This is a genomic window from Clostridium sp. AM34-9AC, assembly GCF_003480225.1.
In the GTDB taxonomy this organism is placed as follows: Bacteria; Bacillota; Clostridia; order Lachnospirales; family Lachnospiraceae; genus Acetatifactor; species Acetatifactor acetigignens.
In genome coordinates this window covers 88,940-204,282 of sequence record NZ_QUIU01000001.1, presented here as the reverse complement: position 1 = coordinate 204,282, position 115,343 = coordinate 88,940, and the positions used below count along the sequence as shown (strand labels likewise).

Genomic DNA, 115,343 nt, shown 5'->3' with positions numbered 1-115,343 from the left:
GGTACGCTACGGTGAATTCCTTACAGAGCCCGAGACCCCTTATAAGCCCGGCTACACCTTTGACGGGTGGTATACGGAAAAAGAAGGAGAGACAGTGCTGTGGTATTTCCAGTCGGAGAAAGTCACCGGCGATATGACTCTGACCGCTCACTGGGTTCCCGCACAGTTCACCGTGAAATTCGACTATGACGGCGGCACCGGTGCCGACGGTTCCGCCGTGGAATCCAAACAGGTGACCTTCGGCGAGACCTATGGCGAACTTCCCACCCCGGTAAAAGAAGGGAGTACCTTCGCTGGCTGGGAGTACAGCGGACAGACTATTACTGCAGACACCGTCGTCCAGATGACCGGGGAGCATGTGTTGACAGCCACCTGGAATTAACTGAAGAGTTAGTGAAATATCCCCGTAGCCCGTATTGGGGCTAAGAACCGCAGACCCGTTTCCACTTCGGATGCAGACCGTAGCGGTACATAAGCGAGGAAAGTACCCTCGCTAAGTACCGACGGCTGCTTAGAGTCTGCTTGTCCTTACCCCAACGCGGGCTACTGTTTTTTCGCAGGCTTTCCAAAACGCAGAATGCCCGCGGCGGATGGAATGTCCTTCCGAAGATGTTTGTCGGGAGGTGGTGATATTTTCTCGAAAAGTGTTGAACATCAGGGTGGAGCGAACAGGACGTTCGCGACAGGCGGACGTTGCCATGGATGGCAACTGGAGCCGTGCCCGTGCGGTTTAGAACCGCTACTCACTTTTCGTCAGAAAATTCCCACCGGGAGACCTTACATCGAGGAAGGATGTTCCGTTCGCCGTGGGCATTTGGGATTCTTTGTTAACCCAGTTAAAAACCACCTTCACATACTGCAGGCAGTACACGAAGGTGGTTCTATTTATAAATCTTCTTAAGCTTTCTTATTGATCATGGCACGTTTCCTCATGGTCGGATCCAGAATCTTCTTACGGATACGCAGGTTGGTAGGAGTTACTTCCAACAGTTCGTCGGTATCGATGAAGTCCAGAGCCTGCTCCAGAGACAGGATTTTGGGCGGTGTCAGACGCAGAGCTTCGTCAGCACTGGAGGAACGGGTGTTGGTCAGCTGCTTCTTCTTGCAGACATTGATCTCGATGTCCTCACTGCGTCCGGTCTGACCGATGACCATACCGGAGTATACCTTTTCACCGGGTCCGATGAAGAGAGTACCACGCTCCTGCGCATTGTACAGACCGTAGGTGATAGCTTCACCGGCTTCAAATGCGATCAGGGAACCCATTTTACGATACTGGATATCTCCCTTGTAAGGGCCGTAGTCGTCGAATACGGTGTTCAGAATACCGTTACCCTTGGTATCGGTCATGAACTCACCGCGGTAACCAATCAGTCCTCTTGCGGGGATGGAGAACTCCAGACGGGTGTAAGTGCCGCCGGAAATGGAACCCATGTTACGAAGTTCACCTTTTCTCTGACCAAGCTTCTCAATAACAGCACCGGCAAATTCATTGGGAACATCGATGTAAGCCAGCTCCATAGGTTCTAACTTCTTGCCGTTCTCATCGGTATGATACAGAACCTCAGCCTTACTTACTGCAAACTCAAAACCTTCACGACGCATATTCTCGATCAGTACGGACAAATGCAGCTCACCACGGCCGGATACTTTGAAACGGTCAGGAGAATCGGTCTCTTCCACACGCAAGGATACATCGGTATTTAACTCGCGGAACAGTCTGTCACGCAGGTGACGGCTGGTAACGAATTTACCTTCCTGGCCTGCCAGGGGAGAGTCGTTGACCATGAACTGCATGGCGATGGTAGGCTCACTGATCTTCTGGAAAGGAATGGGTACCACATTTTCCGGAGAGCAGATGGTGTCACCGATGTGAAGCTCGCTGATACCAGAGATGGCAACGATGGAACCGATGCCTGCTTCCTTGACTTCTACTTTATTCAGACCGTCGAACTCATACAGCTTGCTGACCTTGGTCTTAATGATCTTGTCGGGGTTGTGGTGGTTACAGATGACCACATCCTGGTTTACACGGATGGTACCGTTGTCTACTTTACCGACACCGATACGTCCTACATATTCATTATAATCAATGGTACTGATCAGTACCTGGGTAGCCGCATCCGGATCTCCTTCGGGAGCGGGGATGTAGTTTAAAATGGTCTCAAACAGAGGTTCCATATCAGTACCCATTTCGTCAGCATCCAGAGAGGCAATACCGGCCTTTGCGGAAGCATATACGAAAGGACAATCCAGCTGAGAATCATCCGCATCCAGCTCTAAGAACAGTTCCAGTACCTCGTCTACGACCTCATCGGGTCTTGCTTCGGGACGGTCGATCTTATTGATACATACGATAACGGGAAGCTTTAATTCCAGTGCTTTACGAAGCACGAATTTGGTCTGGGGCATGGCACCCTCGAAGGCATCCACCACCAGGATAACGCCGTTTACCATTTTCAGGACACGCTCTACCTCGCCGCCGAAGTCCGCATGGCCCGGGGTGTCGATGATGTTGATCTTGGTACCCTTATACATAACGGCAGTGTTCTTGGACAGAATGGTGATACCACGCTCACGCTCGATATCGTTGGAGTCCATGACACGCTCAGCAACTTCCTGATTTTCACGGAATACACCGCTTTGTTTTAACAGCTCATCCACCAGAGTGGTTTTACCGTGGTCTACGTGAGCAATGATTGCAACGTTTCTGACATCTTCTCTTTTTTGTCTCATAAAAATCCTTGCCTTTCTAAAAATGCGTGCAACTGATTCAATCTTTTTTCAAACTGTTTCAGTATAGCACTTATCATTTCCGGACGCAAGAAAAAACCGTGGAAAATCAACGCTTTTGGTGGTTTTCTATATGAAAAAGTATGGAAAAGAAATCCCTTTTGTGCGTAATTTGCCCTTTTGTGCGATGAGTTTTAGTACTCAAACGATGGATTTTAGAGTATAAATAGTAGTGCAATACATAAAGATTGTTGTAGAAGAGTCAGAAGATGTAGAAGGGAGAACAAAAATGACAGATAAGGTTATTGAAAACAATCAGGTAACGGTGATGGGGGAAGTGGTAAGCAATTTTTCCTACAGCCATGAGATCTATGGGGAAGGATTCTACATGGTGGACATCAAATGTACGAGACTGAGCGACAGTTTTGACATTATACCAGTGATGGTCTCAGAAAGATTACTGGACGTGACAGCCAGCTATGTCGGAATGCTTTTGTGTGTGAACGGACAGTTTCGTTCCTACAATCGTCATGAGGAGCGCAAGAACAGACTGGTGTTGTCTGTGTTTGCCAGAGAAGTGAAATTTATTGAAGAAATGGAAGAAAGTTCGAAGACGAACCAGATTTATCTGGATGGATATATATGTAAGGAACCGGTGTATCGTAAGACACCGTTGGGAAGAGAAATAGCGGATCTGCTGCTGGCGGTAAACCGTCCGTACGGAAAATCCGATTATATTCCCTGTATCTGTTGGGGACGTAACGCCCGTTATGCGGAGCATTTCAAGGTAGGAGAGCGCTGTGCGATCTGGGGACGGATCCAGAGCCGTGAATATATGAAAAAACTGGATGAAGAGCATGTGGAGAAAAGAGTAGCTTTCGAGGTATCCGTCAGCAAACTGGAACTTCTGGAGGAGGCACAGGTGCAGGAATCCATCGTCTAACGACAAAAGATTGCAAAAAGTGACAATATATGGTATAAAAGAATGCATAGATATTAGTAACTGTGTACAGCTAGGGAGCGTCAGATACGCAGATAGACCATGAGGTGTGGAATGGCAGAAGGATGCATCTATATTTATACCGGCGATGGCAGAGGCAAATCACCGGCAGCGATTGGAAGAGCGGTACAGGCAGCGGTAGAAGGCAAGAGGGTCGTTATTATTCAGTTCCTGAAGGGAAAGGGACTGGGGGATTCCGATTTTTTACGCAGAATGGAGCCGGAGATCAAGCTGTTCCGTTTCGAGAAATCGGACGGTAATTTCGTGGAATTACCGGAGGAAAAGAAGCAGGAGGAGATCCAGAACATCCGTAACGGGATCGGCTTTGCCAAGAAAGTACTGACGACTGGAGAATGCGATCTGCTGATCCTGGACGAAGTGCTGGGACTGGTGGAGAAGGATATTATTACGGAAGATGACCTGAAGGCATTACTGGAATGCAGGGGAGATACGGATGTGATTCTGACGGGAATCACCCTGAACGATGAGATCTGTGTTCTGGCGGATGAAGTGTCCAAGATTGAAACGGTAAAATTCAAGGTCTGGGATTGACAGTCACATGGGTTGATGCTATCATAAAACTATATTTAAAAAGATAGAGGTTGCGTTTTTCAAGAGTATTTTTTCGGAGGTAACAGGTACCGATGAGGGAAGAAGAAAGGGGAACACGCCGAAAGATAAGGTATCCTGTATATGTTATCTTGGGCATACGTTTAAGAAGCGTATGACTGTCATCTCGTGAGCAGATGGGGCGCTATCAAATAAGCTTGGATAATCAGCGCCGGCGCCATTGTGCGCTGGCGTTTTGCAAATGGAGGAAGCATATGGCTATTTTTAAAGGAGCAGGCGTGGCAATCGTCACACCCATGAACGAGGACGGATCCGTCAATTATGAGAAATTCGGTGAACTGATCGAATTCCAGATCGCAAACGGCACAGATGCTATTATCGTATGCGGTACCACAGGTGAGTCATCTACCCTGACCCATGAGGAGCATCTGGATACTATCAAATACTGTGTGGACAAAGTTGCAAAGAGAATCCCCGTAGTAGCAGGTACCGGTTCCAATTGTACCGAGACTGCAGTATACCTGTCTCAGGAAGCGGAGAAATACGGCGTGGACGGCATTCTGCTGGTAAGTCCCTACTATAATAAAGCAACCCAGAAGGGACTGTATCGTCATTTCAAGACCGTTGCGGATTCTGTGAAGGTTCCCGCTATTCTGTATAACGTACCCAGCCGTACCGGCTGCAATATTCTGCCGGAGACCGTAGTGAAGCTGTGTAAGGACGTGGAGAACATCGTAGGTGTCAAGGAAGCCAGCGGCAACATCAGCCAGATCGCTCACCTGGCAGCCATCGGACAGGGCGTTGTGGATATTTATTCCGGTAATGACGACCAGATCGTACCCATTCTGGCCCTGGGCGGAGTCGGAGTTATCTCCGTACTTTCCAATGTAGCACCTACACAGACCCACGAGATCTGCCAGAAGTTCTTTGACGGAGATGTGGCAGGCAGCCGTCAGATGCAGTTAGATGCCATGGATCTGTGTAACGCGCTGTTCTGTGAAGTGAACCCGATCCCTGTAAAGACCGCACTGAACATGATGGGAATGGGAGCCGGTGCGTTCCGTATGCCTCTGTGTGAAATGGAAGAGGCCAATGCCAAGAGGCTTGAAAAAGCCCTGAAGGATTATGGTATCCTGTAGGCTGGAAAATAGAGAGCAAGAGTGGAAGAATCCCGCCTGTGAAATTTTTGTCATGGGCGGGATCTTTTTTCAAAAAGTAACGATTCATAGTGCGCTTTTGCAAATGAATATGAGGGCTGCTGGATCGTTATTACAAAAATCATGATAGATAGGAGAAAAGAAAAATGGTAAAAATAATCATGCATGGATGTAACGGTAAAATGGGACAGGTGATCAGCGGACTGATCGCAGCGGACCCCGATATGGAACTGGTGGCGGGAATTGATGCCAGAGACGATGGACACAATCCCTACCCTGTATTCACAGATATTTACAAATGTGATGTGGCTGCAGATGCAATCATTGATTTCTCCGCAGCCGTGGCAGTAGACAAGCTGTTGGATTACTGCGTGGAGAAAAAGCTTCCCTGCGTGCTGTGTACCACTGGTCTGTCCGAGGCACAGCTGGCGAAAGTAGACGAAGCAGCGAAAAAGGTGGCCATCTTAAAATCCGCCAATATGTCCTTAGGTATCAACCTGATGTTAAAGCTTTTGAAAGAAGCTGCCGGAGTGCTGGCCGACGCAGGCTTCGATATGGAGATTGTGGAGAAGCACCACAATCTGAAGGTAGACGCTCCCAGCGGCACCGCACTGGCACTGGCAGATTCCATCAACGAGGAATTTAACGGTGAGTATGAATATGTCTATGACCGCAGCAACCGCAGAGAGCAGAGACCGAAGAAAGAAATTGGCATCAGCTCTGTCAGAGGCGGCACCATCGTCGGTGACCATGATGTGATCTTCGCCGGGGCAGACGAAGTTGTAACCTTCTCCCACACCGCCTACTCCAAAGCTGTCTTCGGTAAAGGCGCCGTACAGGCAGCCAAGTTCCTGGCAGGCAAGCCCGCTGGCATGTACAACATGTCTGATGTTATCAATGCAGCGATGTAATTACCTGGTAAAGTCATGAACTGACGAAGTGGATGGATGCCATGGCGATGATGTTTGTCGTAGAGTGTTGACATTTTCTTGAAAAGTGTTGAAGAACAGGGTGGAGCAAACACGATGTTTGCGACAGCCGATCCGCACTACGGATGGTGCGTGTAGGTGTGCCCGTGTTAAGTAGAACAAATGAATCACTTTTCCTAAAAAATTCACACTCGGAGACCTTACACCGAGGCATGGTATCCGTACGCTTCGTGAAGTAACATAGAAAGGTGAATTTCATGAGCGAAATGGAACAGAAGGTTCTAAAGACCCTCTCACACCAATACAAAAATATAGCGGCAGCCTCCACAGAGATCATCAACCTCCAGTCCATCCTGAACCTCCCCAAAGGTACGGAACATTTCCTGACGGATATCCACGGAGAATACGAACAGTTCAACCATGTCCTGAAAAACGGTTCCGGTTCCGTACGCCGCAAGATCGACGAGGAATTCGGCAACACCATCAGCAACAAGGACAAAAAAAGCCTGGCAACCCTGATCTATTATCCAGAGAGCAAACTGGAGATCGTGGAAAGAGAAGAGGACAATCTGGAGGACTGGTACAAAATATCCCTTCATCGTCTGGTACAGGTCATCAAACGTGTCTCTTCCAAATACACCCGATCCAAAGTCAGAAAGGCATTGCCGAAGGATTTCGCCTATGTCATCGAAGAACTGATCACGGAGAAGGAAGAAATCCAGGACAAAGAGGCATACTATAATGAGATCATCCATACTATCATCCGAATCGGCAGAGCGCCGCAGTTTATTATTGCGTTAAGCCACCTGATCCAGCGGCTGGTCATCGATCATCTGCATATCGTCGGTGATATTTACGACAGAGGTCCCGGCCCTCATATTATTATGGATACTTTGTGCGAATACCATTCCGTGGATGTCCAGTGGGGCAATCATGACATGGTGTGGATGGGCGCGGCGGCCGGAAGTCTGGCCTGTATCGCCAATGTGGTCAGAATGTCTGCCAGATACGGTAATCTCGCCACTCTGGAGGATGGCTACGGCATCAACCTGCTGCCTCTGGCTACATTTGCACTGGAAACTTATGAGAATACCAACTGCGATGCCTTTACCATCAAGTTCAATACCGATTACAATACCAAGGATCTCGGGCTGGACACCAAGATGCATAAAGCAATTGCTATCTTGCAGTTCAAGCTGGAAGGACAGCTGATTATGAGACACCCGGAGTTCCATATGGAAGACCGGATGCTGTTGCATCGGATCGATTTCGAGAAAAAGACGATCTGCGTGGACGGCAAAGAATATCCCATGAAAGACGTGGATTTCCCTACGGTGGATCCTGTACATCCTTACGAACTCACGGAGGAAGAGAGCAAGGTCATGCTGCGCCTGCAGCAGGTGTTCATGCGTTGTGAGAAACTGCAGCGCCATGTAAAATTTCTGTTTTCCAAGGGCGGCATGTACAAGATTTACAACGGCAATCTGTTGTATCACGGCTGTGTCCCCTTGAATCCGGACGGCAGTTTCATGCAGGTGGAGATCTGCGGAAAAGAGTATTGCGGAAAAGCACTGTACGACATTCTGGAATATTACGCCAGAAGAGGTTATTATGCCAAGGAAGCCAAAGAGCGCGCTCTTGGACAGGATATGATCTGGTACATCTGGGCGGGCCCCGGTTCCCCGGTGTTCGGCAAGGCAAAAATGGCTACCTTTGAGCGGTATTTCCTGAAGGATAAGGAGACTCATATAGAAGAGAAAAACAGTTACTATAAGCTGTTGGAAAATGAGGAAGTCATCGGCAGAATCTTAGAGGAATTCGGTCTGGACAAGGCCGATGCCCATATCGTCAATGGTCATGTGCCCGTGGAACAGATCCATGGGGAATCACCCATCAAATGCGGCGGTAAGCTGCTGATCATCGACGGTGGCTTTTCCAAAGCATATCAGAAAAAGACGGGAATTGCGGGATATACGCTGGTATGTAATTCCAGAGGAATGCGTCTGGTAGCCCATGAACCTTTTGAATCTACGGAAGCGGCGATCATCAAGGAATCGGATATTTTCTCGGATTCCGTGGTGGTGGAGAATTTCCCCCGCAGAAAACTGGTGGCCGATACCGATACCGGCAAGGAGATCCAGGAGAATATCTTCTATCTGGAAGAACTCCTGGAGGCTTACCGGGAAGGTACGATCATGGAAGAGGTATAACTTATCTCTGGCCGGCTCCGGTGGTGGCAGTGGTAGAATTGTTGTTACCTGCAGTATCATTACCGTTGCCTACCAGGTCGTTGGTGATATCGGAGACACCGTTTGCGGCATCGTCCACGATATTGCCTACGGTATCACCGGCTTCTCCGATGGCATTGCCTGCATTGTCCAGCATGGAATCATTTTCTCCTACGGTGTTACCGTTGCCGTTCATGTCACCCATAGTGCTGTCGGTAGCGGCAGTTCCGGTCTCTGTGGTCTGCGCCTCTGTGCTCCCCTGAGCAGCAGGAGAGGTGGACGGAGAAGGAGAGGCAGCCATGCTGCCGGAGTTATTGTTGTTCTTGTTGGTGCCACAGGCGGTCGCCATACACAGGTAGACTGTGATGATGCCCAGAACCAGTAATTTTTTCCCGATGTGGGATGTTACGTTATTTGTCTTATTTTTCATAATGTCCTCCATTTCAAGATGCCCGTCAGGGATATTCAGTCCGAACCAAAGGTGGTCGGCTTGAGGGTAGTATGTGCGGATTTTAGAAAATAATTCAAAAAAATAAAAATCATTTGGAAGAAAACGAGGAAAAAGATGGAATTTCGCCCCTGTATTGATATTCATAACGGAAAAGTAAAACAGATTGTCGGTGGGAGCTTAAAAGATCTCGGTGATCGGGCGCAGGAGAACTTTGTCTCAGAACAGGACGCTGCCTTTTATGCAAAACTGTATCAGAAAAACAGTTTAAAAGGCGGACATATTATTTTATTGAATGCCTCGGACAGCCCTTATTATGAGGCAACGAAGGAACAGGCATTGTCGGCCCTGCGTGTATATCCGGGAGGATTGCAGGTCGGAGGAGGCATCACGGCGGAGAATGCGGCAGAGTATCTGGCAGCAGGGGCCTCCCATGTGATCGTGACGTCCTATGTGTTCAGGGAGGGACGGATCGACTATGACAGACTGGACAAACTGGTCCAGTCCATCGGAAAAGAGCACCTTGTGCTGGATGTAAGCTGCAAGCGTGCGGGAGAGCAGTATCTGGTAGTGACTGACCGTTGGCAGAAGCTGACAGAAGAAGCAGTGGATGAGGCACTACTTAAAAAATTATCTGCCTATTGTGATGAATTCCTGATCCATGCCGTGGATGTGGAAGGCAAGGCCCGGGGAATTGAACAGGAACTGGTAAAGTTTATTGGAAATTATACCGGAAATCCAATCACCTATGCGGGTGGTGTTCACTCCATGGAAGATCTGTATTTGTTAAAAAAACTGGGGCAGAACCGGATGAATGTGACCATCGGGAGTGCACTGGATCTCTTCGGCGGCAGCATGAAATGGGAAGATGTACTGACAGTGTGCAGAGAAAAATAGAAAGATCCGCAGGAACCATCATGTGATAGCGCCTGCGGATCTTATTTTTCGTTTATGATTAAAGTTTGGTTACGTTAACAGCCTGAGGTCCCTTTTCTCCATCTACGATATCAAAAGAAACGGCTGCGCCCTCTTCCAGGGTCTTGTAACCGTCCATGTTCAGACCGCTGTAGTGTACGAATACATCCTTGCCGGATTCATCGGAGATGAAACCATAACCCTTCTGATTGTTGAACCACTTAACTGTACCTTTGTTCATAATAGATACCTCCACAAATTCTTTGCTGTCATTTACTTTTTGCAATGTATACAACATTGTCTCAGCAAGTGCATCATAGCACAGCAGGTAGTAAAAGTAAATAGACGATTCTGTAAAATTGCACAAAAATTTATAGGCAATTCCCTTTTAAATACGAATAAATGAAGAAAATCTTGGGAAAATATTACAAAAATGTTAAGAAATGATTGCTGTAAGAGCTTTCCTGTGGTAAAATGGGTTGATATTTAGCGGAGGTGACTCTATGAAAAGACGTAAACATAAGCGAAGATTGAACCATGTGCTGATTCTTACGTCAGACGCAGCAGATGCCAATGTAAAGCAGTTCCGTGTACGTGCATGGATCGTGGAAGTCGTGGTACTTCTGTTGTGTGTATTGATCGGCGGAGTGATCGGCTATTTTATCTACGAGGGACAGCTCTGGGAGAACGCCAGCAGACGGAGCCATGAACAGGTTATGGCACTGGAGGAAGAGAACAAGACACTGAGCGAGCAGAACAGTAAGCTGGAAGCGCAGGTGACGGAACAGGCGGAAGAGATACAGATCTTAAGCGACACCGTAAGCCAGAAGGTACAGAGTGAGAGCGAATTATCAGCAACTCTGGAAAAGCAGAGCCTTCCTACGGAATTCCCTCTGACGGGTTCTGCATCCATGGAGGAAGTAAGTGAGGGCGATCCCATGTGCATATTCCATGCATCGGTGGGAACTACGGTTGTGGCGGCAGCCAGCGGTACGGTCATTGCCATAAATGATGACGAGATCTACGGACACAGCGTGTGGGTGGATCATGGCAACGGTTATGTCACCATCTATCGGAATAAAGGAGATACCACAGTGAATGTGGGGGATTCCGTAGTACAGGGAACTACCTTGTTTGTCATTGGCGAAGATAACGCGGATCTGGGATACCAGATGCAGAAAGACGGAAGTTATATTAATCCTATGGATATGCTGGCAATCAGTGGTTGATTGCGGAAAGGTTTGGAAGATACATGTTAGGAAAAAAGAATGCAGATACAAAAATGAGCACACTGATCGGTGCCGGAGCGGAGTTGACCGGAGATTTTACATTGGACGGTTCCGCAAGAATTGACGGTAAGATTGGTGGTAACGTGACGGTGACAGGCAACCTGATCCTGGGAGCCGGAAGCATAGTCACAGGAGATGTACAGGCTGCATCTGTTCTGATCGGCGGGGAAGTGACCGGAAATATCACTGCACCGGAGAAAGCGGAACTGACAGCTTCGGCCAAAGTGCTGGGGGACATTGCCACAAAGGTGATCGTTATTGATGAACATGCCGTATTCCAGGGAAAAATCGATATGAACCAGACAGTTCCTGACAGAAAAGGTAAAGCCAGAACGGCCAAAGCGGTCCGGGCAGGACGCAAGAGTGCCAAGGCAGCCATCGCAGAAGCTCTGAAGGAAGTGGAAGAGGAAGAAAAGAGAGAAAATCAGGAGACTTCACAGACAGCAGAGACGGTGGAGAAGACAGAAACTCCAGCTGCGGAAACAACAGCAGCCAATACAAGCGAAGCATAAGAAGAATAAAAGATAAAATAAAAACAGGAGCGCCGTTTTTGAGTGCTCCTGTTTTTATTCATTAAGTTAAGAATTCTGTTCCGTTTCCTTTTTCTCCATACGTCCAAAGACCAGCTCGTAACCGTCGTTGCCGTAATTCAGAGAACGGTTTACGCGGCTGATGGTGGCGGTGGAAGCTCCGGTCTTCTCGGCAATCTCCAGATATGTCTTGCCGTCCTTCAGCATGGCAGCCACTTCGAACCGTTGGGACAGAGACAACAGTTCGTTGACAGTACACAGATCTTCGAAGAAACTGTAGCATTCCTCACGGGACTGCAGACACAACACCGCATCAAAAAGGGAATCTACAGCGTCCGTTTTGATTTTTTTATTCATTATCGACACACCTTTCCATAGTTGTAATCAATACAACGCAACTATTAGTATTTTAGCATACTAAAGTTGTAAAGTAAAGGAGTGAAACAAAATAGTTATAAAATCTTCATAAATTCAGAGAACAGAGAAAAGGTGCAACTGTTGACATGTAGTTTTGAATACTATATAATGAATGCATGCAAGAAAACAAGCGCTCGCAGAGCGAGCATTTGTTTTCTTGCATGCATTAACGAGAGAACCGTCTGCGAAGCAGACAGTGGAGTGCGAAGCACGGGTTCTCGAGTTAATATTTTTGGAAACTACCTCACGGAAAGGACAGCAGGAACATTATGGCAGCAACAACAGAAGAATTACTTCAGATGATCTTACAGAGTCTGGAGAAAGTAGAATATATCAAGTCGGAAGACATTCCGAATATTGATCTGTATATGGATCAGGTACTGACCTTTATGGATCGTAAGCTGCGTTCCGCAGTGCGGCCCCAGACCGAAGACCGCATCCTGACCAAGACCATGATCAATAATTATGCGAAGAATGATCTGCTGCCGCCGCCGGTGAAGAAGAAATATTCCAAAGAGCATGTGCTGCTTCTTATTTTTATCTACTATTATAAAGGGATCATTCCCATGAATGAGATCCAGACGCTGCTTAAGCCCCTTACTGACCGCTATTTTCAGAACGGACAGGTCTTTGACCTAGAGAGCGTCTACAAGGAAGTGGTGGTGCTGGAGAAGGAACAGCTGGAGGATCTGAAAAAGGATGTTGTGGAGAAATTCCGCAGAGCAGAGGATTCCTTTACCGAAGTGACCGGAGAAGAGCAGGAGTTTTTACAGAAATTTGCCCTGATCTGCCTGTTGAGCTTTGATGTCTATATGAAGAAGATGATTGTGGAACAGCTGGTAGCGGATCTGGCAGATACGATGAAAGCACAGGAACCGGAGAAGGAAGCTCATAAGAAAAAGAATTAGACCGTTTTGGAAAGTAAAAGGACAATAGAATGAAAGCAATCATGGATCTTCATACGCATACTCTGGCAGCAGGGCATGCGTATAGTACCTTATTGGAGAATATAGATGCTGCATTGGCAATGGGCTTACAGTACCTGGGAATGAGTGAGCACGGACCGACTTCACCGGGAGGACCTCATGAATTTTTTTTCAGTAATTACAAAGTAATCCCCAGAACATATGGCAGAGAAGAAAACACCGGCCGGGTAATACCGAAGCCAGATGGAAGTCTGCGCCTGCTATGCGGCGTAGAAGCAAATATCTGCAGTACAAACGGTGAACTGGATCTGGAAGAGCGCTATCTGCAGAAAATGGATTATGCCATTGCCAGCATTCATCCCTTTGCCTTTACTGCGGGAAGCCGCAAGGAGAATACACTGGCATCTGTCAGAGCTTTTCAGAATCCTTATGTGAAAATACTTGGGCATCCCGATGACGGCAGATTTCCGTTGGATTATGACGAACTGGTGCGAGAGGCCAGACAGGCACAGGCGGTGTTGGAAGTGAACAATTCATCCCTGAATCCCCAGTCTGCCAGACAAGGAGGCAGAGAAAATATTACAGAGCTGTTAAAGACTTGCATGAAGTATGATCAGCCTGTTATAATGGGAACGGACAGCCATATGTGCTTTGCCATCGGAGCATTTGATGATGCAGAGCAGCTGATGCGGGAACTGGAATTTCCGAAGGAACTGGTGTTGAACTATGATCCGGAGAACATCCGTAAGCTGATCAACATAACATTATAGCTGATTCCGCCCGGCAAGACCGGACAAGAATTCAAGCCACAGACGGCAGGCCCCGTAAGAGGGCAGATAGGAGAACAAATGAAAGACGCAAATTGTGGATATTGTATGAGAGGAGAACTGTTAGACAAGTTCGGTATTTTTATCTGTGATCTGAAGGTAAGCAGCCTGATCCTGTTCAAGGAGCAGAGCCATCCCGGCAGATGTATCGTGGCATATAAGGACCATGTCAGCGAGGTCGTGGACATCAGCGAGGAAGAGAGAAGATTATTCTTCGAGGATGTGGCTCATGCAGCCAAAGCTATTCATGCAGCATTCCATCCCGATAAATTAAACTACGGCGCTTACGGTGACACCGGCTGTCATCTGCACATGCATCTGTGCCCGAAGTACAAGGACGGTTTCGAGTGGGGCGGAACCTTTGAGATGAACCCCGGCAAGACCCTTCTGACTGATGTGGAGTACCAGGAGATGATCGACAAGATCAAGGAAAATCTGTAATTACCCGGAACGTTTTCCCTGAGGTTACATAGAATAAATATGTAATTTCAGGGAGGATGAACGATTATGAAAAGAAGGAAAGTAACGGTAGCAGTATTGTTTGTAGTGCTTGCAGCAGCTACGATTACGGGCTGCGGCAGCACACAGCAGACGAACGGACCAAAGAAGACCAGAGTGGTGCTCAATGAGGTAGCCCACTCTCTTTTTTATGCACCGATGTATGTGGCTATCGAAGAAGGATACTTTGAGGATGCCGGGATCGATCTGGAACTGGTGACGGGATTCGGTGCGGATAAGACCATGACGGCGGTATTGACCGGGGAGGCAGACATCGGCTTTATGGGCAGCGAGAGCACCATATACACTTATGCCGGAGGAACGGAAGACTATGTGGTGAACTTTGCCCAACTGACCCAGCGGGCGGGAAATTTCCTGGTGGCCAGAGAACCCATCGATGATTTTTCCTGGGATATGCTGAAGGGGTCCAAGGTTCTGGGTGGCAGAGCCGGTGGAATGCCGGAGATGGTGTTTGAATATATCCTGACGAAGAACAATATTGATCCGGACATGGATCTGTCCATTGACCAGAGCATTGACTTCGGATCCACGGCAGCAGCTTTTTCCGGTGGACAGGGAGATTTTACCATTGAGTTCGAGCCTCATGCCACATTGTTGGAACAAAAGGGTGACGGTTATGTGGTGGCCTCTCTGGGGGAGGAGTCCGGTTATGTTCCTTATACCTCTTTTTCAGCAAAGAAGAGTTACCTGGAAAAGAATCCGGAGATTATCCAGGCATTTACCGATGCTCTGCAAAAGGGTATGGATTATGTACAGGAGCATAGTGCGGAGGAAATTGCCAAGTGTATTGCACCCCAGTTTGCCGAGACCGAAAGTGACACATTGACAGCTATTGTTGCCAGATATCAGGAACAGGATACCTGGAAAGAGGATCTGATCTTCCATAAAGATGCCTTTGACCTGTTGCAGAATATTCTGGAGGACTCGGATGTACTGAAAGAGAGAGTACCTTACGAGGCACTGGTAACTACGGAATTCGCAGAGAAAGCAACGGCAAGATAAGCAGAATAAAATAGGATAAAAAGGGGGAGGATCAGACGTCCTCCTCCTTGATGTGTATATTTTTGATGGCCCATAATTTCAAAGCTTTGGCATTGGTACTGATCTTCTCCAGGGAATCCAGAATATCCTGGAAGGCCGGGCGCTCATCTTCGGAGATGATGCCGTCCTCGGAGATGGCAATCAGGGAAGCCCGCAGGGTGTCGATATCTTTTAAGGAACCCAGTACCTTCAATGCCAGCCGGTCAAAGTCCACAATGTCGACTTCCGATACACTGCTGCGGCCCAGAGGACATTCCCTGGCACAGAAGGAATTGCAAAGCTCCGGTGTATTGTAGGCCTTGGCCATGGCCTTGACTTCCTCGGGATAGGGAACAATGGTGTCCAGTTCGATCCTGGCCAGTCTGGTACGGTCGATGTCCACCAGTTCGGCGGCTTTTTCCCGGCTGCTGAAGTCCGCATTCGTCTCAGCGGCTTCGCAACGTGCGAGATAGTACATATTATCAGCGGCTTTTGTAGCTTTTTTACCCATTTTTCTTTCAACCCTTTTATATTATAGTTTAATCAAACATCTCTAGTATCACAGTTTAGTAGAAAAACGGCACATTGTAAAGGAAAAATGACGATATTTTACGAAAAGCAGTTGAGGGAATGTGTAAAATTTGCTAAAATATAAGAGATGTGAAAAAGAACAGATTTTTCATATAAAAACGGAGGTGCGGTAATGGGTTTAATCAGAGCAGCGAAAGATGCAGTCAGCAGCATGATGGCTGACCAGTGGAGAGAGTATTTCTATTGTGATTCCCTTTCCAATGATGTGCTGGTAGTAAAAGGACAGCAGCGTGTAACCAATGGACGTAACAGTAACACCAAGGGTGTGGAGAACATTATCTCCAACGGTTCTATCGTGGCAGTCAACGAAGGACAGTGTATGATCATCGTGGATCAGGGCGGAATTGTAGAGTTCTGTGCCGATGCAGGTGAATTCGTATATGATTCTTCCACCGAGCCCAGCCTGTTCTACGGAAATCTTGGTGAGAGCGTTAAGAATACATTTTCCAATATCGGGAAGCGTTTTACCTTCGGAGGTAATGCGGCAAAGGATCAGAGAATCTACTTTTTTAATATTAAGGAGATCATGAACAATCTCTTTGGTACTGCAAGCCCCATTCCTTTCCGTGTGATCGATCAGAATATCGGACTGGATCTGGATACTTCTTTACGTTGTAACGGTGAATATTCCTTCCATCTGGTAGATCCTCTGTTATTCTACAAGAATGTATGTGGTAACGTAACAGAGTCCTACACCAGAAGTGAACTGGTAGCGAAGATGAAGGCAGAGCTGTTGACTGCATTGCAGCCCGCACTGGCCAAGATCTCCGCAAAAGGCGTCCGTCCCAGTGAGATTCCCGCACACACTGAGGAACTGACGGAGGCTTTAAAAGATGAACTTTCCGATCTGTGGACCAAGCTTCGCGGTATCGAGATCGTTACTATCAATATCAACTCTGCAAAGATTCCCGATGAGGATGCGAAGACTATTGCTGATCTGCAGAGAACCGCAGTACTGCGCAATACCGGAATGGCTGCAGCTACCATGACTGCTGCACAGGCCGAAGCTATGAAGATGGCAGCATCTAATACTTCTACAGGACCTATGATGGCATTTGCCGGTATGAACATGGCGAATATGGTAGGTGGTATTAATGCCGGCCAACTGTACCAGATGGATGCACAGCAGAATGGTATGGGTATGCAGCAGGCACAGGCAGCACCTGTGCAGGGGCAGGCTCCTAAGATGCAGGCACCGGTACTAGGCTGGACCTGTAGCTGCGGTGCTGCGGATAACCGGGGCAAATTCTGTTCCGAGTGTGGCGCACCCAAGCCCTCCGATGCAGGTTGGACCTGCAGCTGTGGTGCAGTAAACCAGGGCAAGTTCTGTTCCGAATGCGGAGCAAAGAAGCCGGACGGCGCACCGATCTATAAATGCGACAAGTGTGGCTGGGAGCCGGAAGATCCTGCACATCCTCCCAAGTTCTGCCCGGAGTGCGGTGATCCCTTTGACGAGAACGACAGAGTATAATACATACTCAGCAGAATATTTCTACAAAACAGCAGTACAGCGGATGCCTTTTGGCGTCTGCTGTACTTTGCTGTAACAGTTCAGCCAGGAACATATCGAGGGCAGAAATCATGCCTGCATGATTTTGCAAACGAATATGTTCCTGGGCCGAGCGCCACTTCATGAGCAAAGATAGTCACGAAGTGACGGAGAGTACGACAGTGCGGCTTTGCGAATGGCGCGCTGAACTGTTAACAGTTCAGATATGTGGTGCAACTTTGGCACCTGCGTTCCTGAACTTATGCTATACAAACATTACAACAGAATGAAAAACAGAGAGAAACATAAATGAGCGGAAATCTGATTGCAATTATCGTCATATTGGTATTACTTCTGGTGCTTGCAGGAATCATTTATTATGCCTATTGCAACATCAGGAAAAAACTGCGGGATACCTCCCGGATGTTATTCGGAACGGACTCCATGATCGAGGGAATGAAACAGAGAGAAAAGGAAGTGGAAATGACACCGAAGTCGGTCTCTTCCGCAACCAACCTGTACATGCCGTCCATTATGCGGGATTTCCCGGAATTTCATTATGATGAGATGAAGAGCAGAGCGGAGAATGTGCTGACCTCCTATCTGCAGAGTATTACGAAACAGAATCCGGCCCTGTTGTCGGAGGGAACCAGAGAATTGAAAGAACAGCTCAGACTGCGGCTGGAAATGCTACAGAACCAGTCCCAGAAGGAGAGCTTTGAAAATATCCATATTCACAGAACGGAGATCCACCAGTACCGGAAGCAGAGGGGAAGACAGAGTATTGTCCTGCAGACGGCAGTGGAGTATTTTCATGCATTAAAAGAGAACGGAAAAGTAATAAGAGGCAGTGAAGAGCATAAAGAACAGGCCAAGTATAACGTGGAACTGGTCTATATCCAGGATCAGGATATGATCGAGAATCAGGAGGATGCCGGTCTGGGACTGAACTGTCCGAACTGTGGAGCACCGCTTCCGGGACTGGGAGCCAAGAAATGTATTTACTGTGACACGCCGATCGTGGAATACAATCTCCGTGTCTGGAATTTCAGCTGGGTGGAAGAGGTATAGAGAAAGCAAAAGAGGGTCTGCATGGAAGAAAAATGTATGGGATTGAAAAAAGAGGTTGCATTGCAGGAAAAACAGACAGGGGATGTGGACAGACAGCTGGATGAGACCACCAGAGAACTGCATCGGGAGCGGGAAAAGCTGATGGCTGTGATCCGTATGTCCGGAGATCTGATTTTCGAATATGATATTGTAAATGACAAGATGTATTATGCCGGTCCGGGAGAGGGAATTCTGTATTCCCGGCAGATCACGGAGGGGTATACAGATCAGCTGCTCAAAGAAGCCGGGAACCGGACAGAAACGGTAGAACAACAGCTGGCAGAAGCACTGCGCAGTGGCAAGCCGGATATTTATATCGAACTCTGCAAGACTGATGCAGAGGGGAAACCCAGGTGGGTGAAGGTCATCGGACAGACTTTTTATGATGAAAAGGGAGAACCGGAGCGGGTTCTGGGAAAGGTCTGTGACATTGATGACCAGAAGAAAAAAGAGTGGGAACTGCGGGAAAAATCTCAGAAAGATTCCCTGACCGGATTGCTGAACAATTCTACCATCAAACAACAGATCGGTGCCAGGCTACAGAGCCTGAAACGCGGGCAGACTGGGTATCTGGTCGTACAGGATGTGGACAGCTTTAAGAAGATTAACGACACCAACGGCCATCTGTTTGGGGATGCGGTATTGTGTTCCTTTGCGGATGAACTCAGTAATATTTTCCCCGAGGCGTTAAAAGGCCGGATCGGTGGGGATGAATTTGTCTTCTATGTGGAGGACATGGACAGAGAACACCTGGAGGAGAAATTAAAACAGCTGAACCGCTGCATGTCTGACCGTTATGATGGTGACAAGACAGGGCTGCACATTTCCTGTAGCCTGGGCGCGGCGGTGACAGACGGCACGGTGACGGATTACAATCTGTTGTTCCAGTGGGCAGATGCAGCCCTGTATCAGGTAAAGAGCAAAGGAAAGGGTGCTTATTACCTGCTGGATGTCAAGGAAGGTGTGGCATTGCCCGGCAAGAGTTATCTGGACAGTGAAGAGAACAAGGAGGACGAGATTGCCCATAAAGAGGCACAGTTTGAGAGTGCGGAAGATTTGGTATTATTTTGCATGGATCTGTTGGAAAATGTGCCGAATCTGACCAGTGCACTAAAGGTGATCTGTGAGCGGACCTGTAGCTTTTTTGGAATTGATGACATGATCTGTATGGAAGTCAACGAGGCTGGACCAACAATCCGTTATCAATGGAATCGTGAAGAGAAGAAAGATTTTGCCAGAAGAATCCTGAATCCCGGCGTGTTCGAATGGGACAGGATCCGGAAAAAGGCCGATGAATCCGGTGCTGTGATCTACCGTCAGTCAGAGACTCCGGATGTCTACAAGGAAGAGGCGGAGTCCGTGATGATTGTAATGTCCACGGCCGCTAAGGGATTAAAGGCCAGCGTTATTTTCTCAAATCGCCACACAGACAGAAGCTGGCAGGAGGAGAAAAATGCACTGTGCAGAATTTCTCACCAGATTTTTAACCGACTGCGCACGCTGAAGAATGCGGAGAAAGATCAGCGTGAGCTGAACCGGAAACTGAATTATGATGCTCTGACCGGACTGCCGATATATAACAAGTTTGTGGATAAGCTGGAGGCCTATATGGCTGCCCATGGGAAATCAGGATTGTTTTTTGTGTCATCTGATTTTTCAAATTTCCAGTATGTGAACGAAATGTACGGTTATGAAGTGGGAGATAGGATCCTGCATGATTTTGCGATAGCCTTGCAGGAAAAGTGCCAGAACGGCGTACTGTTCTGTCGTGTAACTTCGGATCATTTCGTGGGAGTGCTGAAGGAAGATACGGTGGAGAAGGCCAGAGACAAATATCTGGAATTCACCAATACTTTTGTGCAGAAGACCAACAGCCGCTACGACCAGTGCAATCTGGTCATTGCCACGGGAATGTATGAAATCCTGGAGAATGACTGGTCGGTGTCTTCCATGATGGATAATGCCAATGAGGCCAGAAAACAGTGCAAGACCCAGAAGGTAGACAGTGCGGTGGAAATCTATACAGAGAAGATCCGTAAGAATCTGGAGAATACCAGAGAGATCGTATCTGGTATGGTAGCTGCATATAATAATAAGGAATTTCGGGCGTATCTGCAGCCGAAAGTTTCTTTGCACACCGGAAAAGTAGTGGGTGCTGAAGCACTGGTCAGATGGATCCGGGCTGACGGTTCTATGGTAATGCCGGGGAGATTTATTGATGTCTTTGAGAGAAACGGATTTGTGACCAAGGTGGATTTTGCCATTCTGGATCAGGTACTGGAATATTTGCAGGATGCTTTGGCGCAGAGAGAAGAAGTGGTGCCGATCTCGGTGAACTTTTCCAGAAGGCATAATGAATATACAGACTTCGTACCGAATATTTTAAAACGCCTGAAAGACTACAAAGTACCCAGTGAACTTTTGGAAGTGGAAGTGACGGAATCTGTTTTCATGTCGGATCTAAATAAACTGACCAACAATCTGGAGACTCTCCGGGATAAAGGGGTAGAGATTTCAGTAGATGATTTCGGCAGCGGTTATTCATCCCTGAATCTGTTGTCCAAGGTAGCGGTGGATACGGTGAAGCTGGACAAGCAGTTCCTGGATGACACCATGAACAGCGAACGGGAAGAAACGGCATTGACAATTATCAAATATCTGACTAAAATGTTGAAGCATCTCGGCTTCAAGGTATTGGCAGAGGGGGTGGAGACGAAGGAACAGTTAGACATGCTGCGTCTGGCGGACTGTGACATCGTACAGGGCTATTTTTATGCAAAGCCTATGCCAATCGATGATTTCCGAAAGTTTTTGCAGGAATTTAATGAAAGGGATAATGCGTAATTCATGAGTATTTATGATACCTTAAATAAAGAACAAAAAGAAGCGGTGCTTCATACGGAAGGACCGCTCCTTCTGTTGGCGGGCGCAGGAAGCGGCAAGACCCGTGTCCTGACCCACAGAGTGGCTTATCTGATCGATGAGATGGGAGTAAATCCATGGAACATTCTGGCCATCACTTTTACCAACAAAGCAGCCCAGGAGATGCGGGAGCGTGTGGATCAGATCGCAGGTTTCGGTGCGGATCAGGTATGGGTAGCGACATTCCATGCCACTTGCATGAGGATCCTCAGAAGACATATTGACCGGTTGGGCTATGATTCGAATTTTACCATTTATGATACGGATGACCAGAAATCTGTGATAAAGCAGGTCTGCAAGCGCCTGAACATCGACACGAAGATGTACAAAGAGCGGACGCTGTTATCGGAAATTTCCTCCGCCAAGGACGAGCTGGTGGATGTGCGGGAATTTGAAGTAAAATCCGTGGGAGATTACAAGAAATCCGTGATCGCCAAGGTCTACAGAGAGTATCAGGAGACCTTGAAAAAGAGTAATGCACTGGATTTTGATGATATTATTGTAAAGACTGTGGAACTGTTCAAAAGCTGCCCGGAAGTACTTTATAATTATCAGGAACGTTTCAAATATATCATGGTGGATGAGTACCAGGATACCAATACAGCGCAGTTCGAACTGATCCGTCTGTTGGCGGACGGTTATCGCAATCTGTGTGTGGTAGGTGATGATGACCAGTCCATCTACAAATTCCGCGGTGCCAATATCCGTAATATTCTGGACTACGAGAAGGTATATCCCGATGCAAAGGTGATTAAGCTGGAACAGAACTACCGATCCACCCAGAACATCCTGGATGCGGCCAACGCGGTGATCCGTAACAACAGAGGCCGTAAGGAAAAAGCCCTCTGGACGGAAAAAGGAGCAGGCAGCCGGGTACATTTCAGGCAGTTTGACAATGCCTATGAAGAGGCGGAATACATTGCGGACGATATTGCCGACAAGGTGAAAAATGACGGCATTGCCTATGCGGACTGTGCGGTGCTGTACCGTACCAATGCCCAGTCGCGACTTCTGGAAGAACGTATGGTAGTGGAGGGCATTCCTTATCATGTGGTAGGTGGAGTGAACTTCTATGCCAGACAGGAGATCCGCGATATTCTGGCATATCTGAAAACTATTGATAACGGCAGGGATGAAGTGGCTCTGCGCAGAATTATTAATGTGCCGAAAAGAAGCATCGGTGCGGCATCCTTGGAAAAGGTAGCAGACTATGCACAGATGAAGGATATTACTTTATTTGATGCATTGTGTGAAGCAGATCAGATCAAGGGATTGGGAAGAGCGGAGACCAAGATCCGTGGATTTGTGAATCTGATCGAGGTACTTCGCAGCGGATTGTCTTCGTATACATTGCCGGATCTGATCAAATCTCTGCTGGAACGGATCGATTATGCAGAATATCTGCGGGATCAGGATGAGGAATCCGCTGAGGATCGTCTGGGGAACGTAGATGAATTGATCACCAAGGCGGCCGCATATGAGGAGACTCACGACGAGCCTTCTCTGTCGGAATTTCTGGAAGAAATCATGCTGGTGGCAGACATTGACAATGTGGAGAACGGTGACAACCGGGTGCTGCTCATGACGCTGCACAGTGCCAAAGGCCTGGAATTCCCGGTGGTGTATCTCGCCGGCATGGAAGATGGATTATTCCCCAGCTTTATGACCATTGCTTCCGATGACCCGTTGGAGATCGAGGAAGAGAGAAGACTGGCTTATGTGGGAATCACCAGAGCCAAGGAGGATCTGACGCTGACCTGTGCAAAGAGCAGAATGCTGCGTGGGGAGACCCAGTACAATCCGGTGAGCCGTTTTGTGAGGGAGATTCCGAAGGAATTATTGGATAATACCCTGCCGCCCAGCAGAAGATACCGGGACGATGATCTGGAAGATTTTCAGGCGAGAAGAGCCAATGAAGCAGCTCTTCGTGCCATGGGACTGGAGGCGATTGCATCTCCCCGGTCTGGATCCGGCTCGGATAGTGGTTTTGGCGGCTTCGGTAATACCGGCTTTGATCCAAGACCCAAGGCGACCTTAAAACCCCGTGTTACGGCAAAGGCGGATAAACCTTATATTTCCAAGGGCATCAGCGGACTGAACCAGCTGGCCGGACTGCAGAAGGGCACGGAGTTCAAGGCACCGGAGAAACTGGACTACGAGGTAGGTGACAGAGTGCGCCATATCAAATACGGCGAGGGCACGGTACTAAATATCGTGAGAGAACCCAGAGACTATAAGGTGACCGTGGAATTCGACCAGGCAGGGCAGAAGATTATGTATGCGTCTTTTGCAAAACTAAAGCAGTTGTAAGAAATTATAAGAATATAAGAATAAGAAATGTATTTCCTCAAATATGGTTTTTCTATAGTATTTTTGATGAAAATATGGTATCATATAAAGGAATGAAAACAAAATGCTTTGCATCCATAAATACGAATAGATGCAGGAAAGGCAGGTAAATAATATGAACAGAATTGAAAATCTGGTAGATCTTGACAAATTAAATGAGCTGAAAGTCAGCGAACTGAAGAAGCTTAACAAGCTGTTGGGCAAGGAAGTAGAAGAGAAGAAGGAACGCAATGTCCTGGTATGGGTACTGGCGATCATTGGCGCCGTAGCAGCTGTTGCAGCAGTGGCTTATGCTGTATACCGTTTCTTCTTTGCACAGGATTATCTGGAAGACTTCGAGGATGATTTCGAAGATGAAGCAGATGACGTGGAAGAGGATGACGACGACTTCTTCGAGGATGAAGGAGAGAACTAACCCATGAAAAAAGGACAGGTATATGAAGGATCTGTTGTAAGGGTCGATTTTCCCAACAAAGGGATCGTCTGTGTGGGAGATGAGACTGCTGTAGTCAAGAACAGCCTGCCCGGACAGAAAGTCAAGTTCTCGGTGAATAAAGTGCGCAAAGGGAAGGCGGAAGGAAGGCTTTTGGAGGTGACGGAAAAGTCACCTCTGGAAACCGGCCGGACGTGTTCCCTTTTTGGGTTGTGCGGCGGATGTACCTATCTGTCTCTTCCTTACGAAGAACAGCTGAAAGTCAAGGAGGAACAGGTAAAACGACTGCTGGACAGCGTGTTAAACAAGCAGGAGGAAGCCTGGGCTTTTGAGGGCATCAAGGGCAGCCCGAAGGCTTATGAATACCGTAATAAGATGGAATTTTCCTTCGGAGACGAGTATAAGGATGGACCGTTGGCTTTGGGCATGCATAAGAGAGGCAGCTTCTACGATATAGTGACCGTAGCGGACTGTGAGATCGTGGATGCGGATTACCGCCTGATCTTACAGACAGTGAGAGATTACTTTGCCCGGGCGAAGGTAAGCTTTTTCCACAGAATGAGCCATGAGGGGTACTTACGTCACCTGCTGGTACGTAAGGCATCCCGCACCGGAGAGATTCTGGTGGCACTGGTGACGACCTCCCAGGATCCCTGGCAGGGAGAGACGGCGGTGGAAGGAAGCTTGGATGTGGATGCGCTGATCACAGGATTTAAGGATCTGCTGCTTTCCTTGGAACAGGATAAGAAGCTAGCCGGAAAATTCGCAGGAATCTTACATATTACCAATGATTCCATTGCAGATGTGGTGCAGAGTGATCGTACGGAGCTGTTATACGGACAGGAGTATTTTTATGAGGAACTGCTGGGGTTGAAATTCAAGATCTCCACATTCTCCTTTTTCCAGACCAACTCTTACAGTGCGGAGGTACTGTACCAGACGGCAAGAGATTATGTGGGCGACCTGGGCGGCAGTGACGAGACTGTGTTCGACCTCTACAGCGGCACCGGTACCATCGCACAGCTCATGGCACCGGCGGCCGGAAAGGTTATCGGCGTGGAAATCGTGGAGGAAGCCGTAGAGGCAGCAAAGAAAAATGCCGCTGCCAACGGGCTGGATAACTGCGAATTCATCGCCGGAGATGTGTTGAAGGTACTGGATGAAGTGGAAGAGAAGCCGGACATGATCATCTTAGATCCCCCCAGAGACGGCATCCACCCCAAAGCACTGCCGAAGATCATTGCCTACGGTGTGGAGCATATTGTCTACATCTCCTGCAAACCCACCAGCCTTGTGCGGGATCTGGAAGTGTTTCTGGAGAACGGTTACCGCGTGGACAAGGCCGTGGCCGTGGACCAGTTCCCCTGGACCGCAAATGTCGAGACGGTTGTCTTACTTTCCAAGGGCGCTAAAGGTCCGGTGGACCTTTGCTCAGCGCGGACCGAAGTGGAACGGAGCTGATCAAGGTTATGACCGGTATCCGCCGCTGCGGAAAGTCGGTCATGCTGGAGCTGATTCATCCGCAGGTAGCACCTGCCCCGCAGGAATTACAGGATAAGCATTATTTCCGTAAGCATGGTGCAGATGCATATTACGGACAGAATTAACAGGATATCGAGAGGGTATAAAACAGATGAAGATGAAAACAGCACCTATGGGATGGAACAGCTGGGATTGTTATGGAGCGGCTGTTACAGAAGATATCGTACGACGGAACGCTGAATTTATGGCTGAGCATCTGAAGGAGTACGGTTGGGAATATATTGTGGTGGATATCCAATGGTATGAGCCTTATGCTGCAACCAATGAGTATCATCCTTTTGCGGATGTAGTAATGGATGAGTATGGAAGACTGCTTCCCGCAGTAAATCGTTTTCCTTCCGCAGCAAACGGTGCGGGCTTTGGACCATTGGCAGAATATGTCCATTCTCTTGGATTGAAGTTCGGCATTCATATTATGAGAGGGATTCCACGACAGGCTGTACATCAGAACACGAAAATCATGAACAGTGACAGACATGCCCGGGAAATTGCCAAAACAAACAGTATCTGTGCCTGGAATACGGATATGTATGGTGTAGATCCTGAGAAAGACGGGGCACGGGAATACTATAACAGTATTTTTGAATTATATGCTTCCTGGGGTGTGGATTTTATTAAATGTGATGATATTGCACGGGAACTGCCACATGAGGAATCCGAACTGATTATGCTGAGCAAAGCATTGCATGGTTGCGGAAGACCCATGGTTTTAAGTCTGTCGCCGGGACCTGCTCTTTTAGAAAAGGCAGAGCTTTATAAGCAGATTTCCAATATGTGGAGAATCACCGATGATTTCTGGGATAAGTGGGAACTGTTATATGATATGTTTTCAAGAGCAGAAAAATGGTGCACCCATGCAGGTGCAGGGCACTGGCCGGATGCCGATATGCTTCCGGTCGGACCGATACGGCAGGTATATGATGTGAATAACTGGACGAATTTCACACAGGATGAGCAGATCACCATGCTGACACTCTGGAGTATCATGCGTTCTCCTTTGATGCTGGGAGGAGAGCTGACAGGGTTTGACGAATTCACTATGAATCTGGTAACCAATTCTGAAATACTTGCCATGCATGCAAATGCACGGCATTCGCATCAGGTGTGGAGACGTGAAATCGATGGTATAGAGCATGCATTGTGGATTGCAGCAGATACAAAGGGTGGATATTATGTCGCGGTATTTAATCTGGGTGATAAAGACAGTGACATATCCATACCGCTTGCCGATCTGGAGATTTATGATGGAGTAAATGGAACGGAGCTTTGGAGCGGAGAGCACGTGGAAGAGCCAAAGAGCCTTAGTGTGTCATTAAAGAGTCATGGTGCTAGGGCATATCATTTTACGTACAACTAAAAAGCATACTACTGTTAATGTATAGAGATCTTCAATCATGATTTCAGTTTTGAGATTAACCTTATAGTCATTTTCAGCACGTTGGCGATCTTTTTCTTCTTGCCGGTTCTGACTCATCATGATAAGAGGTGCCTGAATCGCAGCTACACAGGACAGCACGAGATTAAGCAGGATAAAAGGGAATGGATCAAAGGCTTTGACGGCAAGCAGATTCAGGACCTCCTCATTGGTCATATCATGGCGAATTTCTTTAAGCACTTCTTTTAATAGTTTGCGGTTTTCCTTCATGCTGGTCTCCTTCTGTTTATTCCCGGTAAATCTGTGCAAACCGGAAATTTCTGATGAATAACATGGTGCAGGATCGTTTTCGATTATTATATTTTACTGTGAGATTGTGATATTAGCAATAGTGAAATGGGGCAGAGAAGAGTTGAAAAGGCAGACGGATAAGAAACAAAGATAAAATAGTAAAAATAGAATAGAACAAAGAAAGAATATGGAGATAAAACAGAAAGGAATAAACAATGAATGTAAATCCTATAACAAGATTGGATTATCCAGATCCGGACGTGATCCGCGTAGAAGACACCTATTATATGGTATCCACAACCATGCACTTTATGCCGGGCTGTGAGATTCTGCAGTCTTTTGATCTGGTGCACTGGGAGCATGTGACTTATGTCTATGAGACGCTGGATCATACGGATGCGCAGCAACTGAAAAGCGGTCAGAATATTTACGGACAGGGCATGTGGGCAGCTTCCCTGCGCTATCATGAAGGCCGATTTTGTATCTGCTTTGTGGCAAATGATACCCGTAAGACTTATTTGTATACTTCGGAAAAAATAGATGGTCCATGGAAAAAGCAGCTGATAGAAGGCTTTTATCATGACGGCTCTTTATTATTTGATGAGGATGGCAGAAACTATATTGTATATGGAAATGATGAAATCTGGATTACAGAATTGAATGAAGATTTGACTGCACCAAAGAAGGACGGATTACATCGTCTTTTAGTCAGTGATCATAAGAACCCGGAGCTAGGCTATGAGGGTTCTCATATTCAAAAAATAAACGGCTATTATTATATTTTTCTGATTCATTCCCTGAGAGACCGCTGGATGCGGACGGAAGCATGCTTTTACAGTGATTCTCTGGAAGGAGAATTCACGGGTGGAGATGTACTTTGTGATGATCGTGGATATTGTGGACAGGGCGTGGCACAGGGAGGAATAGTGGATACGCCGGATGGAAAGTGGTATGCAATGCTGTTTCAGGATTCCGGAGCAGTTGGGCGGATTCCTATTCTGCTTCCGGTTACCTGGAAGGATCATTTTCCGTTTTTTGGACAGAACGGACATGTGCCGGAAGAAATAGAGGTTCACAGTACCAGACCAGGATATATTTATCAGCCATTAGTGGGAAGTGATGATTTCTGTAATGGGCTACTTCCGCGCTGGCAGTTTAATCATGATCCAGATCCACGGTACTATCATCTGGATGCATTGCAGGGAACCTATACAATTACAACACGGGAAGTTTGTACAGAGCTTACACAGGCAGTAAATACGCTTACGCAAAGGATGAGTTATCCGTCCTGCGCAGCTGAGGTTACTGTTGATGCTTCTGCATTGAAAGAGGGAGATATCGCAGGTTTGTGTGCGTTGCAGAGCTGTTATGCTGCAGTTGGCATTACAAAACATCATGGAAAATATGAAGTCCTTATGCTGGATAAAAAAGAAGATGGTATATTGGATATGACGGAAGGAACTGTTGTTGAATCACACCAGATGGATTTTCGTCTTGAAGCAGATTTCTGTAACATGAAGGATGAAGCACGCTGCTATTATCGGGTAAATAAGGGAGACTGGCTACCCATCGGAACCGTGCATAAGCTGTACTTCAAACTGGATCATTTTACTGGTTGCCGGTTTGGTCTGTTCTGCTATGCGGCAGAGGAAACAGGAGGAAGTGCCTGCTTCCGGGATTTTAAGTATTATGATGTTGATGAAATCTCATAAAGATAGAACTGCATAAAATAAGTGTCGGAATTTACTCAATTTTTCCTACTTTGGACATTGGTTTTTACAACGGTATTGTATAGTGAAGCAGAGGAAAAACAAAACATGTTTCAGAGAGGAGAAACGATTATGAGAATTAAGAGCATGATGAAGGGTATGCTTGCTGTTGTAATGGCAATGTCTATGGCAGCATGCTCCGGAGCACCTGCAGCAGACCAGACTTCTTCTGAGTCACCGTCACCGGCACAGACAGAAAGTACAGCAGCAACAGAGCAGGAAACAATCGTAACAGAAGTATCTGCAGAAACGCAGACGCAAGAAGAAACAGCAAAAGCACCGAAATATGTTTTCTGTTTATTGGTGATGGTATGAGCTATCCCCAGTTTCAGGCAGCATCTGACTATCTTGGAGCAATAGCAGATGAAGATTATGTCAAGGCACTTCCGAGCAATAGCTATGAAGACCGTGGAGGAGCAGTACTGGACGGACCGGAAGCAGGATACAAGGTTACCTATACACAGGCTGATGCAGAAGCGGTTACGGCTGAAGATGGAAGGGTTATTCTGATGGATGAGCATCTGTCAGATTCCGACGCTATGGATTATGATATGGATTGTGCAGATGGAGAATGGGCATTATCTGACTATGTACAAAAGGGTATTGAAGTATTGGATAATGACACCGGATTCTTTATGATGTGTGAAGGTGGAAAGATTGACTGGGCATGTTTTCAGCCCAGTCCCGGCAGATTTCCGTCATCAGCAGACGGAAGCGGATTTACACACCTGCTTCTTATGTACATGAACTTGGATTAAAATTCGGTATTCATATTATGGGAAGGAAGAGTTTCATTTAATCAGATGATGAAGGATATTAAGTCAGGAAAAGATACGGATTTTGTTGACGAGCTTATTTTTAAGGTCATAAATGCACCGACCAAGAGAATGAAAATTGAATATGTCTAAGGCAAATTACAAAGCCGCTTATTCTTATTGATTTTAAGAGTAGGCGGTTTTTTGCGTTCTCTTGTACTTGTTTACATAGCACCTTGACAAAGTGGCTAAAACTATGCGAAAGGAGGACGCATCTATGTCAAATCGCAAAAAGACGGTGTTGCCGACAGAGATTGTGACAGCCGTGGAGGACTGCGGCTTTTTTGAAAGCATTCCCCTATGGGCGGTGACGCTCATCGGCGGGCTGTTCATCACAGTGCTGTCGTTCATTATGATAATGTCGGTGTACGGCAGGTTTTTCAAGCTGTACCTTTATACCGCAATCGCTCCCGTCCCTCTTTCTTCTTTGCGGGAGAGCCGAGCCAGAATGTCGGCAGGAGCTTTATCAAGAGTTATTGTGCCGTGTGCCTTGAGGGTGCAATCATCGTGCTTGCCTGCATTATCTTTTCGGTGTTTGCGGCTTCCCCGCCCGTGGTCAATCCCGATGCGGCTGCGGTCACGATGGTGTGGAGCTATATCGGGGAACTGGTATTCAATATGCTCGTCCTTGTCGGTGCGGTTAAGATGGCAGACCGTGTCGTGCGTGAAATGATGGGCTTGTAAGGGAGAAAGCGGATGAAACGTGTATATATATTTAAGGACGGGGTACAGCAGGGAAGCACAGCCACAAAGGAAAGTGCGGTTAACCTTATCCGCCGGTATCAGAAACTGGAAACACACCAGATGCTTCGGGCGGAGTTCAGCATCATTGTGGGAGAGGAAGAATTTATCCCCTATCCGTCGCAGAAGAAGCCGTCTGAGAGAAAATCTGGAATGGAGCGATAGGAGGTGTTTATGATTGAAAGTAAAGATAAATAAAGAACGAAATTAAACGGGCTCATCGCAAAAAAATCATCGCAGAAAAATTGAAAAATCACTTGATATTTCATAGTCAGATGATTATAATACAATGATTTAGATTTTGAAGTCTAAATGGTCGGTTTGGGAATGAAAGGAGATTTTTATGTTTGATTATGTAGAAGATAAGGCATTTCTAAGCCGTATGCGAAATTTATGTGGTGAGATAATGCAGGATTGTTGCCACTACTTGAAAGAAGATTATGATATTGGAGCTATCTTCTATCTTGTAGGGAGCGGTGCAAAGAATCTTATCGTGCAAAATGCTTCGTTGTCGATAGATTTGGATTACAACCTTGAGATTGTAAGATGTGAAGATTTTGAGGATCGCATAAATCTAAAAGAATGTGCGAGGAAATCCTTTAATAAGGCGTTAAACGAGCGTGATTTAGGAGATTGTGAGGATTCAACATCTTCTCTGACTACGGGGGAAATTCATTTTGTTAGAGGAAATCCTACCGAGTTTTCAATGGATGTCTGCATTGTATGCAGAGATACAGAGGAAGATTTTTACAGACTTATTCACAAAAAAACAGGGTTCACTTATCGGGATGAATACTATTGGAACAAAGCCCCTCATTCCGCAGGAATACAGAAAAAGGCTAAGTATATTAAGAAAAGGGGAAAATGGCAGCTTGTCAGAACGCAGTATTTGAATATCAAAAACAGATACCTGCGGCAGAACGACCACGACCATCCCTCTTTCATATGCTATATTGAAGCTGTAAACAATGTATATAACGCAAGAATGAGTTGGAAGTAAACGGAGTAAAACTTGAAGAATCGTCATTTTTCCAAAGATGGCGATTTTTTTGTGCTAAAAAGGAGGTGTTTATGGATTGGAAGTAAAGATAAATAAAGAAATCCGTAATTACACGGAATCCATGTTTTTCGGGCTGTCTATGCGGCAGTTCCTTTTTTCCGCCCTTGCCTGCGGCATACTTCTATGCCCAGAAAGCAGGGCAAAATTAAGAAAACACCCTGCGGGTATCCCTTTATGCCCAAGATGCAGGGCGAGTAATTGACTTTGACCATCGCCCCTTTAAAAATGTGGAAGTCATGGATGAGGCAATGATATCCTTATGGAATCAAAGAGTAAATCATGATGACAATGTGTATATTTTGGGGGATTTCTGCTATAGAAACGAAAAAAGTGCGGAATGGTATCTGAGTCAACTAAAGGGACATAAGCATCTGGTTCTTGGCAACCATGATACCAGGCTGCTGGATAATGAGATTGCAATGGGATATTGTGACTCCATCGATAGGATGATGATGTACGTGTCGGATAGTGGGAAAGAGATATGTCTGTGCCATTATCCGATGTCGGAATGGAATGGCTCTTACAGAGGTCACTTGCACTTTTATGGTCATATTCACGATAAGAGGGATGAAACATGGGAATATATGAATCAGAGGGAGAACGCTTATAATGTGGGCTGCATGTTATATGGATACAGACCGGTACGCCTGAATGAGATTGTGAAGGCGAACAGGACTATATGATTGTCTGCGGAGACTTTGGGCTTTGCGTAAGCGGCGGATGTTCGAAGAATATAGTGCCCAAAAAGGAAGTTCTATGTTATAATTCAAATAACATCAAGGACTTCGCAACACACAGAGCAGATGTAAGGTGGCATGATGAGTAAAAATATATGCAGATTAGATGGAAATCAAATTTTTTTATCCGTACTGAGGGATGATGAGGAGGCAGTCGGCTTATACGCGAAGTGGATGTCGGATGAAACCACCTGTGTCTTTATAGAGCATGCGCATTCTGTGGTGGACATCACCCGGATGCCCGGTTGGGTAAGAGACCATTCTGTCATGCGGATGGGAATTGTCCTGAAAGAGACAGACACATTGATTGGATATTGTCATATTGACCATCGAACTGAGGATATGTCAGCCTGGTTATCCATTAACATCGGAGAAAAGTCGGTGCGTGGAAAAGGCATTGGAACCGAAGTCGTGCAGATACTCTTGCGGTACTGCTTTATGGTGTTGGGAGTGTATAGTGTCCATCTGGATGTACTGGAAACGAACACCCCTGCCATTAAGTGTTACGAGAAGGCAGGATTCAGAATAAGTGGCAGATACCGGGGGCATTGTTACTATATGCGGAACCACTATGACTGGCTGCACATGGATATCTTATATGAGGAATACCGGCAACCACTTGAACCTTAAGGGTCTTCATGCGAAAAGTGTCCGCAAGTTAGCGGGCACAACAAAAAAGTCCGTCGGAGCGTTAAAGCATCGACGGACTTTTGCGTTGCTATTTTACAAAAGTAAAAATCAAAAAAATTACAGAGTCTGATGCACCTCGCGGATCACGGCGTCGGTAAGCTCCGGAGCTTTCGCGGGATCGATGTCATCGGGAAATTCCACATCAATGGTGGAAGCAACCGGCCGGTAGTTCAGACGCAGTGCGTTTTTCTGAATATAATCGGTAGCCTGATTGTAAGTTTCCTCTGTAACGCCATTTAAAGTGATCGTATATAATTTTGCCATAATCTATCATCCTTTCTGTTGGTTTATGAGTTTGTGGAAACATTTCCTTGTTTCTGTATATAGTATATCTCTTTTTATAAAAAAAAGAAATGCGCAAAAATTATAAATATAATAATAGGAATCATTACTATATTTGTTAAATATATACAATATATCAAATAGAAAAGAACTTACAATGATTGACAGAAAGTGTAAATTTCAATATAGTGGAAGAAATGGAAATAAATGTATGGAGGCATCTTACGATTGACTATTGCAAAGGATAAATGGATGAAATACAAAGGAACTTCGGGCAGAGCGGTTCTGACTCTGTGCGGTGTCTACGGGGTGGCATATCTGTTCAGCTTACAGCCGGTGAACCGGATCTATTACAGTGTTCTGAATGTGCTGCTGGCTGTGGGAATCTATTCTATGTTGCAGCAGACGGAGCAAAATCTCCGGAAAATAGAGGAGAAAAGGGACAGGAAGCGCAAAATATGTTATGTGGCAGTGATCAGCTTCCTGTTTGCCTTGTCCATGGTCATGGGATATCAGCTGCAGAATCTGGGAATGACGGATTGCGGAGTCCGGGGCAAAGGGATGATCCTGATCCGTGCGCTGTGCTTAAGTGTTGCCGCATTTCCTTTTGCAAATCTGTTGCTTGACGGGATAGACCGACTCTCTGCGAGAGGAGAAGCAACGATGTCGGGTGGATATTGGAAGTCCGACATTGTATTCGCAGTAACGGCAGTCGTTATTTTCCTGTGCCTGATTCCGGTATGGCTGGCTTATTACCCGATCATCATGTCTTACGATTTTCACAGACAGGTCAACGAAGCGTATAAGGGCCTGGAATGGTTTTATCCCTTGCAGCCCATTGCACATACATGGCTGATCCGGCTGTTTTTACAGATTGGAACGGCCATCGGATCCTACGAGGCGGGAATGGCCTGTATGGCGGTATTCCAGATGGTGCTGTATGCTCTGGTCATGGGGTATGCAACGTCCATGATCTGGCGGATGACTGCTAAAAAATGGCCGGTGATGGTAACAACACTATTTCTGGCGCTTTTCCCATACAACACGGTTTTAGTGGTGTGTACCACAAAGGATACCTTGTTTACCATATTGTTTACGTTGTTCTTTTTACTTTTTCTGGAGAGAAATTATTTCAGCAACGGAAAAAAGAAAATCCTCATGAACATTCTTCTGGTGGCTGAGGGCTGTCTGATGATGCAGTTTCGTAATAATGCAGTATATGCGGTGGCAGTATTTATGCTGCTGTTATTGATCCTGCGGCCGAAAAAGGAAAAACTGGGTATTCTGATTCTGGGGATTTGTCTGGTACTGGGAGAGACCGGAATGCGAAATGTGATCCAGACAGCCATAGGGACCCGGCTGGAGGCTCCGAAGATCGAGGCTTACAGCGTTCCCATCCAGCAGTTTGCCAGAGTGGCATATTATCATGGAGAGGAACTGGAGGCGCAGGATCCGGAGCTGGCGGCATTGCTGGAAAAATATGTGCCGAGAGATCATTGGGATGCTTATTATGCGCCGCTGGCAGATACCATCAAGGGCGCGGTAAATGCTTCGGCATATACGGAGAATTCCAGGCAGTTTTTGAGAGACTGGCTACGAGTGGGCAAACGGTATCCGAACGAGTTCCTGGATGCTTTTCTGGAACTGACCAGAGGATACTGGTTCTGGGATGATTTCTCCTGGGCGGAAAATCTGGGCTATGGCACAGACACAAGGTATGGTGTGCTCTTTACCTATACTTCCTCGGAAATCGAAGGCTATGGCAGTATTGAACATCGGTCGAAATTCCCGGCACTGGAAAAAGTGCTGGAAAAGATCGTCAGTGGTAACTGCTTTAATGAATGGCCGGTGCTTTCCGTTATTTTTCATGGATCTCTATACAGCTGGAGCCTGTTCTTTTTGATGGTGTTGTGCCTGTATCGAAGAAAATACCGGTGCTTCCAGATGAGCTTACTGCCGTTTTTATACTTTGGGACCATGTTGCTGGGGCCGGTAGTGCAGGTACGTTATTTATTCCCCATTATGGTAATGCTGCCGGTACTTGCGGCATTTTTCTCGAGTGACAGGTTGAAGAGCCAAAGCAATGAAAACAGGGAACAAAAGGTTGTTTTTCTGGGCCGGAAAATCTATAATAAGGCTATTGGATGATAATATAAACGGAAAGAGGACCCAATGGAGAATCAGGAGAAGAACGAAACAACTGTGCTTCCGGAGAATCCGGAGATTATGGTAAAGAATCCCCGGATCGGAAAGGTACGGAAACTGGAAGAGGAAGTCAGGCGCCAGAATGAGCTGGAGCAGCTCAGAACCAAACGGATCCGCAAGGAGCAGGAATATATCGAGCAGATGAGCAAGGCGGTGGAAGACCACCTGCGCAATACCAGAGAGGAACAGCGGTATAACGAAGAATTTGAACGGCTGATCCGCAAGGATGTCTATCGGATGCACGGCATCAGTGAGGACAAGCTGCAGGGAATGACGGAGTACCGCAATGCCTGGTATCAGGGAACGGCGTTCGGCATGTTTTTTCTGTCGCTGATTCTGACCGGAATCTGCGGATATCTTCATGGCTTCGGTTCGGAATTGTGTATTTTTATGGCATTTTATACCGCTATTGAGGGAACACTTCTGACCAATGGGAAAAGACAGCATGCATTGTTGGATATGGTGACAAGAATTCTGTATCTGCTGTTGTTTCCGGCCATGCTGATCGTATTTGTCTGTTTTGAACTGGGATTTACGGAGTATGGGATCGTCGTACCGGTACTGACGATTGCCGGTGTGGTGATTCTGGTGCTGGGAGCGGTATCGTACTTTGTGTATGACCCATACCGCCTGGACCGTAAGAACCACAAAAAGGCGGACCGCTATATCCGGGATATAGAAAAAGCCGCTGTCAAGGAAGTGGAACTGGAAGAAAAGGCACTGGCAAAACAGGCCAGAAAACAGGAAAAACTGGAACTTAAGGAAGAGGCCAGACAGGAACGGGCAGCAAAGCGAAGGGAACGGAAGAACCGGAGGGATGAGAAGCTCACCGGCTGGAAGGAAAGCATTCGCAAAAAGCTTCCGGCGAAGAAGAAAGCCACAGAGGAGAGCAGAACGGAGACAGGCATCCCAAAAGAGCCGGAAGCCGTGACGGAGGAAAAGCCGCAGGCAGGTGCAGAGGAGTCCGGGACGCCGGAGACAACCGGACCGGTAGAAAACACAGAGCCTGTAGAGACTGTGGAACAGAAGGATGCACCTGCGGAACCGGAGCAGGGGACACCGGAAGAGACTGGTAAAGCGGAAGAAATTGATACAACAAATGGGGAGGAGAAATAATGGCCTATTATCTGATTGATTTTGAAAATGTAAAGAGCCGAGGCATGGAGGGAGTGGAACTGCTGGCGGAGGAGGATACCGTCTGCATTTTCTACAGTGACAATGCGGACAGCATGACTTTTGACCTGCATCGGAAGTTGAATGAGACGAAAGCACAGATCATTTACCACAAGGTAGCAGTGGGTACCAAGAATGCACTGGATTTCCAGCTGGCAACGTATCTCGGTTACCTGATCTGTGAGCAGCAGAGGGAAGGGATACACCCGGATTACTTTATCGTGACCAAGGACAATGGATTCACCAGTCTGATGGTATACTGGAAAGCACAGGGAGTTCCCGTGCGCATTATCCGTAATCTCTTGTGGGGAAAGAATCCAATGGCGGAACAAAATCTCCTGACCGAAGAAAATGCAATGGAAGTAACGGAAAGTACGGAACAGGAGAGCGTGCAGGCTCTGTCGGTGGAAGCTGCAGAGCCGATGGCAGTGGAAATCACAGAACAGGAGACAGAGAACGCAACAGCGGTAATGACGGAGGAGCCGAAGGCGGAAGTGGATGCAGAGGAGATTGCAGAGCCAGCATTTGTGAGCGTGCAGATCCTGGAAGAACCGTTGCCTGAGATACTGGAACCTGTGCCTGTGGAACCCGTGAAAAAAACGGTAAGGAAAAAGAGCGGAAATACCCGGAAGAAGAATACTGCAAATATGACAGAAAAGAAAACGACGGAGAAAACTGTTGATAAGAAGGCTTCAGAGAAGAAGGCAGCAGAAGAACCGGATGAACTGGTCCAGGCAGTGGAAAAGGTGCTTTCCGACCAGACCATCGTCCCTCAGGTGGTAAAATTCATCCGCCAGTACAAGACCAAGCAGGGAATCAACAATGCCCTGAACAAAGAGTTCAAGGACAGCAAACGTACCAGCGAGATTTATTCCGCTATCAAACCTCTGATCGCGGATAAAAAGGGAAAATGATAAAATAGATCAACAAAAAATTAAAAGAAAACTATTGACATTATAAAATCAGAGTGGTATCTTTGCTATCGAACAGAAAGTGAAATTCGATGAGCAGAACAAGATCTGCATACGGAAGCATTTCAGAGAGCCGCCGGCTGGTGTGAGACGGCATGTGAGTATGACAGACTATCCTCTGTGAGAAGTACACTGAAGCAGTTAAGTAGGTGTCACCGGTATTCTACCGTTATTTAGAAGCCTGTTGGAAATGAAGCATGATTTTTAAGTGTTTCATGGAGATGGGAACAAGAGGTCATGTGATAAAACATGGCAAGCAAAGTGGTAACGCGGAGAGCTTAGAGCTTTTCGTCTTTGAGTGCTTATAAAGCACTGGAGACGGAAAGCTTTTTTGTTTTACGGGCAATCAGAATTTTTCTTTCTGTCACGACAAAACAACAAGACACAAGAAAGAAGGAAACAAAAATGAACAGTTTGGTAATCATTCTGATCGCAATGGTAGTGCTGGTAGCAGGCTATGTCTTCTACGGAAGATGGCTTGCAAAAAAGTGGGGAATCGATGAGAAGGCGAAGACGCCTGCTTTTACCCATGAAGACGGAGAGGACTTCGTGCCTTCCTCCAAATTCACTGTATTTTCTCATCAGTTTTCCTCTATCGCCGGAGCAGGTCCTGTGACGGGTCCCATCCTCGCATCGGTATTCGGATGGGTTCCCGTGCTCCTGTGGCTTCTGATCGGCGGTCTGTTCTTCGGTGCCGTACAGGATTTCGGTGCGCTGTATGCCTCCGTGAAGAACGAAGGAAAATCCATGGGAATGATCATTGAAAAATACATTGGTAAGACCGGCAGAAAGTTGTTCATGCTGTTCTGCTGGCTGTTCACTCTGTTAGTCATTGCGGCATTTACCGATATGGTGGCAGGTACCTTCGTAGGTACCGGACTGGAAGATGCCAGTGTGGCATATGCCAACGGCAGTGCGGCATCCATTTCCATGTTGTTCATCGTTGTAGCAGTGATCTTCGGTCTGATCCAGAAAAAGGTCGGCAAGATGAACGAGTGGGTCAAGGCAGTCGTAGCCATCGGTCTGTTGGTAGTAATGTTCGCTGTAGGTATGCATCTTCCCATCTATGCTTCCAAGACTGCATGGATCTACATCATCATGGCATACCTGTTCCTTGCATCCGTAATGCCCATGTGGCTTCTGATGCAGCCCAGAGATTATATGACCACCTTTATGCTGCTGGGTATGATCATCGGTGCCGTACTTGGTGTGGTTGTGGCTCATCCCGATATGGAGCTGAATGCATTTAACGGTTTTCAGGTAGGTAACAGCAGCCTGTTCCCGACTCTGTTCGTCACCATCGCCTGCGGTGCGGTATCCGGCTTCCACAGCCTGGTATCCTCCGGTACTTCATCCAAGACCATCAGCAATGAAAAAGATATGCCCATGGTAGGTTATGGTGCCATGATCGTAGAGAGCCTGCTGGGTGTGGTTGCACTGGTAGTTGTCGGTGCAGTTGCAGTCAATGGCACGAAGCCCGATGGTACACCGTTCTCCATTTTCTCCTCCGGTGTCGCAGGATTCCTGGAGAAGATGGGGGTTCCCGTAACCGTAGCAACTGTATTCATGACTATGTGTGTATCTGCATTGGCACTGACTTCTCTGGATTCCGTAGCAAGAATCGGGCGTATGTCCTTCCAGGAGCTGTTCCTGGGAGACACCACAGATACCGCAAAGATGACTCCCGTGCAGAGAGTTCTGACCAATAAGTATTTTGCAACTGTGATCACTTTGTTTTTCGGTTATCTGCTGACTCTTGGCGGATACAACAATGTATGGCCGCTGTTCGGTTCTGCGAACCAGCTGCTGGCAGCACTGGTATTGATCGCTCTGGCAGTATTCTTAAAGACTACCGGTCGTACCGGCTGGACACTGTACTTCCCTATGGGAATGATGCTGGTCGTAACCTTTACTGCATTGATCCAGAAGACAGTTGCCCTGGTGAAAAATGTGGCAGCCGGACAGGCTGCCTTCCTGGTAGACGGCTTACAGCTGATCGTAGCCATACTGCTTATGGTACTGGGCGTTATGGTTGCTTACAGCTGCATCCGCAAGCTGTTCGGTGCCGGGAAAAATTCAGAAAAAGAGGCAGCGTAATACAGCAGAGAAATAGCAGATAAATGTAGCACAAAAATATAACAAAGAAATATGGCAAACTAAGAGAAGATATGCTAGAATAGGGAACGGTCAGAGAGCAAAAAAGCTTTTTGACCGTTCTTTTCGTCAGAGTGGAAGCCGGCGGGGAGGATTGTAATGGGAATCAAGTAAGTAACAGGGAAAAGGATAAAAGAAAGATGAAACAGAATATGCAGGATCTGACGGAAGGACCCTTAGGAAAGAAAATACTGATCTTCAGCGTGCCGTTAATGCTGTCCAATCTGTTACAAGTGCTTTTCAACATGGCGGATATTGCGGTGATCGGTCAGTTTGCCGGTTCCCTGTCGCTGGGAGCAGTGGGTTCCACGGCCACGTTGGTCACCATGTTTACCGGATTCCTCATTGGTCTGTCCGGCGGTATCAATGTACTGACGGCACTGTATTACGGGGCAAAGGATAGGGAAAGCCTGTCGAAGACGATTCATTCCGCCGCACTGGTCAGCCTGATCATGGGAGTGCTGTTACTGGTACTGGGAGTCGGCTTATCCGAGTGGATGCTGACAATGCTGAAGACCAGAGAGGAACTTTTGGACAAAGCAGTATTGTACCTGCGGATCTATTATCTGGGAATGCCGGCGCTGGCCATTTACAACTTTGGTAATGCGGTGTACAGCGCAGTGGGGAATACGAAGAAGCCTCTGTATTATCTTGGTTTTTCCGGAGTGCTGAATATTATTCTGAACCTGTTTTTTGTGATCGTCTGTCATATGGATGTGGCAGGAGTGGCATTGGCCAGTATCATTTCCCAGTATGTATCTGCAGCATTAATCCTGCAGGCACTGCTTCACTGCAAAGACATTTATGCCCTGCATCCGGGAAAGCTGCGGTTGGATCCGGAACTTACGAAGGATATCCTGAAGCTGGGAATGCCCTCCGGATTGCAGAACGTAATTTTCCAGTTTGCCAACAGCTTTGTGCAGATGGGTGTGAATTCCTTTGATGCCACCATGGTGGCAGGCAATTCCGCAGCCACCAATGCAGATGCCATGGTATACGATGTCATGGCGGCATTCTATACCGCCTGCGGCAGCTTTATGGGACAGAATTACGGTGCGGGCAAGAAGAAAAGGGTGCGGAACAGTTACCTCATCAGCCTGGCATATTCCTTCGCCATCGGTCTGATCCTGGGAGTGTCACTGGTATTTTTCGGAAGAGCGTTTTTGTCCCTGTTTACCAGAGATGCGGCAGTTATGAATGCCGGTATGTACCGTCTGACAATCATGGGATTTTCGTATTGTATTTCGGCATTTATGGACTGTACCATTGCGGCGGCCAGAGCCATGGGCAAGAGCATTATACCTATGTTCATTGTCATCATGGGCTCCTGCGTGTTCCGTGTAATCTGGGTCTACACCGTATTTGCCTATTTTCATACGATACCGTCCCTGTATCTGCTGTATGTTTTCTCCTGGAGTATCACCGCAGTGGCGGAAATCCTCTATTTCATACGAATTTACAAACAGAAAATGGCTCTCCTGTCGTAAGACAGAAGAGCCATTTTTTGCGTGGTGTGCCCGGCGGTGCATGTCGCTCTTTATATTATGCGGCTTCGGTTTCGGCGGAAACAGAAACTGCAGGGTAGCGTACCGGAAGCAGATGAGCGCGTTCCAGTGCAACATAGATGATGGGGATCAGAATCAGCTGGATAATGATACCGGGGAGGCAGGATACGAAATATCCGGTAGCCCAGGCAGACCAGCTGTAGGAACCGCCTGCAAAGATCAGTGCGCGCAGGATACCGGTGATCACACGGCCGCCCAGCATGGCAATGACCAGAGCTGCATACAGATCAACAACCAGTTTACCGCTGCGAAGAAACTGCATGACCAGACCGCTGATCAGACCATAGAGCCCCAGCTCGATCATCATGACAGGCATATATCCGAAAACGGGCATACCGGTAAGCAGACTGGATACCAGAGGTCCGAGAATGCCGCAGACCAGACCGAAAGGTGCTCCACAGACCAGACCGCACAGAAGCACGGGCAGATGCATGGGGGAGAACAGGACACCGCCCTTGGGAATGGCGTGCAGAGTCATGGGCAGAACTACACATAAGGCAACACACAGAGCAGTGAGGATGCTCTTGTTTAAAACAGTTAATTTTTTCATGGAAAACCTCCTGATAAGATATAACTGTTCAGAGTCTCCATTCGCAAAAAGCCTCTCCGAGGCTTTATTTTTGCTCATTGAGATGACTTCGTCAAATAAATATTGCCATATATTCTTACGAATGCAAGCATTCGACGAACATCTGTCAATATTTAATGACTCTGAACAGTAACAAAAAAGCCAGAACGGCACACTTTTCCCTTCTGGGATAAATATGCCTTCTGGCGTTAAGCTCCTTCCTGAAGCATAATACATAATAAAGGGTGGGCATTTTTTTGTCAAGATAAATTGCAAAAAAGCATTTGCCATGCTATCATGGAACATGTATGTATTATTTTTGGCAGGAGTAAAGTTATGCGTATTATGGTAATGGACGGCCAGGGCGGAGGCGTAGGCAGAAGCCTGCTGGAGGCTCTGAAGGAACGGTTTCCGGAGGCGGAACTGATCGCAGTGGGAACCAACGCCACAGCTACGGCGAATATGATGAAGAGCGGCGTTACAAGCGGTGCCACCGGGGAGAATGCCGTGGTATATAACAGTAAGAGGGCAGACGTGATCGTAGGACCGGTGGGAATCGTCATGGCGGATGCCATGTTAGGTGAGATCACCCCCACCATGGCAGCAGCGGTAGCTTCGAATGATGCAAAACTGATCCTGATCCCCATGAGTAAATGCCATGCCACTATCGTGGGAGTCGAGAGCAGACGCCTGGGAGAATACATTGCGGAGGCTGTGGATGAGATCGCTGAGAACTGTTTCTGAGCTGACAGAGGAATTGCGTGTGCTTCCCACCGGAATGCGCATTATTGCCATTGACGGCAGATGCGCCGCCGGGAAGACAACACTGGCTGCCAGACTTGCAAAAGAACTGGGCGGAGATGTGATCCATATGGATGATTTTTTTCTGCCACCTGCACTTCGGACGCAGGAGCGCAGAAGCGAGCCTGGCGGAAATGTGCACTATGAACGATTTTTGACGGAAGTCATACCGAAGCTTGCATCGGGACAAGCATTTTCCTATCAGAGATTTGACTGTTCCCGCATGGCACCGGGAGACTGGCTCCCGGTACAAAATAACGGTTTTGTATTCGTGGAAGGCGCTTACAGCTGCCATCCGGTACTGGGAGAATACATGGACCGGAAAGTATTTCTGGATATAGACCATGAGACGCAGACGGAGCGGATCCGCACGAGGAACGGAGAGGACATACTACAGGACTTCCTGCAGCTGTGGATTCCGTTGGAAGAAGCATATTTTCAGGCATTTTCCCTAGAGGAGAATACCGATTACATTATAAAACAGACGAAAGGCGAGACAGATGCTGCATCAGTTTTACCCGGATTATGAGGCGGATTCCGCCTATGGCATAGATTACAGAACATTATATGAACAGGGGTATCGCGGAATCATTTTTGATATTGACAATACACTCGTACCGCACGGGGCACCGGCAACACCGCAGGCAACAGAGTTCTTCGGCAGATTGCGGGAATTGGGATTTCAGACACTGCTGTTATCGAACAACAAGGAGCCCCGCGTAAAAAGTTTTGCGGATGCAGTAGGTGCTTCCTATATCTATAAGGCCGGGAAACCCGGAAGAGAAGGTTATCTGCGGGCTATGGAACAGATGCATACCGGGGCGGATACCACACTTTTTGTGGGGGATCAGCTGTTCACCGATGTGTGGGGAGCTAAGAAATGCGGGATCATGACCTATCTGACGAAACCCATTCATCCGAAAGAAGAGATTCAGATCGTACTCAAGAGATATCTGGAAAAGATCGTACTGTTTTTCTACCATAGAGAAAAGCGTCGGAAAGGAAATCAAAATGCTGAATGATATCAATGGCTATACCAGAACCTGCGGACTGATCGGAAACCCGGTGGAGCACACCCTGTCTCCGGTGATCCACAATACCCTGTCCATGGTGCTTGGGAAAAATCTGGCCTATGTCCCGTTCCATGTGGAGACCGGAAGACTGGAGGATGCCGTGAAGGGTGCTTTTGCACTGAATCTGCTGGGAATAAATGTAACGGTTCCCTATAAAAGCGATGTGATCCCGTACCTAGATGACATAGATCCGCTGGCATCAAATATCGGTGCTGTAAATACGCTGGTCCGCACGGAAAAGGGCTATAAAGGCTACAATACCGATATGCCGGGATTGTACCGGGCCATGTGCGAGGACGGCATCAAAGTCAAGGGACAGAAAGTGCTGATCCTGGGAGCCGGAGGAGTAGCCAGAGCGGTAGCCATGATGCTGTTGGATAAGGGGGCGAAAGAGGCCATTATCCTGAACCGTACGGTGGAAAAGGCACAGAGCATAGCGGACGAGGTGAATCACCTCACCGGAAAAAACCGGAAATTTGCAAAAGCCCTGTCTATAGATGCGTATGATACGCTGCCGGAAGGGGAACGCTATCTGGCAATACAGGCCACCAGTGTGGGTATGTATCCGGACTGTGATGCGGCGGTGATCGAGGATCCCACATTTTATAAGAGAGTACACACCGGATATGATCTGATCTTCAATCCACCGAAGACCCGGTTTATGGAACTGGTGGAGGCACAGGGCGGTGAAGCCTATAATGGTGCGAAGATGCTTCTCTATCAGGGAATCATTGCTTTTGAATTGTGGACAGGCTGCCAGGTGGAACCCTGGCTTGCAGACAAAGTCTATGAACGGATGCAGAAAGCAAAAAAGACAGAGGACGGAAAATAAAAAATGAAACACAAACGAAGGAATATCGTCCTGATCGGCTTTATGGGATCGGGGAAGACAACACTGGGACTGAAACTGTCCTATCTGCTACGGATGCCGGTAGAAGACACGGACAAGCTGATCGAGAGACAGGAGGGCAGGAGCATCACACAGATCTTTGCGGATGACGGTGAATCCTATTTCCGGGAACTGGAGACGGAACTGCTGCGAAAATGCGGGGAACAGAAATACGAACGTATCCTGTCTGTGGGAGGAGGCACTCCGGTCAATCCGGTGAACCGACCCCTGCTGCATCAGTGTGGAACAGTGGTATATCTGCGCGTGTCGCCGGAAGTGGTCTACGAGCGGCTGAAAAATGACACTACAAGGCCCCTGCTGCAGTGTGAGGATCCTCTGACAAGGATCCGGGAACTGCTGGAGATCCGGGACAAAATCTATGCGGAATGTGCGGACATTATACTGGATGTGGATAACAGGCATTCCGATGAACTGGCGGAAGAGTTACAGCTGCAGTTACGGAAGCAGAAAGACATACAGAGAAAAAAGGAGAGAAAAAAGATGAAAATTCTGGTGATCAACGGACCGAATCTGAATTTTCTGGGAATCCGTGAGAAAAAGATCTACGGAACACAGGACTATCAGTATTTACTGGATCTGATCGACAAAAAAGCAAAAGAAACCGGAGAGGAGATCCAGGTGTTCCAGAGCAACCATGAAGGAGCCATCATCGACAGGATTCAGGAGGCATATTCTGACGGAACGGAGGGGATCGTGATCAACCCCGGTGCCTACACCCATTACAGCTATGCCATCCGGGATGCTCTGGCAAGCGTGGATATTCCCAAGGTGGAGATTCATATTTCCGATATTACGAGCAGAGAAGAGTTCCGCAAGATTTCTGTGACAGCACCGGTATGTAACAGGCAGATTTACGGACAGGGACTGGACGGTTATCTGCAGGCTATCGATTTCCTACGAGAGAACAGGCAGTAGTTTCCCGAGAAATTTGAAAAAATTTTTCAAAAGTAGTTGAAATGTGCATGTTTTTATATTAAAATGTTAAAGAATTATGACGTGAAAATATTTAGGAGGAATACATTATGATTTCTGCAGGTGATTTCAGAAATGGTATTACCATTGAGTATGATAACAATGTTTACCAGATTATCGAATTCCAGCATGTTAAGCCGGGAAAGGGCGCAGCTTTCGTAAGAACCAAGCTGAAGAACATCAAGAGTGGCGGTGTAGTAGAGAAGACTTTCCGTCCTACTGAGAAGTGCCCTCAGGCGCGTATTGATAGAAAGGATATGCAGTATCTGTATGAAGATGGCGATCTGTACTACTTCATGGATACTGAGACTTACGATCAGGTTGCACTGAACTCTGAGACTGTAGGCGATGCACTGAAGTTCGTAAAAGAGAACGAGATGTGCAAGATCTGCTCCCACAATGGCAGCGTATTCTCCGTGGAGCCTCCTCTGTTTGTAGAACTGGAGATCACTGAGACCGAGCCCGGATTCAAGGGTGATACCGCTACCGGTGCCAGCAAGCCTGCTACCGTTGAGACCGGAGCTACTGTTGCAGTACCTCTGTTCGTTAACCAGGGCGACAAGATCAAGATCGATACCAGAACCGGTGAATATCTGTCTCGTGCATAATTGTTGAGACTACCACTGTTCTGAGCAATATCCGATAAGAGAACCTGTAAGGCAATAAGTTATCCTGTTTCGGGATGGCTTATTGCTTTTGTTATTTTCTACATTTTTACACCGGAAATACCACATGGGAAAAAGCAGGAGGGGAGCCTGCTTCGGAGAGGCATGGAGGTATTCTATGGAGATTTCTACATTTAAAGTAAAGGTACAGAAGGCTGTCAGCGAAGTGTTGGGACAGGAGTATACAGTGGAACTGCGGGAAGTGCAGAAGAATAACGGAGTGCTGCTTCAGGGACTGATGATCCGTAAGGGACAGGACAATGTGACACCTACGATTTATCTTAATTCCTTCTGGGAAGCTTATGAGGGTGGCGTGACCTTTGCAGATATTATTAAGAAGATCATCAGTATCTATAAGGAGGACGGAATCGGCCGGAAGATCGATGTTTCCTTTTTTCAGGATTTTGAGAAGGTAAAGGAGAAACTGTGCTTCCGGCTGGTGAACCGGGAGAAGAACCGGGAGCAGCTGGAAAAAGTGCCGTATATTCCGATACTTGATCTGGCAATCTGCTTCTACTATGCGTTTGACGAAGCAGGAGTGGACAACGGTATGATCCCCATCTACAGATCCCATCTGGACAACTGGAAGGTGACAGACAGGGATCTGCTGGAGATTGCAGTGAAAAATACCCCCAGACTGTTTCCCGGTGAGACCATTCCCATGGAGGATGTGCTGGGAGACGCACTGCAGGAACTTCCGGAGGAAGTCCGGAGGGAATTTTTGAGGAAGGTATCCATGATGATCCTGACGAATTCCCGCAAGACTTACGGTGCCTGCAGCATCCTGTATCCCGGGATGCTGGAGCAGCTGGCAGAGCGTATCGGCGGCGATTATTACATGATCCCCAGTTCTGTTCATGAATTCCTGCTGGTTCCCAGGGAACGGGAACAGGACAGGGAAGAACTGAAGAAAATGATCGCAGAAGTGAACCGGACGGAGCTGCCGCCGGAGGAAGTTCTGTCGGACCATTTATATCTGTATTGCAGCCGGGAGAGGGAAGTAAGGATAGTGTAGAATACCGGAGTGAATATTATGTTTGAAAAAAACTAAATAATTCCAACAATTTAAACTGGACATATGTAGTGTTTTATGATATTATAGTCGAGGTGATGTAACAAATTTGTAATATTTGCATCCGTAGTCTAATGGATAGAACGGAGGCCTCCGACGCCTTTAATGCAGGTTCGATTCCTGTCGGATGCATTTACATCACCTTGATTATAGGGAGAGAGATGAGAGAAGCCGCTTGCGGCTTTTTGCGATTAAAGAACTTTTTTTCAGAATTTGGAAAGGACGCAATATGTGGAAAGAAAAATTACATTTTCTTGGAAACTATATCATAAAGCATAGTAAAGTAGTTTTGCCGGCTGTCGTTGTTGTGGCAGTGGCAGTCACCGTATCCGTAAGCCTGAGTATGAACAACCGTCACCGTGAGGAGCAGCAGAACGCAGAGAGCGCAGCGGCAGTGTCCAGTGAGATTGCTACGGAACCGACAACAGAGGATGTACCTTTGGTAGCAAATGAGGAAGGTGCGGTATATACTCTGGTAGCTACTTATTATAATGCCATGGCGACCGGTGATGAGACAACGTTACGTTCCGTTTGTGATGAGATCTCCGACAAAGACATGTATCGTTATCTGGAACTGGCACAGTATATTGATTATTATCCGACTTTGGAGATCTATACCAAGACCGGCCCGGAAGAGGGTTCGGTGATCGCTTATGTATATTACAAGATTGCATTTGTGGGTCATGAGGAAGAGGTGCCCGGTTATCAGGCACTTTATATCTGCACCAATGATCAGGGAGAAATGTATATCAAGCGCGGCGAGAACAGTGAGGAAGTCAACGATTATATCAAGACGTTAAGCACGCAGGATGATGTTGTGGAATTTAACAACAAGATCACAGTGGAATACAATGAACTGATGGTAGATCATCCGGAAGTATTGCAGTATATCAGTGAGCTGGATTCTCAGGTAAGCATTGCCGTAGGAGAGAAGCTGGCCAATCAGGTAGCCGGAGATCAGAATACAGATACCTCTGCGGAAGGCGGTGATCAGGCGGCAGACGGTCAGGATACTTCTGCCGAAGGCACAGAGCAGCCCGCAGAAGAGCAGGGACCGCAGTATGTGACGACAACTACTACCGTAAATGTCAGAAGCTCCGACAGTGAGCAGGCGGATAAGCTGGGTAAAGTGGCAGGAGGTACGAAGCTTCAGGTACTGGAGCAGCGCGCCAACGGTTGGACCAAGGTAGATTATGAAGGTAAGGAAGGCTATATCAAGACAGAGTTCCTGCAGCTGGCAGAGAGCGCAGCCGGTGCCGAGACCATCGGAACCGTGACCGCTACCACCAATATCAATGTACGTGCATCCGCCAGTGAGACTGCAGATCGTCTGGGAGTTCTTTCCGGTGGCGATTCCGCGGAACTGGTCGGCACAGAAGGCGACTGGAGCAAGATCAGGTACAATGGCCAGATCGGATACGTCAAGAGTGAATATGTACAATAATGAGCAGTGCCAAAAAATGAAGCGGCAAAAATCTGACTGCTTGCAGGCAGGATTTTTGATGATTCTTTTTTGATAGGGCGAATGCCCGACAGCGAAGAAACGCGAAGCTTTTTTGAGCTGTACACTGCGGAATGAGGAAGAAGCGATTTGCGGAAGCAAATCAGCGGAATCCGAATGTAGGTAGAATTGCGAGAGCGGCGAAGGCAGCGGAGCAATTCGTATTGCACGGCGAATGATAGGGCGAATGCCCGACAGCGAAGAAATGCGAAGCATTTTTGAGCGGTGCACTGCGGGCTTGGAATAAAATAAGAAAATTCAGGGAAAGCTTCTTACCAAAAACGGTAAGGAGCTTTTTCTATGAATAAAACAGGAAATCACAATCTGAAGAAACAGGAGATCAACATCTACCGGGAGATCCAGCGTAACACGGAAATGGCCATGAAGGCCCTGGATGCCGTTACGGACAAAATCTACGACGACAGGCTGGCAGCCGTGGTGGCGGAACAGGAATTACAGTACTCCAGGCTGCATGACAGGGCAGTGCAGAATCTGGTGGAGGGCAAGGCCCAGACCTACCGGGAGAATGCCATGGAGAACATGATGCTGCGCTTTGGAATCGGTTATAACACCCTGCTCAACACCAGCACAAGTCATATCGCAGAAATGATCATCAAGGGCAGTAATAACGGTGTGCTGGAGATGGAGAAGGTGTTGGCACATAATGAAGAGTTTGCCGGAAGCCCCTGCCGCAGTCTGGCGAAGGAACTGATCGAGATGGAGAATGCCAACATCCGGACTCTGAAAGAATATCTATAGCATACAAAACGACCGCTTTCGGCAATTTAGTGTACACCATAACGCACAAATTGTATACTTGCATACCTTTTTGTGCAATTTTTATAGAAAATGGCCAAAAACTTTTACGATTTAGTGAAATAAAGTTTATTGTACAATTAAAAAAGTCGTTTTATAATAAAGCATATGGCAACCAGGTTGTCATGAATCTGTATACCAATTGAAGGAGGACATTCAAATGTCATATGTTGATGAAGTATTTGATTTGGTAGTCGCAAAGAATCCTGCACAGCCCGAGTTCCACCAGGCAGTCAAAGAGGTTCTGGAATCTCTTCGCGTGGTGATCGAGGCAAATGAGGAAAAATATCGTAAGGATGCTCTGCTGGAGAGATTGGTAACTCCCGAGAGACAGATCCTGTTTCGTGTACCCTGGGTGGATGATAAGGGTCAGGTACAGGTAAACAACGGTTTCCGTGTACAGTTCAACTCCGCAATCGGACCTTACAAGGGAGGTTTACGTTTACATCCTTCCGTTAACTTAGGTATCATCAAGTTCCTTGGTTTCGAGCAGATCTTCAAGAACTCTCTGACCGGCTTGCCTATCGGCGGTGGTAAGGGTGGTTCCGATTTCGATCCCAAGGGTAAATCCGACAGAGAGATCATGGCTTTCTGCCAGAGCTTCATCACAGAACTTTACAAATATATCGGAGCAGATACCGATGTTCCTGCGGGTGATATCGGTACCGGCGCAAGAGAAATCGGTTATATGTACGGACAGTACAAGAGACTGACCGGCCTGTATGAAGGTGTTCTGACCGGTAAGGGCTTAAGCTATGGCGGATCCCTGGCAAGAACCGAAGCAACCGGTTATGGCCTGCTGTATCTGACCGAGGAGATGTTAAAGTGCAATGGCAAGGATATCGCAGGCAAGACCGTGGCTGTATCCGGTGCCGGTAACGTAGCAATCTACGCTATCCAGAAAGCAGAGCAGTTAGGTGCCAAGGTAGTTACCTGTTCCGATTCCACCGGCTGGATTTATGATCCCGAAGGAATCGATGTAGCACTGTTGCAGGAAGTAAAGGAAGTAAAGCGTGCAAGACTGACCGAGTATGCTGCTGCAAGACCCAGCGCACAGTATCATGAGAAGAAGAATGGTGAGCATGGTGTATGGACCGTGAAGTGTGATGTAGCTCTTCCTTGCGCAACCCAGAACGAACTGGATCTGGAGGATGCAAAACAGCTGGTTGCTAACGGCGTATTCGCTGTAGCAGAGGGCGCTAACATGCCTACCACCATGGAAGCTACCGAGTACTTCCAGAAGAACGGCGTTCTGTTCTGCCCCGGCAAAGCATCCAATGCAGGTGGTGTTGCTACCTCCGCTCTGGAGATGAGCCAGAACAGTGAGAGACTTTCCTGGACCTTCGAAGAGGTTGATGCAAAGCTGAAGACCATCATGGTTAATATCTTCCACAATCTGGATGATGCAGCCAAGAAGTACGGCATGGAAGGTAACTATGTAGCAGGTGCTAACATCGCAGGCTTCTTGAAGGTTGCAGATGCTATGACTGCACAGGGTATTGTATAGGAACATCTGAAAACATAAGGTATATCATGAGCACCGGATCGAATGTGAAAACGTTTGATCCGGTGATTTTTTTATGCAAAAAATAACCCGCCCCTGTAGCTGCGTGGAGCAGTGGTACAGGGGCGGGTATTGTTATTTCTATGGTATTCTATGGTTCACATATTATTCTTCTGTCTGCGGCTGCGCTGCAGCATTACGGGCATTGATCTCGGCCTGTTGCTGGTTGATCACAGATTCGTAGTCAGGATTGGCAAAGAAGGTTGCATCATGCTGACACTGACTTCTGGTGTTCGGTGTGCTGACAGTCTGCGTGCCATCCGGATTGTTGATGATGACAGTGGAGCCCTGCTGTAATGCAGGATCTTCTACCAGAGGCATGGTGGCAACACCGGTGTACTTGAACGGGCAGTCAGGGCTTGCGGGTAATCCGTCGTAAGCACAGATCTCGCCCTGATAGTGTACATCGCAGCTTTCCGTTGGTTCCGTACCCTCAGCAAAATACTCTGTATATACACAGCCATCGCAGAGACCGGGAATCGGGAGCTTGCCGGACTGGGAACATACCGCTACCTGTACAATACCGGAGGGAACCGGGAACTGGGTGTTAGGCAGATCCTCATGAACACGCTTCATAACCTTACGCCATAAGGTCTTGGAGACACCGTCCTCGGCACTGTTCAGGTCAACATTGTTGTCGTACCCGGTCCAGGTAGCAGCGGTGTAGTAAGGGGTATATCCTACAAACCAGGCATCGGTAGGTCCGGTAGTAGTACCGGTCTTACCGGCGATAGCCATACCGCCGAAATTTACACGGCCACCGGTACCGGAGGTAACTACATCCTGCATAGCACTGGTCAGCAGGAAAGCGGTGGTCTCCTTGATGACCTGTCTGGTAGCCGGATTGGTGTTGTCCAGAATTACATTGCCATCGGAATCGGTGACCCTGGTGTACAGCTTCGGGGTGACATAAGTACCGCCGTTGGCAATAGCTGCGTAGGCACCAGTCAGTTCGTAAGGAGTAACACCGTAGGTCAGACCGCCCAGAGCCAGGGACTGGTTCACGTCGGACTTGATCTCGTTGCCGACCTGCACACCGTCGGTCAGAGTGGTAAATCCAAAGTTCAGCAGATAATCATAACCAAGTCTCGGAGTGATCACCGTGATGTTCTTAACTGCGATGATATTCAGGGAGTCACGGATCGCACTTCGGATATTCTGGATGCCCCGGTAACCGGTCTTGTACCAGTTACGAACGGGAGTACCGTCTGCATAGTTAAACGGTGCATCGTTGTATACAGTAGCCAGAGTCTTGCCGGCACTGTCCAGAGCGGGAGCGTAGGAGGCCACTACCTTGAAGGTGGATCCCGGCAGACGCTTGGCACTGGTGGCGCGGTTCAGGGTTCTACGGCCCTCCTTGGCACCGCGGCCGCCGATCATGGCTACCACATAGCCGGTGTTCTGCTCCTCAATGACCATAGCGGACTGGGGCTGTGGAGTCATGGAAATAGTTTCTTCGTAATTGTCCGCATTGTCTTCCACACCCAGCTGCGCCAGCATTGCAGAACGGTAAGTGTCTACGGCCGCATAGGCATCGTCCTGGGAAGAGAAGATCAGGTTGAATTTCTTATTCTGGTTCTGCTTGAACCAGGTCATCATGTTTTCTTTACTGAAGTTATTCTTGGTACCGTCGGGAGAGATAATGGTAAGAGCATAGTTCAGATACCATTTTACATTCTCCGGGTAGTTGGAAGCATCTGCGTATTCCTCGTTCAGAATATTCTGGATCTTGGGATCTAACGTGGATTCCACACGTAAACCGCCGGAGGTCAGCAGTGTCTCTGCCATGGTTTCATTATAGCCGGCCAGGATCAGATCCTGTTTTACCTGTTCATATACCGCATCGGAGAAGTAGGAACCTGTGGTGGCATTGGCCTCCTGATAATCGATGTCGTACAGGCCGATCCGCTCGTACACAGCATCGGTATCTGCCATGGCTTCGTCGTATTGCGCCTGGGTGATGAAGCCAAGCTCCAGCATTTTCGTCAGACATTTCTCACGACGTTTTACATTCTCTTCCGGATGACGGATGGGATTGTATTTAGAAGGATTCTGCGTGATACTGGCAATGACCGCACATTCGGAAATGGTCAGTTCGCTGCAGTGTTTACCGAAGTAACGTAAGGAGGCGGATTCCACACCCAGGGTGTTCTGACCCAGGTTGATGGCATTCATATAACGCAGCAGGATCTCGTCCTTGGAGTAGTACTTTGTAATCTCCAGTGCCAGGTACTGCTCCTGAATCTTACGTTTGATTTTTTTGATCTTGTTATTACCCTCGGAGGTCCAGTCCGTAAAGACGGTATTTTTTAGAAGCTGCTGGGTAATGGTACTGGCACCCTGGGCTTCTTCACCACCGGTCTTAAAAAACTGGTAACCGGCACGGATAATACTCTTGAAATCAATCCCGTTATGCTGATAGAAGCGTTCATCCTCAATGGCTACGAAAGCCTTGCCCATGTAGTCGGGAATCTCGTCCATGCCGACGGAGAGACGGTTGGAGTTGGTACTGACGTACTGGTCGATCTCGTTGCCCTCTCTGTCATAGACGATGGTAGCTTCGCCGACTGCCACGACATCCGACAGACGGATCGTGGGGGTGGAGGAGAGGATGCCGCGGAAAACACCGATACCGGCGGCTACACCGCAGATGCCGATGCCTACGACAGCTGCCAGCATGACCTTGACACAGGTCAGAGCGATTTTTCTTCCCCATTTTTGTGATTTAGAGTTGAGTGTCTTTTGCTTCGCACGGACACCTTTTTTACCATAATTCATAAAACAAGTCCTTTCTGTCTGAGATACAGACGAAGACATTATACCAAATAATGCTATGTAAATAAAGGCTTTTTAGAATTGTTTCACATTTTGGAGAAGTTATGCTACACTGAAAAAGAAAGCAAAAGAAAATAAGAATTTAAAAATAAGTGAGGCCATACATGGGTGACATGACAGCAACAGATAACTATAGAGTCCTTTTGTCCGGCGGAGAAGGTGAGATCGTGGAGAAAAAGTCCCGCTTTATCTCTACGATCCGCAAGTGTGAAACCGAGGAAGAAGCAGTGGCTTTTATAGAAGAAATGAAGAAAAAATACTGGGATGCCAGACACAACTGTTCTGCATTTATAATAGGAAGCAGAGGCGAACTGACCCGGTGCAGCGATGACGGGGAACCCTCCGGAACGGCGGGGCGTCCGATGCTGGAAGTATTGACCGGATCCGGTATCCACAATATTGCGGTGGTAGTGACCAGATATTTTGGTGGCACATTGCTTGGCACCGGCGGCCTGGTGCGGGCCTATACCCAGGCGGTGAAGGAGGGGCTGGATCATTGTGAGACCGGCATTATGCGGAAGGGCTGCGAGCTGGAAGTGACAACGGATTATAATGATGTTGGAAAGCTGCAGTATTATTTCGGACAGCAGGGCATCGTTCCTGCGGACAGCATCTATGCGGAAAACGTAAAATTTATTTTACTTGTCCCGGTGGAAAAAGAGGATAGTCTCAGGAAAAACCTGACAGAAACCACCTGCGGAAAGGTAAAAATTGAGAAATTGAAAGAAACTTATTTCATTGACAAAGAATAGTCATAAAGTTAAAATATTATTAACAATTCAGAACCATTAAATATTGACGGATATTCGTCGAATGTTTACATTCGTAAGAATATATGTCAAGAGCAAAAGGAAAGCCTCGTAGAGGCGATTTTGCGAATGGGGTTCTGGATGGATCCTACAGAAAGGTGGTGGTTTTTATGAAGTGTACACAGAAGAGTTCTGACAACCCACTTCCGGGGCGAAGTTACTGCATAAGTTACACCCATAGAAAACATCATAAGGAGGATCATCATGGAACAGATCAAAGAACTGGAAGAAGTCTTAGAGCTTCTTAACACCAAGCAGTATACCAAACTGCGCCAGTATCTGGCTGAACTCAACGATGCCGATATTGCAGGACTTCTGGAAGAACTGGAAGAAGAGGATATGCTCAAAGTCTTCCGCATTCTTCCCAAGGACCTGGCGGCAGACGTTTTTTCCTATTTAGATATGGACAATCAGCAGAAGATCATCACCTCCCTGTCAGATAAGGAAGCAACGAACATCATCAACAACCTGATGGCAGACGATGCGGCTGACCTGTTGGAAGAGATGCCTGCCAACATTGTCAAAAAGCTTCTGACCAACGCAAGCCCTGAGGTACGCAGAGATATCAATCATCTGCTGCGATATCCGGAAGATTCCGCCGGAAGTATCATGACGGTCGAATATGTAGACCTGAAGGAGAATCTGACGGTGAATCAGGCCATCGAGCGGATCCGTAAGGTAGGCCTCGACAGTGAGACCATCAATATCTGTTATGTCTTAGATGCCCAGAGAAGACTGGTGGGAACCGTGGCCCTGCGTTATCTGCTGCTCATGGACGGTGACGAGATCATCGGTGACATCATGCATGAAAATGTCATCTCCATCAATACGCTGATGGACCAGGAGGAAGTTGCCAGACAGTTCAAAAAATACGACTTTACAGCCATGCCGGTAGTGGACAATGAGAACCGGCTGGTAGGTATTATCACCGTGGACGATATCGTGGATATCATCGAAGAAGAGACCACGGAGGATATGGAAAAAATGGCGGCTATCGTGCCCAGCGATAAGCCTTATATGAAGACCGGGGTATTTGAGACCTTCAAAAAGCGTATTCCCTGGCTGCTTCTTCTGATGGTGTCAGCTACCTTTACCGGAGCCATCATTTCTTCTTTTGAAGATGCTCTGAGTGTGTGTGCGGTACTGGTGGCATATATCCCCATGCTGATGGATACCGGCGGTAATGCCGGAAGCCAGGCGAGCGTTACAGTCATCCGTGGATTGTCCCTGAATGAGATCGAATACCGGGATGTGCCGAAGGTCGTATTCAAGGAGATCCGCGTGGCACTGATCTGCGGTATTACACTTTCCGCAGCGAACTTTGTAAAATTACTGTTATTGGATAAAGTAGGGGTGCTGGTGGCAGCATCCGTGTGCCTGACTCTGGTGGCGGCAGTAGTGATCGCTATGATTATCGGATGTCTTCTGCCGATCCTGGCGAAACGGCTGGGATTCGACCCTGCGGTCATGGCGAGTCCGTTCATAACGACCATCGTCGATGCAATGTCATTACTGGTATATTTCCGTGTGGCATCTGCAATTTTAGGGTTATGATAAGAGAATAAATGATAGGTAAAGCGTCTGCCTGAAAGCAGGCGCTTTTGACATTTTTTTGACAGGATGTTTTTTTTTAAGTACTTTTCAGCAAGCTCTTTGCAAGGATGTAAATTTTTGTTAGAATCAAGATAAATGTGAAATGTAACCGCTTTCGTTAATCTTTTTCTTAAGAGAATATTCGGGAACAGCAAAAGCAACGGAGGAATGAAATATGAGATATTTTTTTGAATCTAAAGTAGAGAAAAAGGATGTAGGATACACCATTCAGATTCCTTTTAATGTATGGGAAGTATGCCATCAGAGAGAAGTCATCAAGGGAGATATCGTTCTGGATAACAATATCATTCAGTGCGAGCTTCATCCCAAGGAGAAGGGCAATTACGAGATTGTGATCACCGATGAAGCTGCTGTAAAAGTAGAACTGGGTGTGCCTCACAAGATCCTGTTACATATTAACGGTTCCCTGATCCGTATGGATCAGAACAGCCCTTACAGCTTTGAGAATCCAATCCGCAAGATCGACAGCATGAACGTGATCATCCAGCCCGAAGACGGTCTGTGCGGTCAGGCTTGTGTCGCAATGTTAGCCGGTGTTACTATCGCAGAGGTGATCAGCGTGATGGACTGCAGAGAGTGGCAGGCTACCATGGGCCGTGTGATCTCTGCGCTGAACTATTACGGCATTGACCATACCGACATCATCGTATATACCGAGGGTAGACCCGCTGTACTGCCGAAGTGCTGTATCATGATGGAAAAGATGGGACGTTTCTGTCATTACCTGGTACACTATGATGGAAAATTCTATGATTCCAATCTGGGTGTGCTGGAAGAGTACGATATGAGCAAGCTGTTAGGTTACCTTGAAATCAAATGCTGATGGAATGCAAATCCGTATTTGCGTGATTTCGATTACCTTGTTCTATTTATAAGGAAGTTCAAAAACTGTAGGTTACACAGATGTGCCTACAGTTTTTTCATAGAAAATAGGTTAATCGGCTAAAAACCCCCTAATAGGGTTGCATGTTGACACGGTAAAGTGTAAAATGGAAAAGTGTGGTTTTCGTAACTTTTCAGAGCGATTACTAATTTTCTATTACAAAGGATGGGAAGAAAAATGAATCAGAAAAAGAAGATTGAAAATTATCAGCAGATTGCCATGGGAACCGGATTGCGTTATGATGAAACCAATGACTTGTTTCATGGGGAACGGGATGGGTTTGACTTTATCGTCTATGCACCCGATGCAAGATATCCGTATATGATGGTACTGCATACGGCGGCAAAAAGCGCTGACGGGTCGACATTTGACAAGCAGGCAGTGAAAGGGTTTCAGAAAAGCAGCAAGAAGATCGCGAGTTTTGGTCAGAAGAATCTGGATATCAGAGTATCACTGAAGGCACAGTCCAATGCGGAAAAATGTAAGGATACATTGAACGAAGCACTTGCAGCTACAACGACATTCCTGCGTACAAACAGTTACAGCCCCTGCTGTGATCTGTGCGGTCAGAATGTAGAGACCGGAGCGTTCAGAATGGGCGGTGAATACTATCATTTATGTCCGGACTGCGAGATGAAGATGCGCAGTGACATCGCGATGAATGCACAACAGACGGCGCAGAAGAAAGAAAACATCGTAGGCGGTATTGTAGGTGCCCTGTTAGGATCCCTGTTGGGAATGCTCAGTGTTCTGATCTTAAGCCAGTTGGGATATGTAGCAGCATTATCCGGTGTGATCATGGCGGTGTGCGTTCTGAAGGGATATGAGATGCTGGGCGGAAAACTGACCAAAAAGGCAGTAGTCATCAGCGCTGTGATCATGATCCTTATGACGTATTTTGCAGACCGTGTGGACTGGGCGATTATTTTGTTCAATCAGGGCGGCGGTGCGGAAGCAGGTTATAGTCTGTTCGAGTGTTATCGACTGATCCCTGCGGCACTTTCCGCAGAAATTATTGATATGGGAAGCTACATAGGCAATCTGGTTCTACAGTATCTGTTTGTGGCGCTCGGAGCAATCCCTACCGTTATCGGAAAAATGAAACAGAAAAAAGAAGAAGGTATTATCGCAAGATTAAATTAAGCTCTTTGCTTTCAATAGACAATGTGGTACAATAGTACCAGTAATGTAATTCCTCATATCGTGGTATTGGGTTCAGACTTTTGACCCCGGTAGCATACCTGTTGGAATTAGGGGGAAGGAATATGAGAAAGTGGAAAGCATGGCTGTTTGCGCTGGCTGTTCTCATAGGCATTGGGACTATTGGGACGGTGTCAGTAACGGCAGAAGCACAGAATCTGAATCAGGGAAAGCGGGTATTGTTTATCAGCTCGTATTCTTATGGCTGGGACACAGTCCAGACGCAGATCGAAGGAATCAAGGCGGGGGTGGACGAGAATACCACTATCGACTATGAATTTATGGACACGAAGCGTTTTCGGACAGATGAGTGGCTGAATATGTTTCATGATATGCTGAAATACCATCTGGAGAATACGGATCCCTATGATGTGGTGATCGTGGGAGATGATGCGGCGCTGCAGTTTGCCATGGAATACCGGGAAGAACTGTTCCCGGAGATACCGGTTGTCTTCGAAGGTGTGAACGATGAAGAATATGCCATGAAAGCGGCAGAGAATCCTCTTGTGACGGGAATTATTGAAAAACTGTCCGTAGAGAAGAACATAGACATGGCGCTGAAGGTGAATCCGACAGCCGATAAAGTAGTGGCGATACTGGATGATTCAGTGACCGCAGATGCAGAACGGAAGAATTTTTACAACTCAGCGGAAAACTATCCGGAGCTGGAATTTTCTGAGATCAATGCTGCGGAACTGGAAACAGCCAGATTGCAGCAGGCTATCAGTAAGGTGGATGATAAGACGATACTGATCTATATCGTTATGTCTAAGGACGGCAGTGGCAAACAATATACCAGTGACCAGGCGCTGTGTATGATTGTGGATTATGCCAAAGTACCGGTTTACCGCATGGTGGAGGCCGGAATCGGTGACGGACTGCTGGGCGGTAATGTGGTATCCATGTATAAGTCCGGAGAGATCGCAGCACAGATGGCCATGGATATCGCAAATGGTACCGACAGTGCAGAGATCAATGTGGTAAAGGACAGTCCCAACATTTATTGTGTAGATGAAGACGTCATGCGGAAGTTCGGGCTGGAGGCATCACAGTTTCCCAAAGATACCGAATTTGTAAATCATCGGGAGAATTTTTTTGTCAGGAACCGAGAGGCTTTGATACCGGCACTTATACTTATCACTGCACTCAATGTTATTATCTGCTGGGTGTGCTTCGATAATTACCGCAGACGAAAGCTGCTGCAGGAACTGGAGCAGGCACGTGCAATTATGGAGGCGGCAGCACAGCATGACTTCCTGACGGGACTTCCGAACCGCAGCAAATTCATGAAGGATCTGGAGCAGATGATCGATGCGAAGGTTCCCTGTACCGTCATGATGCTGGATATTGATAATTTCAAGAAGATCAACGACACTTACGGACATACGGCAGGAGACGAAGCGCTGCAGCAGGTGGCAAACCGCCTGAAAGAGATGCAGTCCCAGATACTGACATCATACCGTTTCGCCGGAGATGAATTTATTCTGATCCTGCGCAGCAGCCAGAATATGCTGGTGGAGAAGACAGCGTACCAGTGCAGACAGGTATTCACAAAGGATGTGGTGCTCTGCGGTACGAAGCGGAAGATCGGCGGCAGCATTGGTATTGCAAGTTATCCTAAGGATACGGATAATCTGGAACAGCTGATCGTGTGTGCGGATGATGCCATGTATCAGGTGAAGAAGAACGGCAAGAATGATTTTGCATTCTATAAAAAGCCAGAGGAAGAAACAACGGACAATACGCAATAAAACGGAAATAGAACAAAGAATACAGAAAAATAGGGAAGCAGGCAGAAATTTGCTGTTATAATAACAGAGGGTTCTGCCTGTTTTTTGAACGGAAAATTGCTTTCCATGTTGAAAAAACATACGATTATGTTATAATTAGTACTATTGACTAAAAGGAGAACAGTGTGAAAATAAATTTCACACGCAAATTTGTGCCTGCGGCCCAAACTTTGCAGATTTTGAGAAAGGCATGGTTAATTAAAATGCGAATACTATCAGAAGCACTGGGATATGTAATGTATTTTTGCTATTATCTGGTGCATAATTATGGATTGGCAATCATTCTGTTCACATTGATCAGCAAGATCGTATTGTTGCCGGTATCCGTCTGGGTACAGAAGAATTCCATTAAAATGGTAAAGATGCAGCCTGAGATCAACCGGATCAAGGCAAAACATTTCGGGGATGCAGACCGGATCGCAGACGAACAGTCCAAGATCTTCAAGAGAGAGAAGTACAATCCGCTGGCATCTCTGATCCCGCTGGCAGTTCAGATTATTCTGCTGATGGGACTGGTAGAGGTTATCTATCACCCGCTGGATTATCTGCTTCATCTGCCACAGGATGTGATCACGGCATTCAATGGCCTGGCTGTCAGCCTGGCCGGAGCAAATCCGGAGAGCTCCTCTATTCAGCTGGCAGTAGTGGAGATGATCAAGAGTGGTAATTATGCAGAACAGTTCGCAGCATTGCAGTCAGGACTGGCAGGTGTGGACATTGCGTCTGTATTACAGCAGGTGCAGGGAATTTCCCTGAACTTCTGCGGCATGAATTTAAGTTGGGTACCTTCCGAAGTGGGGGGCATTGATATCATCGTCCCCATTGCAGCCGGTATTTCCGCATGGCTGTTGTGTGTGGCACAGAATGCAGCCAATGTCATTCAGGCAGAGCAGTCCAAGCTGAACAAATACGGTATGATGGCATTTTCGGTAGGGCTGTCCCTGTATCTGGGCTGGTTTGTTCCGGCAGGTGTGGCTTTGTACTGGATCGCCAGCAACCTGTTCGCAATTTTACAGCAGTATCTGCTGAACTGGGCCATCAATCCCAAGGATTATGTGGATTATGAGGAACTGGAGGCCAGCAAACAGGAACTGGAGGAATTGCAGTCCATTGGTGGCAAGAAGAAACTCTTCGAGAAAAATCCCTATGCCAAGAGAGAGAAGAAAGATTTCAAACGTTTCTTCTCTGTAGTGAACAAGCATCTGGTATTTTATTCCGAGAGCAGTGGCTTCTATAAATATTATCAGGGCATTATCGAATGGCTCCTGGCACATACCAATCTGACTATCCACTATATCACCAGTGATCCGGAAGATCAGATCTTTGCACTGGCGGAAAAAGAAGACAAGATCCGGGCGTATTATATCGGAGAAAAACGTCTGATCACACTGATGATGAAGATGGATGCAGACGTAGTGGTCATGACTATGCCGGATATTGAGAACTTCCATATTAAGCGCAGCTATATAAGGAAGGATATTGAATATATCTATATTCCTCACTGTATGGACAGTCTGAATATGACCATGCGTACCGGTTCCATGGATCACTACGATACCGTATACTGCGTCGGTAAGCATCATACTGAGGAAATCCGCAAGACAGAGGAAGCTTACGGTCTGCCTCCCAAGAAGCTGATCGACTGGGGCTACTGCCTGCTGGATCGTATGATCGAAGATTACAGGAAAGCGGATAAGACGCCTCATGAGAAAAAGCATATTCTGATCGCTCCTTCCTGGCAGAAGGACAATATCGTGGACAGCTGTCTGGAAGGCATGCTGGATGATCTGGCAGGTAAGGGCTATGAAGTGGTAGTACGTCCTCATCCTCAACAGGTGCGTCTGCAGCAGGATAAGATGGATCGCCTGAAAGAGCGTTATGCCAAGAACCCGGATATTGACATTCAGACAGACTTCTCATCCAACAGCACGGTATTCGAGGCGGATCTGCTGGTGACTGACTGGTCCGGTATCGCTTATGAATATGCCTTTACGACCAAGAAGCCGGTTCTGTTCGTGGATACTCCCATGAAGGTCATGAATCCGGAATACCAGAAGATCGACACCGTACCTATCAATATCTGGATGAGGGATGTCATCGGAGACCGTCTGGATCCTACAAAGACAGAGGAGACCGAAAACAAGGTCAGAAATCTGCTGGAGCAGAAGGATGCTTACCATGACAGAATTGAAAAGTTCGTGGAAGAATATGTATACAATCTGGGCAACAGTGCCGAAGTAGGTGCAAAGTACATTGTACAGGCAGTCCAGGAACAGATTAAAAAAGCAAAAGAACAATAAAAATTGAAATACAAATAGAGTAAAAGAAAGAGGTAAAAACATGAAAAAATTAAGCAAGATCGCACAGGTAACATTTTTTGCAGCAGCATTCGCAGTACTGTTTTCCGGAACAGCAGATGCATATATTGATCCTTCCGTTATGAACTATGCTATTCAGGCAGTAGCCGGTGTAGTCATCGCTGTAGGCGCTGCAGCCGGAATCTACTGGAGAAAAGCCAAGAAGAAGATCGACAAGAGCCTGGGAATCGACGAGAACAGAAACAAAGAAGTAGAATCCGATGATATTATGCTGGATCAGGCAGAGGACAAGCAGGAGAAGTAATCTGACATGAAAAAGCGGGATAAAAAGCAACTGCTGCCGGGAATCGTGGTGGCGGTTGCCATCAGTTTCCTGGTGTTTTTATATGCACCGGTAGACTTGTATTGCAGTAATATATCCGAGTTCTGGTTTGATTTCGGAATTCTGATCAGGGCATCATTGGGCCTGTTTTTGATCAGCACCGTTGTGCTGCTTCTGATCTATATTGTCTTGTGGCTGATCCATCCGGTGCTGTACCGTCTCGGACTGGCAGGCGGATTCTTAGGGTTGATCTGTACCTATATTCAGGGAAATTTTCTGATCAGGAATCTGCCGCCCCTGGATGGAACGACGATTCGATGGGAAGAATATACATTTCTGAGGACAGAGGATTTTATTCTCTGGGGCATCGGCTTTGTTGTTGTAGTGCTCATGTATATTTTCCTGAAAAAAGATCTTTTGTCCAAAACGGTAATGTATTTAAGCGGCGGATTGACATTGATGTTGCTGATCACAGCAGTCAGTATTGTATTTACCAGTGGGGCACTGCAGGAAAAAGTCCATTATCAATATGGTGCGGACGAACAGTTTGTGATGTCAGAAGACCAGAACTTCGTGATCCTTCTGCTGGATACGGTGGATTCCAGAACGATCACGGAGCTGTTGGACGAGCATCCGGAATACAGTGAGGTATTTCGTGATTTCACCTATTTTGAAAATACGGTAGGAGCATACTCCTGCACAGAGAGATCCGTTCCCTATATTCTGTCCGGAGACTGGTATGAAAATGATGAACCCTTTGATGATTACGGCAAGAGGGTGTACCAGGAGTCCCCACTGTTTCAGACATTGCAGGAACGTGGCTACAATATGGAACTCTGTGATTCTGAATTGTATATGGATACCGAACTGATGCATATGTTCAGCAACATTCACGTAGTGGATTTCGAACTGAGTTCTTATACGAAATTTGCGAAACCACTGTTGAAGCTGATCGGTTTCCGGTATGCGCCTTTTGAACTGAAGAAAATGTGTACATTTAAAAAGGCTGCATTCGCAGAACTGCTCCAGGTAGAGAATACACCTGAGGAAACCAGCTGCAGTGAAACGGATCATGTATTTAAGAGTCAGCTGGATCTGCAGGGAATTACCGTGGAAGATTCCTCCAAAAAATTCAAATTTATTCATCTGAACGGAGCACATGTTCCTTATATCTATGATAAGGACATGAATATCATCAATGAACTGGACGGCACCTATGAACAGAGCGCACAGGCCACGATGGTCGGTGCAATGGATTATGTCGAACATCTGCGCAACAGTGAAGCCTACGACAATACAGTCCTCATTGTGATGTCGGATCATGGCTATAACGGAAGCCTGGGACAAAGCGGAGAGGCTACCTGGATGCGTCAGTGTGCATTACTTCTGATCAAGGGAAGAAATGAGCATCATGATACCATGCAGATCTCACAGGCACCCATAAGCTTTGAGGATCTCCAGGAGGCATATGTGCGTCTGCTGGACGGCAGGCGGAGTGATGAGGTCTTTGACTGGAAGGAAGGCGATGCAAGAGAACGCCGGTTCTTACGGTATTCTTTCCTGGATGACGATCATATGCAGGAGTATATACAGACGGGGTATGCTTCTGATATGGATACCATGATTCCTACCGGAAGAGAGTATAATCGTTAGAAAGAAATGCAACAATGTGACAGGGAGAATAAGTGTGAGTAAAAATACTGTGAGAAAAAAGATAACAGGCAGACAGCTGATGCCGGGGATTTTCATATCCCTGGCCATCAGTTTCCTGCTGTTTCTGTATGCTCCGATCGATCTGTACTGTGCGAATACAGCGGAATTCTGGTTTGATTTTTCCACGTTATTGATCACTGCACTGGGGATGTTCGCTGCCTGTTTTGCTGTACTGATGGTGTTATATCTGATTGCCATGCTGATTCATCCGTATGTGTACCGGATCGCACTGGCTGGAGGGCTGACACTTTTTATCTGTACCTATATCCAGGGGAATTTTATGATCGACAGACTGCCGCCATTGGACGGAACTTCAATCTGGTGGGGCAAATACGATATTCTCCGGAAAGATACATTGCTTCTTTGGGTAGTAGTGCTGATCGTTGTAATTGCGGCAATGATCGTGCTGCGAAAGCAGAAATTTGTCCATGTGGTAATGTTCATCAGCGGATGCATGACCCTGATGCTTCTGGTTACCGCATGCAGCACCGTGATTACCAGCGGGGCACTGCATTCCAAACTGCATCTGCATGTCAGCGTGGAAGAAGAATTCGAGATGTCTGCGGACAACAATTTCGTGATCCTTGTGCTGGATACGGCAGATTCCAGAGAGTTTACCTCACTGTTAGAGGAACATCCGGAGTACCGGGAGATCTTTGGAGATTTTACTTATTTTGAGAATACCACGGGAGCTTACACCAGCACATTGAATGCTATTCCTTTTATTTTATCCGGTGAATGGTATGAGAATGAGGGATCTTTTCAGGACTATCTGGACAGAGTCTACAGAGAGGCACCGTTGTGGAAGGAACTGAAGAGCAGAAATTATCAGATCGATCTCTATGAGGATGATATCCGTGCACAGGATGCTTCCATCGTGGACAATTTTGACAATGTCTATTTTACTAAGGTCACCCCCGTTTCTTATCTGGAACTGGCAAAGCAGGAGCTGAAGCTCGTTGGATTCCGGTATGCACCGTATGATCTGAAAAGATACTGCGTGATCAAAGAAGTCTATTTTAATGAATTACGGGAATCTCATCCGGAAGGTTCGGATTCCAAGGCGTTTACTGCGGATAATACGGCTTTCAAGGAGGATCTGGCAGCCCAGGGTGTTGTGATGGATGAGACGGGAAACCGTTTCAAGTTCATCCATCTGAACGGGGCTCACGCACCTTTTATCTATGACAAGGATGCCAATGTCATCGGTGTGGAACAGGGATCTTACCGTCAGAGCATGGAAGCTTCCATTACATTGGCAGCAAATTATATTCAGGCATTGAAAGACAGTGGTGCCTATGACAACACCGCTCTGATCGTAATGGCAGATCACGGATACAACGGTATGGGAGAAAAGGAAGAGGACTTTCTGCGGCAGGCAGCGTTGCTTCTGATCAAAGGAAGAAATGAACAGCACGATACCATGCAGATCTCGGAAGCTCCTATCAGCTACGAAGACCTGCAGGAGGCGTATGTCCGACTGCTGGATGGCGCGCAGAGCGACGCGGTGTTTGACTGGAAAGAGGGAGATACCAGAGAGAGACGTTTCCTGGAATACGCTCCCGGCAGTGAGAAACACATGGTAGAATATCTCCAGAAAGGCCATGCACAGGATCTGACAACTATGGTGCCTACCGGAAGGGTGTTCGACCGGTAATAACTTTTCCTGCGATAGAAGCGGCGGGGATGATCCCGACTTCCGCAAAGCGGCTGTCAATGCTGTGGTTGCGGTTGTCACCCAGGACAAAATATTCTCCGGGTGCAAGCGTCAGGGGAGCTGCGGCATTGCCGGCATCCTCCATGAGAGAAAAGCCATGGGGGGTCGGTTGGGGAACCCCATTGACATAGAGGATTCCCTCTGTGATCTGTACCGTATCTCCCGGCAGGGCCACGATCCGTTTGACGATATCGCGTCCCAGCGTCTCGTGGCGGATGACAACGACGTCGTTATAGTCCAGACAGTCTGGCAGACCGAATTTCTGAAGGAGGACCGGCTGCCCGGAGGTGTAGGTCGGCTCCATGGAAGAACCGTTTATAAAATACAGCTGTACCACGAAATGGGACACCAGATAACAGATACAGCCGATAAGCAATACAAAAAGCAGATAAGAACGGGTGCGATGATTCATAAGGGATCCTTTCCGGTTTGTTAAAATGCTGATAAAGATATCAAAATCTATCAGATAGCATACCACATTTCGGGTGGCAATAACAGAGAAGAGAAACAATAAGAGAAAAAGAGGTAAAAGCAATGAAAGTATTACTGGTAAACGGAAGCGGACATGCGAAGGGCTGTACCTACACAGCTCTGGAGGAAGTAGCGGGAGCACTGGAGAAAAACGGTATTGAGACGGAGATCATCCAAGTGGGTACACAGCCCATCGCCGGATGTATCGGCTGCAATGCCTGTCTGAAGAACGGAAAGTGTTTCCGGGAGGATGGCGTGAATGAATTTGTGGAAAAAGCGAAGACTGCAGACGGATTTGTCTTCGGATCTCCGGTGCATTATGCATCTGCTTCCGGTATGATCACTTCCTTCCTGGACAGAGCATTTTACGGCAAGAGCGCCATGTTCCAGGGCAAGCCCGGTGCCTGCATCGTCAGCTGCAGACGCGGTGGGGCTTCCGCAGCCTTTGACCAGTTGAACAAATATTTTACCATCAACTGTATGCCGGTGGTATCCAGCCAGTATTGGAATCAGGTACACGGCAATACTCCCGAAGAGGTAAAACAGGATCTGGAAGGCATGCAGACCATGCGTACCCTGGGTAACAATATGGCATGGCTGCTCAAATGCATTGCCGCAGGAAAAGCTGCGGGCGTGGATTTCCCGGAGAGAGAACCGGCGCAGAAGACCAACTTTATTCGATAAGGAGACAGATGAATTATGGCAGAGTGGAATGGATTGGGAAGATATCCGGAGGATGCGGATGTGAATGATCGTCCGGAAGAGGGTACCTTGCTGGCCTATGTGGACGGAAGCTATCAGGATGCACTGAAAAAATACGGTTTCGGCTGTATTTTTATTCTTCCCGATGGACGCATCTATACAGAATACGGTAATGGTGACAATCCGGACTCTCTGAAACAGCGGAATGTCTCCGGAGAGATGCTGGGAGCCATGTATGCGGTACGGTTTGCCTTAAACAGTGGCTTTACAGCCATCGAGATCCGCTACGACTATGAAGGAATCGAGAAATGGGTCACCGGTGCCTGGAAAAGTAAGAATGATCTGACGAAAAAATATGCACAGACCATGCTGGGCTGGGGACAGAAGATTCAGATCCGCTTTACCAAAGTACCGGCTCATTCGAAGGTAAAATACAACGAGCTGGCAGATGAGACCGCAAAGCTGGGTGTGGCAAACGGAAACGGTATTCCCAAAGTCAAAAGTCTCAGTGACTTCGAAGCGGCAGACGGTGTGGAAGCGTGAAAACATATACTTGCGGCCGTGTGTCTGTAGCCCGGAAGTTAAGGGCTTCGGAAAGGAATGAGGAATAGAATGCGTCTGAATAAATATCTGGCACAGTGCGGTGTATGTTCCCGAAGAGATGCGGATAAGCTGATCGAACAGGGAAAAGTACTGGTCAACGGTCAGGTGGCCGGAATGGGACAGCAGGTGGAAGAAACGGACACCGTGCAGTTGGGTAAGAAGATTCTGCAGGGAAAACAGACACAGAAGGTACTGGCATTTTACAAGCCGGTGGGAGTGACCTGCACGGAGAGAGATCCTCATGCAGAGAAAAAGATCATGGATATGATCCGCTATCCGGAACGGCTGACCTATGCGGGACGTCTGGACAAAGATTCCGAAGGCCTGATCCTGCTCACCAATGATGGAGATCTGATCAATGCCATGATGCGGGGCGCCAACCGTCATGAAAAAGAATATATCGTAAAGACAGATAGGGAAATAACACCCGATTTTTTGGAGAAAATGGCGAAAGGTATTTATCTGAAAGATCTGGACATCACTACCAGAGAATGTGAGATGGAACAGATCGGAAAATTTACCTTCCGTATTGTTTTGACTCAGGGAGTCAACAGACAGATCCGGCGGATGTGTGAAGCCTGTGGATACCGGGTAAAAGCGCTGAAAAGAATCCGGATCATGAACATTCTGCTGGGGGATCTGAAGCCGGGAAAGTGGCGCGAGATCACCGGAGAAGAGCTGGAACAGCTTCAAAGAGACACCGGAATGTTAAATCGCAATTAAATATATAAAGGCAGGAATACAAGATGCAGTCTTCCAAAATAGACCGGATCAAAGATCTGGTAGAACAACTGAATGCAGCTTCCGAAAGCTATTACGCCAAGGATCAGGAGATCATGAGCAACTACGAATACGACAAGCTCTATGATGAACTGGTGGAACTGGAAAAAGAGACAGGCGTTACCCTGGCCAACAGTCCTACGGTAAACGTAGGCTACGAAGCGGTGGATGAGCTTCCCAAGGAGCGCCATGAGAGTCCTATGCTGTCTCTGGGCAAGACGAAAAGCCGGGAAGAACTGCGGGACTGGCTGCAAGGCAATCCTGCAATTCTCAGCTGGAAACTGGACGGGCTGACCATTGTATTGACGTATCGTGAAGGAAAACTTGCAAAAGCGGTTACCCGTGGCAACGGCGAGATCGGTGAGGTCATTACAAATAACGCCCGTACTTTTAAGAATCTTCCGCTGAATATTTCCTATACCGGAGAACTGATCCTGCGGGGAGAAGCGGTGATCACCTACAGTGATTTTGAGAAGATCAACGGGGAGATCGCAGATGCAGAGGCAAAATACAAGAATCCCCGAAATCTGTGCAGCGGCTCTGTGAGGCAGCTCAACAATGAGATCACGGCCAGACGGAATGTCCGCTTTTTTGCTTTTACGCTGGTAAAGGCGGATGGTGTAGATTTTCATGATTCCAAGGAAGCCCAGTTTGCTTTTTTGCAGGAGCAGGGCTTTGCAGTGGTGGAACATGTGGCAGTAACGGAAGAGAACATTTTATCTGCCATTGAAGATTTTGAACACAAGATCGAGCACTACGATATTCCTTCCGACGGTCTGGTACTTACTTATGAAAGTATCAGCTACGGACAGTCCCTGGGCAGAACTGCGAAGTTCCCCAGAGATTCCATTGCTTTCAAATGGGCGGATGAACTGCGGGAGACTACATTAAAAGAGGTCGAGTGGAGCGCCAGCCGTACCGGTCTGATCAATCCGGTAGCTATTTTTGAGCCGGTGGAACTGGAAGGCACAACGGTGAGCCGCGCTTCCGTGCATAATATCAGTATCATGAGATCCCTCAGACTGGGAATCGGAGACCATATCACGGTCTATAAGGCCAACATGATCATTCCCCAGATCGCTGAGAATCTGACAGGCAGTGATAATGTGGAGATTCCAAAGGTGTGTCCGGTGTGCGGACAGCCCACGGAGATCCGACAGATGAATGAGGTACAGTCTCTGTACTGCACCAATGAGAAATGCCCGGCCAAGGAGATCAAATCCTACACTCTGTTCGTCAGCAGAGATGCGCTGAATATTGACGGACTCTCCGAGGCAACATTGGAGAAGCTGATCGATCAGGGCTTTATCCATGAATATGCGGATCTGTTCCGGCTGGACCGTTACAAGGAGGTCATTACCGGAATGGAAGGATTCGGAGAAAAATCCTATCAGAATATGATGGACAGTATCGAGACTGCAAGACATACCACGCTGCCCCGGTTGATCTATGGACTGGGGATCGCAGGAATCGGCGTGGCCAATGCCAAGGTGCTGTGCCGGTATTTTGATTACGATCTGGAACGAATGCAGGCAGCGGACGAAGAAACACTGAGTGCCATTCCCGGTGTGGGAGAGGTGCTGGCATCTACATTTACGGATTATATGCGGGATGCGGAAAATCTGGAGAAAATAGCTCATCTGAAGGAAATCCTGACGATAGAGACACCACAGATCGATGAGAGTGCACAGACACTGGCAGGAATGTCCTTCGTGGTGACGGGAAGCCTGAACCATTATGCCAGCCGGAATGATCTGAAAGAGGTCATTGAGGAAAAAGGCGGCAAGGTGACCGGAAGTGTCACCGGCAAGACCACCTGCCTGATCAACAATGATATTACCTCTACATCATCGAAAAATAAAAAAGCAAAAGAATTACAGGTTCCCATTCTGACAGAAGAGGAATTTCTGAGAACCTATAATATTCCTTACGAGGAATAAGCAAGAAAGACCCGGAGGAAAATAAAATGCCTATCAAAACACAAAATGATCTGCCTGCCAAGGAAATACTGGAAAATGAAAATATATTCGTCATGGACGAATTCCGTGCGGTACATCAGGACATGCGTCCCCTGCAGGTACTGATCCTGAACAATATGCCGGTAAAGCAGGATACGGAGCTGCAGCTGCTGCGGGCGTTGTCCAATACACCGCTGCAGGTGGATGTCACTTTCATGAACACCAAGACCCATGTGTCACTGAATACTCCGGCCAGCCATCTGAACAAATTTTACACTACCTTTGATGAGATCAGGGATCGTAAATTCGATGGACTGATCGTTACCGGAGCACCGGTGGAGGATATTACCTTCGAGGAAGTGGATTACTGGGAGGAGACCTGTCAGATCCTGGACTGGGCGGAGACCCATGTGACCTCCACCTTACATATCTGCTGGGCGGCACAGGCCGGATTCTATCATTATTACGGAATCAACAAGAGACAACTGTCCCAGAAGCTGTTCGGCGTCTATGCACATAAGGTATCCAACCGGAAAGTTCCGTTGGTCCGGGGATTTGATGATATTTTCATGGCTCCTCACAGCCGTCACACCGAGACACCATCGGAGGCCATTCATGCCTGTAAGGATCTGACGATCCTGGCAGAATCGGAGAAGGCCGGCGTATTCCTGGCAATGGCGGAAGAGGGCAAAAAGATTTTTGTAGCGGGCCATCCCGAATATGACCGTTATACACTGAACAACGAATATCATAGAGATCTGGACAAAGGACTGCCCATTCAGATCCCCTATAATTATTACCCGGACGATGACCCGGAGCAGAGACCTCTGTTACAGTGGAGATCTCATTGTAACAACCTTTACAGCAACTGGCTCAATTATTATGTATACCAGACAACACCATATGACTTAACGGAAATTCGATAATTTCGATAGAAACAGGACGATGGTCATGGAGAATGGAAAAAAGAAAGGAAGCAGAAGATGAATCAGACACTGACAAGAAAACAATTTGATATTTTATCAATACTGGCAGAGGAAAAAGGTACTTTATCCCAGAGACAGCTGGGAGAAAAGAGCGGACACTCTCTGGGAACGGTCAACCGTGTCATGCAGGAACTGACCGAATTACAGTATGTGACAGAGGGAGAGATCACAGGTGCCGGAATCTCCGCACTGGAGCCTTACCGTGCAAAGCGCGCCATCTTTATTGCAGCTGGATTCGGAAGCCGGCTGGTGCCCATTACCTTTAACACCCCGAAACCACTGGTACGTGTGCATGGACAGCGTATTATTGACGGACTGATCGATGCCTGTCTGGATGCCGGGATTAATGAAATCTATATTGTCCGGGGGTATCTGGCAGAGCAGTTTGATCAGCTGCTGTACAAATATCCCATGATCAGATTCCTGGAAAATCCGGTTTACAATGAAGCTAACAATATTTCCTCCGCCATGGTGGCAAGATATATGCTTTCCAATGCCTATGTATTTGAGGCGGATCTGCTGATCTCCAATCCGCAGATCATTAAAAAATATCATTATACCTCCGATTTTCTGGCAATAAAAAAGGACAGAACCGATGACTGGTGCTTCACGGTAAAAGACGGAGTCATTGTAGAAGAGAAAGTCGGCGGCCTGGATTGCTGGCAGATGGTGGGCATCTCTTACTGGAACGAAGAAGACGGACATAAGCTGTCAGATGATATCAAGATGACCTACGAACAGCCCGGCGGCAAGGAGCGTTACTGGGAACAGGTACCCCTGGTATTCTGCCAGAAGCATTATAAGGTAGAAGTACGTGAATGCCGGGAAAATGACATTATCGAGATCGATACTTTCCGGGAACTGAAAGCCATCGACAAGACGTATGATGTTTAAAAAAAATAAGTATTGCTATTTTGTGCGAATGGTATTATTATATGTTCATATTTAACACAAAGTGTCTGCGAATGGAACGCAGACATTTTGTGTACTTATTTTAGTCGAAAACCTATGAAAACCGTTCAAAGAATTAAAACATATCATACATTAATGAACGATTGGAAAAAGAACGCGAACAAAAAAAGGAGGAATCCCATAATGGAGCAGTTGATACAAAAACCCGTCAAAAGAAATATTTTATTGAATCCCGGACCGTCTACCACCACTGATACCGTAAAATACGCACAGGTCGTGCCGGACATCTGTCCCAGAGAGAAAGAATTCGGCGGATTGATGAAGGGGCTCAGAGAAGACCTTGTAAAAATCGTGCATGGAGACTTGGAAAAGTATACGAGCGTCCTGTTCTGTGGATCCGGCACCATCAATATTGATGCATGCATCAGCTCCCTGCTGCCGGAGGGCGGAAAAGTACTGGTGGTGGATAACGGAGCCTACAGCACCAGAGCTGTGGAAGTATGTGAATATTACGGACTGCCCCACATTGATCTGCGTTTCCCGGTGGACCAGCTGCCGGATCTGGAAAAAGTGGAGCAGACTCTGAGAGAGAATCCGGACATTGCACTGGTACATACCACTCATAACGAGACCGGCACCGGCATTCTCAATCCTATCCGTGAGATCGGAGCCCTTGCTCATAAATATCATGCTGTCTTTACCGTGGATACCACCTCTACTTACGCCATGCGTCCCATTCATATAGAAGAAGACAATATTGACTTCTGTATGGCTTCCGCCCAGAAGGGTCTCATGGCCATGACGGGACTATCCTTTGTGGTAGGCAGCCGGGCAATTCTGGAGGCTTCGAAGGAATATCCGAAACGTTCCTATTACTGCAACCTGTATCAACAGTATGATTTCTTCCAGAGGACCGGAGAAATGCATTTTACCCCGCCGGTACAGACCATCTATGCCACCATTCAGGCATTGAAGGAATACTGGGCAGAGGGAGAGGAAGCCAAGTGGGCGAGACACACCAGAGTCTTCGAAGCTATCCATGAGGGACTGGATGCACTGGGATTCCGGGATGTGATCCGCAGAGAATGGCAGTCGGGACTGGTTGTGTCTGTGAAGTATCCCGATGATCCAAACTGGAATTTTGAAAAAGTACATGATTATTGCTATGAGCGGGGATTTACCATTTACCCCGGCAAAATCTCTACTACCAATACCTTCCGCCTGTGTGCGCTGGGTGCGATTGACAGACCGGATATCGAAGCCTTTTTCAAAGTGTTCAGAGAAGCACTGGAAGTCAATAAAATTCAGATTCCGGCAAAATATAAGGAGGCATAGGATCAAATGAAGCGAGTATATACCTGTTTCTGTACAGATGTCATTCATGAGGGGCACCGCAATATCATCAGAGAAGCCGGAAAATACGGCGAGCTGACCATCGGCGTCTTAAGTGATGCGGCAATGATCCGTTTTAACCGTTTTCCCACCATCAGCTTCGAGGAGCGTATGCAGCTGGTAAAAGATATCCCGGAAGTCAGCAATGTGGTCGTGCAGGATGATGTAATGTATGATAAGGTCATTGAAGAATTGCGCCCTGACTACGTGATCCATGGGGATAACTGGCAGGAGGGAGCTTTGAAGGCTATCCGTGACAACGTGGAAGGACTGCTGAAGACATACGGCGGTGAGATCATAGATGTCCCTTATACATATAATGAAGAAGTAAAAAGAATTGATACGAGGATCAAGGAAAAGCTGGCCATGCCGGAATACCGCAGAAAACGCCTGCGCCAGCTCATTGAGATCCGTCCCATTGTCAAAGCACTGGAGGTTCACAGCGGCCTGACCGGACTGATCGCAGAGAAGACCATCGTGGAGCATGATGGTGAGCTGGACCAGTTCGATGCCATGTGGATCAGCTCTCTGTGCGATTCCACGGCGAAGGGCAAGCCGGATATCGAGCTGGTGGACATGACTTCCCGTTTCCGTACCATTGATGACGTGACGGAAGTGACCACGAAGCCCATTATTTTTGATGGAGATACCGGCGGACTGACGGAGCATTTCGTATACACAGTGAGAACACTGGAAAAAATGGGTGTTTCCGCCATCATTATTGAGGACAAGACCGGACTTAAGAAAAATTCCCTCTTCGGAAACGATGTGGTGCAGACTCAGGACAGCATCGAGAACTTCAGTGCCAAGATCGCAGCCGGCAAAAAGGCACAGCTGACGGATGATTTCATGATCATTGCCAGAATCGAAAGCCTGATCCTGGAGCGAGGCATGGAAGATGCACTGAACCGTGCCAGAGCTTTCGTGGCAGCGGGAGCGGATGGCATCATGATCCACAGCCGTAAGAAATCCCCGGATGAGATTCTTGAATTCTGTGATAAATTCCGGGCAGAGGATCCGAAGACACCTATCGTGGTGGTGCCGTCTTCCTTTAACAGCATTACGGAAAACGAACTGGCCGCCCACGGCGTCAATATCGTGATCTATGCGAACCAGCTGACCAGAAGTGCCTTCCCCGCCATGCAGCAGACCGCCGAGGACATCCTGCGGTATCACAGGGCACAGGAAGTGGACAGCAGACTGATGCCGATCAAAGATATTATAACTTTAATAGACGAAATTTAACTGACAGGGGCAGGAAAGGAATACTTACATGAAAGCAGAAAACTTTGCGAAAATTTTAAATGCGGACTTTTATACCGGGGTACCGGATTCCCAGCTGAAAGCCCTCTGCAATTACCTGATGCACACCTATGGGATCGATCCGAAGCATCACGTGATCGCAGCCAACGAGGGAAACTGCACGGCACTGGCCGCCGGCTATCATCTGGCTACCGGAAAAGTCCCGGTAGTATACATGCAGAACAGCGGAGAAGGCAATATCATCAACCCCGTGGCATCCCTGCTGAACGATAAAGTCTATGCCATCCCCATGATCTTCGTCATCGGCTGGCGCGGTGAGCCGGGGATCCACGACGAACCCCAGCATATCTACCAGGGTGAAGTGACCCTGAAATTGCTGGAGGATATGGGAATCCGCTATTTTGTCATCGGAAAAGACACAACGGAAGAGGAAGTAAGTGCTGCCATGCAGGAGTTCCGCAAGGAGCTGGATCGTGGTGAGGATGTAGCGTTCGTGATCCGGAAGGGTGCCCTCAGTTATGAGGAAAAGGTGGAGTATCGCAACGACAATCCCATGATCCGGGAAGAGATCATCCGCCACATCGTGCAGGCTTCCGGCGAGGATCCCATTGTCAGCACCACGGGCAAAGCCAGCAGAGAACTGTTCGAGATCAGAGAACACAACGGACAGAGCCATAAGTATGATTTCCTGACCGTAGGTTCCATGGGACACAGCAGCAGTATCGCCCTGGGTGTGGCAGTACAGAAGCCCGGGACGAAGGTATGGTGCGTGGACGGTGACGGCGCAGTGCTGATGCACATGGGTTCCATGGCAGTACTGGGTAGCACGGCCCCGGAAAATATGGTACACATCGTCATCAATAACGGTGCCCATGAGACCGTGGGCGGTATGCCTACCGTGGCAGCCGATATTGATCTTGTCTCCATTGCAAAGGCCTGCGGCTATCCCCATGCAGTATCCGTTACCACCTATGAGGAACTGGACCGGGAACTGACCGCTGCAAAAGAGAGAGAGACCCTGACCTTTATCGAAGTAAAATGTGGTATCGGCGCAAGGGAAGATCTCGGAAGACCCACCACCACGGCACTGGAGAACAAGCAGAACTTCATGGAATACCTGAAGGAATGCCGATGACCGGTAACACACGTGGAATATCGTGCACATTTTGCTACAATAAAATGAGAAAAAAATAATAGATATCACTGTTCGTCAAGCTGCCTGTATGGTAAAATACATACCATACAAGCAGCTTTTCATATATTACAAAAGCAGAAAGAATGAGGGAGTACATATGGAAATTAACATTGGTATTATCGCAATTATTGTATTGGCCATTGCCATCCTGGCCATCCTGGCATCCGGTTATGTGAAGGCATCACCGAACAAAGCCTACATCATCTCCGGTATTAAGAGAGAGCCCAAGGTTCTGATCGGACGTGCAGGCATCAAGATTCCTTTTCTGGAGAAGAAGGATGAGCTGATCCTGAAGCAGATCAGTATCGACATCAAGACCAACGGTTATATACCTACCAAGGATTTCATCGGTGTGGATATCGACGCCGTGGCAAAGGTCAGAGTCCTGACCCAGAGAGATGTCACCGTAAATGCGAAGGGTGAAGTCGTGGCAGGTGCGGATGCGAACAAGAGAATCACCACCGAGATGGCCAATGCAGCCATGAAGAACTTCCTGAACATGAACGAGGATCAGATCCGCGATGCTCTGACTGATTCCTTACAGGGTAACATGCGTGAGATCATCGGTACCCAGTGCCTGAAGGAACTGTGTAATGACCGTAAGACTTTCGGTGATGAGGTACAGGCAAAGGCGCAGAAGGATATGAACGCTTTAGGTATCTGGATCGAGTCCTGTAACATTCAGAAGATCGAAGATGAGAACAACCTGATCACTGCTTTGGGACAGGATAACATGTCCCAGATCCAGAAGGATGCTTCCGTTGCAAAGGCACAGGCAGACAGAGATGTGGCCATCGCCAGAGCACAGGCACAGAAGGATGCCAATGATGCACAGGTCATCGCAGAGACCGAGATTGCCCAGAAGCAGACCGAACTGGCGATCAAGAAGGCAGAACTGAAGAAAGAGTCCGATATCAAGAAGGCAGAAGCTGACGCAGCATACAAGATCCAGGAAGAGGAACAGCGTAAGACCGTGGAGATCACCACAGCGAATGCGAACCTGGCCCGTCAGGAGAAGGAACTGGAGTTAAAGGAAAGAGAAGTATCCATCAAGGAGAAAGCACTGGAAGCTGAGGTCAAGAAGACCGCAGAAGCAAACAAATACGCAGCACAGCAGAAGGCAGATGCCGAGCAGTATGAGAGACAGAAGAGAGCGGAGGCCGAACTCTTCGAGATCCAGAGACAGGCAGAGGCTGAGAAGGCAAAGTCCGAGGCAGAGAGATTTGCCAAGGAGCAGGCGGCAGAGGCAGTCAAGGCAGCAGGCCTGGCAGAGGCAGCAGCCGTAGCAGCCAAAGGTAAAGCAGAAGCAGAAGCTATCCAGGCGAAGGCAGAGGCAGAGGCAGCCGGTATCCTGAAGAAAGCGGAAGCTATGAAGCAGTACGGCGACGCTGCAAGACAGCAGATGGAGTTAGATACTCTGAAGGTATACTTCGAACAGCTGCCCAAGATCGCCGAGGCTGTGGCTAAGGGCTACATGAACGTAGATTCCATCAAGATGTTCGGCGGCGATTCCAGCAAGCTGGCAGGCGATATCATGACCACTGTAACCCAGGTTACCGATGGTATCAAGGAGTCTACCGGACTGGACATCAATGAGATGCTGGCTAAGGGATTTGCAAAAGAAACAAAGTCTGAAGAGACTGGTTCTACAGCAAATGCCGATTACCATGAGGTAAAGCCGGAATAATACTTGCGATAAGCGACAGAATGTCATAAACTGAGGGTACAGAGACAAAATAAAAGTCTCTGTACCCTCTTGCTTTTGCGGGCGGGGTATGAAGATGAAAATGGAAAAGGAAGAAAAGATGACAACAGCAGATCCGAAGGCGACAAAAGAAACAGTAGAATTATGGCATTACCTACATGCCGTAGCAGGTAAACAGATCATTACCGGTCAGCACACCCAGACCATTCCCTGCGAAGAGATAGATTACATCAGGCAGGTCACCGGAAAGGAACCGAAGCTGCGGGGCTTTGAACTGCTGGCGTATTCTCCGAATATCAATTATGAAGATGCTTCCCCGGAATGCATCCAGGAAGTGGAAGAAAATAAGGGGACCGTGGAGACGGCATTGCAATGGGCCAGAAAACAGCGGGAAGCCGGAAATGGTGGTATTCTCACCTTCACCTTCCACTGGTTCTCGCCCTTAGGCGGCAGAGACAAGAGCTTCTATACCGAACACACGGATTTTGATGCAAGGGAAGTATTGAAAGAGGGAACCCCAGAGAGAGTGGCATTCTATCATGACATGGATGTGATTGCGGAGATCCTGCGGCGCTTTCAGGAAGAGCGGATTCCCATTCTCTGGCGCCCGTTCCATGAATCCTACGGTACCTGGTTCTGGTGGGGAGCGCAGGGCCCGGAAGTGGCGAGAAACCTGTATCACCTGATGTTCGATTACTACACAGGTGAGAAAGACCTGCACAACCTTCTCTGGGTATGGAACAGCGATATACCAAAAGCCTACCCCGGAGATGAATACGTGGATGTAGTATCCATGGATGTCTACCTCCCGGAGTATCAGGCCACAGACTATGCGAATGCCTACGAGAAGCTGGAGACAGCCACCTCCCGTGACAAAGTGGCTGCCCTGGCAGAAGTGGGCTACCTTCCCGATGTGGATCTCCTGCAAAAAAGCAGAATCCCCTGGGCTTACTACATGACCTGGTCCAAGGAATTCTGCATCAGCGAAAAATATAACAGCGTAGAAAATCTGAAGAAAATGTACGACAGTGAATACGCGGTGACTTTGTGATACGGTCACATTTGCACTTGTTGCAGCTTGGCAATGAGAGCATCCTTTAGAACTTTGGAATAATTGATACCGCAATTATCGCAGGCAGTGTTTAACCATGCCGGAATAGTCAGTGTCTTTTTGACGGCCCTGTCATCATAGGCCCGGGCATAATTATCCAAATTCACACAGATTAGATTTATTAATGCAGTGGGATCGTCTGATTTCACTGCATTAATTGCAGTAGGAGCAGGAAGAACATCGCCGTCTCTCAGGGAAGTGAACAGGTATTGCCCACATGCCTCTTGAGCCATTGCAAAAGCATCGGCAAGATTGTCACCATAAGTGGCAAGATCATTAAGATCGGGAAAAATGACAGAGTATTTCCCATTCGCTTCCGGGTAAAAAATAGCTGGATATATATAATTCATAAGATCACTCCTTTCAAAGGCTGTTCCATATTATTTTAGTCCAGCCTGTTTAAAAATAGAATTAACAACTCGCAAAGGAATATCGCCTCTGTGATTGGGAATGGTTACTTTCCCTGACTTTGAAGGATGTTTGTACTGATGATGAGAAAACCTCTGATATCAGACAAAACCCAGCCATCGTCAAGGATGATTCGCTCTAATTCGCGAAAACGCATGGATTATCTCTCCTTTCTTAAGGCAACACGTATAATACGTGAAGTCAATAAATGTTGGGAAAATTCGCCGAAGAATTGGCGTATTTAGAAGTTTTTAAAATAAGATGAAATAATTGTACCGTGTAACATGAGAGAAAGCAACAAAAATGTTTTTCTCAGAAATTGAAACAAAAGTACTAAAAACAATTTACATAAATCTAAAATATGCTATAATATTTCCGTATTGAGACAAAATATTTGTGAGTTGTAGCCAAAAAATACTACAATTTCACACATATTTCCAATTATCAACAAAAGTAATGGGTGAGAGAGTTTATGGAATTAGGCAGAAAAAAGGTCCGTTTAGGTGAATTACTGGTAAACAGCGGTGTCCTCACGAATGAGCAACTGCAGCAGGCGTTGGATAATCCCGCCCGACAGGGCAAGAAGCTGGGAGAATTCCTCGTAGATGAGGGCATCGTATCAGAGGATGATCTGGCGAAAGCGCTGAGCCGTCAGCTGGATCTGGATATGATCGATCTGCAGAGCACTAACGTGGACAAGGAAGTACTGAATCTGGTACCGGTCAACGTCCTGAAGAAGAACAAGATCTTCCCCTTCGCCTACAAGGAAAATAACTTCAACGTTCTCATGGTCGCCATGGCGGATCCCCTGGATTACAACGCCATCGATGACATCAACATCATCACCAACTTCCAGGTAGAGCCCGTAGTAGCCACCACCCGCAGCATCATGTTGGCCATCGATAAATATTTCGGTCAGGAGGAAGTAACCGAGGCACTGGCAGCCTACGCCAAAGAGAAAAAGCTGGATGTGGTGGAAGACATCGCCACGGAGGAGAACATCAACAGCTCCCCCATCGTAATGCTGGTCAAGGACATGATCGAAAAAGCCGTCCGTCAGCGTGCATCCGATATCCATATCGAACCCATGGAAAATATCATCCGTGTCCGTTACCGTATCGACGGTGCCCTCTATGAGAGAGCGAGATACGGTGTCAATGTATTGTCTGCCATCATCGCCCGTATTAAGATTATCGGCGGCATGGATATCTCCGAGAAGAGAAAGCCGCAGGACGGCCGTATCACCCAGGTGGTAGACCGTGTGGAATACGATATCCGTGTATCCATCCTGCCTACCATATACGGGGAAAAAGTCGTAATGCGTCTTGCCGCGAAGAGTGCACTGAACCGCGACAAGAGCCAGTTAGGCTTCAAACCCTACGAATTAAAACAGTTTGACTATATCCTGAAAAATCCTCACGGTATCATCCTGGTAACCGGACCTACCGGAAGTGGTAAGTCCACCACCCTGTATACCGCACTGAGCGAACTGAATAAAGAAGACGTGAACATCATCACCGTCGAGGATCCTGTCGAGGCCAATATTGACGGTATCAACCAGGTACAGGTCAACACCAAGGCAGACTTGACTTTTGCATCGGCACTGCGTTCCATCCTGCGTCAGGACCCGGATATCATCATGATCGGTGAGATCCGTGACCAGGAGACCGCCAGCATCGCCGTACAGGCGTCCATCACCGGACACCTGGTGGTAAGTACCCTGCATACCAATTCCTCCGCCAGCACCATCACCCGTCTGGAGGATATGGGCATCGAATCCTACCTGATCGCAGATTCCGTCATCGGCGTTATCGCCCAGCGACTGGTACGCAGACTCTGTCCTTTTTGTAAAAAGCCAAAGCAGGCCACCAAGGATGAAAAAGAGTTCATGGGCATGAGGGAAGAGGAAGATGTGACCATCTACGAGCCCTGCGGATGCAGCAAATGTGACAACACCGGCTTCAAAGGCCGTATCGGTGTCTATGAGATCATGCAGATCACTCCGAAACTGAAAACCATTATCAGCAAGCGGGAGGGTGCCGATATCTTAAAAGAAGAAGCATTAAAAGAAGGAATGCATACCCTGCGTATGAGTGCCACGGACTATGTACTGGATGGCACCACCTCCTTCTCCGAGATGGTAAAGGTATCATTTGACGTATAATTCTATAAAAACCGCAATATTTTATAGAAATTTATCAAAATTTATAAAAATTTTTCAAAAACCTGGACCTTTTCAGGACCGGGGCTCGTCTTACATGGTTGGGGAGAAAGTTAAAGATAGAGACGCATTGGAGGGAAGGCACATGGCGACCTATGGCTACAGAGCCATCACAAAGGCTGGAAAAGAAGTAAAGGGAAGTTTGGAAGCGGATAACAAAGATCTGGCAATGGCAGAACTGAGAAGGCAGGAGCTGACCGTTATCGATCTGGGAGAACAGAGCTTCCTGACGAAAGACATCGACATCCAGATCGGCGGATGGCCCAAGGCCAGGGATCTAAGCGTCATGTGCCGCCAGTTCGTCAGCATGACCAAAGCGGGCGTCAGCATCCTCGAATCCCTGAAAATGCTCTGCGAGCAGACAGAGAACAAGAGATTACAGGACGCACTGAAGGAAGTCCGCATCAGCGTGGAAAAGGGTGAGACCCTGGCAGATTCCATGGCAGAGCATCCGAAGGTGTTCCCGGCGATCATGGTGAACATGGTGGCTGCGGGTGAGGCATCTGGTAGTCTGGAAACGGCTATGGAACGTGTAGCTACACAGCTGGAGCGTTCTCATAAGACACAGGCAATGGTAAAGAAAGCAATGATCTATCCTATCGCGGTATGTATTGTTGCTATAATTGTCACAATCGTAATGCTGGTTGTGGTCATTCCTAACTACGAAGATATGTTTAAAGATCTGGGAACGGAATTGCCGTGGATCACACAGTTTTATGTGAACTTAAGCCATGGAATTATCAATTACTGGTTCATTATTATTCCGGTAATTATAGCACTGGTATTTGCTATCCGGGCATTTGCTAAAACCGATGCCGGAAAGCATTTCTTTGGAAAGATTGCCTTGAAGGCACCTTTATTCGGAAAACTGACCACAAAATCAGCATCCTCTATGATGGCACGTACCATGAGTACTCTGCTGGGTGCCGGTGTACCACTGATCGAAGCGGTGGAGATTGTGTCGGGTGTCATGAGTAATATCTATTTTAAGGAAGCAATGGAAGATGCCAAGGAAGAGATCACCATTGGTATGCCGCTATCCAGACCTTTACAGGAGAGTGGACTATTCCCTCCTATGGTATATCAGATGATCCGCATCGGTGAAGAATCCGGTAATACGGAGGAAATGCTGGACAAGCTTGCGGATTATTATGATGAAGAAGTGGAGATGTCCGTACAGTCCCTCATGGCAGCTATGGAGCCTATGATCATTATTGTACTGGCAGTCGTGGTTGGCGGACTGATCGCTGCATGTATGATGCCTATGATGTCTATGTATACGGCACTGGATAACTTATAATCATTTTGGATTATCCGTCCTGTGTAGGGACAGGACGATAATTAATAAATGGGGCGGAAAACTTACTACCCTGAAATTAAAAAACACATAAAAAGGAGAATGTAATTATGAACAAGAAACAGAAGAGTTTAACAAACAAAGGTTTCTCCCTGGTAGAGCTGATCATCGTTATTGCTATCATGGCAGTACTGGTTGGTGTACTGGCACCTCAGTTCTTAAAGTATGTTGAGAGATCCAGAAAATCTACTGATGTTCAGAATGTGGCTTCTATCGTAACGGCATTACAGACTTATGCAGCAGATCCTATGGTTGAGACTGCAAATCAGTTGACTGATGGAGGAAAAATTACACTTACAACTACATCGGTTACTGTATCTACTACAAACTGCACTGGAAATACTGACAAGGCATTGACAGCAGCTGGAATCAGTACAATTGGTTTGAAGTCCGGTAACTGGACCAGTACAGCTGGTGCTGGAATTACCCTTAACGTTGCTGTATCCAATGGAACAATTACTGTTACCTGTGACACAACACTTGATGGTACTAACAATATTCTTACAGGAACCTACAACTAGGTAGTAAGAACAATGAAAGGCATCTGACATGCTCCCAACAATTCTTCTCTACATAGTGATTTTCCTTTATGGAATCGTGATCGGTAGCTTCCTCAATGTGTTGATCTACCGTATCCCGAAAAAAGAGAATATTGTAACGACCAGGTCTCACTGCATGAACTGCGGTTATCAGCTGCGGTGGTACGACCTCGTACCCCTGTTCAGCTACCTGGCGCTGGGAGGCAGATGTCGGAAATGCAAGGCACATATCTCCGTTCAGTATCCCGTCATCGAGGCACTGAACGGAGTGCTGTACCTGCTCGTATTCTGGAAATATGGGATGAGCGTGGATTCCCTAGTCTACTGCTTGTTGTTTAGTGCACTTCTTGCTTTAAGTGTGATTGATTTCAGAACATATGAGATCCCTGTGGGATTTAACTTATTTATACTGGCACTGGGGCTGATCCATGGAGCCTTCCACTATACACAGTGGCTGGATTTCCTGATCGGCTTCCTATGTGTCAGTGTATTTTTGCTTATTCTGTACTATGCGACCGGTGGCAGAGCCATTGGCGGCGGCGATGTGAAGCTGATGGCGGTCTGTGGGCTGTTACTCGGCTGGGAATTGATTATTTTTGCATTTTTACTGGGATGTATCATAGGTTCCGTGATTCATCTGATCCGTATGAAAGTAAGCGGCGAAGGACATGTCCTCGCCATGGGACCGTATCTCTCCGCAGGGGTGGCAATCGCTGTCCTGTGGGGTAATGAATTCTTACAGTGGTATCTGAATTTTTACTTATAAGAAGATACCTGCATTTCGAACATGATTTCAGAAAGTTCTTCAAAGATTCTGCGATGGCGGAAGGCTTTTGAAATACGATAAATACCGGGAAGAGGAAGGGTAGAAATATGGCAATGAACAATCGCGTATTGAGTATTGAGATCGGCAACTCTTTTACGAAGATCTGCGAGATGGACTACAAGGTGAAGAAGCCGAAGGTCTACAAGGTATTGACGGTGGAGACACCGGAAGGCATCGTGGTGGATGGTATGCTGCAGCCGACACAGGAGTACGCAGACCATCTGGTGAATGCACTGGGAACGAACGGCATCCGTACGAAGAAAGTGCTGTTTACCATTTCTTCTACCAGAGTGGCAAGCCGTGAGGTACAGATTCCCAATGTCAAGGCGAGTAAGATCGAGGCACTGGTGAAGACCAATGCCAGTGACTATTTCCCGGTGGATCTGACCCAATATGAGATCGGACATTATCTGGCAGGCGGTCTGGCAGAGAATGGCAAGCTTCGTGTCATGGCTCTGGCCGTACCCAAGGCTCTTTTAAACAGCTATTATCAGCTGGCGCAGATGTGCGGCTGGGAGGTGGAGTGCTTCGACTACAGCAGCAACAGCTTATACCAGATTCTCCGCGATGAGAAGTCCGAAAAAGTTACTATGGTCATCAAAATCGATGAGAACAGCACCATTGTGACCGTGCTTTCCGCCGGTAAGGTGTTATTACAGAGAACGGTGGCTTACGGTGTGCAGGATGCTATTGATACTATGATCGCTTCCGGAGCCTATGCCGTGAACGATCCCATGAGTGCGGTAGAACGTTTCCAGAAGAAAACATGTCTGAACAGAGTACTCCATCAGGGAGACAAAGTCTGGGAAGAAAATGCCGGACGCTGGGAAGATGAGGATGCCGGTAATGTGGAGGTCACAGCAGCAAGACAGAAGATCACCGCTTCCCTGGAGCCTCTGATCGTGGGTGTGAGCCGTGTCATTGACTTCTATGATTCCAGGAACAGTGAAAATCCCATTGAAAAGTCCTATGTTACCGGTCTGGGCGGCAGCTTCAGCGGCATGAGCAAGCTGTTCACCAACTGCCTGGAGCGCAAGGTACATACCCTGTCCGAGATGGATGACAAGATCGGCATGAGCAAGGCCATCCGTTCCACCAGACCCGCAGCCTATATTTCCTGTCTGGGTGCGGTACTCGCCCCCGTGGGACTGATCGACAAGAGCACCCAGAAGTCCAAGGGACTGACCGTAGTCAGCGGCACGAACTATACCTTCGTCAGTGTGGCGGTACTGGTGTTGGGCGTGATCCTGTCCATCGCCATGGCAGCCACCTCTGTGACCAGGTACCTGGGAAATGTGGCGCAGAATGTGTATCTGCAGAACCGGGTACAGGAGCTGCAGCCGGCACAGGCAGTATACAACGATTATCTGGCGGCAGAAGCCCAGTATGATAAATACACATATTTATATGCTTATACCCAGACTCCCAATGAGAATCTGGTGGAGTTCATCAATGAACTGGAACAGATCCTGCCGGACAGCTTCTATACCAACAGCTTCAGCTCCGACCAGACCGGCATCAGCATGTCAGTGACGGTGGAAGGGAAAGCAGCGGCAGCCCGTACGATTCTGAATATCCGCAACATGCAGAGCATTGATGATGTAGAGATCAGCAATATTACGGACAGCAAGGATGAGACCGGCACGTCCATAGTGACTTTTTCCATTACCGGAAGCTATAAGGATCTGACGGATGAGACCGAAGAGAGCGGTGAGGCACAGACCGGCACCCAGACAGCACAGTAGGAGGCAGCGGAAGATGAAGGTTAAGAAGAGTGAAATTCAGCTTTTGATCGCAGTGATCGGTGTTCTTATTGTTGTGTGTACGTATTTTCTGGTATATTCCAGTTTTAATGAAAAATCAGATGCCCTTGAGGCACAGAATGTAACGTTATCATCCCAGGTGGCAACGCTGGAAGCCTTAGACCAGCGCAAGGCAGACTACATTGAGGCTACCGGGAAGATGCAGTCCTATATCACGAATTTTGAGAACCGTTTCCCGGCAGATATCTTACCGGAAGACAGCATTATGATGGTAAAGACATTGGAAGATTATACTCGTACCGAGGTGGCAAATATTGCATTCGGTTCCGAAGCAGAGGTGGTGTATACTCCTGCAGCGGATGCGGCAACGACGACTGCGGATGCAACAGCTGCCACGGATGTAGCAGCAGCCGATGCTGCGGCAGATACCACAGCAGCTGCCGCAACGACGGCAGCAAGTCCGGTATCTACGGACGGTACTGCTTATGCAGATACCCATATGTATGAGGTACCCCTGAGCATCAGCATTTCCTGCACCTATGACGATTTCAAGGGACTGGTAAGATACATTTACAATCAGCAGGAACGCGAGAGCATCCAGGGCGTCAGCATCAGCTACAACGAGACCGACGGAATGCTCACCGGCAACATGACCATGAACACCTATTATCTGCTGGGAACCGATAAGGTATACAGTTCACCTTACATCCCGGATATGCAGATGGGCGTAGACACTATTTTCGGAAACGTGGAATAATAGATTTGCAATCATAGCAGTATACGACTGCTTGCAGGCAGGATACTGCTATGATTAGCAAATCAAACAACCATGAGCAGGAAGGACGATAGTCCGGAGTGCGAATGGTTGTCCGGTTTCGGGAGCACGGAGTGCGGAGAAAACGGTATTAGTCATGAGCAGGGAGGACGATAGTCCGGAGTGCGAATGGTTGTCCGGTTTCGGGAGCACGGAGTGCGGAGAAAACGGTATTAGTCATGAGCAGGGAGGACGATAGTCCGGAGTGCGAATGGTTGTCCGGTTTCGGGAGCACGGAGTGCGGAGAAAACGGTATTAGTCATAGCAGGGAGGATGCCTCACATGCAGGAACGCACGGAGAGAAGACAACTGAATAACGAAGGCTTTTCTCTGATTGAACTGCTGATTGCCATCGTGATCCTGTCGATCATCGTTGTGCCGCTTTTGCACAGCTTTGTGACTTCTGCCAGAACCAATGCCAAGTCCCGCAACACCATGCATGCCACGGCCATCGCAGAGGATGTCATGGAGCAGTTTGAGGCACATACACTGGAGGAGATGGCAGACACCTATGAGACGGTCACTCCCACTGATTTCACTAACAATGTGCAGAGAGATGTCTCTCTGGATGTGGACGGAGACGGCGCAGCAGAAGATGGTATCTGGCAATATACCTTCCGGGATGAGAAGACGACTTCGGGCACCTATGATGTAGTGGTGACACTGGATCCTAACGGTTACACGGCACTGAATGAGAAGGATATTGTAAATATCCAGAACCTGGCAGGCAATCTGAATGCGGTATATTCCGAATCGGAAGATGCCGCACAGGAGGCTTACGGTTATTTTGAAGCGTATTCCGGCGGCAGAGACGTTATGGAGATTGCCAGGAATACTACCAAGACCATCGAAATATCCATAGACAGCAGCCGCATTTTACTGGATCTGGGAGACGGAGAGAGTGTAGAGACAGATGTGTATCTGGTGACGGCCTCCACAGTCTATCATTGTAATTCCGCTATCCTTACGGGCATCAGCGGAGATTATCCCCAGAACGGCTCGGATTATGTGATCTTTTCCAATGAAGAGGCGGTAAGAGCCAAAGCAGCGGAGCTTAAGAAGGAGAAGGAGAGCGGGAATCCGGTGGATGCAGAGGAGATCATTTCCCAGCTGGCCAATATCATTGTGTGCCTGCAGCCCAGAGTGGAGGCATCCCAGAGTGCGGTGACTTCTGCGGTAGACAAAGTGATCGTAAATAACCCGAAGAATGTACAGACGAATCTGTTCCTGGTGGAGCAGACTCCGTCAGCGGAGAGAATAGACAGCTTCACGGACGAAAGCACCGGTTTTAACCCGTATTCCTCCTGGAACAACAATTACAAGGCGGCATTTGAACTGCGGGAGACCTGGCCGGGCTGGATGTCCTCTGCCGGAGCCAGCATTGATTCCGCCTGCAGACTGCGGACGAATCTGATAGACCGCAGCAATACGGAATACATTTTCAATGATCTCAGCGTGTCCGGTGCGGCAGGAAATGCTGTCGGAGATGTGGCGAAGGATATTATGGGTGCGGACGGCGGTCTGACACCGACGGAGCGACGCAACCGTATCTATGACATGCGGGTACAGGTGTACAGCAGGGATACGATCGGTGTACAGTCCCCTGTGCTTACCATGACGGGAACCGTGATCGAGTGATCCGTCAGGCACAGGACAGAGAAGATACCGGAAGGAAGACGAGAAAAATGAAGATATGCGGAAGAAATCCCAAAATATTTTCAAGGGTAAGACAATTCCACAGACGAACGGACAATAAGGGCTCAGCAATGGTCGTTGTGATCATTGCCATGGCCTTTATTGGCATTTTAGCCAGTGTTTTGATGTATATGTCACTGCTGAACTATCAGATGAAGGTGAACAATCTCAAGGCGAAGGACAACTTTTACTCCGCAGAGACTGTGCTGGATGAGATCCGGACGGCTATGGGAGAGCGGGTGTCCGCTTCAGTCGGAAGTGCCTATGAACTGGTTCTGAAAAATTATGAGGCAACCTCCGCAGAGGAGAAGCAGAACAAACTGAGATATTATTTCCTGAAGGATATGCAGGATTATTATGCAGTGACAGGAAGTATGAATATCAACAACTATGATCTGACCAAGCTGTTCAACAGCCTGTCTTCGGAGATAAAGCGGGGGACGGTGCTAGAGACATTGAATGACTCCGGGGAAGTAGTGTACCGGATGGCTCTGGACAGCAGCGGCAGTCTGAAGGTATATGTAATGACAACGGATCCGGTGACGGGCAACAAGGAGAGAGTGGAGACCACGGATATTCCTACCGGACGTTTTCAGTTGTACACCGATGGACTTTCCTTCTGCGGTCTGAAAGTGACTTATACGGATACCGATGGCTATGTGTCCGTGATCCAGACCGATATCCGGGTGAAGATGCCGGATATGGATTTTGCGCAGGCAGTGACACTTCCCTCCATTACGGGGATCTCCATGGTGGCGCAGGAGAATATTCAGGCACTTCCTTCTGATTCCACGCTGATCAGTAAAAATGTCATTGGCGGCAGCTTTTATGCGGAACGTTTTATCGTGGGCAGCGAAGAGTCCGGCAAGGGTAACGGTGTGACGGTGGAATGGAAAGAGACCACCGGCAATGAAAACGAAGACAAGCGTATGGTGATGGCTTCCGATTTATATCTGGGAGAAGGAGCCACACTTACCACAGATCAGTACGGTGAAGTATGGGCCGGTTCCATTGCCATGAACGGAGGGATTCCGGGCAATACGGGAAGCAACGGAACGTTGAGCTTTCAGGGAAACAACGTATATGTGGCCGGAGACCTCAGGATGACCGGGGAACGGAATGTATTTACCGCCGGAGCACAGATCGACGGAGAATATGCCGGACAGTATATCGGCTTCGGTAATGGAAAGGGCGTGGACAGCAGCGCCATTCTGGTCAACGGCACGGATACGGAGATCTATCTGAATGAATTGAAGAATCTTACGCTGGCGGGAAATTCTTACATTTCTCTGACGAAAGCCAAGGATGGCATTACCGGCGAGGATGGTGTGAGCAACACCGGAGTACAGGATGTGATGATGGGACAGTCTATCGCTGTGAAGAGTGACCAGCTGGCTTACCTCGTTCCGGCGCAGTGTATCGGCGTGGATGCTTCCGGCAAGACCGTGTTAAACGGTGCCAGCAACCCGATCACGTTGGAGCAGTATAAGGACAAGATCAGGGACCAGGCGGATGTAACGGAAGTGGCATTGAATATTCCGTCCGCTACTCTGAATGGTCATACGCTGGCCGAGTACGGACTGACCCAGAACAATATCCAGAAGATTTTCAAGCGGATCAACAGCAAGATCACGCTGGTGTATTATTATGTAAGCTTTGACAGCACCTCTGATACCGCGAGAGCCAATGCCAACCGGTATTTTCAGGATTATTACGGTGCCAACCAGCAGACCATGGAAGCCTATACCGGTCTGTATACCAAAGCCATTCAGGTGCGTGGACAGCAGAACGGAGCGTATATCATGCATCTGGCAGGCAATGTGGCCATGTATGACAGCAGTGCGGCTGCGGGAAGTCAGGAGAAGCTGTTGGATGCCACACTGACCAGTGATGGTGCCAATGCAGGATATCAGGCACTTTTGGCATCGGATCAGTTGAAATTCCAGGCATTGTCCAAGAAGATGATCGATGTCTATGAGCAGCTGCTTCCTTCGGAGAAGACGGATGCAGCCAATGCTTATACCAATCTGGTAAATGAAGGGGAGATAACGACCTTCCATGCTGTATTAAACGGTAGTACCGGAAATAAGGTGGAGTCAAAATATTTCGGCAATACCACAGGAAGCCTTGCGGAGCAGGGATATAAGGCAGTTATCGTAAAGGGTGATTATACCTATCCGGAAGCCGGATTCGGCGAGTTCAGTGGACTGATCATTGCTACCGGAGATGTCAAAGTGACAAAGGAATTCCAGGGAACGATCCTGTCCGGCGGAACGATCACGCTGGATCAGAATGTCAATGTGGAACCTGACCGGGATGCGGTGCTTCATGCCCTGACCTATTCCAGAACGATCGTAGATGCTGCCGGTAAGACACAGGAATATCATGTGGTAGATTTTTTAAATGGCGGAGACGGTTACCTGAGCAGTAACGGTAAGTCCTATAAGAACAGTGATATAAATCTGGGAGATTTGATAGTTTATGAAAACTGGCAGAAAGAATAACAACAGTGGTTTTTCCCTGGTGGAGCTGATCATTGTCATTGCGATCATGGCGGTGCTGGTGGGTGTGATGGCCACATCCATTACATCCCTGACCGGCAGGAAAGTCCGGAAATGTGCGGACGAAATTGTGACAACACTGGAGCGGACCAGAGTGCTGACCCTCGGAAAAGAACAGAATCGGGTGGAATGCGTTATCAGCTATAATGATACGACCAAGGAATATACGGCACAGATCCGGCAGGGAGATGTGGAGGTATCCAACAGGGTACTGGGAAAAGAGCCTATTGATATCAAAGTATATTTTGAGGGGGATTCCACGGGATATTCCCTGACGGAACTGAAAGGATCCGACAGCCTGTTACCTTATGTTTCATCTTCAAATGGGCTGCATCTGGTGTTTAACCGTGCATCCGGGGCCTTTGAGAAGGATACCTGTACGGCAAACAATGTGTTGAAGGAATATTGTCAGAAAATCGTCGTAAGCAACGGAACGAGAAACATAGAAATCACAACGGTCGGCAAGACTGGTAAGATCCTGACGAAGTAAGGAGGTTGACCATGGGTATTGGAAAGAAAGGATTTACTCTGGTAGAGATCATCGTATCTCTTGCCATCATGACCATAGTAGCTGGTGCGGTGGGAGCATTCGTGGTCGCCGGCAACAATTCCTATATGCGGGGGAACAAGGAACTGACCCTGCAGGAAGAAGCCCAGCTGACCGCCAACCAGATGATCGATCTGATCATTGATGTGGAGAAGGGTATCAGCTTTTCCAATCTGACAGATCAGGAAGCGGTTGATGTTGATGGCAATGTGGCAAAAGACGTTAACGGCATGGAAGTAACCAATGCCAGTGTCAGCGAGCTGCGTCTGATCAATAATGACAACAGCTATATGATCCGCTGGCAGGGGGGTGCCGGAGCGGATTATGCCGATGCCAATCAGGTATATCTTTACGAGGTAACAAATACTAAGGACGGCGAAGGCAAAGTTGTGGTAGGAGATTTTGACGCGGCTAAGCCCGCACTGATGGCAGAGCATGTCAGCAGTTTCAGCGTGGACCTCAGTGAACTGGATAAGCGGAAAGTCGTTCTGAATATGACCTTTACCTATCAGGACAAATCCTATGATATTTCCGAGACCATCAAGTTAAGAAATGATCTGAGCTCCGAACCGTCCAGTATCTATTCCTGGATCAGCGGCATCCGTATCATTCCCGAGCACGCAGATCTGAAACAGGGACAGGCTTTCGTCTTCGATTACGAGATCACCGGAGACGAGGAAGCCATTGCTCAGGGCGTGACCTGGGCCGTAAGTTATCAGGATGGCAGCGCATGTAAGAGTACCATCAGCGGTAACGGTAAACTGAGTGTGGCAGCGGATGAGACCATAGCAGAGAATATTCTGACAGTAACCTGTACCGCCGTAGCGGATCCTACCATAGCGGCAACGGCTACCGTAACGGTACAAAAGCATATGGTGGATTCTCTGGACATAGAACCGAAAGATGCTTCGGTGATTCAGGGGGACAGCCTGCAGTACTCTTATACTATGGAAGGAACAGAAGAGGCTAAAAATGCCGGGGTGACCTGGAGCGTGGCAAGAGTGGACGCAACTGGACTTAAGGCAGGAACCACGATAAATGGGAGCGGTCTTTTGACGGCTGACAGATATGAGCCGACCGGAACACTTGTGCTACAGGTAACCTGTACTTCCGTGGCGGATCCCGGAATGTCTGCATCCACAAAGGTATCGGTATTACCCTATACCAACATTGACGGAAAATATGATGCAACACTGATTGCCAGGAATCTGACCACATATGATTTTACCGAAGGAAGTACGGAAAAGATCGGTTATAAGGCATTGATTGAATGTCTGCCGTCCTGGGCGGATTACAGAAATGGTTATCCACAGATTGAGTGGAGTGTGGTAGATGATTATGCCAATAATTACAAAATAACCGGTTTGACAGATTCTGATGGTCGACAGTTCCAGGCAGAACTGGAATGTGGAAATATGACGGATACGGTAGTACGTGTACGTGCGGTGATAGCTTTATCAGCAGATATTAAGATTACCAGAGAAATCGATATTACAATCCCTCCCCTGAAGACGGTTGTAAACGCGAAGGAACCGTATATTTACTCCAGTCAGTTTGTATTAAACCGTAATGGAAAAATTAATTGCGAGATTCGAAATTATAAAGGGGAAGTAAATTGGAGATTTGCAGATATTCCCAGTGAGCTGAATAATGATTTCAAGGTATGGAACGGAATACAAAAATCATATCAGGTCGGTTTTGAAGTCTATGACGGAGCATATGATAATGTTCATCAGGAAGGCTATCTGACAACAGAAAATACGGGAGAATCTACAGAGATAAGAGCACTTAGCTATATTTCCTGGGATACCGAATATCGTCTGAAGCTTCAGGCATGGAGCCTGGATGATTCCACATTAGTGGCCGAAACGGTAATACTGGTGCCGGTAGTGGATATCTTATTTGCCAATGATCAGCATGTGATTACGGTGCTGAGACCTACCTGGACGAATCGTTATGATCTGCATGCGTATGGTTTTGAGTCTGGAAGAGAGAAAGGACATAGAGCAGCAAAACTGGCAGGATATTTCCAGGGAGAACTTCCGTTGGATTCCAACACGAAATTTGCAGAAATTGATAATATGCATCTTCCTTTTTCGCAGGTACAGTTTGATATTGGCGCACATGAAGAAAATGATTATTTAATTATGACCATTTATGATGAACGATATCCGGATCATAAGAGAAATCTTTTACTGGAAGTAGAGAAGAATCCGGAGTGGTGGGAATGGAAGGATAATAAATGACCATGAATTGGAAACGCAATTCAAAAAAGTATATAGCAGGAATCCTCACCATAGCTTTGGCCGTCGGAGCCGGTCAGAGCTATGGCTCTATGGAGGTCAGTGCGCAGGAAAGAACCCTTCCGGGTATTGAAAAACTGGTACAGGATACGGTAGCTTCTTCTGATGGTACTTTCCATATTCTGGAGATCGTTCCGTCGAAGGAAAATGCCACGATCGGCTATCTGGCAGGCGGCGAGGAGCCGGTATCTGAGGGCAGAAAGCTTTCCGAGATGCCGTCAGCCACAGAGCGCCAGACAGCTATGGACAGTCTGGATGCTGCAAAGTTTCCGACGACAGGTCCGGTTACTTTTTCTGCCTACAGCGAAAGCACCGGAGCTTCCAGAACCGAGGACGTAAGAGGACGCTTTGTATTCCGACAGGACGGATCCGGCAGATACAATTACCAACAGATCGATGCGGTCTATCGTGAGATTGCCAATGGGGAGACGGTGGCAGCAGGAGAACGTTATAACCGATACAGTGCATTGGAGGCCGCCGGAGACAGTAACCGGGATGCCAAAAGCGTGACCCCGGTATTTTCCCATAGATCTACCGGAGGAAGCAACGGACTGGAGACTACGATTATCAATGGTTCAGACAGCACCAGGGGATATGCGCAGGGCTTATATGCAATTTCGGAGACGGATCTGGCCGCTATTGATAAAACGAGTTTTCAGGCAAAAGATTATGTGGGAAGGACAATCTATCAGAAGATAGGTACGGGTGAGACTGCAGTTTATACCTATCTTGGACAGATTGTATACGGTACCGATGCGGCACTGCCGGATGGATTAAAGACTACGTCCAGAGGGGTATCCGGAAATGATGCAGGTACTGCTGTGCAGGCACGCACGACATCCGGAGGAGATGCGATAGCAGCCTATTCTGCCGGAGATATTACCCAGAATCTCTACATCCTGGATCATGCACAGCCGGATAGCGCACAGCTTTGGGCAAAATGGGATGATGTTTCGAAGGCATATACATTTGAGACCATAGCCAGTGCCTATCTTGTGGATTTCACAGCAAATGATAACGGCGACTATTATGTATCTGCAATGACAGTAAGTGACAAAAACGGTGATTACCGTCTGATCGATACCTATCGTAAGGATGAGGCCGGCAGCTACACTATGGTGACACCGGGTTCCCTTCAGGTTACTTACAAGGGGGAAGCGGGCTTTGACACCGCCAACAGCTATGATTTTGTAGGGGATGACAGAGAGGATGCTACGGAGACTATTGCCTATAACGGCGGTTTCTACAACAAAGAATGGTTCAAGAAAAATGTCCTGAATCTGTCCGGTACCAGTCGTTATGAGAGTGGTACAGCCACCGGAGACGATATCGATACACTGAAGATCGAAGTGACAACACTTACCCTGCAGGAACTGGCTGATCTGGCAGATGCTTCCATTACAGCGGAGGATTCTTATTGTGGAATTGATCTGGCAGATGTGGATCTGTTCTATTTTTCCGGTCAGGGAAATTACGGGGCAGAGCCGTCCAATATGGTCTCTGCGGCAACCGTGATCGCAAAGCTGGCATTTGGCGTGGACGGCAGCGGGATCAGAACCGCTGCAGCCAGAGTGCCGGTGATCATGGATTATAATTTTTATGCCAAGAACAGCACCCAGAGCAATGAAGTGTTGACGAAACTGGCATTGACTCTGCTGCAGGTGTCGGATGACAATGTGGCAACCGCAATCGCAGGTCAGGGAGATTCCTATTGGGAAAATGTAAGTGTCGATACGCTGAAAAGCGCGGCAGAGGGAAATATCAGATCCTATGCGTCTGCAATGCAGGCGGCAAATGCGGATACCCTGACGTTGGATACCTTGAAGGAATACCTGAACGAAAATGTATACCTGAACAACGACAGTTCCAAAGCTTATGCGGCAGAGGATTATCTGACGGATCTGAAGTCAGATACGACAAGAGCATGGATCTACACGGATGTCCTGAAAGAGATCCGCTACGAGAATTTTCTGATCACACAGGAAAATGCCACGGCGGTCACTTTGAATGAAGAGATCAGCAAAGCTTCCATCACCAGATATATTATGAACTGGTATCTGCACAGAAGCCAGGTAAAGGACAGCCTTGCGATATTGGATCTGGAGCCCTGTTATGATTTCGGAACTGGAGCTTTATCTGCAGATTCCGTGAAAGGATTTCTGGGGCAGAGCAGTTACGGTGGAAGGATTTCCATTACCCAGATGGCTTCCGCAGAGTTCATTGGCAAGATAGAGGATCTCAACGATCGATATGATATGATCTATGTGGGTGCCCGCACCGGAACCATGAATGTGAAAAACAATCAGACCGTTTACAATGACAGTTCCATGAATGGGCTGATCTATACGCATATCGGGGATCTGTATGATTATAAGGATGAATCGGATGATAACAAGAACCGTCTGAAGGATGATTCCCTGAGTCACACTTCCAATCAGTACCGTGGCCCGGGAAACGATATGAACTCCACCAGAGAAAAGGAGTTCGAGCAGTATATTTCCGCCGGGTATCCGGTAGTATTTGCGAATGCACTTCTGACGGGAATTGACGGTAAGGTGAGTGCCAATACGGCAACAGTGGACGAAAGTTCCTATTTTTACCAGTTGATACAGTTTGCCTTGTCCACGGATGAAAGCGGCAATTACAAATACTGGCAGGAGAATGTATTTGCGGAGAGTCAGCTAGTACCCGGAGCAGCAGAAAAGGCGGCGGATGACAGCAAAGAGGCGCTGGCTGCCGCAAAGGCGGCAAAGGAAGCAAGAGAAGAGAGACAGAGAAACTTTGGCAACCATCTGAATCTTTCCAAACTGCAGATCGAATGGGTGAAAAATCTTGGGGAAGATTATATTCCTACAGAGCTGCATTACAACGGGGACGGTATCAACGATGCGTTCCTGAAGATGACGGACGGTAAGTTCTATCTGCAGTATATTTTTGCTCTGTCCAATGATGCGGCTGCCTCCCAGGTGAGCACGACGTATGATTGCAAGCTGTATATTGATAAGAACTCCGACGGTCGCTTTTCCGGTTCCGATGTGATCGGGCAGACACTTTCCTCCACAGAGGAGCTTGCCGGACTGAATCTGTATGTCAGATCCGGGCAGGAATGGAAGGAAGTGGCGAAGAATGACGGTGGCCATTACGAGCTGCGCACCGGATATACCTATAAGGTAGTCAGAGTGCTGCCGGATGATTATCAGGGAGTATTGCCCTGGAAGATGATCTTCTTTGATAATTCTGATGCACTGGTGAGAACCGCAGTGTCCGGTTATACGGCAGTGGACAGAGGTTCCAGAGTGGATATTCAGGTATTGCAGCTGATGTCCGACAGAAAAGCATCTAATGACAAGACACTGTGGAATCTGGAAAGTGACAGTGATGTAAAGTCACTGTTAAGCGGTATCCGGGAATTTAATGTATCTATTGATTCCGTGAAGACTTCAACTTTTATCAACGGATTGATTTCAGACGATCAGTTGAAAAAGCTTAAGACCGATGAACAGAAGTCTGAGGCTTATTACAATGCGGCATACAATACTTTCCAGCAGTACGATATGCTGATCCTGGGATTCGGAGACAACTATCAGTTCGGAAGCAAGGATCAGAGCCTGAAGAACATGGCAGTATCCGAAGCCATCCGTGATTATATCGAAGATGGTAAGAGTGTCCTGTTTACCCATGACAGCAGTTCTTATATCAACAGTAAGGCCGGTAGCGGTAAAGGCTGGTACTGGGGCTACGAGTTCAACAAGACCATGCGTGCGGCGGTAGGGCTGGATCGTTATGGTGCGTTGCTGGAATATTATGATGACCAGAGGAACAATTCCAGTTTATCCGATGCCCAGAGAAAGCGTTATGATGCTTATTACAATATTCTGGACACGCAGTACAATTACGATACGGCATGGAAGCCGGGAACGGACCGGAGCAGTGATCAGACGGTCGGAAATATCGAGGGTACGACCAAATATACGACAGTCCGTTATGTGCAGAATCGGATCAATGCGATCCTGCGGAAAGGAACGTCTTATACGAGCTTCTGTTTCCCGATTCGCAATTCTCTGTTTTATCAGGGTATGGATAAGACAACGAACTCTCAGGGGCAGATCACGGTGCTGGGAGATTACAAGGAATTCGGAGACGGTGCCGGTCCTGATATGATCGTTTCGCAGGTAAATCAAGGACAGATCACTAATTATCCTTATCAGATCACTACAGAAGAACAGCAGACTCTGACAGTGGCGGCAACACATTATCAGTGGCTGCAGCCGAACATGGAGCTGGATAAGGACGGAGACGGCAAGAATGATATTGTGGTATGGTATTGTCTGTCCGACCTGTCCGACAATGCCAAGACCAGAAAGTCGCAGACCGAGTGGAACAACGGATGGGGCAACGACAATGGCGTGAATCTGTATAATGTCAGCCCTAAAGATGTGGTAAATAATTATTATATTTACAGCATGGGTAATGTCACGTATTCCGGTGCGGGACATACGGAGCCCACGGGAATGGCGGAGAAGAAGCTGTTTGTGAACACCATGGTAGCGGCTTACAATGCAGGAACCAAGGCACCTTCCGTATTTTTCCGGGATGACAACGGCAACACCATTGACTCCGTATATATGATGTATGATGCTGCCAACAAGATGATCCTGGATCGAAGCAATAAGATTCAGGTGGATTTCAAGGCTACCGATTACAACATCCTGTCTTCAGCAACGGAGATCCGGGTAGAGTTCTTCAAGGAATCCACGGATGCGGATGCCATAGAGATCGCATATGGCAAGGACAAGCTGAAGGTGAAGCCTCTGACCGGGCTTACGGTAATGAATTCCGCAGGAACAGCAGTGGATGCACATGTGATCACCGGTGGAGACAATCACTTTACGGAAGGTGGAAAGGACTATTATGTCACAGGTACGTCGTATTATTCTGTGACCAGTGACGGTGTATACACGCTGGCATTCCCTGCATCGGAGATGGGCCTGTTCTCCGGCAGCGGCAAGATGACGCTTAACGATCAGGATGCCGCCACCATCTACATCCGGGCGACAACCGTTTACGACAACGGAGCCAAGCGGACCGAAGGCGCTGTTAAGAGCCTGACGGTCAGCGCAGCGGAGCTGTTTGAGCTGGATTAAAGGATTTGCGGGCGACGCAGAAAAGACAAATTGCACAAAGAGCAGGGCTGTGGAAAAGTACCAATTTCCACAGCTCTGTTTTTGTATGGTTTTTTACCTGCAATTTTCTTGCAGAATCGATATGCATGTGCTATAGTAATCACATCTTAAGAAAGTCTATATAGGCAATATTCTGAAAATGCTTTAATGCGTAGGTGCAGTCGATGGCGGATCGCCGCAAATTCATGGATTGACAGAACAATCGGACAGGGAGAAAACTATTGGAAACAAACGATATTGTGACGAAAAATTTTGAAAGCTATGCGGATGTGGCGGCGGACATTATTAATGTTCTGTTACATGAAGGGAGAAGAAGGGTTAAAGATTATGAAATGTTGTCGGCGGCTACTGAGAGTCTTTACTTGGATAAAGAAAATGGATTGCGAAATCAATTGGAAGATGTAGCAAAGTACCATGTGGTAAATGGGGTGCCTAAGGTATTGTATTTATTTGCCAATCAGACAAAGGTGGATAAGGGCATGGTATTGCGCAAGGCCGGGTATGCAGGTGGAGAATACCGCAGACAATATGAAAAACAAAATCCGAGCCTATATCCTGTGATAGAAATTGTGTTATACTGGGGAAAGAGCAGGTGGAAAGGGGGATGCAGTTTGCACCGGTTATTTGATGAAGAAGGGGCGACTGCAGATATTATATGGAAGTATGTAGATGATGTACAACTTCATGTTTGGGAAATGCGTCATTTACCCAGAGAAATACGAGAGCTTTTTCAAAGTGATATGAGAATCATCGTGGATTATCTTGCAGAGGGAGATAGCTATCGGTCGGACCGAAAAGTGATTCATAAAGAAGCAACAGTTAAGATGCTACGGGTATTATCCGGAGATACAAATGTTGATGATACCGGAGATGCATTAAAAGAAATGGGAATCAAAGAGGAGGATGAGATCAGGGTGTGTGAATTATTTGATCAGTATACAAGAAAAGGGATTGCACAGGGAATTTCGCAGGGGATTTCTCAGGGAGTTGCGCAAGGGATTATTATAATGTGCAAGGATTTTAATACCAGTTATGAAGAAACTTTACAAAAGGTGAGACTGAAACTGAATATCTCAGAGCAGGAAGCTGAGAAAGAAATGAAACTTTATTGGTAAATATGGAATAGAAACTTGACTTTTTCTATGTACTATGATAAATATATACTATACCTACTGGAACAGTAGGAAATATAAAGGGAATAATATAGTATACATAGACATAGGAGGAGAAAAAGATGGCATTTGCAGCAGAGACCATATGTGTCCAGGGAAGTAATGAGAGAAAGGATCCGTTCGGCGCCATCAGCATGCCCATTTATCAGAATGCGGCGTATGCGCATCCGGGACTGGGGAAGAGTACGGGATATGATTATTCCCGCTGCAGCAACCCCACCAGAGACGAAGTGCAGAAGACGGTTGCTCTGTTGGAACAGGGAACAGAGGCACTGGCATTTTCTACGGGAATGGCGGCAATCACTGCAATGATGGAAATCTTTTCTCCCGGAGATCATCTGATCGCTACCGATGATCTGTACGGCGGTACGTTGAGACTGTGGAACATGATCAGTCACAAGAATGGTATTTCCGTGGATTGTGTAGATACTTCCAACGTGGATACGGTGAAGGCAGCGTTGCGCCCGGAGACAAAAGCTATCTATCTGGAGACACCGTCCAATCCGATGATGAAAGTAGCGGATATTCAGGCAATTGCAGATCTTGCGCATGAGAATGGATGCCTGTTGATCGTGGATAACACATTTCTGTCTCCTTATTTCCAGAAGCCGTTGACATTAGGAGCTGATATCGTGGTACACAGTGGAACCAAATATCTGGAAGGACATAATGATACTTTGTCCGGTTTTCTGGTGGTGAAGGATAATGCTCTGTATGACCAGCTCTATAATATCTACAAGACTACAGGAGCCTGTCTGTCTGCGATTGACAGCTGGTTGTTACTCCGCGGTATCAAGACACTGGCAGTCCGCATGGAACAGCACCAGAAGAATGCTCTGGCCATCGCACACTGGCTGGAACAGAGACCGGAAGTGGAAGAAGTCTATTATATCGGACTGGATTCCAGACCGGATAAGGAGCTGATTGACAGACAGTGCAGCGGCTATGGCGGAATGATTTCTTTCCGATTGAATTCTGCGGAGAAAGCTGTTAAAATTTTGGAGAGCGTAAAGCTGATCCGTTTTGCAGAAAGCCTGGGAGGCGTGGAAAGTCTTCTGACCTATCCCATGAAGCAGACCCATGCAGATGTACCTGTAGAGGTCAGGGAAACTCTGGGTGTGGATGAAAAGCTTTTGAGAATGTCTGTTGGTATTGAGAATATTGATGACCTGCTGGCAGACTTGGAGCAGGCCTTTGCCTGAGTGGGGTTGACTGGTATACATAGTAATTTAGCCAGTTCCGCGGAAAGTTTCACGGAAGTCCCACAACAGACGCAACGAGTCAGGACGTGCAGAAGGTCCTGGTAGAATAGGTACGATTGACAGAAAAATTTAACCTGCAACTTGGGGCCACAGGCAGAAAGCTTGCAGGTTGTCGAAAGGTAAGAGGATTCGTATGGCTACATACAACTTTGATAAAATTATAAATCGTAAGGGAACGAACTGCCTGAAGTACGACTATGCCGTGGAGAGAGGCAAGCCTGCGGATGTGCTGCCACTGTGGGTCGCAGACATGGACTTTACAGTATCGGAGGAGATTACGAAAAGCCTTCACGCGGCGGTAGATCATGGAATCTACGGATACACCCAGCCTAAGGATGCTTATTATAATGCCATAACCAATTGGATGGAAAAAAACCATAATTGGAAGACGAAGAGAGAGTGGATCATGAAGACCCCCGGTGTGGTATTTGCACTGGGTGCAGCGGTAAAAGCTTTCACAAAGCCGGGAGATGCGGTCTTGATCCAAAATCCGGTGTATTATCCCTTTACCAATATCATTAGGGACAATGACCGTAGGGTGATTGATAATACATTGGTATACGAAAAAAGGGTAACTGAAGGAAAGTCGCAGTACAGCATAGATTATGAAGACTTCGAGCGCAAGATTGTGCAGGAGAATATAAAACTGTTTATCCTGTGCAATCCTCACAATCCGGTGGGAAGAGTATGGAACAGAGAGGAACTGCAGTATTTGGGAGAGATCTGCCTGCGCCATCATGTGATCGTAGTCAGTGATGAAATTCACAATGATTTTGTATATCCCGGATTTGAGCATACGGTGTTTGCCAATGTGGATCCCCGTTTTGCGGAGTTCACCGTGACCTGCACCGCACCCAGTAAGACCTTCAATCTGGCAGGCTTACAGATTTCCAATATTTTTATCTCAAATGAGACATTGCGGGAAGCATTCCAGAAGGAAATCGACAAGACCGGATACGATGAGCCGAATGCGTTGGGAGCGGTAGCCTGCGAGGCTGCATATCGTGGCGGACAGGAGTGGCTGGATCAGTTGAGAGCTTATCTGCTTGAGAATCTGAACTTCCTGCGAGCATATCTGCAGGAGAAAATTCCACAGATTCATCTGGTAGAGCCGGAAGGTACTTATCTGGTATGGCTGGATTGCAGTGAACTTGGGATTTCCGGCAAGGAACTGGATCAGTTTATCGTAGAGAAAGCGGGACTCTGGCTGGATGGCGGAGCAATGTTCGGACCCAGTGGAGCAGACTTCCAGCGAGTGAATATTGCCTGCCCCAGAGCAACTCTAGAGCTTGCACTGGACAAGCTGAAGGCGGCAGTAGACAACCTGGGCTAGGTCCGACAGATTTGATGTGAGCAAAGAAAAATATCTGTGGACGCTTGTTCCGATAGGACAAAAATTATAGCGGTATAATATTAACAGACATATGGTATATTTTTACAATGTTGTCCATATACTGTAACATATCAGGCCATTCATGACTGATCACGGCAGCTTATGCTACGCTTGTGATCCCTGATGAATGGCCTTTTCGATAGTATTGCCATAAGGAAAGGAGCACACAGTATATGCCAAGAGGACAGAGAAAATCCCTGGAGGAAAAGATCCAGGCAAAACAGGAGTTGATCAATGCGCTGAATATCCGCATTGAATCCGAGGAACGGGAACTGGAAGAATTATATGAGCAGAAGAGGCGCAAAGAACTGGAGGCAGTAAGTGACCTGATCGAGGATGCCGGCCTGGCACCGGAGGAAGTCACCGAAGTCTTGCAACAATACATTGAGAACCGCAGCGCAAATGCATCGTGAGATTGCAGGTGAAAGAGAGCTTGCTCACCTTAAAGAACCGGAGCTGTACCGCCCAAAAGTTAGAAACAGAATCAATCTAATGACTGGAGGCCGATACACGCCCGGTCTTTTTTTGTGCCCGTTTGGTTATCGCCAATCATGCAAGCATGTTGGCTCTCTTGCGCTCATTATATCGTGAGCACAGCTCACTCAATGCATTTCGCAAAATCACACTTGCAAGCAAGTGATTTTGCTTCATCATATCATAAAAAGTACTGCGTGATAATCTGCTGTACCTGTTCTGAACGAATGGGAACCTTGCCGGTCTCGTAAGTGGTGATCAGCTGCATGGACGGAAAGATTCCGTTGTAGCAGTAAGACTTGAGTTTGTTGCAGGCAGCATCACAATAATTGTTCTTGTCCATCATCCCGAAGTGTTCCCAGTAGAAGAACTGCTGCGTGGTGGGATGCAGGATCGTGAAATCAGGATAGACTGTCAACTCATTTAAGGCCAGAGCTGCCTCGTAACGATATGGAATATGATTTGTGTACAGAAGATTGGCGATGATAACCTCGGATTTGGAACGGACTTTATGTCCCGCCAGTGTAGTATGAATTAGATTTTCCGGGTGAGAACTGTTTGTTTCATAGCTTTCCGCACACCATTTCTGCATCGATACCGGAAGCTTGTCCTTCGCAAAATGACTTTGCAGCAATTCATAATATGGTGAAGATTCCTCTAGAAGGTCAGAGGAGGATAATTTCCTGGAGCGGCTTTGTGAGGATGAAATTTTCTTATAGGAACTTAGCAGAGAAAATTCTTCTTCGGCTTCCAGTAGCAGAAGAGAGTAGTATTTTTTCAAGGCCATAATCTCTGCAAGAGAACGATTTGATTTAGGACAATATACAGATTGTTCCTCTTTTCTGATAATCCAGCGTTGGTAAGATCCATTTTTTTGAATGGATAATTCTCCTTCTGGAAAGGCGGAAATTTTGCGGCGTAGGTAGTCACATTGTGTCTGTAATTTATTAAGGCGAGTGTCTAAATTCTGAATCATAAAAAACTCCTTTCAAAATGGTTTGGTGTAAATAGGATAAAATACCAGAAAAAAATACAAAAAAGTCTAATTTTCAAGTGGAAAAAGGGATGATTGTATCAAAATAAAGAAAAAGGGTAAAATAGATACAAAAAAAGAAAAAATATGAGAAATTTTGTACTAAAATAGCCAGAAAACAGCTTTTAGCGAAAATGGAGATAAATGAACATTGTGGGACATGCAGATAAGCAATAGAGCGGGCACTTTTGAAGGCACAAGCATATCTGAGTGCATTATAACATGACAGGGGATATTCTGAAAAGATGTTTGTTTGGGAAAAGAGATCTGAATACAAAACACCCACGGCATGGAATTCCAATGGAATCCCTTGCCGCGGGCAGTGGTTTCAGACTATAAATGTTTTATTCCGCGCTTCCTTCGCCCTTCTTCAGATTCTTCTGGGCGGTGGAGAGCATGAGTTTGATTCGGTTGAGCTGGTTGACTTCGCTGGCACCGGGATCGTAGTCGATGGCTACGATGTTGGAGGAAGGATATGCCTTCCGCAGAGCCTTGATAACGCCCTTACCTACTACGTGGTTCGGCAGGCAGCCGAAAGGCTGGGTACATACGATGTTCGGTACGCCTTCCTTGATCAGTTCCACCATCTCACCGGTCAGGAACCATCCCTCACCGGTCTGGTTGCCGATGGATACGATCGGTTCCGCATAGGAGACGATCTTGTAAATGTTGGTAGGCGGATCAAAATGCTTACTTTCTTCAAAAGCCTTCACGGCAGAGCCACGGAGGATATGTTCGATGGCCCAGATACCCAGCGCGGAAATCTTTGCAGTCTTCTTGCTGGTGCCTAAGTGTTCTGCTTTGTAGATCTGGTTGTAGAAGCAGTACAGCATGAAGTCGATCAGGTCGGGTACTACAGCCTCCGCACCTTCGCTCTCCAGCAGCTCTACCAGATGATTGTTGCCTGCAGGAGAGAATTTCACCAGAATCTCACCGACCACGCCGACACGGGGCTTCTTGATATCCAGTACCGGAACCGCATCGAAATCCCGGATAATCTCGGTACACATCCTGCGGAACTTCGGAATGCTGATATGCTTCGCGGAGACAAATTTCTGTACCTTCGCAAGCCATTCTTTGTGCAGAGCATCCACGGAACCCGGAGTTGCTTCATAAGGACGCATCCGATATACACAACGCATGAAGATGTCACCAAATTCCGCACCCACAGCGGCACGTAACAGCAGATCCGCATTCAGATGGAAGCCGGGATTGCTCTCGATACCTGCCAGGTTCAGGGAGATAACGGGAATCTGCTCCATGTCTGCTTTCTTCAAGGCACGACGGATGAAGCCGATATAGTTCGTTGCACGGCATCCGCCACCGGTCTGGCTCATGATGATGGCTGTCTTGTTCAGGTCATATTTACCGGACAGCAGAGCTTCCATGATCTGACCTACTACCAGCAGGGAAGGATAGCAGGCATCATTGTTAACATATTTCAGACCAACATCCACAGAGTGCTTGTTATCGTTGTCCAATACCACGAAATTGTAACCGCAGGCATTGAACGCAGGCTGCAAGATCTCAAAGTGGATCGGGGACATCTGCGGACAGATGATGGTGTAGTCCTTACGCATCTCTTCGGTAAACGGTACCTTCTCGATAGCGGAAGAACGGATGTTGCGGTGCTTGCCCATCTTTTCACGGACACGGATCGCAGACAACAGGGAACGGATACGGATACGGGCCGCACCCAGGTTGTTGACTTCATCGATCTTCAGGCAGGTGTAGATCTTGTCGGAGCCGGAGAGGATATCGTTCACCTGATCGGTGGTAACGGCATCCAGACCGCAGCCGAAGGAATTCAACTGGATCAGATCCAGATTCTCCACCGTCTTTACATAGCTTGCGGCAGCGTAAAGTCTGGAATGGTACATCCACTGGTCGGATACAATCAAAGGACGTTCCGGTTTTGCCAGATGGGAGATGGAATCCTCGGTAAGTACTGCCATATCGTAGGAGGTGATCAGCTCGGGAATACCGTGGTTGATCTCCGGGTCTACATGATAGGGACGGCCTGCCAGCACGATACCGCGCTTGCCGGTCTTGCGTAAGTATTCCAGAGTCTCTTCGCCCTTTTTCTCCATATCGTGACGGGCATCTGCCAGTTCCTTCCAACCCTTTTCGCAGGCTGCGGCGATCTCTGCGGCGGGAATCTCGGTGAATTCCTTCGTCAGCGCATCCGTCACGGTACCAAGATCTCTAAAGGACATGAACGGATTGCGGAAAGTGATCTCACCGCCGGCGATTTCCTCTACGTTATTCTTGATATTCTCAGAATAAGAAGTAACGATAGGGCAGTTGTAATGGTTGTTGGCATCCTCGAACTCGTTGCGCTCATAGAATAGCGCAGGGTAGAAGATGAACTTGATTCCCTGACGAATCAGCCAGGTCACATGGCCGTGAGCCAGTTTCGCCGGATAACACTCGGATTCACTGGGGATGGATTCAATGCCAAGCTCGTAGATCTTACGGTTGGAGCTGGGAGAGAGCACAACGCGGTAGCCCAGCTCGGTGAAGAAGGTGAACCAGAACGGATAGTCCTCGTACATATTCAGCACTCTGGGGATACCAACTACACCTCTGGGAGCCTTGTCAGCGTCCAGAGATTCATAAGAGAACAGTCTATGTAATTTGTATTCGTATAAATTCGGTACATTGTGGGCATTCTTCTGACCGCCGATACCACGTTCACAGCGGTTGCCGGAGATGAACTGACGGCCGCCGGAGAATTTGTTGATGGTCAGACGACAGTTGTTGGTACAACCCTTACATTTCGCCATGCTGGTCTCGAACTGGAGATCGCAGATCTTCTGATAATCCAGCATTGTGGTCACATAACCGTCTTCGTAATGTTCTCTGGCGATCAGAGCCGCACCGAAAGCACCCATGATACCGGCGATGTCGGGACGGATCGCCTGGCAGTCTGCAATTTTCTCAAAGCTGCGCAGAACAGCATCATTGTAGAAAGTACCGCCCTGTACCACGATATTTTTACCAAGCTCTGAAGCATCGGAGACTTTGATTACCTTAAATAAAGCATTCTTGATAACGGAGTAAGCAAGTCCTGCGGAGATATCTGCTACGGAAGCGCCTTCCTTCTGCGCCTGTTTTACTTTGGAGTTCATGAATACGGTACAACGGGTACCCAGATCGATAGGATGCTCTGCAAACAGGGCAGCCTGAGCGAAATCCTGCACGGTATAGTTCAGGGATTTGGCAAAGGTCTCAATAAAGGAGCCACAGCCGGAGGAACATGCTTCGTTCAGCTGTACGCTGTCTACGGTCTGGTTTTTAATCTTGATGCACTTCATATCCTGACCGCCGATGTCTAAGATACAGTCTACGCTGGGGTCAAAGAAAGCAGCGGCATAGTAATGGGCCACGGTCTCTACCTCGCCGTCATCCAGCAGAAAAGCAGCTTTCATCAACGCTTCGCCGTAACCAGTGGAGCAGGAGCGTACGATCTCCACGCCTTCGGGCAGGAGAGAGTAGATCTCCTTCAGGGAACGGATCGCTGTCTTCAAGGGGCTTCCGTCGTTACTGGAATAGAAAGAGTACAGCAGGGATCCATCTTCACCTACCAGAGCGATCTTCGTGGTGGTGGAACCGGCATCGATACCCAGGAAAGCCTTGCCCTGATAGGACTGTAAGTCTCCAGTGGTCACGTGATGCTTGCTGTGACGCTCCACGAATTCCTGATAAGCAGCCTTGTCCGCAAACAGAGGCTCCATACGTTCTACTTCGAACTCCATCTTGATGTCGGAGGACAGCTTTTTCACCATGTCAGACAGACTGATGCAGACTTCCTCCTTCGCATTTAGTGCGGAACCGATGGCTGCGAACAGATGGGAGTTGTCCACGTCAATGATGTGCTCGTCATCCAGATTTAAGGTACGGATAAAGGCAGCTTTCAGTTCAGACAGGAAATGTAAAGGCCCGCCCAGAAAAGCTACGTGACCGCGGATCGGCTTACCACAGGCCAGACCGGAAATTGTCTGGTTCACCACTGCCTGGAAAATAGAAGCAGACAGGTCTTCCTTGGTAGCACCTTCGTTGATCAGAGGCTGGATATCGGTTTTGGCAAATACACCACAGCGGGCAGCAATGGTGTAGAGGGATTTATAATTTTTCGCATATTCGTTTAAGCCCGAAGCGTCCGTCTGAATCAGACTGGCCATCTGGTCGATGAAGGAACCGGTACCGCCGGCGCAGATGCCGTTCATACGCTGCTCCACGTTACCGCCTTCGAAATAGATGATCTTCGCATCCTCACCGCCTAATTCAATGGCTACATCGGTCTTGGGAGCCAGTTCCTGCAGGGAAGTAGCCACGGCTACGACCTCCTGAGTAAAGGGAACGCCGAGGTGGTTGGCCAGTGTCAGACCGCCGGAACCGGTGATCATGGGGTGCAGCTGCAATTCACCCAGCTGGTCATAAGCTTTCTTAAGGAGCTCAGACAGAGTTTCCCGGATATTGGCGAAGTGACGCTCATAATCGGAAAATAAAATATTGTGTTCTTCGTCCAAAATAGCAATCTTGACAGTGGTGGAACCGATATCTATGCCAAGAGTTGCGTATTTTTCCTGTGAATTCATGTGATACATCCTTCCTGAAATAAAAATAAATCTACTTATTTAATGCATTTTTTTCATCAACAAAACATTTTCATTATACGACAAAAAACACCACAATGCAACGAATAATGGGGGAGTTTAGTTGTTAAAGTTTTGTAAAATGTAACTTAAATTTTTCGGGAAAACTCTGAAAAAAGAGAACGTGCAGTTTACTTATTCTCTTCCGGATGTTACAATCTCGATAGAGAAAAATCAAAATATAACTATTTATGGAGACATTGTTTTATGAGCAAATTCGAAAAAAAGTTTGGAAAATATGCGATCCATAACCTGACCATGGTATTGATCATGTGTTATGTGGCGGGATATGTGATCGAACTGATGGGAAAAGCAGCCGGCAATAATCTGCTGGGATTTCTGACACTGGACCCTTACCGGATCCTGCACGGACAAGTCTGGAGACTGGTGACCTGGGTGATCGTTCCTCCGGAAAGTCTGGATATCTTCACGATCATTATGCTGTTTTTCTATTATAGTCTGGGTACGGCGCTGGAGCGTACCTGGGGAACTTATCGCTATAATGTGTATATCTTTTCCGGTATGCTGTTTACGATTATCGGAAGTTTCCTGTGCATGGGCGTGGCATATCTGATCACTGGCGGCATGAGTACGGAAGCGGCTTCCCTGGTATTTTACAGCGGGTCCTATGCGTTCAGCACCTACTATATCAACCTGTCCATCTTTCTGGCGTTTGCCGCAACGTATCCGGATATGCAGGTACTGTTGATGTTCGTGATCCCTGTGAAGGTAAAATGGATGGGAATTCTGGATGCCATTCTGATGGTCTATACGGTAATTGCCGGAAATCTGTTCACCAAGTTTGCGGTAGTGGCATCACTTTTGAATTTTGTGTTATACTTTTACAGACTGCATCGCAGCCGTATCTCACCGAAGCAGATGCACCGTAAGGCACAGTTCGAACGAAAATCCAATGCCGGACGGGCGAAAGTCACAAGACACAAATGTGCCGTCTGCGGACGGACAGAAGAGGACGATCCGAATCTGGAGTTCCGTTTCTGCTCCAAATGTAACGGCAACTACGAATATTGCCAGTATCATTTATTTACCCATGAGCATGTAAAATGATAATAAGATTTGCAATATCCGTTACGGCATGACTGCTTGCAGGCAATGTGCGAAGCACGGAGAAAGTGATGTTATTATAAAGGAGACCCTATATGAACAAAGAAGTATTATTTGCCCAGACCTTAGAGCAGGTCCGCAAGACCGCCAAGGAGCAGGGCAACTGCATCAGCGAAGAACAGGTAAAGGAAGCATTCGCCGAGCTGGATCTGAGCAATGAACAGCTGCAGATGGTATTTGACTATCTGTTAAAACATAAAATCGGTATTGGGCAGCCTATGGATCCCGATGAATTCCTGACGGAGGAAGAAAAGGATTACTTACAGGAATATCTGGATGAAGTAGCGGCATTACCGACCTACAGTGACGGTGAAAAACTGGCATTTTCCATCGCGGCCATGGCGGGAGAGACGGATGCGCAGCAGCGCCTGATCGAATTGCATCTGGCGGATGTGGCAGAGATCGCAAAACTCTATGCCGGACAGGGTGTTCTGCTGGAAGATCTGGTGGGAGAAGGCAATCTGGCACTTTCCTTCGGTGTGACCATGCTGGGCAGTCTGGAGAAACCGGACGAAGTCGAGGGAATGCTCGGCAAAATGATCATGGATGCCATGGAAGAATACATTGCCGGACATGCAGAAAATTCCAAGATCGACAAGCGAGTGGAAGATAAGGTCAACAAGGTAGCGGATAAGGCCAGAGAACTGGCGGAAGAACTGCACCGCAAGGTGACCACGGAGGAACTGATGGAAGAGACCGGTATGTCCCGCAAGATGATCGAGGATGCCATAAGAATGAGCGGTTTCAAGATTGAGGATATCGACAACAATGCAAAAGACAGTTTATGAGAATTATAAATACAGCCTGCAGGATACGGCAAAGGTCTACATAGGCGCAAAATATACCTTTGCAGAGTTGCTGGATCAGGACGAGGTGGCGTTTAAATTCCGCCTGATCGTGGAACGCTATATTTTAGCGGAAAAAGAGGTGGATCCCCAGGATACGCTGGAGACCCATCTGTATTATCTGAAGCCGGACAGTTTTCTTGTGAAGATCTACGACCGGATCAAGGCTCGGGTGAAGATCAATATCATCGAGGAGAAAAAAAGGATTTTCGGCAGAGGCAAAAAGCGTTATGTCACGAAGGAATTGAACATCCGGGAATTAGTTGCCATGACACCGGAGGAGAAAGAGGCGAAGGGTGTCGTGATTCAGGAAATCTCCATGAGCAAGCTGGCACTGGCCGCATTTTGATAGATTAAGCTCACCCATAGAAAGCATGAGCGACTGCTTGCAGGCGGCGAAGGCTTTCTATGAGGGGAGCAAACGAACATGAGCAAGAAGGACGATAGTCCGGATTGCAAATGGTCGTTACGATTTCGAGAGTGCGTAGCACGGAGAAATCGATTAAGATAGAATAAAAGAGGACACATCAGAAATGAGAGTAGAAGATTTATCCACATATGAGATTATAGAGAAACGGCAGATCCCGGACATTAACAGCGTGACCTATCTGTGCCGCCACAAGAAGACCGGAGCAAGGGTGGCACTTGTATCCAATGATGACGAGAACAAGGTATTCTATATCGGTTTCCGCACCACACCCAAGGATTCCACCGGTGTAGCCCATATTCTGGAACATTCCGTATTATGCGGATCGAAGGAATTCCCGGTGAAGGATCCTTTTGTGGAACTGGTAAAGGGGTCTCTGAACACTTTCTTAAATGCCATGACCTATCCGGACAAGACTGTATACCCCGTGGCCAGTTGCAATGAAAAAGATTTCCAGAACCTGATGCATGTCTATCTGGATGCGGTTTTTTACCCGAATATTTACAAAAACGAATCTATTTTCCGACAGGAAGGCTGGCATTATGAGCTGGAAGGTGACAACGAGGAGCTGAAAGTCAACGGTGTGGTCTATAACGAGATGAAGGGTGCTTTTTCCTCTCCGGATGATGTGCTGGAGCGGGAGATCATGAATTCCCTGTATCCTCACACCACCTACGGCTGCGAATCCGGAGGTGATCCGGAAGTGATCCCCGAGCTGACCTACGAAGAATTCCTGAATTTCCACCGGAAATTCTATCATCCCTCCAACAGCTATATCTATCTCTATGGCAATATGGATATGGCGGAGAAACTGACCTTTATCGATGAGCATTATCTGTCTGCCTACGATGCCCTTGAGGTGGATTCCGAAGTGACGGAAGAGGCGGCATTTACCACACCGAATCGTATTGTCAGGGAATGTCCCATCGGCGAGGGAGAGGACGAGGAGGAGAATACCTACCTGTCCCAGAACTTCTGCGTGGGCAATAGTCTGGACCCGAAGCTTTACATTGCGTTCCAGATCCTGGACTATGCCCTGTGTTCCGCTCCAGGAGCACCCTTAAAACAGGCCCTGGTGGACTGTGGTGTGGGTAAGGATGTCTACAGCATCTATGAGAATGGTATCCGCCAGCCCTATTTCAGTGTGGTGGCGAAGGACACTTCCGTAGAGAAAGAACAGGAATTTTTACAGGTAACGGAAGAAGTGCTGAAAAAGCTGGTAAAGGACGGCTTCGACGAAAAGGCATTGCTTGCCGGCATCAATTATTATGAATTCAAATACAGAGAGGCGGATTTCGGTTCCTACCCCAAGGGACTTATGTACGGTTTACAGGTGCTGGACAGCTGGCTGTACGATGACAGACTGCCGTTCATTCACATTGAGGCCAACGAGACTTTCGCTGAACTTCGAGGGAAAGTGAAGACCGGATATTTTGAGGGTCTGGTACAGAAATATCTGCTGGACAATACCCATCGCAGCGTGGTGATCTTGCAGCCGAAGCTGGGACTTCTGGAAGAGCAGGAGCAGAAACAGCGGGAAAAGATGGCACAGGTGAAAGCTGCCATGAGTCCGGAAGAGATCGAGAACGTGAAGGAGACCTTCCAGAAGCTGACCGAATTCCAGGAGAGCGAAGACGCAAAGGAAGATCTGGAGAAAATCCCTCTGTTAAAACGGGAAGATATGAAGAAAGAGGCAAATCTGCCGGTGAACGAAGTGCGGAGCATTGGAGATACCACACTTTTGTATCATGATCTGTTTACAAACGGCATCGGCTATTTACGTCTGATCTTCAGATTGGATCAGATCCCCGGTAAATATTTCCCGTATATCGGCATTTTGAAGGGCTGCCTGGGACTGTTAAATACGGAGCATTATGCTTATGGAGATCTGTTTAACGAGATGAATCTGGTCACCGGCGGCATGGCTGCGGTAAATAATGTCTATGGCAAGCTGCAGGATACGGATCAGTTTATACTGACTCTGGAACTGAAGACGAAGGTATTTTATGACCGCCTTGCGGAAGCAATCGATCTGATGCGTGAGATCGTAATGACCAGTGATTTTACGGATGCCAAGAGACTGTATGAGATTCTGGCGGAGGGCAAGTCCCGGATGCAGGCACAGATGACCTCCGGAGGACACAGTGTGGCGGCCGGAAGAGCCTTATCCTACGGCAGTATTCCCGGAGCTGTGAGCGAAGAGATTTCCGGTATCCCGTTCTATCGTCTGATCACGGATCTGGAAGCTCATTTTGACGAGAAAAAAGAAGAATTGGTGGAAATCTTACAGACCTTAGTGAAAATGATCTTCCGTCCGGAAAACCTCATGGTGGATTTCGTAGGTGAGGAAAAAGCCGTGGCTCTTTTAGATGCTCCGGTGGAAGCTTTCAAAGCAGCACTTTATATGGAAAATGTGGAAAAAGAACATTACATTCCGGAAACCTCCCGGAAAAACGAAGGTTTCTTAACCTCCGGTCAGGTCAATTACGTATGCCGTGCCGGTAATTTCCGCAAGAGTGGACTGCAATATACGGGAGCATTAAGAGTACTCAAAGTCATGATGGGGTATGAATATCTGTGGGTTAATGTCCGTGTCAAGGGTGGTGCCTACGGCTGCATGTGCAGCTTCGGCAGATCCGGTGACAGCTACTTTGTCTCCTACAGAGATCCGAATCTGGGCAAGACCATTGAAACTTACGAGAAAGCTGCAGATGCCATTGCAGAGTTCACAGCAGATGAACGTA

Annotated in this window: 94 protein-coding genes, 1 tRNA gene, 5 pseudogenes, 1 riboswitch and 1 other annotated feature (2 of these 102 running past the window's edge); of the genes and pseudogenes, 86 read left to right on the top strand and 14 right to left on the bottom strand. The window is 47.5% G+C overall.

Annotation, left to right across the window (positions count from 1 at the left end):
* A protein-coding gene (locus DW835_RS00840) for an InlB B-repeat-containing protein (RefSeq protein WP_118537172.1) crosses the window boundary here: on the top strand, window positions 1-382 show its 3' portion. The gene continues 281 nt to the left of window position 1, outside the view; 382 of the gene's 663 nt are visible here — the last part of the coding sequence; its start codon lies beyond the left edge, outside the window; the stop codon is at window positions 380-382.
* A 515-nt stretch (window positions 383-897) separates the two neighbouring features.
* Here DW835_RS00840 and typA read toward each other — a convergent pair.
* On the bottom strand, window positions 898-2,736 hold the full coding sequence (gene typA, locus DW835_RS00835) for a translational GTPase TypA (RefSeq protein ID WP_118537173.1): 1,839 nt from the start codon (window positions 2,734-2,736) through the stop codon (window positions 898-900).
* A gap of 286 nt (window positions 2,737-3,022) precedes the next feature.
* Here typA and DW835_RS00830 point away from each other — a divergent pair, with 286 nt between their 5' ends.
* The 5 genes from DW835_RS00830 (at window position 3,023) to DW835_RS00810 (ending at window position 8,599) form a co-directional block, all read left to right on the top strand.
* Complete coding sequence (locus DW835_RS00830; RefSeq protein ID WP_022313502.1) at window positions 3,023-3,676, top strand: single-stranded DNA-binding protein; 654 nt, start codon at window positions 3,023-3,025, stop codon at window positions 3,674-3,676.
* A gap of 111 nt (window positions 3,677-3,787) precedes the next feature.
* On the top strand, window positions 3,788-4,285 hold the full coding sequence (locus tag DW835_RS00825) for a cob(I)yrinic acid a,c-diamide adenosyltransferase (protein ID WP_118502776.1): 498 nt from the start codon (window positions 3,788-3,790) through the stop codon (window positions 4,283-4,285).
* Between the two features lie 36 nt (window positions 4,286-4,321).
* Window positions 4,322-4,498, top strand: a riboswitch (Lysine riboswitch).
* A 59-nt stretch (window positions 4,499-4,557) separates the two neighbouring features.
* A complete protein-coding gene (gene dapA / locus DW835_RS00820) occupies window positions 4,558-5,442 on the top strand; it encodes a 4-hydroxy-tetrahydrodipicolinate synthase (protein WP_118537174.1) in 885 nt (294 codons plus the stop codon).
* 164 nt (window positions 5,443-5,606) lie between these two features.
* Window positions 5,607-6,371 carry a 4-hydroxy-tetrahydrodipicolinate reductase gene (gene dapB / locus DW835_RS00815; RefSeq protein WP_118730486.1) on the top strand — a complete coding sequence of 255 codons (765 nt, stop codon included), beginning with the start codon at window positions 5,607-5,609 and terminating at the stop codon, window positions 6,369-6,371.
* Window positions 6,372-6,646: 275 nt separating this feature from the next.
* A complete protein-coding gene (locus DW835_RS00810; protein WP_117464872.1) occupies window positions 6,647-8,599 on the top strand; it encodes a fructose-1,6-bisphosphatase in 1,953 nt (650 codons plus the stop codon).
* A 1-nt stretch (window position 8,600) separates the two neighbouring features.
* Here the strand turns inward: DW835_RS00810 and DW835_RS00805 are convergent, their stop codons facing one another.
* Window positions 8,601-9,047 carry a hypothetical protein gene (locus tag DW835_RS00805; protein WP_117464873.1) on the bottom strand — a complete coding sequence of 149 codons (447 nt, stop codon included), beginning with the start codon at window positions 9,045-9,047 and terminating at the stop codon, window positions 8,601-8,603.
* Window positions 9,048-9,182: 135 nt separating this feature from the next.
* Between DW835_RS00805 and hisA the strand changes: the two genes are divergently transcribed.
* Window positions 9,183-9,962: a phosphoribosylformimino-5-aminoimidazole carboxamide ribotide isomerase gene (hisA, locus tag DW835_RS00800; protein ID WP_022313496.1), complete on the top strand. Its 780-nt coding sequence runs from the start codon at window positions 9,183-9,185 to the stop codon at window positions 9,960-9,962.
* A gap of 58 nt (window positions 9,963-10,020) precedes the next feature.
* Here hisA and DW835_RS00795 read toward each other — a convergent pair whose 3' ends face one another.
* Window positions 10,021-10,221, bottom strand: a complete 201-nt coding sequence (locus tag DW835_RS00795) for a cold shock domain-containing protein (RefSeq protein ID WP_022154906.1) — start codon at window positions 10,219-10,221, stop codon at window positions 10,021-10,023.
* 262 nt (window positions 10,222-10,483) lie between these two features.
* Between DW835_RS00795 and DW835_RS00790 the strand changes: the two genes are divergently transcribed.
* Both DW835_RS00790 and DW835_RS00785 read left to right on the top strand, forming a co-directional pair.
* A complete protein-coding gene (locus tag DW835_RS00790) occupies window positions 10,484-11,209 on the top strand; it encodes a peptidoglycan DD-metalloendopeptidase family protein (protein ID WP_022313495.1) in 726 nt (241 codons plus the stop codon).
* Between the two features lie 23 nt (window positions 11,210-11,232).
* Window positions 11,233-11,781 (top strand): polymer-forming cytoskeletal protein, encoded by a 549-nt coding sequence (locus tag DW835_RS00785; RefSeq protein WP_022313494.1) that lies wholly within the window; start codon window positions 11,233-11,235, stop codon window positions 11,779-11,781.
* A gap of 66 nt (window positions 11,782-11,847) precedes the next feature.
* Here the strand turns inward: DW835_RS00785 and DW835_RS00780 are convergent, their stop codons facing one another.
* Window positions 11,848-12,156, bottom strand: coding sequence for a YerC/YecD family TrpR-related protein (locus DW835_RS00780; RefSeq protein WP_022313493.1), 309 nt, complete (start codon window positions 12,154-12,156; stop codon window positions 11,848-11,850).
* Window positions 12,157-12,485: 329 nt separating this feature from the next.
* Between DW835_RS00780 and DW835_RS00775 the strand changes: the two genes are divergently transcribed.
* The 4 genes from DW835_RS00775 to DW835_RS00760 all read left to right on the top strand — a co-directional run bounded on the left by DW835_RS00775 (window position 12,486) and on the right by DW835_RS00760 (window position 15,490).
* Window positions 12,486-13,124, top strand: a complete 639-nt coding sequence (locus DW835_RS00775; RefSeq protein WP_022313492.1) for a DUF1836 domain-containing protein — start codon at window positions 12,486-12,488, stop codon at window positions 13,122-13,124.
* A gap of 29 nt (window positions 13,125-13,153) precedes the next feature.
* Window positions 13,154-13,912 carry a phosphatase gene (locus DW835_RS00770; protein ID WP_118537177.1) on the top strand — a complete coding sequence of 253 codons (759 nt, stop codon included), beginning with the start codon at window positions 13,154-13,156 and terminating at the stop codon, window positions 13,910-13,912.
* Between the two features lie 78 nt (window positions 13,913-13,990).
* On the top strand, window positions 13,991-14,410 hold the full coding sequence (locus tag DW835_RS00765; protein ID WP_118537178.1) for an HIT domain-containing protein: 420 nt from the start codon (window positions 13,991-13,993) through the stop codon (window positions 14,408-14,410).
* A gap of 66 nt (window positions 14,411-14,476) precedes the next feature.
* Entirely contained in the window at window positions 14,477-15,490 is a 1,014-nt protein-coding gene (locus tag DW835_RS00760; protein WP_118537179.1) for an ABC transporter substrate-binding protein, read from the top strand.
* 31 nt (window positions 15,491-15,521) lie between these two features.
* Here DW835_RS00760 and DW835_RS00755 read toward each other — a convergent pair whose 3' ends face one another.
* A complete protein-coding gene (locus tag DW835_RS00755; protein ID WP_022313488.1) occupies window positions 15,522-16,019 on the bottom strand; it encodes a helix-turn-helix transcriptional regulator in 498 nt (165 codons plus the stop codon).
* A gap of 192 nt (window positions 16,020-16,211) precedes the next feature.
* Here DW835_RS00755 and DW835_RS00750 point away from each other — a divergent pair, with 192 nt between their 5' ends.
* The 8 genes and pseudogenes from DW835_RS00750 to DW835_RS00715 all read left to right on the top strand — a co-directional run bounded on the left by DW835_RS00750 (window position 16,212) and on the right by DW835_RS00715 (window position 27,301).
* Window positions 16,212-17,570 (top strand): SPFH domain-containing protein, encoded by a 1,359-nt coding sequence (locus DW835_RS00750; RefSeq protein ID WP_022313487.1) that lies wholly within the window; start codon window positions 16,212-16,214, stop codon window positions 17,568-17,570.
* A gap of 327 nt (window positions 17,571-17,897) precedes the next feature.
* On the top strand, window positions 17,898-18,659 hold the full coding sequence (locus tag DW835_RS00745) for a zinc ribbon domain-containing protein (protein WP_118730485.1): 762 nt from the start codon (window positions 17,898-17,900) through the stop codon (window positions 18,657-18,659).
* A 21-nt stretch (window positions 18,660-18,680) separates the two neighbouring features.
* On the top strand, window positions 18,681-21,542 hold the full coding sequence (locus tag DW835_RS00740) for an EAL domain-containing protein (RefSeq protein WP_118730484.1): 2,862 nt from the start codon (window positions 18,681-18,683) through the stop codon (window positions 21,540-21,542).
* 3 nt (window positions 21,543-21,545) lie between these two features.
* A complete protein-coding gene (locus DW835_RS00735; protein ID WP_022313484.1) occupies window positions 21,546-23,930 on the top strand; it encodes a UvrD-helicase domain-containing protein in 2,385 nt (794 codons plus the stop codon).
* 154 nt (window positions 23,931-24,084) lie between these two features.
* Window positions 24,085-24,384 (top strand): DUF4366 domain-containing protein, encoded by a 300-nt coding sequence (locus DW835_RS00730; RefSeq protein ID WP_117464880.1) that lies wholly within the window; start codon window positions 24,085-24,087, stop codon window positions 24,382-24,384.
* A 3-nt stretch (window positions 24,385-24,387) separates the two neighbouring features.
* On the top strand, window positions 24,388-25,863 hold the full coding sequence (gene rlmD, locus DW835_RS00725; RefSeq protein WP_118668295.1) for a 23S rRNA (uracil(1939)-C(5))-methyltransferase RlmD: 1,476 nt from the start codon (window positions 24,388-24,390) through the stop codon (window positions 25,861-25,863).
* A 47-nt stretch (window positions 25,864-25,910) separates the two neighbouring features.
* Window positions 25,911-26,009: pseudogene (gene araD / locus DW835_RS00720) on the top strand (L-ribulose-5-phosphate 4-epimerase); the annotation flags it as partial.
* 26 nt (window positions 26,010-26,035) lie between these two features.
* Complete coding sequence (locus DW835_RS00715; protein ID WP_055264003.1) at window positions 26,036-27,301, top strand: glycoside hydrolase family 27 protein; 1,266 nt, start codon at window positions 26,036-26,038, stop codon at window positions 27,299-27,301.
* Window positions 27,302-27,322: 21 nt separating this feature from the next.
* On the opposite strand, the pseudogene DW835_RS00710 reads toward DW835_RS00715, so the two are convergent.
* Window positions 27,323-27,637, bottom strand: a pseudogene (locus tag DW835_RS00710) (DUF1003 domain-containing protein); the annotation flags it as partial.
* 188 nt (window positions 27,638-27,825) lie between these two features.
* On the opposite strand from DW835_RS00710, the gene DW835_RS00705 reads away from it, so the two are divergent.
* The 9 genes and pseudogenes from DW835_RS00705 to DW835_RS00665 all read left to right on the top strand — a co-directional run bounded on the left by DW835_RS00705 (window position 27,826) and on the right by DW835_RS00665 (window position 33,362).
* Entirely contained in the window at window positions 27,826-29,322 is a 1,497-nt protein-coding gene (locus DW835_RS00705; RefSeq protein WP_118730483.1) for a glycoside hydrolase 43 family protein, read from the top strand.
* 129 nt (window positions 29,323-29,451) lie between these two features.
* Complete coding sequence (locus DW835_RS00700; protein WP_117922525.1) at window positions 29,452-29,694, top strand: hypothetical protein; 243 nt, start codon at window positions 29,452-29,454, stop codon at window positions 29,692-29,694.
* A complete protein-coding gene (locus tag DW835_RS18255) occupies window positions 29,691-30,137 on the top strand; it encodes an alkaline phosphatase (RefSeq protein ID WP_118730482.1) in 447 nt (148 codons plus the stop codon). The genes DW835_RS00700 and DW835_RS18255 overlap by 4 nt, the downstream gene beginning before the upstream one ends.
* A gap of 286 nt (window positions 30,138-30,423) precedes the next feature.
* Window positions 30,424-30,878 (top strand): annotated as a pseudogene (locus tag DW835_RS00690) (hypothetical protein); the annotation flags it as partial.
* A gap of 12 nt (window positions 30,879-30,890) precedes the next feature.
* Window positions 30,891-31,100 (top strand): hypothetical protein, encoded by a 210-nt coding sequence (locus tag DW835_RS00685; RefSeq protein ID WP_022313135.1) that lies wholly within the window; start codon window positions 30,891-30,893, stop codon window positions 31,098-31,100.
* Between the two features lie 178 nt (window positions 31,101-31,278).
* Window positions 31,279-31,935 (top strand): hypothetical protein, encoded by a 657-nt coding sequence (locus DW835_RS00680; protein ID WP_022313136.1) that lies wholly within the window; start codon window positions 31,279-31,281, stop codon window positions 31,933-31,935.
* Window positions 31,936-32,011: 76 nt separating this feature from the next.
* Window positions 32,012-32,119, top strand: a pseudogene (locus tag DW835_RS18250) (PrgI family protein); the annotation flags it as partial.
* 124 nt (window positions 32,120-32,243) lie between these two features.
* A complete protein-coding gene (locus DW835_RS00670; protein WP_243036993.1) occupies window positions 32,244-32,678 on the top strand; it encodes a hydrolase in 435 nt (144 codons plus the stop codon).
* Between the two features lie 132 nt (window positions 32,679-32,810).
* Entirely contained in the window at window positions 32,811-33,362 is a 552-nt protein-coding gene (locus DW835_RS00665; RefSeq protein ID WP_118668301.1) for a GNAT family protein, read from the top strand.
* 117 nt (window positions 33,363-33,479) lie between these two features.
* On the opposite strand, the gene DW835_RS00660 is transcribed toward DW835_RS00665, so the two are convergent.
* The gene (locus DW835_RS00660; RefSeq protein ID WP_118668302.1) at window positions 33,480-33,686 is read right to left on the bottom strand and encodes a hypothetical protein; all 207 of its coding nucleotides are present in this window, start codon (window positions 33,684-33,686) and stop codon (window positions 33,480-33,482) included.
* Between the two features lie 270 nt (window positions 33,687-33,956).
* On the opposite strand from DW835_RS00660, the gene DW835_RS00655 reads away from it, so the two are divergent.
* The 5 genes from DW835_RS00655 (at window position 33,957) to DW835_RS00635 (ending at window position 41,694) form a co-directional block, all read left to right on the top strand.
* A complete protein-coding gene (locus DW835_RS00655; RefSeq protein WP_147353684.1) occupies window positions 33,957-35,852 on the top strand; it encodes a DUF6020 family protein in 1,896 nt (631 codons plus the stop codon).
* Between the two features lie 24 nt (window positions 35,853-35,876).
* Complete coding sequence (locus tag DW835_RS00650; protein WP_118668304.1) at window positions 35,877-37,025, top strand: hypothetical protein; 1,149 nt, start codon at window positions 35,877-35,879, stop codon at window positions 37,023-37,025.
* Complete coding sequence (locus tag DW835_RS00645; protein WP_118668305.1) at window positions 37,025-37,996, top strand: PIN domain-containing protein; 972 nt, start codon at window positions 37,025-37,027, stop codon at window positions 37,994-37,996. The genes DW835_RS00650 and DW835_RS00645 overlap by 1 nt, the downstream gene beginning before the upstream one ends.
* Window positions 37,997-38,076: 80 nt before the next feature.
* Window positions 38,077-38,352 (top strand) — a binding site (T-box leader).
* Window positions 38,353-38,458: 106 nt separating this feature from the next.
* On the top strand, window positions 38,459-40,150 hold the full coding sequence (locus DW835_RS00640) for a carbon starvation CstA family protein (protein WP_118668351.1): 1,692 nt from the start codon (window positions 38,459-38,461) through the stop codon (window positions 40,148-40,150).
* Between the two features lie 197 nt (window positions 40,151-40,347).
* Window positions 40,348-41,694 carry an MATE family efflux transporter gene (locus DW835_RS00635; RefSeq protein ID WP_118668352.1) on the top strand — a complete coding sequence of 449 codons (1,347 nt, stop codon included), beginning with the start codon at window positions 40,348-40,350 and terminating at the stop codon, window positions 41,692-41,694.
* A gap of 55 nt (window positions 41,695-41,749) precedes the next feature.
* On the opposite strand, the gene DW835_RS00630 is transcribed toward DW835_RS00635, so the two are convergent.
* Window positions 41,750-42,322: an ECF transporter S component gene (locus DW835_RS00630; protein ID WP_118668306.1), complete on the bottom strand. Its 573-nt coding sequence runs from the start codon at window positions 42,320-42,322 to the stop codon at window positions 41,750-41,752.
* 354 nt (window positions 42,323-42,676) lie between these two features.
* On the opposite strand from DW835_RS00630, the gene DW835_RS00625 reads away from it, so the two are divergent.
* From DW835_RS00625 to gdhA, 12 genes and pseudogenes are all read left to right on the top strand, one after another.
* Window positions 42,677-43,084, top strand: coding sequence for a DUF3842 family protein (locus tag DW835_RS00625; protein WP_022311921.1), 408 nt, complete (start codon window positions 42,677-42,679; stop codon window positions 43,082-43,084).
* Window positions 43,059-43,670, top strand: a complete 612-nt coding sequence (locus DW835_RS00620) for a hypothetical protein (protein WP_022311920.1) — start codon at window positions 43,059-43,061, stop codon at window positions 43,668-43,670. Before DW835_RS00625 ends, DW835_RS00620 begins: the two co-directional genes overlap by 26 nt.
* A complete protein-coding gene (locus DW835_RS00615) occupies window positions 43,642-44,163 on the top strand; it encodes a YqeG family HAD IIIA-type phosphatase (RefSeq protein ID WP_117464898.1) in 522 nt (173 codons plus the stop codon). The genes DW835_RS00620 and DW835_RS00615 overlap by 29 nt, the downstream gene beginning before the upstream one ends.
* A complete protein-coding gene (gene aroE / locus DW835_RS00610; RefSeq protein ID WP_243036992.1) occupies window positions 44,153-45,046 on the top strand; it encodes a shikimate dehydrogenase in 894 nt (297 codons plus the stop codon). Before DW835_RS00615 ends, aroE begins: the two co-directional genes overlap by 11 nt.
* Window positions 45,047-45,049: 3 nt before the next feature.
* Window positions 45,050-45,544: pseudogene (locus DW835_RS00605) on the top strand (shikimate kinase); the annotation flags it as partial.
* Between the two features lie 60 nt (window positions 45,545-45,604).
* On the top strand, window positions 45,605-46,039 hold the full coding sequence (gene aroQ, locus DW835_RS00600) for a type II 3-dehydroquinate dehydratase (RefSeq protein WP_117464990.1): 435 nt from the start codon (window positions 45,605-45,607) through the stop codon (window positions 46,037-46,039).
* Window positions 46,040-46,146: 107 nt separating this feature from the next.
* Entirely contained in the window at window positions 46,147-46,704 is a 558-nt protein-coding gene (efp, locus tag DW835_RS00595; RefSeq protein ID WP_022154943.1) for an elongation factor P, read from the top strand.
* A 175-nt stretch (window positions 46,705-46,879) separates the two neighbouring features.
* Complete coding sequence (locus tag DW835_RS00590) at window positions 46,880-47,776, top strand: DUF5688 family protein (protein WP_022311916.1); 897 nt, start codon at window positions 46,880-46,882, stop codon at window positions 47,774-47,776.
* A gap of 117 nt (window positions 47,777-47,893) precedes the next feature.
* Window positions 47,894-47,965: transfer RNA gene (locus DW835_RS00585), tRNA-Arg, on the top strand.
* Window positions 47,966-48,062: 97 nt separating this feature from the next.
* Complete coding sequence (locus tag DW835_RS00580) at window positions 48,063-49,277, top strand: SH3 domain-containing protein (protein WP_172594757.1); 1,215 nt, start codon at window positions 48,063-48,065, stop codon at window positions 49,275-49,277.
* A 357-nt stretch (window positions 49,278-49,634) separates the two neighbouring features.
* Window positions 49,635-50,093, top strand: a complete 459-nt coding sequence (locus tag DW835_RS00575) for a hypothetical protein (protein ID WP_022313316.1) — start codon at window positions 49,635-49,637, stop codon at window positions 50,091-50,093.
* 217 nt (window positions 50,094-50,310) lie between these two features.
* Window positions 50,311-51,657 (top strand): NADP-specific glutamate dehydrogenase, encoded by a 1,347-nt coding sequence (gdhA, locus tag DW835_RS00570; protein ID WP_022313315.1) that lies wholly within the window; start codon window positions 50,311-50,313, stop codon window positions 51,655-51,657.
* 162 nt (window positions 51,658-51,819) lie between these two features.
* Here gdhA and DW835_RS00565 read toward each other — a convergent pair whose 3' ends face one another.
* Entirely contained in the window at window positions 51,820-54,492 is a 2,673-nt protein-coding gene (locus DW835_RS00565; RefSeq protein WP_118668307.1) for a transglycosylase domain-containing protein, read from the bottom strand.
* A gap of 161 nt (window positions 54,493-54,653) precedes the next feature.
* Between DW835_RS00565 and DW835_RS00560 the strand changes: the two genes are divergently transcribed.
* The 9 genes from DW835_RS00560 to DW835_RS00520 all read left to right on the top strand — a co-directional run bounded on the left by DW835_RS00560 (window position 54,654) and on the right by DW835_RS00520 (window position 66,855).
* A complete protein-coding gene (locus tag DW835_RS00560; RefSeq protein WP_243036991.1) occupies window positions 54,654-55,301 on the top strand; it encodes a YigZ family protein in 648 nt (215 codons plus the stop codon).
* Window positions 55,302-55,562: 261 nt separating this feature from the next.
* On the top strand, window positions 55,563-56,912 hold the full coding sequence (gene mgtE / locus DW835_RS00555; RefSeq protein WP_022313311.1) for a magnesium transporter: 1,350 nt from the start codon (window positions 55,563-55,565) through the stop codon (window positions 56,910-56,912).
* A gap of 214 nt (window positions 56,913-57,126) precedes the next feature.
* Window positions 57,127-57,795, top strand: coding sequence for a DUF1905 domain-containing protein (locus tag DW835_RS00550; RefSeq protein WP_117464906.1), 669 nt, complete (start codon window positions 57,127-57,129; stop codon window positions 57,793-57,795).
* Between the two features lie 237 nt (window positions 57,796-58,032).
* Window positions 58,033-58,998, top strand: coding sequence for a hypothetical protein (locus DW835_RS00545; protein WP_117464907.1), 966 nt, complete (start codon window positions 58,033-58,035; stop codon window positions 58,996-58,998).
* Between the two features lie 122 nt (window positions 58,999-59,120).
* A complete protein-coding gene (locus DW835_RS00540) occupies window positions 59,121-60,806 on the top strand; it encodes an ABC transporter substrate binding protein (protein WP_117464908.1) in 1,686 nt (561 codons plus the stop codon).
* A gap of 242 nt (window positions 60,807-61,048) precedes the next feature.
* On the top strand, window positions 61,049-63,145 hold the full coding sequence (gene yidC / locus DW835_RS00535) for a membrane protein insertase YidC (protein ID WP_118668308.1): 2,097 nt from the start codon (window positions 61,049-61,051) through the stop codon (window positions 63,143-63,145).
* A gap of 40 nt (window positions 63,146-63,185) precedes the next feature.
* Window positions 63,186-63,467, top strand: coding sequence for a hypothetical protein (locus DW835_RS00530; RefSeq protein ID WP_022313335.1), 282 nt, complete (start codon window positions 63,186-63,188; stop codon window positions 63,465-63,467).
* A gap of 6 nt (window positions 63,468-63,473) precedes the next feature.
* A complete protein-coding gene (locus DW835_RS00525) occupies window positions 63,474-65,138 on the top strand; it encodes a sulfatase-like hydrolase/transferase (protein ID WP_118668309.1) in 1,665 nt (554 codons plus the stop codon).
* Window positions 65,139-65,172: 34 nt separating this feature from the next.
* A complete protein-coding gene (locus DW835_RS00520; protein ID WP_118730480.1) occupies window positions 65,173-66,855 on the top strand; it encodes a sulfatase-like hydrolase/transferase in 1,683 nt (560 codons plus the stop codon).
* Here DW835_RS00520 and lepB read toward each other — a convergent pair.
* Entirely contained in the window at window positions 66,830-67,327 is a 498-nt protein-coding gene (gene lepB, locus DW835_RS00515) for a signal peptidase I (RefSeq protein WP_118668312.1), read from the bottom strand. The genes DW835_RS00520 and lepB overlap by 26 nt on opposite strands.
* A gap of 122 nt (window positions 67,328-67,449) precedes the next feature.
* Between lepB and DW835_RS00510 the strand changes: the two genes are divergently transcribed.
* The 11 genes from DW835_RS00510 to DW835_RS00460 all read left to right on the top strand — a co-directional run bounded on the left by DW835_RS00510 (window position 67,450) and on the right by DW835_RS00460 (window position 79,933).
* Entirely contained in the window at window positions 67,450-68,070 is a 621-nt protein-coding gene (locus DW835_RS00510; protein WP_118668313.1) for a flavodoxin family protein, read from the top strand.
* A gap of 15 nt (window positions 68,071-68,085) precedes the next feature.
* The gene (locus tag DW835_RS00505; RefSeq protein WP_117464914.1) at window positions 68,086-68,631 is read left to right on the top strand and encodes an RNase H family protein; all 546 of its coding nucleotides are present in this window, start codon (window positions 68,086-68,088) and stop codon (window positions 68,629-68,631) included.
* Between the two features lie 69 nt (window positions 68,632-68,700).
* Window positions 68,701-69,414: a pseudouridine synthase gene (locus tag DW835_RS00500; protein ID WP_118730479.1), complete on the top strand. Its 714-nt coding sequence runs from the start codon at window positions 68,701-68,703 to the stop codon at window positions 69,412-69,414.
* A 23-nt stretch (window positions 69,415-69,437) separates the two neighbouring features.
* Window positions 69,438-71,411, top strand: a complete 1,974-nt coding sequence (gene ligA, locus DW835_RS00495) for an NAD-dependent DNA ligase LigA (protein ID WP_022313342.1) — start codon at window positions 69,438-69,440, stop codon at window positions 71,409-71,411.
* Window positions 71,412-71,437: 26 nt separating this feature from the next.
* Window positions 71,438-72,355, top strand: coding sequence for a homoserine O-succinyltransferase (metA, locus tag DW835_RS00490; protein WP_117464916.1), 918 nt, complete (start codon window positions 71,438-71,440; stop codon window positions 72,353-72,355).
* 57 nt (window positions 72,356-72,412) lie between these two features.
* Entirely contained in the window at window positions 72,413-73,309 is an 897-nt protein-coding gene (locus DW835_RS00485; RefSeq protein ID WP_118730478.1) for a sugar phosphate nucleotidyltransferase, read from the top strand.
* 201 nt (window positions 73,310-73,510) lie between these two features.
* Window positions 73,511-74,662: a 2-aminoethylphosphonate aminotransferase gene (locus DW835_RS00480; protein WP_118730477.1), complete on the top strand. Its 1,152-nt coding sequence runs from the start codon at window positions 73,511-73,513 to the stop codon at window positions 74,660-74,662.
* A 6-nt stretch (window positions 74,663-74,668) separates the two neighbouring features.
* Window positions 74,669-75,964 carry a phosphoenolpyruvate mutase gene (gene aepX / locus DW835_RS00475; RefSeq protein ID WP_118730476.1) on the top strand — a complete coding sequence of 432 codons (1,296 nt, stop codon included), beginning with the start codon at window positions 74,669-74,671 and terminating at the stop codon, window positions 75,962-75,964.
* 28 nt (window positions 75,965-75,992) lie between these two features.
* The gene (aepY, locus tag DW835_RS00470; protein ID WP_118537196.1) at window positions 75,993-77,117 is read left to right on the top strand and encodes a phosphonopyruvate decarboxylase; all 1,125 of its coding nucleotides are present in this window, start codon (window positions 75,993-75,995) and stop codon (window positions 77,115-77,117) included.
* A 157-nt stretch (window positions 77,118-77,274) separates the two neighbouring features.
* On the top strand, window positions 77,275-78,864 hold the full coding sequence (locus DW835_RS00465; RefSeq protein WP_022313351.1) for a flotillin family protein: 1,590 nt from the start codon (window positions 77,275-77,277) through the stop codon (window positions 78,862-78,864).
* Between the two features lie 94 nt (window positions 78,865-78,958).
* Window positions 78,959-79,933, top strand: a complete 975-nt coding sequence (locus DW835_RS00460; RefSeq protein ID WP_243036990.1) for a glycosyl hydrolase — start codon at window positions 78,959-78,961, stop codon at window positions 79,931-79,933.
* A gap of 5 nt (window positions 79,934-79,938) precedes the next feature.
* On the opposite strand, the gene DW835_RS00455 is transcribed toward DW835_RS00460, so the two are convergent.
* Together DW835_RS00455 and DW835_RS18660 are read right to left on the bottom strand one after the other, a co-directional pair.
* Window positions 79,939-80,343, bottom strand: a complete 405-nt coding sequence (locus DW835_RS00455; protein ID WP_118730475.1) for a type II toxin-antitoxin system HicB family antitoxin — start codon at window positions 80,341-80,343, stop codon at window positions 79,939-79,941.
* Window positions 80,344-80,373: 30 nt separating this feature from the next.
* The gene (locus tag DW835_RS18660; protein ID WP_337544641.1) at window positions 80,374-80,445 is read right to left on the bottom strand and encodes a hypothetical protein; all 72 of its coding nucleotides are present in this window, start codon (window positions 80,443-80,445) and stop codon (window positions 80,374-80,376) included.
* A gap of 428 nt (window positions 80,446-80,873) precedes the next feature.
* Here DW835_RS18660 and DW835_RS00445 point away from each other — a divergent pair, with 428 nt between their 5' ends.
* The 15 genes from DW835_RS00445 to DW835_RS00375 all read left to right on the top strand — a co-directional run bounded on the left by DW835_RS00445 (window position 80,874) and on the right by DW835_RS00375 (window position 104,450).
* The gene (locus tag DW835_RS00445; protein ID WP_118730474.1) at window positions 80,874-82,565 is read left to right on the top strand and encodes an ATPase, T2SS/T4P/T4SS family; all 1,692 of its coding nucleotides are present in this window, start codon (window positions 80,874-80,876) and stop codon (window positions 82,563-82,565) included.
* A 142-nt stretch (window positions 82,566-82,707) separates the two neighbouring features.
* Window positions 82,708-83,922 carry a type II secretion system F family protein gene (locus DW835_RS00440; RefSeq protein WP_118730473.1) on the top strand — a complete coding sequence of 405 codons (1,215 nt, stop codon included), beginning with the start codon at window positions 82,708-82,710 and terminating at the stop codon, window positions 83,920-83,922.
* 107 nt (window positions 83,923-84,029) lie between these two features.
* On the top strand, window positions 84,030-84,500 hold the full coding sequence (locus tag DW835_RS00435; RefSeq protein WP_118730472.1) for a prepilin-type N-terminal cleavage/methylation domain-containing protein: 471 nt from the start codon (window positions 84,030-84,032) through the stop codon (window positions 84,498-84,500).
* 28 nt (window positions 84,501-84,528) lie between these two features.
* The gene (locus DW835_RS00430) at window positions 84,529-85,284 is read left to right on the top strand and encodes an A24 family peptidase (RefSeq protein WP_118730471.1); all 756 of its coding nucleotides are present in this window, start codon (window positions 84,529-84,531) and stop codon (window positions 85,282-85,284) included.
* A gap of 107 nt (window positions 85,285-85,391) precedes the next feature.
* Window positions 85,392-87,089: a pilus assembly protein PilM gene (gene pilM, locus DW835_RS00425; protein ID WP_118730470.1), complete on the top strand. Its 1,698-nt coding sequence runs from the start codon at window positions 85,392-85,394 to the stop codon at window positions 87,087-87,089.
* 13 nt (window positions 87,090-87,102) lie between these two features.
* Window positions 87,103-87,864, top strand: a complete 762-nt coding sequence (locus DW835_RS00420) for a hypothetical protein (RefSeq protein WP_118730469.1) — start codon at window positions 87,103-87,105, stop codon at window positions 87,862-87,864.
* A 339-nt stretch (window positions 87,865-88,203) separates the two neighbouring features.
* Window positions 88,204-89,559 (top strand): prepilin-type N-terminal cleavage/methylation domain-containing protein, encoded by a 1,356-nt coding sequence (locus tag DW835_RS00415; protein WP_182430187.1) that lies wholly within the window; start codon window positions 88,204-88,206, stop codon window positions 89,557-89,559.
* A 128-nt stretch (window positions 89,560-89,687) separates the two neighbouring features.
* Window positions 89,688-92,120, top strand: a complete 2,433-nt coding sequence (locus DW835_RS00410) for a hypothetical protein (protein ID WP_147353683.1) — start codon at window positions 89,688-89,690, stop codon at window positions 92,118-92,120.
* Window positions 92,098-92,667 (top strand): type II secretion system protein, encoded by a 570-nt coding sequence (locus DW835_RS00405; RefSeq protein ID WP_118730466.1) that lies wholly within the window; start codon window positions 92,098-92,100, stop codon window positions 92,665-92,667. The genes DW835_RS00410 and DW835_RS00405 overlap by 23 nt, the downstream gene beginning before the upstream one ends.
* An 11-nt stretch (window positions 92,668-92,678) precedes the next feature.
* Complete coding sequence (locus DW835_RS00400; protein WP_118730465.1) at window positions 92,679-94,970, top strand: prepilin-type N-terminal cleavage/methylation domain-containing protein; 2,292 nt, start codon at window positions 92,679-92,681, stop codon at window positions 94,968-94,970.
* A gap of 2 nt (window positions 94,971-94,972) precedes the next feature.
* On the top strand, window positions 94,973-100,171 hold the full coding sequence (locus tag DW835_RS00395; protein ID WP_182430185.1) for a DUF5057 domain-containing protein: 5,199 nt from the start codon (window positions 94,973-94,975) through the stop codon (window positions 100,169-100,171).
* 260 nt (window positions 100,172-100,431) lie between these two features.
* Complete coding sequence (locus DW835_RS00390; RefSeq protein WP_118668329.1) at window positions 100,432-101,325, top strand: Rpn family recombination-promoting nuclease/putative transposase; 894 nt, start codon at window positions 100,432-100,434, stop codon at window positions 101,323-101,325.
* Between the two features lie 119 nt (window positions 101,326-101,444).
* Complete coding sequence (locus tag DW835_RS00385) at window positions 101,445-102,584, top strand: PLP-dependent aspartate aminotransferase family protein (RefSeq protein ID WP_118668330.1); 1,140 nt, start codon at window positions 101,445-101,447, stop codon at window positions 102,582-102,584.
* Window positions 102,585-102,777: 193 nt separating this feature from the next.
* Window positions 102,778-103,977 carry a MalY/PatB family protein gene (locus tag DW835_RS00380; protein WP_118668331.1) on the top strand — a complete coding sequence of 400 codons (1,200 nt, stop codon included), beginning with the start codon at window positions 102,778-102,780 and terminating at the stop codon, window positions 103,975-103,977.
* 233 nt (window positions 103,978-104,210) lie between these two features.
* Complete coding sequence (locus DW835_RS00375) at window positions 104,211-104,450, top strand: hypothetical protein (protein WP_022313368.1); 240 nt, start codon at window positions 104,211-104,213, stop codon at window positions 104,448-104,450.
* A 242-nt stretch (window positions 104,451-104,692) separates the two neighbouring features.
* Here DW835_RS00375 and DW835_RS00370 read toward each other — a convergent pair whose 3' ends face one another.
* Together DW835_RS00370 and DW835_RS00365 are read right to left on the bottom strand one after the other, a co-directional pair.
* Window positions 104,693-105,298 (bottom strand): ATPase, encoded by a 606-nt coding sequence (locus DW835_RS00370; RefSeq protein WP_118537212.1) that lies wholly within the window; start codon window positions 105,296-105,298, stop codon window positions 104,693-104,695.
* 590 nt (window positions 105,299-105,888) lie between these two features.
* Window positions 105,889-110,145, bottom strand: a complete 4,257-nt coding sequence (locus tag DW835_RS00365; protein ID WP_118668332.1) for a 2-hydroxyacyl-CoA dehydratase — start codon at window positions 110,143-110,145, stop codon at window positions 105,889-105,891.
* A gap of 264 nt (window positions 110,146-110,409) precedes the next feature.
* Between DW835_RS00365 and DW835_RS00360 the strand changes: the two genes are divergently transcribed.
* From DW835_RS00360 to DW835_RS00345, 4 genes are all read left to right on the top strand, one after another.
* A complete protein-coding gene (locus DW835_RS00360) occupies window positions 110,410-111,270 on the top strand; it encodes a hypothetical protein (protein WP_118668333.1) in 861 nt (286 codons plus the stop codon).
* Between the two features lie 92 nt (window positions 111,271-111,362).
* Entirely contained in the window at window positions 111,363-112,115 is a 753-nt protein-coding gene (locus DW835_RS00355) for a hypothetical protein (protein ID WP_118668334.1), read from the top strand.
* Window positions 112,096-112,521, top strand: a complete 426-nt coding sequence (locus DW835_RS00350) for a hypothetical protein (RefSeq protein WP_022313373.1) — start codon at window positions 112,096-112,098, stop codon at window positions 112,519-112,521. Before DW835_RS00355 ends, DW835_RS00350 begins: the two co-directional genes overlap by 20 nt.
* Window positions 112,522-112,705: 184 nt before the next feature.
* Window positions 112,706-115,343: the 5' portion of an insulinase family protein gene (locus tag DW835_RS00345; protein ID WP_118730462.1), read on the top strand. Its footprint extends 281 nt past the window's final position; only the first 2,638 of its 2,919 coding nucleotides appear in the window; the start codon lies at window positions 112,706-112,708; its stop codon lies off the right edge, out of view.

What these genes read in the sequence shown, in the direction of transcription:
- DW835_RS00530 (WP_022313335.1), top strand. Translation starts at nt 63,186, where the DNA reads ATGAAAAAATTAAGCAAGATCGCACAGGTAACATTTTTTGCAGCAGCA.
- DW835_RS18255 (WP_118730482.1), top strand. Translation starts at nt 29,691, where the DNA reads ATGAGCTATCCCCAGTTTCAGGCAGCATCTGACTATCTTGGAGCAATA.
- DW835_RS00580 (WP_172594757.1), top strand. Translation starts at nt 48,063, where the DNA reads ATGTGGAAAGAAAAATTACATTTTCTTGGAAACTATATCATAAAGCAT.
- DW835_RS00620 (WP_022311920.1), top strand. Translation starts at nt 43,059, where the DNA reads ATGAGATCGCTGAGAACTGTTTCTGAGCTGACAGAGGAATTGCGTGTG.
- DW835_RS00680 (WP_022313136.1), top strand. Translation starts at nt 31,279, where the DNA reads ATGTTTGATTATGTAGAAGATAAGGCATTTCTAAGCCGTATGCGAAAT.
- gdhA (WP_022313315.1), top strand. Translation starts at nt 50,311, where the DNA reads ATGTCATATGTTGATGAAGTATTTGATTTGGTAGTCGCAAAGAATCCT.
- pilM (WP_118730470.1), top strand. Translation starts at nt 85,392, where the DNA reads ATGGCAATGAACAATCGCGTATTGAGTATTGAGATCGGCAACTCTTTT.
- DW835_RS00795 (WP_022154906.1), bottom strand. Translation starts at nt 10,221, where the DNA reads ATGAACAAAGGTACAGTTAAGTGGTTCAACAATCAGAAGGGTTATGGT.
- DW835_RS00350 (WP_022313373.1), top strand. Translation starts at nt 112,096, where the DNA reads ATGCAAAAGACAGTTTATGAGAATTATAAATACAGCCTGCAGGATACG.
- DW835_RS00575 (WP_022313316.1), top strand. Translation starts at nt 49,635, where the DNA reads ATGAATAAAACAGGAAATCACAATCTGAAGAAACAGGAGATCAACATC.
- yidC (WP_118668308.1), top strand. Translation starts at nt 61,049, where the DNA reads ATGCGAATACTATCAGAAGCACTGGGATATGTAATGTATTTTTGCTAT.
- DW835_RS00365 (WP_118668332.1), bottom strand. Translation starts at nt 110,145, where the DNA reads ATGAATTCACAGGAAAAATACGCAACTCTTGGCATAGATATCGGTTCC.
- aroQ (WP_117464990.1), top strand. Translation starts at nt 45,605, where the DNA reads ATGAAAATTCTGGTGATCAACGGACCGAATCTGAATTTTCTGGGAATC.
- aroE (WP_243036992.1), top strand. Translation starts at nt 44,153, where the DNA reads ATGCTGAATGATATCAATGGCTATACCAGAACCTGCGGACTGATCGGA.
- DW835_RS00510 (WP_118668313.1), top strand. Translation starts at nt 67,450, where the DNA reads ATGAAAGTATTACTGGTAAACGGAAGCGGACATGCGAAGGGCTGTACC.
- DW835_RS00625 (WP_022311921.1), top strand. Translation starts at nt 42,677, where the DNA reads ATGCGTATTATGGTAATGGACGGCCAGGGCGGAGGCGTAGGCAGAAGC.
- DW835_RS00485 (WP_118730478.1), top strand. Translation starts at nt 72,413, where the DNA reads ATGAATCAGACACTGACAAGAAAACAATTTGATATTTTATCAATACTG.
- DW835_RS00670 (WP_243036993.1), top strand. Translation starts at nt 32,244, where the DNA reads ATGATATCCTTATGGAATCAAAGAGTAAATCATGATGACAATGTGTAT.
- DW835_RS00440 (WP_118730473.1), top strand. Translation starts at nt 82,708, where the DNA reads ATGGCGACCTATGGCTACAGAGCCATCACAAAGGCTGGAAAAGAAGTA.
- DW835_RS00560 (WP_243036991.1), top strand. Translation starts at nt 54,654, where the DNA reads ATGGGTGACATGACAGCAACAGATAACTATAGAGTCCTTTTGTCCGGC.
- DW835_RS00645 (WP_118668305.1), top strand. Translation starts at nt 37,025, where the DNA reads ATGGCCTATTATCTGATTGATTTTGAAAATGTAAAGAGCCGAGGCATG.
- DW835_RS00810 (WP_117464872.1), top strand. Translation starts at nt 6,647, where the DNA reads ATGAGCGAAATGGAACAGAAGGTTCTAAAGACCCTCTCACACCAATAC.
- DW835_RS00355 (WP_118668334.1), top strand. Translation starts at nt 111,363, where the DNA reads ATGAACAAAGAAGTATTATTTGCCCAGACCTTAGAGCAGGTCCGCAAG.
- DW835_RS00545 (WP_117464907.1), top strand. Translation starts at nt 58,033, where the DNA reads ATGAATCAGAAAAAGAAGATTGAAAATTATCAGCAGATTGCCATGGGA.
- metA (WP_117464916.1), top strand. Translation starts at nt 71,438, where the DNA reads ATGCCTATCAAAACACAAAATGATCTGCCTGCCAAGGAAATACTGGAA.
- mgtE (WP_022313311.1), top strand. Translation starts at nt 55,563, where the DNA reads ATGGAACAGATCAAAGAACTGGAAGAAGTCTTAGAGCTTCTTAACACC.
- DW835_RS00550 (WP_117464906.1), top strand. Translation starts at nt 57,127, where the DNA reads ATGAGATATTTTTTTGAATCTAAAGTAGAGAAAAAGGATGTAGGATAC.
- dapB (WP_118730486.1), top strand. Translation starts at nt 5,607, where the DNA reads ATGGTAAAAATAATCATGCATGGATGTAACGGTAAAATGGGACAGGTG.
- DW835_RS00565 (WP_118668307.1), bottom strand. Translation starts at nt 54,492, where the DNA reads ATGAATTATGGTAAAAAAGGTGTCCGTGCGAAGCAAAAGACACTCAAC.
- DW835_RS00435 (WP_118730472.1), top strand. Translation starts at nt 84,030, where the DNA reads ATGAACAAGAAACAGAAGAGTTTAACAAACAAAGGTTTCTCCCTGGTA.
- DW835_RS00525 (WP_118668309.1), top strand. Translation starts at nt 63,474, where the DNA reads ATGAAAAAGCGGGATAAAAAGCAACTGCTGCCGGGAATCGTGGTGGCG.
- DW835_RS00775 (WP_022313492.1), top strand. Translation starts at nt 12,486, where the DNA reads ATGGCAGCAACAACAGAAGAATTACTTCAGATGATCTTACAGAGTCTG.
- DW835_RS00500 (WP_118730479.1), top strand. Translation starts at nt 68,701, where the DNA reads ATGCGTCTGAATAAATATCTGGCACAGTGCGGTGTATGTTCCCGAAGA.
- DW835_RS00655 (WP_147353684.1), top strand. Translation starts at nt 33,957, where the DNA reads ATGAAATACAAAGGAACTTCGGGCAGAGCGGTTCTGACTCTGTGCGGT.
- DW835_RS00660 (WP_118668302.1), bottom strand. Translation starts at nt 33,686, where the DNA reads ATGGCAAAATTATATACGATCACTTTAAATGGCGTTACAGAGGAAACT.
- DW835_RS00790 (WP_022313495.1), top strand. Translation starts at nt 10,484, where the DNA reads ATGAAAAGACGTAAACATAAGCGAAGATTGAACCATGTGCTGATTCTT.
- DW835_RS00380 (WP_118668331.1), top strand. Translation starts at nt 102,778, where the DNA reads ATGGCTACATACAACTTTGATAAAATTATAAATCGTAAGGGAACGAAC.
- ligA (WP_022313342.1), top strand. Translation starts at nt 69,438, where the DNA reads ATGCAGTCTTCCAAAATAGACCGGATCAAAGATCTGGTAGAACAACTG.
- DW835_RS00640 (WP_118668351.1), top strand. Translation starts at nt 38,459, where the DNA reads ATGAACAGTTTGGTAATCATTCTGATCGCAATGGTAGTGCTGGTAGCA.
- DW835_RS00400 (WP_118730465.1), top strand. Translation starts at nt 92,679, where the DNA reads ATGGGTATTGGAAAGAAAGGATTTACTCTGGTAGAGATCATCGTATCT.
- DW835_RS00540 (WP_117464908.1), top strand. Translation starts at nt 59,121, where the DNA reads ATGAGAAAGTGGAAAGCATGGCTGTTTGCGCTGGCTGTTCTCATAGGC.
- DW835_RS00780 (WP_022313493.1), bottom strand. Translation starts at nt 12,156, where the DNA reads ATGAATAAAAAAATCAAAACGGACGCTGTAGATTCCCTTTTTGATGCG.
- DW835_RS00685 (WP_022313135.1), top strand. Translation starts at nt 30,891, where the DNA reads ATGAAACGTGTATATATATTTAAGGACGGGGTACAGCAGGGAAGCACA.
- DW835_RS00395 (WP_182430185.1), top strand. Translation starts at nt 94,973, where the DNA reads ATGAATTGGAAACGCAATTCAAAAAAGTATATAGCAGGAATCCTCACC.
- DW835_RS00430 (WP_118730471.1), top strand. Translation starts at nt 84,529, where the DNA reads ATGCTCCCAACAATTCTTCTCTACATAGTGATTTTCCTTTATGGAATC.
- lepB (WP_118668312.1), bottom strand. Translation starts at nt 67,327, where the DNA reads ATGAATCATCGCACCCGTTCTTATCTGCTTTTTGTATTGCTTATCGGC.
- DW835_RS00460 (WP_243036990.1), top strand. Translation starts at nt 78,959, where the DNA reads ATGAAAATGGAAAAGGAAGAAAAGATGACAACAGCAGATCCGAAGGCG.
- DW835_RS00375 (WP_022313368.1), top strand. Translation starts at nt 104,211, where the DNA reads ATGCCAAGAGGACAGAGAAAATCCCTGGAGGAAAAGATCCAGGCAAAA.
- DW835_RS00740 (WP_118730484.1), top strand. Translation starts at nt 18,681, where the DNA reads ATGGAAGAAAAATGTATGGGATTGAAAAAAGAGGTTGCATTGCAGGAA.
- DW835_RS00825 (WP_118502776.1), top strand. Translation starts at nt 3,788, where the DNA reads ATGGCAGAAGGATGCATCTATATTTATACCGGCGATGGCAGAGGCAAA.
- DW835_RS00765 (WP_118537178.1), top strand. Translation starts at nt 13,991, where the DNA reads ATGAAAGACGCAAATTGTGGATATTGTATGAGAGGAGAACTGTTAGAC.
- aepX (WP_118730476.1), top strand. Translation starts at nt 74,669, where the DNA reads ATGAAGCGAGTATATACCTGTTTCTGTACAGATGTCATTCATGAGGGG.
- DW835_RS00805 (WP_117464873.1), bottom strand. Translation starts at nt 9,047, where the DNA reads ATGAAAAATAAGACAAATAACGTAACATCCCACATCGGGAAAAAATTA.
- DW835_RS00480 (WP_118730477.1), top strand. Translation starts at nt 73,511, where the DNA reads ATGGAGCAGTTGATACAAAAACCCGTCAAAAGAAATATTTTATTGAAT.
- DW835_RS00770 (WP_118537177.1), top strand. Translation starts at nt 13,154, where the DNA reads ATGAAAGCAATCATGGATCTTCATACGCATACTCTGGCAGCAGGGCAT.
- DW835_RS00830 (WP_022313502.1), top strand. Translation starts at nt 3,023, where the DNA reads ATGACAGATAAGGTTATTGAAAACAATCAGGTAACGGTGATGGGGGAA.
- DW835_RS00420 (WP_118730469.1), top strand. Translation starts at nt 87,103, where the DNA reads ATGAAGGTTAAGAAGAGTGAAATTCAGCTTTTGATCGCAGTGATCGGT.
- DW835_RS00465 (WP_022313351.1), top strand. Translation starts at nt 77,275, where the DNA reads ATGGAAATTAACATTGGTATTATCGCAATTATTGTATTGGCCATTGCC.
- DW835_RS00785 (WP_022313494.1), top strand. Translation starts at nt 11,233, where the DNA reads ATGTTAGGAAAAAAGAATGCAGATACAAAAATGAGCACACTGATCGGT.
- DW835_RS00745 (WP_118730485.1), top strand. Translation starts at nt 17,898, where the DNA reads ATGAGCGGAAATCTGATTGCAATTATCGTCATATTGGTATTACTTCTG.
- DW835_RS00385 (WP_118668330.1), top strand. Translation starts at nt 101,445, where the DNA reads ATGGCATTTGCAGCAGAGACCATATGTGTCCAGGGAAGTAATGAGAGA.
- DW835_RS00445 (WP_118730474.1), top strand. Translation starts at nt 80,874, where the DNA reads ATGGAATTAGGCAGAAAAAAGGTCCGTTTAGGTGAATTACTGGTAAAC.
- DW835_RS00360 (WP_118668333.1), top strand. Translation starts at nt 110,410, where the DNA reads ATGAGCAAATTCGAAAAAAAGTTTGGAAAATATGCGATCCATAACCTG.
- DW835_RS00735 (WP_022313484.1), top strand. Translation starts at nt 21,546, where the DNA reads ATGAGTATTTATGATACCTTAAATAAAGAACAAAAAGAAGCGGTGCTT.
- DW835_RS00760 (WP_118537179.1), top strand. Translation starts at nt 14,477, where the DNA reads ATGAAAAGAAGGAAAGTAACGGTAGCAGTATTGTTTGTAGTGCTTGCA.
- DW835_RS00755 (WP_022313488.1), bottom strand. Translation starts at nt 16,019, where the DNA reads ATGGGTAAAAAAGCTACAAAAGCCGCTGATAATATGTACTATCTCGCA.
- DW835_RS00635 (WP_118668352.1), top strand. Translation starts at nt 40,348, where the DNA reads ATGAAACAGAATATGCAGGATCTGACGGAAGGACCCTTAGGAAAGAAA.
- DW835_RS00705 (WP_118730483.1), top strand. Translation starts at nt 27,826, where the DNA reads ATGAATGTAAATCCTATAACAAGATTGGATTATCCAGATCCGGACGTG.
- DW835_RS00590 (WP_022311916.1), top strand. Translation starts at nt 46,880, where the DNA reads ATGGAGATTTCTACATTTAAAGTAAAGGTACAGAAGGCTGTCAGCGAA.
- DW835_RS00630 (WP_118668306.1), bottom strand. Translation starts at nt 42,322, where the DNA reads ATGAAAAAATTAACTGTTTTAAACAAGAGCATCCTCACTGCTCTGTGT.
- DW835_RS00370 (WP_118537212.1), bottom strand. Translation starts at nt 105,298, where the DNA reads ATGGCCTTGAAAAAATACTACTCTCTTCTGCTACTGGAAGCCGAAGAA.
- DW835_RS00405 (WP_118730466.1), top strand. Translation starts at nt 92,098, where the DNA reads ATGAAAACTGGCAGAAAGAATAACAACAGTGGTTTTTCCCTGGTGGAG.
- DW835_RS00615 (WP_117464898.1), top strand. Translation starts at nt 43,642, where the DNA reads ATGCTGCATCAGTTTTACCCGGATTATGAGGCGGATTCCGCCTATGGC.
- dapA (WP_118537174.1), top strand. Translation starts at nt 4,558, where the DNA reads ATGGCTATTTTTAAAGGAGCAGGCGTGGCAATCGTCACACCCATGAAC.
- DW835_RS00730 (WP_117464880.1), top strand. Translation starts at nt 24,085, where the DNA reads ATGAACAGAATTGAAAATCTGGTAGATCTTGACAAATTAAATGAGCTG.
- rlmD (WP_118668295.1), top strand. Translation starts at nt 24,388, where the DNA reads ATGAAAAAAGGACAGGTATATGAAGGATCTGTTGTAAGGGTCGATTTT.
- efp (WP_022154943.1), top strand. Translation starts at nt 46,147, where the DNA reads ATGATTTCTGCAGGTGATTTCAGAAATGGTATTACCATTGAGTATGAT.
- DW835_RS00650 (WP_118668304.1), top strand. Translation starts at nt 35,877, where the DNA reads ATGGAGAATCAGGAGAAGAACGAAACAACTGTGCTTCCGGAGAATCCG.
- aepY (WP_118537196.1), top strand. Translation starts at nt 75,993, where the DNA reads ATGAAAGCAGAAAACTTTGCGAAAATTTTAAATGCGGACTTTTATACC.
- DW835_RS00415 (WP_182430187.1), top strand. Translation starts at nt 88,204, where the DNA reads ATGCAGGAACGCACGGAGAGAAGACAACTGAATAACGAAGGCTTTTCT.
- DW835_RS00700 (WP_117922525.1), top strand. Translation starts at nt 29,452, where the DNA reads ATGAGAATTAAGAGCATGATGAAGGGTATGCTTGCTGTTGTAATGGCA.
- DW835_RS00665 (WP_118668301.1), top strand. Translation starts at nt 32,811, where the DNA reads ATGATGAGTAAAAATATATGCAGATTAGATGGAAATCAAATTTTTTTA.
- DW835_RS00505 (WP_117464914.1), top strand. Translation starts at nt 68,086, where the DNA reads ATGGCAGAGTGGAATGGATTGGGAAGATATCCGGAGGATGCGGATGTG.
- DW835_RS00455 (WP_118730475.1), bottom strand. Translation starts at nt 80,343, where the DNA reads ATGAATTATATATATCCAGCTATTTTTTACCCGGAAGCGAATGGGAAA.
- DW835_RS00410 (WP_147353683.1), top strand. Translation starts at nt 89,688, where the DNA reads ATGGTCGTTGTGATCATTGCCATGGCCTTTATTGGCATTTTAGCCAGT.
- hisA (WP_022313496.1), top strand. Translation starts at nt 9,183, where the DNA reads ATGGAATTTCGCCCCTGTATTGATATTCATAACGGAAAAGTAAAACAG.
- DW835_RS00715 (WP_055264003.1), top strand. Translation starts at nt 26,036, where the DNA reads ATGAAGATGAAAACAGCACCTATGGGATGGAACAGCTGGGATTGTTAT.
- DW835_RS00750 (WP_022313487.1), top strand. Translation starts at nt 16,212, where the DNA reads ATGGGTTTAATCAGAGCAGCGAAAGATGCAGTCAGCAGCATGATGGCT.
- typA (WP_118537173.1), bottom strand. Translation starts at nt 2,736, where the DNA reads ATGAGACAAAAAAGAGAAGATGTCAGAAACGTTGCAATCATTGCTCAC.